Here is a 115,343-nt window from a genome sequence, read left to right on the forward strand (position 1 = left end):
CAACGCGGTGATCAGATCTTGCAAAATTGCTTCGCGCGAACTTTGGAACGCGAGCCGACAGGCAAGCAACCGACCAGTCTCGAAAATGGTCCGCAGGTGACCCGCTTCTTCGATACCTGACAGTCGGCGCAGTGCATGCTCATCTTCGAGCAGCTCGGTGAGATGCACGATCAAATGTCGCTCGAGTTGGCCCTGCACGAACCGGGTAGCTGGCGGATCGGCAGGCCGGGCCAAATCCTTGCGGGTCTCGTAGTAGGCATAACGACGGCTGCGCTTGGTGGCATAAGTCGGAACCATCGGGCGTCCATGTGGATCGGTCAGGAGGCCGCGCAGCATGGCCTTTTGCGGATCATTGGTAGGGCGCTTCCTCGGCGGTGCTTTCTCACTGAGCTGCGCCTGCACCGCATCCCAGAGGTGCTCGTCCACGATGGCTTCCTGCTCGCCTTCGTGGATATGGCCCTTGTGCACGATCTTGCCGCGGTAGATCGGGTTCTTGAGCAGGTGGAACAGGCTGCCACGCCCAAAGGGAACGCCGCCACGATGGGGGCCGCTTGTACGCTGCTGGATCTTTGTGACGATACCCTCACGGTGCAGAACCCCGATCAGGGCCGGGACCGATCTGACCTCGAGATAGCGGCGCATGATCCTGCGCACCCGCTCGGCCTCTTCGGGCACTGGAACCAGCTTACGATCGATCACTTCGTATCCCAGCGGCACGGGCCCGCCCATCCAGATACCCTTCTTTTTGGAAGCGGCGATCTTGTCGCGGATCCGCTCGCCGGTGACCTCGCGCTCGAACTGGGCAAATGACAGCAGCACATTGAGCGTTAGTCTCCCCATGCTGGTGGTGGTATTGAACGCCTGCGTAACCGATACGAAGCTCGCCTGCCTGGAATCCAGCTGCTCGACGATCTTGGCAAAGTCGGCGAGGCTGCGAGTAAGGCGGTCGACCTTATACACGACGATGACATCGACCAGGCCAGCCTCGATATCGGCCAGCAGCGCCTTGAGTCCCGGGCGAAGCATGCTTCCGCCCGAGAACCCGCCATCGTCGTAACGGTTCGGGACCAGCGACCAGCCCTCATGCCGCTGACTCAGGATGTAGGCTTCGCAGGCCTCGCGCTGGGCATCGAGGCTGTTGAACTCCTGCTTCAACCCGTCCTCGGTCGACTTGCGGGTGTAGACCGCGCAGCGCAGCAGCTTCATCGTTTCGGATCCGTCAGGCCGAAGAACCCCGGGCCGCTGCAATGCGAACCGCTGATGGCCTTGGCGATCGCGGTGAGTGATCGCCATTTCTTGCCATCGTACTCAAAGCCATTTTCCAGGACGGTCACGGTGTGGCGGGCGCCGTGCCAGTCGCGCACCAGCCGGGTTCCGATGGTAAGCTTGCGTGGGGGCAGGCCGTTGCGTCCCCTATCCTTGGGTTGCGCAGCCAGCTCACGCAGTAATGATCTGGTCGAGCGGCTCACGCCGCCGAGCTTTTGCTCCTGCAGCCGATAGGCGATCCCCAGTCGCAGCAGGTCTGGCGACAGACTGGGAGCATGCGCGGCATATCGCCGCGCCCACTCCGCTTTCAGTTCTTCGGTTGGCATCTCTGCGAGCCGGTCGAGGGTAATGTAGGCGCGGCGTCCCATCAGCCTGCCACCACGCGATATACGCGCTCCTCGCCTTCTGCCTTCTCGCTAGTGATCTCATGGCCCTTCTTCTTCAGGCCGGTCAGTGCGGCTCGGGTAGTGTGCGGCAACCAACCGGTAGCAGCCACGATCTGCGCGATCGTGGCGCCCTGAGGGCGTTGGAGCATTCCAAGCACCAAGCTGGACTTGCTGGACGGCTTGGCAGGCTTCGGTTCAACCTGAGCAGTTCGGATGGGCGCAGAATCTGCGACTTCGCCCGCTGGTTTTGGCTCGCGGGCCATGCGGCGAGCGCGCTTCGTAGCGGGCTTGTTCTCAACGGTATCGATCATCGGGTGGTACTCCGTGACGAAGCAGCACCTCGCTGCTCCCAGCACCCAAGGCCCTGCCGATCGCATCGGTCAGGGCAGCAGCCTTGGTTCAGGGCCGCGTTTCACTGACGGCACCAATGCTTGCGGTGACAGGGAAGTCCAATGGATTGTCGGGGTACGGGAGATCTTGGCACGACGTTCGACCAATGACAGCTTTGCGCCCTAATTTCGGCCGTTCGCGCAAGCAAAACGCGATTCCGAAAGCAGCCGCTATCTGACTTCACCGAGTGCCTTTTTGATGGCGCTGGCATAGGGCTTCTTCCGCTGCATTCGCTGATAGCCGTTCCGCTCGGGGCACCGCTCAGGACATGGCGCAACAGGTGTGGTTGGGGCCCCTATGCGGGGGGAACGCGGCGACAGGATTTGGTTTATTCAAGCATCGGAGAGGCGGAGCGTTTGCGCAGACAATGGCGTTAGACCGTCCAATTGAACGTCGACTTGGGAATTCCGAACTGCAGAAGCACATGGTCATAGAGCGTTTGGCCGACCCATTCTGAGGTACTCCATGAGTGTGTATGGGGATGGCCATTGATGAGGATAGTCACAGTCGCCTCTTGGCCGCTGACCGACGCGGAAACCGTTGGATTGAGATGTTCATAATGCGCCGGCCTTGCTGCCATCCAATCGTCTTTCGGCACAACAAGGTGTTCAGCGAACTCGATCTCAGGAAAATCATATACTCTTGTGCCAAGGCCTGGTCGCGGCACTTCAAACCCGAATGAGAAGCGCCAGGTGGTGACTGCTGGATATCCTTCGCCGTGAGCTAGCGAGACAGATCTTGGTATCGCTCGATCGTCTGTGAGCTCGACCGTCTCGCCATCTGAATAAATGAAAAATATGCGATCAAAATTGTGTTTCTGTCCCTTGAGGCCGAACCGCATTAGCAGATCTTCAGCCTCACGAGACTGGCGTCTTGTAGGCCCTGACATTGGCCATGCATCAATCGTCGAGTGATTGTGCAAAAGGAGCCAAATCTCATCGGCGTGGATCGCAGCGCGGTAGCCTGACGCCTTCGCGCTCTTGCTTTTCACCACCTCATGAACCCGCCTGTGCGGTTCGAGTGGGTAGATTGCGAGATCGCCCCTCAAGCCTCCGGGTGATACCCGTGCGGGTGGGAGCTGCCGGTTAATCACACGCATGATGTTACTGCTGGGGAGTTGCGACAGCTCGACGCCTATGACGCGGCCCGCGGACGAGATGCCCAAATCCGGCTTGTCCGTGATGCCATCGATCTCGTGAGCATTGGCATCGAACTTAGACCTAACAAACTCCAGAAATTTCGTGACGAAGTGAGCTTCGGCCTTAGTACGTTCGGGGCGCATGACTGATGCTCTCCATTCTGCGTTGCAATCCCTGCCCGCTGATTGGTCCGAATTAATCTGCCCGATTCTGCCCACGCAGCTAGAAACTTTAGGGATATACACGGTCGACGATCCGCAGGCTTCTCCAACTGAATGTTGACCAACGAGCGCTATGGCCTGGGCGTGGCCTCTTTCAGCTATTTCCGTCGCGGCAGGTTCATTTCGTCCCGACAATTACCACATCATGCGAACGGCCGCGACGGCCGCTTCACTACCAATTCCAGCCGCCTACGACGATGTGTCTGCTTTCGAGGCTAGAGTCCACATAGCGGTCAAGCCGCTTTCGGCCCATCAGTCGCAGTCGCATATATCGCAGAGCGAAATATCGTCAGATATGTAGCCCTCACCATAGCCGACGGGCTGACCGCAATGAATGCACTCCGTCACGGGGGTGGGGCGTGAAGTTGTCTGGGATTTGATTTCACGTCGGCGCTTTTCCTCATGCCAAGCGCGCTTCTCTTCGTCGGTGAAAGGCATGCTGGACCTCCTGCCGTGAGTTTCTCCCCATACGCCTTAATGTCCGGTTTCTAGCTGTCAGCCAAAATTGCAGACGGTCCGCGATCGGCCCAAGCCCAGCCCGTCCCTGCTCTAGTCGAGTGTCGAGAATCTAATATCTTCTGGCTGACTGTCAGATTTCAAATCCCAGAAGGAAAACTCAAATCTGTGCGCTTGCTACAGCCCTTTCAGATACTCTTGCACGGCTAAAGGATACTCATCGCCATCCAGCCCTTTGCCTTGTAAGTACTCAGCAAGAAAGTACTCTTGGAATGCTCGATGCGAGAAGCGCATCGGTACGCTCATTCGGTAACGTACTGCGACTGGAACTATAAGACTAGTCGACGCAATTGAATGCAATGAAACTCTTGCGGTATTGAATATACGCTGGGCTATTGAAACCACTTCGCCCGAATCGATGGTTTCGGCGAGTTGGATGCGGCCACTGTCGTCAGTGTCGACCATCAGTCCAGCCGCCTCCGCCATTAGATTTCTGATCGAGTGCAGAAACTCGTCCCTATCGGTAATAGGGACGGGCGTTTCCCGGGCTGCTTTCAAATCTCTGATAAGCTTCTGGTCGGTCCAGAGGGAGATCAATTCTGAGCTGTTCTTGGCAGGGTGCATCCCCTCACCGATTAGGTCTAGGGTCATGCGAAGAAAAAGAGGGTGCCTCAAAAACTCAGCGTCCCATCCTCCCGATTGCCTCTGTCGGACCGCTTCGAGGAAAACCGAGAAATTCTGGTTTTCAGGATCTTGAATTGATACCTGCTCGACCAGCGCAATAATTTGCTGCCAGCCCCAGGGGGCAAGATGTAGAACCGGGATTCTCTTCGGGACTCCTTTCATTGATAGTTCATTGAAGAGATGATCATAATTCCCGAAAGACGCATTGAAATGCTCAGACCGGGTACTCAAAAGAATCCTGCATCTTAGTTCAGCTAAGGCACTAGCGAATCTTGTTATTTCAGACGGGCCGGCGAGGGATCGGTTCTCATCCAAACCATCAATTATGAGCGTCGCAGAGCTATCATTTGCTGAAAGTTCCTTGCGAAGCATCGCAGAGGCAAGTCGCTCAAAAATGCCTTTCTCATCTTCGTCAAAATCTGCGAAAATTGAGAGAGCCTTCAAAATATCTTGCATCAAGACGTGTGTGCCGACTCCACCCTTTTCGGGCTCAATGTCTGCAGCAGGAACGTAGATTACTCGGCTTGGAGCATGCCTGGCGATATTGAGGCACGAAGTGGATTTCCCGCTTCCAAAAAGCCCGGTCAACACGGCCCACCGGTCACCTCCTCTATCTAGCATGCCAGCGAGATCGGATTCTGTTGATGTTTCATCCACATCGACAATTCTGGCTCGTGACCCTCGGATCAGGTGCAATGAAGACAGCTGTATTGGAACTTTCGAAACTATGTCAGCAGGCTGGCTAAAATTCATGCCCGCTTGCCTGATCATAAAGTCAGCTTGCTGACTAATTCGCTCTTCAATCATCTTCCAAAGAGCGTCCTGCAGAGCAGAGAATAACTTATGCCTATCCCACTGAAGCGCTCGGTCGGCACGGCCGCTTGCCACTAGGTCGGCTAGAAGCTGATCAATCTTTTCTGCTACGTCACGGTTACGCCCATCCTGATTATGGACCAAAACATATGTTTTGGTCTCAAGGCCAGAATCTCGAAACTTCTTGATCGACTTAGCGATTGGATCAAACTGATCATCAGCCAATCCCTCGACCTTGAAAAACCCTTTGCACTGGACTGCGCATTCGATCTCATCGTCGCTAGTCAAGCTGAGAAGATCAACGCCGCTGCGATCATACGCCTTCATCGCTGGCACCTGGACCAGACTAGGCCATATCGCTCTCATTAGGGGCAGTACTGCCCTTTCAAAGTCTCGATCTGTGGCGGCATGGATCCTACCGTTTAGATCCTTCCAAGGTTTCGTACTCATCATCCCAGCCATGCTGTCGATGATAGAGGCCAGCCGATACAAAGCTAGTCGAAAGAGCCTCTAACGAGCGCTATTGCATCGTTGGCTGAATGTCGGCTTGGAACTCAAGGAGCCTAAAAGCAGTCAGTCCGCAAACGGCCCAATTCCTGTCGTTTAGCGCAAGATCCCTTGCGGCAGCGAATGACTTTGGCGAACCTAATCGGCGCTAATCGGGATTCTTAAGCTCCTGGCATGTCACCCTGCCAGCAATGGATGCGATGCCACGCAAGGCGCGATCTGTGGTCGTCCGTCAGTACCAGCGGTGGAACGCTGCCGACGCTCATTTCTCTCGCCGCTTTGTCGTCGAGCAACGGCGAGGGTACTGCACGCCCATGATCATCGAAGGTCACGAGTCCACTGTCGAACGCCGCATCCCAAAGCGATGAGAGCAAGAAGCCGTTATAGACATTCAATCGTTCCTGGTCGCTGTCGCACTTGGCCCAGCCGATGATATGCGATGCGCGCAGCAATTCCGGATTGGATATCCCTGTCAGCGGACACGTGCCATTCCAATAGTTCATCAAGGCATCACGAAAACGGGCCTGCCCGATGCGAACTTTCTGCATCTGCTCGGCTTCGGTGTTTCCGAGATGCGCGGTCTCACGAACGAAATCTTCGAAGGGCAGCGTCGGAAGACTGATAGACAAGCGGTAGACTTCACCCACCGCGGCGAAAAGTGCTTCCCGCCTCTCAAATGCAAAGGCTGCCACGTGGCCCTTGGCACAAGGGCTGGCCACTTCTGCCATCAATTCCCGCGCAGCGCCTGGATGAGAGATTGAGAGGAAGAATGGACCGGACATACCCGCAGGAGTGGCCGCAAGTGCTATTTCGCCAGGAGCCGAAGCAGAACGAAAGAACAGCCAGCCGGCCGACTGTTCCGGGCCGACCCGATAACCGTGTTCGTTAGCTGCATCGCGTAGCTCTGATTGGAGTAGGAATGGATATTCCGAGAGGCGGTTCTTCGCGTCGATCATTCTGCTTCAACCGGCTGATCGGCCCACATCGCAAAACAGCGCATAGCAGCCGCAACTTCATCAGCGGAACTCGCATCGCTAACATCAATACCAAAATCTTCCAGCGCATCACGGGCGCCGTTGAACCAAGCGCGGAGGTAGGGGCGCAAGGCTGTCATGCTGGTATCCAGATCGGCCGCAATGATTCTTACGAGCTCCATGAAATTGCGTTGCCCCGCCTCCATATGGAAACCGGCAAGCTGCACGTTATCCGAGAAGGTTTCCGGATCGAACTTGGTCACCGATATCCCTCCGTCCGTGGCCGCATGCCGCCGGCCACCAGCGTATCATCATAGGTGGCGAGGACGATGCGTTGGGTGCGGTATTCGCCGTGTCTGGCGATTTCGTTCCTCTGGAAGTCGCGGAAAGTTTCGCTTGGGCAGTCTTCGCCCATCACGTCCTTGAGATCGAGCTCAGCGCAACGGGGGGCGCGGGAGTCCTCGGCGCAGCCAAACGTAGTCCCCTCATGCCCATGGTCGCGCGCGAAGAGAGGTATCGAACGCGACGCCGTCGTACTCATTCCATATTCTCAAAAAAGCGTAACGCCTCGTCTCTTTCTCGAAAGCGGCCCCAAACATTTTCGGATTTCTCTTTCCAAATCGGAAACGTGCCGAAGACATATTCGACTTCAGATCGAGCAAAACCAAACGCAGTGAAATACACTGCGTCAATCCACGCCCTCAGCATTAACCTCTCCTCGGGGTTAGTCGTGCTTAGATGAGTGCGGTCAAGATCTTTGGCGAAGAAAATCACGCTATCCGATGTGTTCGTCAATGCCACCACCGCATCTATAAGACTATCATGGTGTTGAGCGACCGCCTCTGGAGGGACCACAAACGATTGCAAAAGCAGCGATTTAGTGAAGTTTGCGCCATAAAATTTTTGTCTGATTAGGTAATCAAATGGCGTTGAATTGAACATGGACAAAAATAGTGCAGACTGTCGTGGGTCGCCCTTACTTATCACGATATTTGGGGCCTTGTAGTTAAAAGCCGCTGGGCCAACAACACATCCAACCGCTGTGCGGAAATTGCTGATAACGTTTGTCGTATCGCGGAAAGCGATATTCCAGTTATCACGCAAACCCCTAGCGGCCAGGTTGGCTTCTTGGAAAGCTCCACGCACCCAATAACGCGGCAAAATCTCGAAGTCCCGCTGCCCTTTTACCTCGAGGGTTGGTGTGATCGTTGCCGCCTTAATTCCAAACCGCTTTTCAGGAGGGATGCCGTCAAAGGTTGCAAATCGGTGGTCAAATTGATGAATTAGTTTGCCCTCGTAAACTGGAGCAAAAACTTCTTCCCCCAAAGCAAACCAAGAGCCTACGAGCTTATAACCCGCGCCTTGCAACTCCTCTAAGTCGCGCAGCTCGGCAGCATCGGAAGTCATATGCAGTCCGCTTGTGTAATGAGCATGCCACGGTGATACTCCGAGCGTGGGAAATGCAGTTGCGACACGGGTCAGAATGCGCAAATCTTCAGAACTCTCGCATTGCGGCAAAGTCCCCGTATCTGGATTAAGTTGCCGAGGTATCTCCCTGTTGATTTTGATTATCACGCCTTCTTGAACTAGGTTTCGGGAGTGAGTCAGTCCAACTGCAAGCTTTAACACCGTTTCAGTGACAGCTCCCGTGAATGTCGCCAGAGAATAGCGCTCATGATAACCTACTGTAGGAAATAGCATCTCCCAGTTCTTGAAGTCGAATACCGATTCCAATCGTCCACTAGTAATGAGATAATCGGTGAAACCCTTCCAAGTGGAGCCAGTGAACATCATAGACTTCACTATAAGCCCGCTTTTCCCGGTCGCACTTAATAAACTTAGCGATAGTTCGGCGAAAAGGGGATAGAGGTTCAATTCGCCCACAGCGGATAATTTGAACCGGTTCGAGCTACGCAAGAACTTGCCGAAAGCTGAAACAAGCCGCTGCTCTTTGCCCCAAATCTTTGCAAGTTCTGGAGATTTTTCGAAGGCGGCAGAAATCAGTCGTTTACGCTTCGATGCATTGGCTTCTTCGGCGATTTCTGAGTACGCGGCAAAAAATTCGCGCTCAAGGATCGTAAATTTTTCCCACGGTGGGTTACCCAGAACAACGTCGAAGCCACCCTTTCCGATCAGCACATCGGGAAAGGCGAGCGGCCAATGGAAAGCGCGGGCGAATTCGGCGGCATCCACGCTGGCGGCTTCCAACGGGCCATAAATCTGCCCGCCGCCCAGCTTCTTCCAAACGTCTGCGGTGGTTGGCACTTGGCCGCGCTGATAGTTTTCCGGCACCTCCAGCTTGGGGAGTAGGTAGGCGGCAGTATAGAGATCGCAGGCGACCTTGGTAGCATAGCGATCGGGATCGCGCCGCCACGCCTCGAACGCCTCGCGCTTCTTTTCCACTTGGCTCACCGTGTCTTCGCTCATCCGGCGGATCGTGGAAAGGTTCGCGGCCAATTTGCGCGGCGGCATGGCCCCGCCACCGCTATCGAAATCGAAAGCACCCTGGCCTTTCTTTTCGTTCTTGTTCTTTATGTTCCAGTATTTGGCCGCATCTTCGCTGTCGCCCGTCAGCGGTTTGTAGGCATCGTCGGGAATACCCTGCTCCAGTGCCTCAAGGTCGAACACGCCGAGCAGCGCGTCGCCGCAGCGGATATTGGCATCAAGAAAGCCCAGCGGTTGTCCTGGAGAAACACTCTCGATCCACAGCGCCACCTTGGCCAACTCCACCGCCATCGGGTTGCGATCCACCCCGTAGATGCAGCTTGAAACGACATCGCGCAGTGCACGGTGATAATCGGGCGCATCGCTATCGCGAAGCTGGGCCACTCTGGTTGCCATGCGCCGCGCCGCGCCAAGCAGGAAATGCCCCGAGCCACTGGCAGGATCTATCACCCTGAGGGCCAGAATTGCCTCGACGCCGCCTTCCGCCTCAGCCCGATCCAGAACCGGATCCAGCGCGCTATCGAGCAGCGTCTGCACCAGACTGTCAGGGGTATAATAGCTTCCGCTGGTCTTGCGCGTGTTGCCCTTGAGCCCCGAATCCAAGGTAAAGGTGCGCCCCTCATCTTCGCGCATGGGAACGAGTTCCAGCAGGCCTTCATAGACGCTGCCCAGTTCCTCGGTCGCCATATCGCGCCAGTTGATCCGGACCCGGCGCTTGTCATCAATCAGCCAGCCAAGTTTGTAGATTGCAGCCAGCAATGCGCGGTTGGGCAGGCTTGCTTGCCCCAGATCCGGCGTAAGGCCGCGCGAAAACAGACTTCCCAAGGCCGGAAGTCCTAGCAGGCCCTCACCGCGTTCCAGTGCATTGAAGACGATCTTTACGCCTTCCCATGCATCCTGGTGGTGGTCGTGAGCGCCGCGCTGTGCGGACCGATCCCGAAGGTAGGCAAAGCCGTAATTTTCGCCGTAGAGCGCGCGGACAGCACGCGATGCGCCCGGCGCATGCAGCAGGTTTCGGTCTTCTGCGACTGCGAGAAAGATCAACCGATAGACGGTCCGCAGCAGCTGTTCGAAGTAGCCGGACATCGACAATGCGCCTTCGTCGAGTTTCTGACGCAGGGCAGGGTTGGCATCGAGAAAACCCTGACCAAGGGAGAGCAGGGCGTCTTCAACATTGCCGCGCAGCCGGTCACGCGCAGCGGTTCCGGCACGCATTCCCGCCTCACGCCAACGCTCCAAAGCACAGTCACTGGCGGGCGCACCTTCAGCCCCGAATCGGCTGTTGTGAATAAGCAACCAGAGCGCGGTGAAGTCGGCGAACATTTCGTCGCGGAAGATCGCTCCCAGATCTGCCTCGATGTAGGCAGGCCGTGTGAAACTGGCATTGTCGCGCATGAGGCGGACGCGGTCTCCGGCAAAGACGAGGCCCCAGTAGAAATCCGGGTTGGCGTTCAGCCAGTCCTGCAGAAGGACCGCCGGAGAACGGCGCGCTATGCGGCCATCGGGCCCATCGCCGAATTCCGGCTGAGCCCGTGTGAAGCCATCGGCAAGCTTGCCGTCTTCGCCTGTCGCTGGTGCTGCGACAACGATCGGGACCTTCCCAGCTTTGGCTTCCCACGCGATACGGAAACGTCGGCCTTCCCGATCATGCGTGACTGGGCCGGCGAGCGAGAATCCGAAGGCTTCTTCGAGCAGCACTCGCACGAAGCCAGCCGTCTGGGTGACCGTAGGCTCGTCGATTGTACTGAAAGATTGCCAGTGCGCCTGGCCGATCCGAAAATAGCGCGTGATCTCGTCCCGCAGCGATGTCCCCTTGGGACACCCATACTCGGCGGCAGTTTTCTGATCAGGTGTGGCAGAAGCGATGGCTGTGATCTGCTCCGGCGAGATAAGCCCGCCTTCGATCGTGATCGCGGCAAAGCCAAGATCGGCTGCCCGTTTGCCCGGCCTGCTCATCAATTCGCCTCCGGCAGAAGGACATAGAGACCAATTATGTCGGCAGGCAGAACCGGCGTGACCTTTACGGTTGCGCCGCCACCCGCCGCCTCGGTCAATCGAAGGTGATCGTCGGACAGCGTCGCAGCTCTTTCCACTGCAAGCTTGCGGATTGCCTGCTGATAGGTTTCCAACCTCCCCAGAGCGTTTTCGATCTGCCGCGTTCTGGCTGCCGGGTCGATATCGCTGCTGGCCTGCGCCTCGAGCAGCTCAAGCGCTTCAACGCCCTCAGCTGTGGCCTCATTGCTAATGCCAGTGAACGCGATTCCCACCGCTTCCTCTGCCAAAAGCAGGCGGTTCGTGCGGCCACTTGTTACCAGCTGAAAACGCAGCCGCAGTAGCAAGAGCGTGGTCATTTGGCTGACATCAGGTGTGCGCCAGACGCCCGCACGTCCTAGCGGATTGCCTTCTGCGCCGATCGGATCGAGCGCGCCTTCGGCCAATGTTTCGGCAAGAACGGCCACTATCGGATGAACTCTGCCGACATGTGTGACATTCGGTCTGAGGTCATCAGCAAAACTTATCTTCCTGGTGCCCTTCAGCCCGCGAACGGACAGCTGATCCCGCATTGTTTCGGGCAGCGAATCCAGATGCGCCAGCGTGAAATCTCCTTTGCGTTCCAGCGGAGCCTGCACTCTTCTCAGCGCCCGATCAGTGAATCGCGCGACCTCTTCCGGCCCGCCGTTCAGTGCCCGCATCCTGCGCCATTCGGGGATCACTTCGTCGGGCTTGAGCGCACCCTGAGCATAACGAGCTCGGCTGGCCTTGGCGCCCTCCGCCGTGTCGCGCCACGCCATCTCGAAGCGCTCAGCCGATGTATCGAAGTCAAAGACGTACTGGGTTCGCGAGCCATCATTGCGCAGCAGCACAGCCTGCATGAGCGCAGAAGTCACACTATCCTGGTCCTCAGGCATCGGCACATTGACGCCGGTTGCCTTCTCGATCTCCTTGGCCTTGCGGATGATTACATTGAGGACCGCGCCATCGATTGCGCTGTTCTCTCCATACATCATGACTGAGCGGACAATTTCCGCTTGTTGACCGAACCGGTCAACCCGACCTTCGCGCTGTTGGTGACGCGTCGGGTTCCAGCTCAGATCATAATGGACCACAGTATCGAATGCGCTCTGCAGATTGATCCCTTCTGAAAGGCAATCGGTCGCAACCAGGATGCGCTTGTCATGGGCCTCCAGTGCGGCCACCCGTTCACGCCGCTCGTCGGGGGTCAGAGTCCCGGTCACCACAGCCACTTCGAACTTGGGATATGTCTCGCGCAGAACCTCGCCGAGAGCTTCGGCCGTGGCAATGAATCTGCAAAAGATGACCGGATTTGCGCCCTGCTTCAGCAAGGGCGTAAGTTCTGCCAAAAGAGCGCGGACCTTCGGATCTTCATCGCGCCTTCCATCAAGCCGATGAGCTGTATCGATGAGTCGGCTGAGAACCGTCTGCTCCTCACTCGCCTCGATCGCCGTAGCCGGCTCAATGTCGCCTTCGTCCATCACACCGTCTTCCGCATCGAACACAACCGGTTCAATCGCTGTGGCATCTGAGGTTCCGCTCAACCGATTGGTCAGTGCACTGGCCGCAGCAGCCGGAGATGAGCCCACGCAGCGCATCAGAGCAAGAGTGCCCCAGAAAGCTAGCCGCCGCGTCTTTTTGTCCGCGCCAGCACGTTCGGTCACTTCAAGACAGTAGTCGAGCACGTCCTCCTGAAAGGTTGCGAAGTCCCCTGAAAGGGCATATGGAGCCTCCTTGGTTTCGTGACGAGCGAAGGCACGCTTCTCTTCCCAGCTGTCCTGAATGTCCGGCCTGCGGCGTTGGACGAAGTGCTGCGCCAAGCGCCTGGCATAACGCTCGCGGGCATTGGCATCCCCTGCCTCTGGTCCGCCAGTCAGATCCGCATGGATCAGCCCGAGAAGGCGGTCGTAAGCTGCAACATCACCGCTATGCGGGGTTGCTGTCAGCAAAAGCAGATGGCGGTCCGGATCAGAGGCGAGAGACTGGAGAAGTTCGAAGCGCTGGTGTTTGCCGCGCTCTCCCCCAACGCATGTATGTGCTTCATCGACGATAACGAGCGGAGGGCACGCGCGAGCGAAATCATCGCGGCGGCTATCAGCCTTGATATAGTCTAGGCTGACTACCGTGAATGGATAGGCCTCGAACAGGCTCTGGGAAGTGGGAAGTCCGCGCTCGAGACTGCGCGCTCGCGCTGATGTCACCGCGACCGCATCCACATCAAACTTCTCAGCCAGCTCTGTCACCCATTGGTCGACCAGATGCGGCGGACACAGGACCGCAAAACTATCGACTGTCCCGCGGTCGAGCCATTCTCTCAGGATCAATCCCGCTTCGATCGTCTTTCCGATCCCCACATCATCGGCAATAAGTAGGCGCGCAACCGATTGCTTGAGCGCCACCATCAGGGGGACCAGCTGATAGGCGCGCGGTTCGACCCCGAGGTGCGCAGCGCTTCTGAACGGACCCGCGCCGCGCCTTAGAGAAAGGCGCAGCGCATCAGCTAGAAGTTGAGCCCCTTCCTGGGTGTCGAGCCTCTCCGAAGTTGGCGCAGCGAAACTTGCCGGCGTGATTGGCATTGCTTCAAGTGAGGGCGCAATGACCTGAGCATCCGCGTCCGAGCCGGATAGAGGGCGGATCTTCAGCAAGCCTTCCGAAGGTGAAGGCATGACAATCCACTCGCGGCCCCGCGCCTTCACAAGGTCCCCAGGGGTAAAGGCGAAACTCTCCATCAATCTGCTCCAAGTGCTTTCATGAGCTCGGCCGGTGGCGCATCGCCGGGAGCGGCTGGCAGAATGACCAGATCAAGAATTCCATAGGCGGTCGCCTCTTGGCCGAGCTCTTCGGTCGGTTCGCCCACCACGGCCAGCACATCGCGCGCTGGCCAATAGAAGGGGTAGGTGGCGCCGGCCAATTGCAGGGATTTTGGTTCCGGCAGGCCCCAACGCCTGAGCGCATCGTTCCACGGATCTTCGTTGTCTTCGTTTGAACTGCTCGACGGTTTTGCTCCGGCCAGATCGCAGAAATAGGCGACCACTTCGGCATTGCGGCGATCGATCAATTCATGATCCGGCTGGTTGAAATAGGAAAGAATGCAGCGATAGCAGCCTGCGACACATGCGTCCTCGGCCTCGCTGATCTTGTCCGGTTCATACGGCGCCGCGTAATGCATGAGCTTGAGCGCCCGCTGCGCGACCGCTGACATGTTTTCCGGATTAGAAACCAGCCGGTTCAGTACTCCGGCTCCGCCTTCTGTCGCTTCATAAAGCAGGATTGCATTGCGCAATTCCCGCGTCGGCAGGGGCTCGCCGAGCAGTTCACCCTCTTCAAGTTCGAATTCGATCTGCACGGCGCGAATAAGCGCATGCTGGAACGTCGCCATCTGTCCCTCATCGAAATTCATCAGAGGCCGAAGCAGCAGTGCATTCTTCCGGTCCTCGACAATCGGAACGATCCGCTGCGGGCCCGCTTTGGTCGGATCTCCCATACCGTTATCATCATCGCCGTTCGCCGGATCCTTGAGCCATCGGCCGGTCTGCGGATCTATGAAGAAGCCGAAGATCGATTTCGACTTTCTCCTGCGAAGCCCCTTGTTGATCCGGATCAGCCGCGTTGCCGGCCCATAGTCCAGATGCAGCAGGCCGCCATTCTGAGAGCCGAGCACCACCGATCGCAGCTGGGCCTTTCCGTTATGCATCGGCCATTGGAAGACAGTCTGGATTTCAAAACCCCGCCGCTGCCGGTCCTCGTCATTGGCCGTTATCCGGAGCGAAGGAGAAGTCTCGACATTGTCGATCCGGAAAACCGTCTCGATCCGCTCAACGCCGCCCAGGGAGCTGTTACAAGCATGACAGCGTTCCTGCAGCTCATCGGTATGCGCTGCGCCGCACTCCCCGCACAGAATGAGGATCGACGTCGCCAGCTTGCCGCTGTCCAGCCGTCCTTCTGCCGGAAGCTTTGCCTTGGTCACCCGGTAAGCTCGGCCTTCGTGATAGATAAGGCTGTTGGGCCCGAATTCAGCAATGGCCAAAAACCGGGGCCGCTGGAGAACCGAGCTTCGCGCTGCTGGCACAAAGGCATAAAGCGGCAGTCTCGGAAAATTGTATCCAGGCAGGAAACCCTCGGTCGCAAGGTAACGGTAGGCATAGAAGTCTGAGCCACTGGACGACTGGCCCCGCTCGAGAATCTCCAGCTCACGAGAGGCATTCCTGTAACGACCTGCTGCAGCCGTGCGCTCACCTGGCCTGAGCCCACTCTTTTGCTGAATCTTGTGGGCCCGCTCCTGTTCTTCGCGGGCGCCATTGTGAAGATTGCGCCAGCGGTCAAAGCTCGCGTCAAAGACAGACAGCGCCTCCTCGTCGGTTTCAGCGACAAAGGCATCTACATCCTCAAGCCATGGCGCATCCTTGATATCGATCGAGGTCAGCATCGCTTCAATCAACCGGCGCATGGTCGGGCGCGCGGCATGGGAAGCCGAGATCGCTTCCATGCCTTCGCGAATTTCGAGCGCAATCGGCATACCAGGCTTGGTCATGTCGAGATTCTCAGGAATCGACGGCTGCAGAGGTACCTTGGCCTTGGCCAGCCACTCGGCCTGCAAATGCGACTTGAGCAGATCCTCGTTCGCAAGATCGAGCGCAGGCGGCCTAACCACACCTGCGACCAACGCTGCCCGATCTGCGAAGTAATACTGATCATGGGGGGACATGGCTGCGCAGTAGGTAACCACCAATGCTGCCTGGCCGCTCCTGCCAGCACGGCCCGAGCGCTGCGCATAGTTTGCTGGGGTCGGCGGCACGTTACGGAGAAACACGACGTTGAGCGCGCTGATATCGACGCCCAGTTCCATGGTCGGCGAACAGAACATGGCTGGGAGAAAATCGGTCGATTCCCCCTGGTCGATCATGCGTTCACGATCTTCCTGGATGAGCTCCTGATCCGCCTTCTCGTAGCGGAAACGCTCTTCGCGCCATTCACGAACCTCCTGGTCAACCTGCGCAGTATGTTCGCGTGCCTCAAAGGCATGCGGAAGAGGTCCGCTTTCTGCGAGCATTTGACTCACCTGCAGATAGAGCGCGCGGAAGAAGCGATTTTCGCGCTTTCCGTCATCGCGTTGCTCCGCGGGAAAGAGTCTCAGCGCTGTCGGAGACACGCGCCAAGCTGGCGCATCGAAACCAGAATTGATGCGTCTGACGAACTGGTGCGCCTCCGCTGCTTTGATCAGCGTTTGGATCACCTCATCGTAATCCTTGGGCGGAAGCTGTTCTCCCCAGATTGACTTGTCGCGCAGCGCCTTGGCCAGTTTGGTTCGGCTGCCAGCACGCAGGATCAGGTCTGCCTCAGCCGCCCGCACCTTGGCCTGGCGCGGCGGATCAATCATCAACATGCCGCTTTCGCGCAGGCCTTCCTCTTCTTCTCTGTCGATGGCCCAGGGGAGCTTGAGATGACTGCGCGAGGATTCCGCCGTCTGCCGGACCCGCATACGGTCGAGCGCATCAGTAGAGACGGCCAGGCCCTGTCGCATCTGATTGAAGAGGATCTCGAAAAGCTTCTTCCGCTGTTCGGCGCTCAGTCCAGCGAGCAGGGCATTCTCGGCAAACTCTTCATCATCACCCGCCAAGTCATCCAGTCCCGGGAACGCAGCGCTGATGAGACCCACTTCTTCAAGATTCGGATTGGTATACCGCCATCCTCGCCGGAGATCCGCCCACAGGCGGTGAGCGAGAATTTCGGAGAGCGTCTCCTCAGCCTGCTGGCGGTTCGCATAACCCTTGACGTTCGGGTCGAGCATCCAATCGCCTAGACGGCCCGGTTCCTCGAGATCAAAGCCAAGCGCTTCCCGCACCGCTTCGCCAAACTTGGCAGGCGCCAGCCCTTTGGGTCCGGCATCGCGAACCGCCCGAAGAACAGCCCCGCGCAGCAGCGTAACAAATATGAAGTCATTGAAGTGACCGGCCTGAAGCGCCGCATCCTGCCTGTTATCGGTAAAGCCGAGCAATTTGCGTGTGTATTCATCGAGCGATCCGTCTCGTTCCATCCATGCCAGCACAGTTGAAACAATCAGGGTGGTCGCAGAACTTCGCCCCTCGGCTGAAAGACCGGCAAGCTTGTTGATCTCACGGGCCTGCTGCGAGGGCTGATGTCCGCAATGCGCGCAAAAGCGATACTTGCCCCTGAAGAACCAGCCAAGGACACCCTCGTCATCGAAAGAGCCATCACTCGTTAGCCTTAGAGGAATACCTTCGTGCTTCCCCCTGTGGGTAGATTTCAATCGCTCCTGCCCTGATGCACTCAGCTCCTGCCAGTCATCGGGATAGTCGGTCACCTCTCCGGAGAAATGAAAGTCCGCGTTGACCGCGGGGACCAGATACCCCGTTTCTGCACCGTCGAGCTCGACATCATCGCCAACGGGCTCATCAATCGAGCGAGCCAGGACCATGCGCTGGCCGTCCTCGTGGGTGAGAGTGACGCTCAGGTGTTCCTGTCCGCATTCCCGGCAAAAGAAGACCGGATAGAGACGCGCCGTCCCATCATCGGGGTGGAATTTCTGACCTTCGAGACAGACCCTTCGATCCTTGGCAGTTTCCAAGGTCACATAGGCCTGCCCCGCGCCAGAAATGAAGCGGTGCAGCTTGAAGGCCAGAAATGCACGGGCGCCCGATCCACCGCGCTCGATTTCAGGGCGCCCCATCATCGCGAGCATATTGGCAATGGCGGTTTCGCATAGATCGAGAGCGAGCCCCGTTTGCTCGGCAATCTTGGCGGAAGCGTCCGGCAGGGTCATCGGTATGCGGCGCCTGAGCTTTTCTCCCTCTTCTAGGCCAACTTCGGTCTCTATCCAGCATGCAAGCGGATGCTGCTTCAGCTCTTCGTCGGTCAAATCGGCCGGGAGCGGCGCCAGAACCGCGTCATTCAGCTTCTGACCCAGATTGGTAGCCTTCATAGCCGTTGAGGTTGCTCGTTCTAGCAGTTCGTCGATCACATTGGCCGGTGCGATCGGCTGGCCGAACAGCTTCGTGGCTACCTCCGCGACAGCTTCGGCCCTCTTCTGATCGTCGGAGGAACTCGACATCGTTGCCGATGTCCCGATGCAGATCATCTCTGATGACGGGCTTAGACGCTCCTTCACCCTGCGAACCAGCATGGCGACGTCGGCCCCCTGCCTGCCGCGATAGGTATGCAGCTCGTCAAGGACGAGAAATTCGAGCCCCTGGGCATTTCCGATCACCGACTGGTCAAGCTGGCCCTGGCGGGTCATCAAGAGCTCAAGCATCATGAAGTTGGTAAGCAGAATGTCGGGCTTGCTCTGCGCAATCGCCTCGCGTTCTTCCGCAGTTTCCTGGCCCGTATAGCGAGCGACTGTCGGCTTGAGCTCGTCCTCGACATTTGCTTCAGCGACAAACTTGCGGATTTCCGAGAGCTGACTGTTTGCCAGCGCATTCATCGGATAGATGATGATTGCCCTTGTCCTCGGAGCCTCGCCAGCACGCTTCGCCCGAACAATTGCGTCAACGATCGGGACAAAGAAACAGAGCGACTTGCCCGAACCGGTGCCGGTTGTGACGACAAAGCTCTCGCGGTTTCTGGCCTTTACGACCGAGCGTTCCTGATGACGATGAAGCCGGATTGGCGTGCGCTCGCTTCCGAAGGCGAAGATATCCTGGAGCGCGGGGTCGACAACGCCCTCCACCGACAGCTCGGACATAGTCTTGCCTTGTTCAAACCGCGGATTGATGGTGATGAGAGGATCCGGCCAGAACTTGCCCTGCTCGTAAAGCGCCGCGATCTGATCGCTGATCTCGGGCGCTCTTATAGATGAGAATGATCGGGCAAAGGCAGCATATTGATCAACGAGTGAGCGATCCAGATCAAATACGTTCATTGTTCACCCGGCCCCACTTTCCCGACAACGTCGTTGGCTAAAGACTACAAATCCGAAGGCTTGTCGAGCCTGCCGGATACTAAAGAATCACGAAAATCATTGATCAAAAACCATTAAATATAGCCAGCGATCTCCGAAGCGTGGCCTGGATGAACTAGGATAGGGTAGGGAAATTACTGCGACGGAAGGGATACACCTCCCCCGAATGGCAAGAGAGGATGCTTCATTTTTCATGTGTCAGTAGACTGAAGCTGATCACATTCATGCAAAAGGCTAAGCGCTGTCTCAAGACGATCCGGCGTAGCATTTGGTGAAGTTCCTTGTCCGATGCCTTGAGCAAGGCGCCAGCCGCCCTCGTCAATAAACAGCCTCAAGCGCAGGATCATTTTCCCGTTCCCTCTCGCATCTTGAAGGCCGCGGCCAACACTCCAATAGGTGTGCTGTGCAAAGATCCAGCCTTCTAGCAGTCGGGAAATGAATGCGGCCGGCAGCAGATCAGCCCAAGCTTTCCACTCGCGCGCCGCTTTCACTAGCGGAAGCCGGTCTGGCCTCTCGAATGGTTGAGGTTCGTCTGGCGCCTCAGCAATGCAAAAGCGCAGTGCGCTGATGAGGGCTGTAGCGAGACCTTCCCCATTGCCGAAGCAGGCCGAGATTCGGTCGAGATGTTCGATCGGATCACTTCCAGGTTCGAATTGCTCAATCCAGGCGAGCGCATCATGTTGTCCAGAATAGCCACCGGCCTCATCGAGAAACCTCAATGCCAATTGGCGGGTAGTAAGCGGAGCTTCCTGAAGTTCGCCTTGGCACCAATAGAGGAGTCCCTCGAGTGCCAGGCGAAGAACCTGTCGCACCTGCATCCGGCGCCACCGCGCGGCGAATGGCAGCAAGTCTTCAGGAAACCCTATTCCATCGGGATTGGCCATTAAGCGGCGGACATCGTTTGTGTCATTCACTCCATCGGTATCATGGAGAGCTGCATATCGAACAAGCTCGAGACCCTTGCTCCGCACAGATCTTCCTTCGCCCGCATTGATCCTGCGCCAAGCCGCTGTTCTCCCTTGCTCGGTGAGCTGATCCATTTGCCATAGTTCACCCCACCGCTTCACATCCTCGAGCTCGACAGTGACTTTCCCAAACACATTGAATGCAGGGTGATCCAGCTCTGCTGCCATGCATTCTTCGAATGCATCTAGCGCTTCCTCAAGCGCAGGATCTCCCTCGGGATTTGTCTTATATGCGCCGGGTTCCGTGATCGGATTTCCTTCAAGAGAGCTCAGGTCGGCGATCCACCGCATGTTTCTCAAACCCGGCCCATAATTCACAGCGGCAATGAGGCCTGTCGAGTAGCGCCTGGTATCGCGAAATTTCTCCCAGGCCTTGCCTGAGAAGGTGTAGCTCTCTGTCTGGACGAGGAATGCCAACGCCGAACTGCCCGGCAAGTCTGTTTCTCGGTCAACTGCGAACTGTGACCAAGCATAAATTGTCTCGATACGATCGACGAAGTCGCGCATATCCTTGACCGAGACCCGCTTATGTTTGCGGACCAACTGGTTGCAGCGCCGCCAGGCCCAACTCATCAGCAAGTAGGGACGAACATGCCGCGCCACATTATTCAGGCCCGGCAACACCTGATCCATCATGTCAAAGTTAATCTGGCGCAATCCTAATGGATCAACGCCGCCGATTTGGACATCGCACTCATCGACGACCTGCGCCTCAGGTGCCTTGCTCGCATTGTCGATGACTTCTTCAAGCGTGCTCGCCATGTCAGAGCTCCCTCGAAATGATCAGTCTGCGGCAACGGTTTGCACAGCGGGTAAAGCCAAATTGCAGCAATTCCTGCGCGTTCCCCGTTGGCAGAACCAAATGACACTTGGGGCATCCAGTGACAGGGTCATCTACGAATTCGATACGCTCTCGCGCTTCAGGATCTTCGTGCAAGCGTTGAAAGACGGGCCAATGTTCGCTGCCTTCAAGGAGGGGCAGGGCGGGCAATTCGCGGTCGCCCGGACATTCCAACAAGGTGTGAATCTCTTCACGGTGAGTTCGCACGCTCGCCAACATTTCGCGTGCCTTTTCGAAATCAATGCCTGGCGGAAAGTACACATGAAACGCAGGCAGCCTATCAGCATCAGCGTTCTCAAGCTGAGACAATAACCCGTTCCTGCGCAGCAAGCGCCGCGCCTTACGTGCAGTATCCGCACTCGGTGAATGGGCGACGCGGACCAGCTCGAGTGCCAATACATCTTCGGCCAAATCGCCTTCAACAATCTCAGGTAGATCGCGCAGAATCTTATCAAGCCAGATTTTTACCCGGTCGTTCGGTGGCCGAATTCTGTCGACCAGATAATGGGCGATACCCAACATCATTTCAGCAAAGCGGCCCTCATTTTTCTTTTCAAGCGCTGCATCGAGAAGCTTCGAAAAGGAATCGATTGCCTTCTCGTTTGCGCGCTCGTCGCGCGTCATATCTCTTGTGGCGTCCTCAGACAGGCTCTCGCCAGTATCATCGGAAGCCATTGCCTCGGAACGGAAGGGGCCACGGCTAGAGCGAAAGGCCTTGAGCAAAGCAGCCATTGCCGATTGCCATCCAGCTGATCGCTCGCCGCTTCCCGATGATCCCTTTTCAAGGAAATGGGCCCGCTCAATCATATCGGCAGTCACAATCTCGTCCGGCGCTACAAGGGCCTCACCCTTCGTTCCTGCCGCCTTGAACTGTGCTCGCGGCATGCGTGAAGGGTCCTCGTGGAACCATGCCATTATTGCCGCGACATCCTCAGGCGTCTCAGTCCCAGCCAGAACCGACAAGATCCTCGATGCAGCTTGACCAGCGCGCTGCATGAGTGCGGCCACTGCGGTAATCATCAAAAAGCCTTCAGCAACCTTATCGTCGGCTTTCAATCTTATGACGACGCGGCCCCTGCTCCAGACTCGTTCAGCGAGCTGCTCAGCACGCTGCGAAAAAGCCATGTTCTTATCGACTTCAATTTCCCCGAGATCGATGAGTTCACCCTCGATCTCGCAGGTCATACTCGCTGGGCCAGAGGTCCAGCTTGTTAGGACGGATCCCTGGATTGTTGTGCCAACGAGTTCGGCTGTTAGAATCTGTACCTGCTCTTCGTCGACATTTTGGTCATCGTCCTCGATCGCCGAACGAACGGGAGCAGGGCAGTGAGCAATTGACCAAGCCCCATGACGGTTGGGCTCGATCCTTAGGATTCCTGCCTCCATGTTTGAGCCAAATAAGGCTGCGGACGTTGCGTTCGCGCTTCCTGACAAAAGCAAACGACCATTCCGGCAAAGGATCTCAATCGACTTTGCATGCAGCAGGCGGCTGTCCGCAGCAAACTTCTGATCTATCTCGACTGGCGCCAATACTTCTTCATTCAGAATTGACCAATTGCCCCCGGCAAACCCTCTTACCGTCCCTGCATCATGGACATACCCCGAGACATCGAAGCAATTCAGCAGCTTGCTGAGCCGCGTAACTCCTGCTCCCTTCACATCGTAGAATGGCGACATGAAACAGATACGCTCTGCTCCGCCCAGTTCGTCCGCTTCTTGCTGAAGCCTCTCGGCGATCGTTCCGGCAGCGTTGTGGACAAGCCGAATTCGGCCGGATCCCGTCTTACCTTGAGATGCGCGACGCAAGCCATCTGCCGTCTGCGCAATCCTATTCGTCGCCGGCAATCGGATGCGTTCATCGATTTCGAGTAGTTCTAAGAACTCGGCAGCATCGGCGATCGCCTCAGGGGCAAAGCTGGGATGCAAATGTTCGACCAATTCAAAGTTTCCGCCCCAACCACCAAAGGTGAGGTTGCCCGATCCGACTAGGAGGTGGGCGTCACTGTCATTGAGGAAAACAGAGAGTTTGGGGTGGAATACGCCGCCAACCCGCTCGACAGGAAGCAATTCATAGTCGCGGCCAACTAGACGGGCGCCAAGCTCGGATAATCCGGCACGCACACCTTCCGGGTCAGACAATATTGTAGGATTTCGCGCTCCGCCGCGAATGAGGGCATCGATCACCACTGCCTCAAAGAACGAGAGGCTCAGAGAATAGGTCGTAAAAAGGACACTATTCCAAGGTGCCGACTTTGCTAGCTCCAATGGGTTCATGGCGACGACTTAAGCCTGGATTAGACTTCGCCGTCAATTTTCTATTGCGCAGATTCGCGCCGTCTTGGTGAGCCTCAGCGACGATGGCCGACCGCTCGTCGGCCTTGAGCTAGGTGCGACGGCCCGAACGGTCCTGTCAAAGCAAATGCACCTGATTGAAGAGTGAGCGGGCGAGGGTAGGGCATTCGTCATGCCCAGACCTCGCAAACCGGCCAATCCGTTCCGCTATTTCAACTCCTCGCCCGAGATCATTCGACTTGTGGTGATGATGTACGTCCGCTTTCCGCTGAGCTTGCGGAACGTGGAAGATCTGCTGTTCGAACGCGGGATCGACATTTGCCACGAGACGGTACGTCTGTGGTGGAACCGCTTCGGTCCGCTGTTTGCGGCGGACATCCGCCGCCAGCGAGTAAGCCGGATGAAGGGGTTCCGGCAGTGGCGCTGGCACCTCGATGAGGTGTTCGTAAAGATCAATGGGGAGCGTCCTACCTGTGGCGCGCCGTGGATCACGAGGGTGAGATCCTGGAGAGCTACGTTACCAGAAAACGTGATAAATCCGCGGCGTTGGCGTTCCTGAAGAAGGCGCTGAAACGTCATGGCAAGACTGAGGTAATCGTCACCGACGGATTGAAATCCTATCCAGCTGCCATGCGCGATCTTGGCAATCTCGATCGCCGGGAGATGGGGCGGTGGCTCAACAACAGGGCCGAGAATGCACACCTTCCATTCCGACGACGAGAGCGAGCGATGTTACGATTTCGACAGATGAAATCGCTTCAGAAGTTCGCCTCGGTTCATGCCAATGTCCACAACCACTTCAACTTGCAGCGCCATCTTGTCGACAGCCAAACTTACAAGACCTGCCGCTCGGACGCACTGGCTGAGTGGCAGTCGCTCATGGCCTGATCGAAGCGCCATCAAGACACGGCTGCGCCGATCGGAGACGAGTTGCGATTAGACTGACAGCACCCTTTGATGAGCCGGAAATCGCGAGCCAAACCACCAAGTCCCTTCCGTCGTTTCAACTCATCACCTGAGGTGGTGCTGTCAAACCAAACGTACCTGATTGAAAAGTGTGTGGTTGAGAGCAGGGCTTGGTGATCCTGGTGATAGGACTGGTGGCCAAAGTGCGCAGCGGCAAGGCTGGCCGGCAGCCTGCCTGAAGTCAGACGTCTTCCAGCTCCCGAACGACTTGCTGGATCAGCCCACGCAGCCAAGCAAGTCCGGCGTCTCCGCTCCGCGCCGAATGATACTGCGCCACCTCTTGCATTAGAGGAACGGCGACCGGTGATTCAGCAATTGCCAGCGGCAGGATTTGAGCCATCTGATGGGCGAGCCGCTCGTGCATCAAAGCCAGGCGCCGGGTTCCGGGAAGGAAGTAGGGTACTTGGACGAAAGACGGGGCGATCACCTCGATGCGGACAGAAAGGCCCAGCTCCTCCAGCGCGTTCTCGATGAACGTATTGCGCCCGTCGAAACGGACCGCGACGTGGCCGGCATCAGTGAATGCCTCCAGTGTTACCGGCCCTTGCAGCAGCGGGTTTGTGCTGCAGCCGACCACCACTTGCCGTTCTTCAAAGATCCGGTCGTAGGGATGGCCCTTGGCGGCAAATTCACGCGGGGTGAGGAGTAAGTCGAATTCTCCCTTGCCGAGCCGCTCCGAGGTTCCAGTCGTTGGCATGGCAATCTCCAGCCCGACACCTGGAGCGAGCTGCGCGAGACGTCGCTGGGCCGGCACGAGCAGGACGGTGGATATGTAATCCGACGCAGCGAGGCGGAAGCGGCGAGTCGAAGTGGCCGGATCGAAGGCAGTAGCTGACGATATCAGGCTGCGAATCCGCAGGAGTTGTTCGCGCACGAGGGGGGCCAGTTGCTCGGCGCCGGCCGTAGGCACCATACCTCGCCCCGATTGCACGAGCAATTCGTCGCCCAGCGCAAGGCGGAGCCGCTTGAGCGAAGAACTCATCGCCGATTGGGTGACATTGAGCTGTGCAGCCGCACGTGTGACGCTGCGATGGTCGAGCAAGGCATCGAGCGCCACGAGAAGGTTCAGGTCGAAATTGTCGAATCGCATCCATTAATTATATCTATGAGTAGTGACTAATTCAAAAAATTTGAACAATATGCAGGCGCATGCCATCTCCGCGGTGCAGATGGAGAGGAATCGATGCACAAGTTTTTGGCGGTGATGGCGGCTGGCGCGGTCCTCGGCCTGCAGCCGGTCGCCGCGCAGGAGGCTGCCCCGGCAGTGACGCCCGCCAGCCAGTGGATCACGCTTGGTACTCATGGCGGCCCCGTGCCGCATCCTGATCGCGCCGAGCCGGCGAACCTGCTGTTGACAAGCAACGAGGTATACCTGGTTGACGTTGGCGACGGGGCAGCAAACCAGATGGCGCGGGCAGGTGTTCCGCTGGCACGGCTGAGCGGCGTGTTCATCAGCCACCTTCACTTCGATCATACTGGCGGGCTGGGCGCGGTGCTGGGGCTGCGTTTCCAGACCGAGGCGCAGAACACCCTTACGATCTACGGCCCTCCGGGCACGCGTCAGCTTGTCGATGGTTTGATCGCCTCGATGCGGCCCGGCGGAGAAGCCGGTTACGGCGTGCCGGGCGAGGCCGTCCATGATCCGGCGGCGGGTATCGCGGTTGTAGAATGGCGCGGCGGGGAAACTGCTGTGGTTGGCGGGATGACCGTCCGCAATGTAGAAAACACCCACTACAGCTTCACGGCGGATAGCCCGCAATATGGCCGTTACGCTTCGCTGTCGTTTCGCTTCGACCTACCTGACCGGTCGATCCTCTACACCGGCGATACAGCGCCCAGCGCAGCGGTGGACCAGCTGGGGCAGGGTGCCGACTTGCTGGTGGCCGAGATGATCGACCTTGATGGCCTCCTGAGTGCCATGGGCCCGACCCGCGGTGACAGCCCCGGCGGCCCACCGTCAATTCTGCTGGAGCACCTGCGCACCCACCACATCACGCCTGCCCAAATTGGCGAAATGGCAGCATTCATGGAAGTGGGCGAGGTGGTCGTGACGCACCTGGTGATCGGCAACGCCGGGCGCGAAGCCTGGCGCCGCTACGAGGCCGAGATCGGCGAGCATTACGATGGCGTGGTCACCATCGCACAAGATCTGGACGGGTTCTGAACGATGCAGCAGCTAGACATCCTTATCGTTGGCGGCGGAATTGGCGGCCTGACAGCGGCCATCGCGCTGTGCCGCGACGGGCACCAGGTCACCGTGATCGAACGTGATCCCGACTGGTCGGTCTACGGTGTTGGCATCATCCAGCAAGGCAATGTCTTGCGCGCGATGAAGCAGCTGGGCCTACTTGATGCCTATCTTTCCGCCTCGGTCGGTTTCGATGCCGTGGCGGTCCACGCGCCAGACGGCACCATGGTGGCGCGCGTGCCTTCGCCGCGGCTGGTGGAGAACTGTCCGGCCAATGTCGGTATCAGCCGCCGCGCGCTGCAAAAGGTGCTGGCTGACGAAGCACAGGTTGCCGGCGCCCAGATTCGCCTTGGTGTGACGATCGACCGGCTGGATGACGACGGTGAGGGCGTGGCGGTCGCTTTGTCCGATGACAGCAATGGGCGGTTCGACATAGTAGTCGGCGCCGATGGTGTCCATTCGCAGACCCGCGGCATGCTGTTTCCGGACCTGGCTGGGCCGGAATTCACCGGGCAGGCGGTGTGGCGCTACAACGTGCCGCGCAGCGAGGGGCTCGATGCGCTGCACGTTTACAACGGCCCGATTGGTGCAGGCCTAGTGCCGATCAGCGATGATTTGATGTACATGTACCTGACCACGCCCGAACCGGAGAACCCGTGGTATCCGACCGAAGGACTAGCCGAGGTGATGCGCGGCAAGGTGCCCGCACCGCTGGCCGGGCTCGCCCAGTATATTACCGAGGACGAGGGCGTGGTCTACCGCCCGCTCGACGGGCTGATGGTGCGCGGCGCCTGGCACAAGGGGCGCGTCGTCCTGCTGGGTGATGCCGTTCACGCGACGACGCCGCACCTCGGGCAGGGCGCCGGACTCGCAATCGAGGATGCGCTGGTGCTGGCCGAGGAATTGACGCTGGCCGACACGCCTTCGACCGCTTTCACCGCCTATCACAATCGCCGATACGAGCGCTGCGCCTGGATCGTCGACACATCGCTGGCGATCTGCATGGGCCAATTGGGCAAGGGCCCGCCCGTCGACAACGCCAAGGCGACCGCCGAGATGTTCGGCCTGGTCGCACAACCAATTTAAGGAGCACAATCATGAGCCGGGTCACCGATATCCGCTACGTCGGTTATGGGGTCGAGGAATTCGACAGCGAACGAGCGTTCTATGCCGACAAATGGGGCTTGGTCGAAGTTGCTGCACAGGACGGCATGGCCTGGTTCGCTGCGCAGGGTGATGACGAACACCACGTGGTGCGCTTGCACCGGTCCGACGCCAACCATGTTGAGGTGATCGCACTGGCAGCCGACAGCCGCACGGATGTTGACGCCTTGCATGACAAGGTCGCTGCGGCCGGCTGCAAGGTGATCCACGAACCGCGCGACCTTGATGCACCGGGCGGCGGTTTCGGCTTCCGCTTCTTTTCACCCGACGGCCTGCCGTTCGAGATTTCGGCGGACGTGGCAAAAGGCGAAAAGCGCGCGATCGACCGCTGGGAAGGCCTGCCCGTGCGGATCAGCCATATAGTTCTGCATTCGCCCGACCATCAGGCGGCGGTGCGGTTTTTCTGCGATTTACTGGGCTTCCGCGTATCGGATTGGCTGGGCGACTTCATGTGTTTCCTGCGGTGCAACTCCGCGCATCACCGGCTGGCCGTGCTGCCGGGGCCGCCATGCCTCAACCACGTGGCCTATGACATGACCAATGCCGATGGGATGTTGCGCGGCGTATCGCGCCTGAAACAGGCGGATATCGATATCCGCTGGGGCCCCGGACGGCACACTGCGGGCGACAATACCTTCAGCTATTTCGTCAGCCCCGGCGGCTTTGTGGTCGAATATACCGCCGAGCTGGAGGAGGTCGATTTCGAAACGCACGAGGCTCAGGTGCACGCGCCTGGTCCGCGGATCATGGACCAGTGGGGCATCGGCATCGGCGGCCCGCAGACCATGCCGCACACCGAACCCGACCCGCGCCTGTTCCAACCGGCGGAGGCCTGACCCATGGCTCTGTTCGAATACTTCCCCAACTACATCTGGAATCTCTCGGTCGCCATGGCGCTGGAGAGCGGTGGCCAGATCGGCGAGCTGATCGACATGTGCGAGCCAATCCGTGCGGCTGCGGAAAGCGGAGACGCAGGAACGCCCGACTTCATGCGCCAATGGGTCGCCAAGGCCGAGACGCTGCTCGAACTCGCCGCAGAAGACGAGCAGCGCGGTCGCGGCTTCTCGGCCTCGGACAAGCTCGAACGCGCGGCCTTGTACCTCTTGGTTGCCGAAAGGATGCAGCAGCAAGGATCAGCGGGGCGGGAGGTGACCTATGCCAAGGCACTCGCTAGCGTCGAACGCTCGACCGTGCTCGGTTCGCTCAACCGTGAACGGGTGGAAGTGCCGCTGGCGCAAGGCGTAATGCCCGCGCTGTTCACCCGCGGAGCCGGCGAAGGGCCGCGCCCGGTGGTGATATATTGCAATGGGCTCGATAGCACCAAGGAACTGCTCTACTGGTCGCGCTTGCCCGAGGCGCTGGCCAGACGCGGCATCTCCACTCTCTGCGTAGACCAACCCGGAACCGGTGAAGCCATTCGTCTGCAGGGCCTGCCGGTTGATCCGCATTCGGAAAACTGGGCGAGCAAGGCAGTCGACTGGCTGGAGGCGCGCGACAATGTCGATCCCGCGCGCATCGGCATGACCGGGATCTCGCTGGGCGGCCATTTTGCGCCGCGTGCGGTCGCTTACGAACCGCGCTTTGCCTCGGGCGCCGTCTGGGGCGCCAACCACAACTGGCGTGAGGTGCAGGATGCGCGCATCCGGCGCGAGGGCGAGAACCCCGTCCCGCACTACTGGGCGCATGTGTTCTGGACTTTCGGGGCGAATGACATGGACGATTTCCTCGCCCGGTCAGCGGGGATGAACCTGAACGGCCACATGGACCGGATTGCCGTTCCCTTCCTGATTACCCACGGAGCGCAGGACCGGCAGATCTCGGTCGACTACGCGCACCAGGCCTACGAGCAACTGGTCAACGCGCCGCGCCGCGAACTCAAGATTTTCACGCCGCGCGAAGGCGGGGTGGAGCACGTCGGGGCGGACAACATGTCCTATGCCCGCGACTATATCGCCGACTGGTTTGCCGACACACTGGGAGGGCAAACCCAATGATGAAGCTGTGGTTCGCCCCCAATACCTGCGCCCGGGTGACTATGACTGCCCTCGAGGAGATCGGCGAGCCTTTCGAGACAGGGCTGGTTGCCTTCATGGCGGGCGAGCATCGCCAGCCCGCCTATCTCGCCGTCAATCCATCGGGCAAGGTGCCCGCGCTGGAAACCCCTGACGGGGTGTTGGTGCAGAACGGCGCCATGCTCACCTATCTCTCCGAAGCTTACCCGCATGCCAATTTGCTCCCGCTCAGCGACGAACCTTTCAAGCGCGCCAGGGTGCGGGCCGAACTGTTCCGCTGTTCCAGCGATCTCCACCCGCTGGTGACCCGCTTCGTCATGCCGGTGACCGTTTCGACTGACCCGCAACAGGTGCCGCAAATCCGCGAAAAGGCACGCGAGCTGGTCACCCAGCAGTTGGCCCCGGTCGAGGCCAGGCTGGCCGCCAGCGAATGGTATTTCGGCGCGTACTGGTCGGTGCTGGATGCCTATGTCGCGTGGATCTGGTTCCGCCTGACGGGCAACGGGTTCGATGCTTCTGACTTTCCGGCCATTTCCGCGCATTATGCGTGGGCCATCGCCCGGCCAAGCGCGCAAGCGGCGCTCGCCCGCGAGGCGGAGGCCGAGCAGGAACTCGATGCGCGCGGCCTGCTGTTCCGTCCGCAATTCGACAAGGGAGCCAAGCCATGAGCGAACAGCCAGTAAGGCGTATCGTCACGGGTCACGATGCCGAGGGGCGTGCTGTCTTCCTCGAGGACGGCCCGGTGCCGCGCGTCCAACAAATCGGCGGCGAGCATGGCCCGCTGTTCTTCGAAGTCTGGAATACCCGCGCGACGCCAGCGCCGATTGACCGTGCATCGGGCGAACCGGAAGAGAGCGGCATCCAGCTGACCCCGCCGAAGAACGGCACCCGCATCCGCGTGCTCGACATCCCGCCGGACGGGGATAGGCTGGACTACGTCACGACAGAGGAAGCGCAGGCGCATTTTGCCGAAGTGGGCGCAGGCGATGCATCGTCGCACAGCAGCCGCGGCTCGCGCCACGCGCACATGCACCGGACGGAGACTATCGACTACGGCATCGTGCTCGAAGGCGAGCTGGTGCTGATCCTCGACGAAGGCGAGACCATCTGCCGCCCCGGCGACATCATTATCCAGCGCGGCACCAACCACGGCTGGGCCAACCGCTCGGACCGCAACTGCCGTATCGCCTTCATCCTGATCGACGGCACATTCAAGGAGGGCCTCTGATGCGGCTGGCGACCCTTGCAAACGGCACTCCCGACGGCGAGCTGGTGGTGGTGTCGGCGGACGGCAAGCGTTTTCTTGCTGCCGGGGAACGCTGGCCGAACCTGCTGGCAGCTTTCACCGATTGGCAGAAGGCCGAACCCGCACTTCGGGCCACGGTCGATGAGGTGGAGCAGGGGGCAGGCGGTAAAATCACCGCACAGACTGCATTTCGCGCTCCCATGCCGCGCGCCTGGCAATGGCTCGATGGCTCTGTCTTCTCCACCCACGCGCGACTGATGGAGGTCGCCTTCAACACCGACCCGATCGAGAACCAGCGCCCGCTGATGTACCAGGGACAATCGGATCGCTTCTACGGACCGACCGAGGACGTGCCCTTCGGCTCGGAAGCCGACGGGATCGACTTCGAAGGCGAATTCGGCGTCATTGTCGATCACGTGCCGATGGGCTGTACGCCTGCCGAAGCAATGGAGCGCATCCGCCTGTTGGTGCAGATCAACGACTGGTCACTGCGTGCCTACGCCGTGCCCGAGATGAAGACTGGCTTCGGCTTCATTCTCGCCAAGCCTGCCTGCTCAGTTGCTCCCTTTGCGGTGACGCCGGACGAACTGCACGATGGCTGGCGCGACGGACGGGTGTGTCTCGATCTGCAGATCGACTGGAACGGCAAGCGGTTCGGCTCGGCCAACGGGCGCGAGATGGATGTCGGCTTCCACGAACTGGTTGCCCAAGCCGCAACCACGCGCGACCTGGTGGCAGGCACCATCATCGGCTCGGGTACGGTTGCCAATGCCGGCTATGCCGAGGTCGGCTCCAGCTGTATTTCCGAACGCCGCGCGATCGAGATCATTGCCGACGGCAAGCCGACGACCGGGTTCATGTCCTTCGGCGACCACATCCGTATGGCCGGTGTCGATGCTGCGGGCGGCAAGCCCTTCGGCGCAATCGACCAGCAGGTGGTCTGCCGGCCCTGACCAACAGATTTTACTACGTCCACACCATTGGGAGAGAAGCGATTATGAGACTAATCTACGCAGCAGCACTTGCAGTCGGCTTGTCTGGCCTGGCCGTCACCCCGGCCCTAGCTCAGGATGATGAAGAAGCCGAAGCGCACCTGCACTATTCGGTAGAAACGACAACGATCGCCACACTGCTTGACGATCCCGCATCTGCGGAGATCCTCGAACGGCTGATCCCTACGGTCTACGCCAACGACATGTTTCAGACCATGGGCCGCCCCAATACCCTGCGCGTCGCCGCCCAGTACGAATCTGCAGTGCTGACCGAAGCGAAGATGGCTGAGATCCAGGCTGCGTTTGACGAATTGGCAGGTGTCAGAACCGCGGGAGACTAGTCCTGAGGGGGCACTGTCAAACCGGCATTGTCAGGCTAACGTGGCAGCGGCGGGCGACGGCTGCTAGCTGGCTTGGTCCTGTCAAAGCAAATGCACCTGATTGAAAAGTGAGCGGACGAGGGTAGGGCATTCGTCATGCCCAGACCTCGCAAACCGGCCAATCCGTTCCGCTATTTCAACTCCTCGCCCGAGATCATTCGACTTGTGGTGATGATATGTCGATCGGAGACGAGTTGCGATTAGACTGACAGCACCTGCTCGAATTCGCCAGGTATCAAGCCAGCATTTCTGCTGTCTTGAATTTAAGCCTGTTTTGCCAATTAACAGGCCTGTTATGCTGATTAACCGTCCTGTTACGGTCGATTAAATACCCTGTTATGACGAATAACAGGGAAAGCGGACATCTAGCCTTTAGGGCACCGAAATATCATCATAAATTCTTCCCGCTGGCGCAAAAACTGACTTCAAAGTGCCTGCTTTGGCCCTGAAATTTGCATCTTTCCCTGTTAATTCCCTGCATAACAGGGAAGTCGAGGGAGAGACCGGTCCGCTCCGGACTGCGTCGCGCACCATCACTTCACCCAAGGGCATTTGGCACTTTCCCAATCGCTCTGGGTTATCCCTGCACTTGAACGCTGTGCGTCCGGTCAGCCCTGCTGGATAGGCGGCTGCCGCCCTGCCTTCCGCAGAGCCCTGCCTTCCGCAAGTGCAGTGCCTTCCGCAAGTGCAGTGCCGCGCAGCCCGGGGTGGCTGCGCGGCACGCGGGGCATCACCAGCCGCGATGGAATTGCTGCAATTCCCGGACGGTGAGCCGACCATCGTCATTGGCATCGGCGTCGAGATAGTTGAGCTCACCGAAGTTCATGTATTCGGTGCGCGTGACCATGCCGTCACCATTGCCGTCCATCAGGCGGAAACGCTCGGTCTTGCGGGCCTGGGCACGCTCTTCCATGCGCTGGCGGCGATTTGCCGAATCTCCGCTGCCGGGACCCGGCCCGAGGCGGGCTCTCAGAAATTCCTGAAGCGTGAAACCGCCGCTGTTGTCGCTGTCCATCGCGGTGAAGGTCTGGCCATGCCAGCTGCGGAATTCCGTCTGATCGATAAAGCCGTCATGGTCGCGGTCCTGATCGCGCAGTCTGTCGCGCGTGCCGAGATAGAGTTGGTCACGGTCACGATCCCGGTCACGGTCTGGCGTATCCAGACGGTCGCGGTCGCGCAGCCGGTCACGGTCCTGATCGGGCACATCCAGCCTGTCCCGCGTCCTGTCCTGATCCATCGTCCCTGTACCGGGCACACTGGCCGGAGGGCCGCTTTGCTGGCTACCGCCACCGCCACCGCCGCCGCCCTGCGCATAGGCCGGGGACGTGGCCATCGTCGCAATTGCCAGTGTCAGGCATGCATTCCGAAGAGTAGTTCGCACAATCTTGCTCCTTGTTCTGGCACGGTTTGAAAGTGCCAACTCCCTATCGGTGGCGGAAATGGCGGCTTGGCTATCCAGGCGGAATAGGGATTGTTCCTGATGAGTGGTCGCCTTGCCCTGCCAACACCCCGTCAGTGCGGCCGCCGCCGCCGCCCTGCACATGCAATTGCGGGACACCACTTTGACACAACGCTTTGACAGGGCGCAGGTAAACCCATTAGAGATAATCATTCTGTTTTTAAGCACTGGCTTTTTTGAACACTGGCGGAGGGTCGCAAGCTGGACTGGGGTATCCTGGAAAATTCGATCGGGCCGCGTATGCGCCTGCTGCGAAACCTGCTGCAGGCGCGCTCGATCGCGGTCAGTGAACCCTTTGGCCTGCCAACCGGGTCGCTGACCCTGCTGGCGCTGATCTCCGCCAATCCGCACAGCTCGCAGGCAGAGCTTGCCGCCCAGGCCGGCATTACCGGCCCCAATGTGGTGGGCATAATCGACGAGCTTGAACGGCGCGATCTGGTGACCCGCGAACGGTCCAGTGTCGACCGGCGACGCAACATGGTGCTGCTGAGCGAAAAGGGCGAGCGCACGATGCACACGCTGTTCGCCGAAGTCTCCAAGATCGAGGCACCTATTCGCGAGGAACTGGGCGATGAGGATCTGGCGAAATTCATCGATTATATCGAGCGCACGCTGGTCGCCCTGACAGAGGGTGAGGGCTGAAGCCCGAACGACGGACCCGCCCGAACCGCTCCCCGAACCAACTCCCCGGACCAGCGCCCGGCTGGCGCTCTGCCGCTGCCCGATTCATCACAACCTGCCGTACAAGCCCGCTCTTGCAGTGTGAAGCGGAGTGCAACCGCCCACGGCTGCGCGGGGCCGTGCGATCGAAATTCGCTTAGTCTCAATATTCATTTGCCAATATAATCATTCAATGTGTAAGGACTTTGGCCTGCGCACGAGCGAATGAGTCTGTCTGTTCGTGCAATCGATGCTGATTGACTCGGGAGATCGACCCAATGCGAGCCTATTTGCTCTTGGCAGCGTGTGCCGCCCTGCTGACGCCGGTTCTGCCTGCGCAAGCCAATGATGCCGAAGCGGCGCCGGGGAACTGGGTCCGCTATGCCCGCGATGCCAGCGGCACGCGTTTCTCCCCGCTCGACCAGATCAATGTCGCCAATGTCGGGGACCTGCAGCAGGCCTGGAGCGTCCGCTTGCGCCCGGATGGCGGCGGCGGGCTGCTTGGCGGGACCGTGCCGATTGTGGTGGACGGGATCATGTACCTGCCCACGGGCAATGGCGTGATCGCGCTGGAGGCGCATACGGGCCGCGAGCTCTGGCACCATGTGCCCGATGGGGCGCTGATCCGCCGGGCTGTATCCTGGTGGCCGGGCGATGGCGCAACCGGCCCGCGCATATTCTATTCCTTCGGATCGGGAATCCGCGCGCTGGATGCGCGCACCGGCGAAGTGGACCGGACCTTTGGCGACAATGGCGAGATCCTGTTCGGCGGCACGCCATATTCCTATCCGCCCAGCATCTTTGGCAATGTCATGGTGATCGGCGCCAACACGGCGGAAATGCCGCGCGGACCTTCGGGCAATTCACGCGCCTATGATGCGCGGACCGGGCGCAAGCTGTGGGAATTCAACACCGTGCCCCAGCCGGGCGAAGTGGGCCATGAAACCTGGCTGGACGATGGCTGGCAGGGCCGGTCCGGCACCAATATGTGGATCTGGTACACCACCGCCGATCTGGCGACCAACACCGTGTACATGACCATCGGCGGCCCCAGCCCCAACTATTATGGCGGTGACCGGCCCGGCAACAACCTGTTCGGCAATTCGGTGGTGGCGGTCGATCTGGATACGGGCGCCTACAAATGGCACTTCCAGACCATTCATCACGATCTGTGGGACTGGGACCTGCCGGCCCCGCCGGTGCTGTTCGATGCCCACGTCGATGGCCGCACGATCCCGGCGCTGGCCCAGACCGGCAAGCCGGGCCTGATGTATATCCTCAACCGCGAGACGGGTGAACCGATCCACGGCGTGAACGAGATGCGCGTGGCCGCCGGCGATGTGCCGGGTGAGTGGTATTCTCCCATCCAGCCGATCCCGGTGCGTCCCGCTGCCCTCAGCCGCATGTGGTGGGACCCCAGCGATGTGGTGACGGCGCAAGACACCAATGCCGATCATGCGGCGGCCTGCCGTGCGCTGCTTGATTCCTATGGCGGCAGTTTCTTCAATTCCGGGCCGTTCACGCCGTTCTTCCTGCATGAGGAAGGCGACGAGCCGCGCGCCTCGATCAATCTGCCGCACAATGGCGGATCGAACTGGGGCGGCAGCGCCGCCGATCCGCAGCATGGCATCGTCTATATCAACACCAGCGAGAGCGGATCGATCGGCTGGATCGAGGGCCGCAATCCGGGCGGCGACTATGGCCGCGGCACCGCCGATTCCTCGCAGCGTTACGACCGGGGCAGCCTGGTCGGGCCGGGCGCCTATTCATCCTTCAGCGCGAACTTCGTGGCCGAGGATGGCAGCCGCACCAGCCTGCCCTGCATTCGTCCGCCTTGGGGCCGCCTGCACGCGGTGGATGCGAACACCGGCAACATCCTGTGGTCCACCCCGCTCGGCACCACGCCGATGCTGCCGGAAGGCAAGCAGGATACCGGGTCCAACAACACCTTTGGCGGCCCGATGGCGACAGCGGGCGGCCTGGTGTTCATCGGCGCCACCAGCGATGCCTATTTCCGCGCCTTCGATGCAGCCAACGGCCAGCAATTGTGGAGCGAGAAGCTTCCCTATGCGCCGCTGACCGTGCCGATGTCCTTCCTGGGCAGCGACGGCCGCCAGTACGTGGCGGTGATTGCTGCCGGATCGTCGATCGCCGGACCGCCGCCGCGCGGCGAGGACGGGCGCCCGGTCAATGGCGAAGCCCTCATTGCCTTTGCCGTGCCCGAATAGGGGCGGGCGCAAACCAATCGACCTGTGGAGAGTTTCTGATGTTATCCAAGACCGCTATCGCCCTGGGCGCGGCGCTGCTCGCATCCACCGCTTATGCCCAGACCACCCAGACCACGGTCAGCACGCCCGAAGGCGCGCAGCTGGAAGTGAGCGATGACCTGCACTATCCGCCGGGATCGCTGACGCAGCAGCAGCTGGAAAGCTCGACCCGCGACCTGTTCGTGCAGGATTCGATGAACGTCTTCCGGCGCTTCCCGCGTGAAGTGACCGCCGACATGGTGCGCTTCTATACTCAGGCGCTGGCGCTGCGCTCGCTCAATCCGATCCAGCTCACCAGCACGCAGCAGATGATCCTGACAGGTGTCGGCAGCGGCCAGATCAAGCTGTCGGCGGGCCAGCAGGGTGGCCGCGAATATGCCCTCGACGGTGGACCGCTGGGCGGCACCGGTATTCGCTTTTTCACGCTCACCTATCCCGACATGGCAACCGTGTCGCAGCGCTTTGCTCAGGCCGGTTTCCCCGTTCCCGACTTTACCCTTATGGCCGATGGCACCCATGCCGCCATGACCGTGGACCCGGGCGGATTTGCCGTGCAGGTGATTGTCGATCCGGCCAAGCAGGATAATTCCGACGATGGCGTGGGCGTGGGCATCGGTGTTTCCGACCTGGCGCGAAGCCGTGCCTATTACCGCGAATTCGTGGGCCTGGATGAGCTGGACCCTGTCCAGGACCAGCTGCTGGGGGTGACCAAATATCCCTATCGCCACGGCGAAACCACGCTCTACCTGTATGACGTGGGCGAGGGCCTGCCAAAGGACACCGGCAGCGCGGGCATCCAGTATGTGATCAGCGATGCGCCGATGGCCGCCGCCAAGGGGGAGCACCGCGGCATTGACGTTCAGACCCCGCTCAACCGCCTTGCCGGCTTTGGGCTGGTGACCGTGTGGTTCTACGATCCCGATGGCGTGACGAATTATTTCGCCCAGGTGGGCCGTCCGCGCGGGGCCGAGGCGGCACCTGTCGCCGCTGTCGATCCGCTGACCATCCTGCCGCCTGTTCCCGATGACTACACGCCCGCCACCACCGCCTGGGGAGATCCCGATCTGCGCGGCACCTGGCCGATCGATCATCTCAACGGCCTGCCGCTGCAGCGCTCCGCCGAGCAGGGAAATCGCCATTTCCTGACCGAGGCGGAATATGCCGAGCGCCAGTCGCGCATAGACAGCCTTGCCAGCCGCTATGACAACGAGGAGGCGGCGGATTCGATCGGACAGGGCCACTGGGTGGAGATGGGCGATGGCAGCAGGCGGACCTCGCTGCTGGTTCTGCCGCAGGATGGCCGCCTGCCGGCGATGACCGAAGAGGGCCTGCGCCGGTCCGCGCAGATGCGGTCGAGCTGGGCGCGCGGGCAGACGTTCAACTGGGTATCCGATTTCGATAACTGGGATCGCTGCATCACCCGCGGCCTGCCCGCATCGATGATGCCGATGATGTACAATAACGGCCTGCGCATCTTTCAGGCGCCCGGCATCGTGGCCATCCAGATGGAGATGATCCACGAAGTGCGCATCATCCCGGTCGATGGCCGGGCGACGGTTCCCGTGCAGATCGAAAACTGGCTTGGCGAAAGCCGCGGCCATTGGGAGGATGCGAACACGCTGGTGGTGGAAACCGGCAATTTCCGCCCCGGCCCTTCGGCCACCAGCATTGTCACCTCAGGCTCCCCGCCGGAGAACAATACGCCGATCAGCACGCAGGCAAAACTGGTGGAGCGCTTCACCATGACCGGGCCTGACTCGATCGTTTACGAGACGCATTATTCCGATCCGGTGATCTTCACTCAGCCCTGGGGCACGCGGCTGGATTGGCAGCGCGACGATGAATATCAATTCTTCGAATACGCCTGCCACGAGGGCAATGTCCAACTGCGCAACTACATCACCGCATCACGCGCGGGAACGGTCGGCAACTAGGCCCTCCGCCGCGATCATGAGGTAATCCTCCCAGCGCATGGTGCGCTTGGAACCAACTGAAAGGCCCGGATCACGCAAGGTGGTCCGGGCCTTCTTTTTGTCAGCAGGAAATCGGGCGCAGGAAATCGGTGGCCCGACCTGACCGAAAACTGGCCTAGCGAACGCGGCGAACGCGCAGCCCCTGCTGCCCGTCGAAGCGCATCAGGAAGCTTCCCAGCGATCCGCGATAGATGCGGATCTGCGATCCTGCACGCGGCGGTTCGTAGGATATCGGCGCCGCATCGATGAACTGCCACTGCGCGCCGTCTTCCAGCGTGACGAGGTAGATGCCGGGCAGCACGCGCTCCGCCGCGCTGACCCGCGCCTCCAGTTCCTCAGGGCGGCTGTCGCGGCGCTCCTGTTGCACCTGGGTCAAGGCCTCGGCGCCGAAGCCCCGCGCCTGAATCTGGCGCATGGGCGATACCGGCGATGCAGGCTGGGCCGCCGCCCCGCCGGGCTGGATATTATTGTCGTAACAGGTGACGCGCGCGCCGATATCCTCGATCTGCGCGCAGGCCCGCATGATGATGACGATCTGGCGGTAGTTTTCTTCCTGAACCTGCGCCTGAACCTGTGTGGCGGACCCCGCCAGCAGGCTCGCCGCGGCGATGGCACAGGCCAGGAGAGCTTGACTGGATGCCGCTTTCATTCCCGGGGACCTTCTCTTCGATCGAGTTGCGGTGAAGGGAGGCATGTGGCGGTGTCAGCACCGTGATTGGGAGAGTACCCCACCGCCACATGTTTTACAGGACCAGGAGAGCCTGATTTGGTCCCGTTTGCTGTCCTAGAAGTCGACGTTCACACCCATGTAGAACCGGCGACCGATGGTGTTGTGATAGGAGCTGTAATAGCCACCCGGCAGCGTCCGGTCCCCGGCGACATCGTTCAGCAGATAGCCGGCCAGCGGCGGCGCCCGGTTGAACAGATTGTCGATGCCGAAGCGCACGTTCAGATTGTCCGCCAGCACCACGCGGGCGTTGAGGTTGAACAGATCGTAGGCCGGCACACCCGCGCGCGTGGCCGGGCCTGCATTCTGGACAGTCGAGGAATCCAGCAGCGAGGGATAATGCTGCCACTGGATGCCGATCGTTGCCGGACCAACGGAATAGCTGGCGCGGGCCAGCAGCTTCCATTCGAACGGGCTGGACTGCGTGCCGACATCGCCGCCGCCGGTGGTGCCGGTGTAATCGATCAACGGGATCACGAACTGGTCAGGCGTGGTCTTGAAGTTGATGACATAGGTGGCGTTGACATTGAGGTTGAGGCGGCCCGGTATGGGGATGCCGACCTCGTCGAACCTCAGGCCCCAGGTGATGTTGGCATCGATGCCCGAAGTCTCCACCCGGCCAAGGTTGGCATAGTTCACCTCGATCAGCTCGATATTGCCGTTCGCTTCGTCGCGGCGAATGCGCTGGCAGGCGTCGGTCACTTCATAGCCCGGGTTGAAGATGGGCGAGAAGCACTGGCGCAGAACCGAATCCGCACCCTGCAGATCGATGCCATCGGTGATGGTCACGTTGTAATAGTCGATCGCCAGGTTCAGACGGCTGAGCCAGGGGTCCTGCGATGGCGACTGGATCACGCCGCCAATGGTGTAGGACTTGGCGGTTTCCTCCTGCAACTGGCGGGCGCCCGTTTCCAGCGTCGGGACGCTGAAGCCGCGTTCCGGGAACACGCGATCCGGATCGTTGTAATAGGCATTGACCGCCTCGGACGTCATGGTCTGCTGGCACAGCGCGAGCACCTGGCTGGCATCGGGGTTGAGATCGGTGTTGGCCGAGTAATTGCCATAGCCGAACGGTTCGGTCAGCAGCGCGGGCGAACACGGATCGCCGTCGGCTGATGACCGCAGGGCCTGCGTGCGTGCGGTAAACAGTTCGCCAAGGTTTGGCGCACGGCTGGCCACCTGATAGCCGCCGCGGAACCGCAGCCAGTCAAACGGAGCATATTCACCGTTGATCTTGTAGGTGTGCACCGTGCCGACCGAACGATAGTCCGACATGCGATAGCCCAGCTCAAGGTTCAGGGCCTCCGCAAAGGGAATGTCGTTGAGGATCGGGATCAGCAATTCGCCATAGATTTCCTTGACGTTGGTCTTGCCCTGGGTGCTCGCCTGCGGGAAAATGCCGGCAGTCGTTTCATAGAATGTCGCACCTTCCACGGACGTGGCGTCGGCATGGAAATCGATCGAGTTTTCGCGATACTGGGCGCCGATTGCGAAGCGCACCTGGCCATAGGGGAGATCGTATAGTCCGCCCTCCAGATTGGCTTCGACATATTCCTGCACCACCCGGTTTTCCAGCTGCAGGTCTACAGATGTGGCCAGGCGGCAATCGTCCGAATAGGCATCGGGGTTGGTCAGCGGGCTGAGGCCGCTGGTGCAGGTGGCCGTCGCGCCATAGACGTTGTTTGCCGTGACCGCGAAGTTGCGGCCGAAGTTCGGCGCCAGCATGATCGTCCGCCAGCGCTCGACCGAGACGAAGCCGTACTGATCGGTCTTGGCAGTGGTTTCGCCGTGCGAGCCAACGATGTCCCAGTTCATGTCGGTACCGGGTATCGTGCCTTCGAAACCGGCCAACACGTTGAAGGTCTGGTTGCGGCCTTCGGTGCGGCGCCGGCCAAAGGCGGTGGGGATGGTGTTTACCCGGTAATTGGCGGTTGGCGTGGAACGGCTGTTCAGCAAGGTCGTCAGGTCCGGCGTCAGCGGATAGACCAGACGGTTGGAACAGCCACCCGTGGCCGGGCAATCCAGGCCATAGGCTCCGCCGGCAAGGAAATCGGGATGGGTATTGCCATTGCCCAGCAGTGACGATGGAATGCCGAAGGTGGCATTGCCGGTGTAAATCGCATCGTTGTAGGGGATTTCCACGCCGACACTGCCCGACATGGAGTTGTAGAAGCTGCGCGAAACGGTCTCGGTAATGGCGTAATAGCCTTGCGAGATGAAGCGCACATTGTCGGTAATCTCATACTCGCCCTTGGAATAGATCGACCAGCGATCCTGCGGGCTGGAGAGCAATTGATCGGTGAAGTTTTCGTACAGCCTGCCATCGTCCGAGATCTTGCGGAAGAAGCCGTCCAGCTCATCGTTGTAATTGACCACCACGAAGCGGTCGGACGCGGCATCATAGCCGTTCAGCCACAGCGAATTGTCATCGTTGAGATAGAGCGAGCTGGACTGTGGAACATTGGTCAGACCATCGGGAATGCCATAGACGCTGTTGTAGGCAGCCTGGCTGGGCAGTCTCCGGTTCGGGAAATCGATGAAGTTCTGCGTGACGCGGATATCCGTGCCGCCGGTTAGCGGGCTGGTGGCCAGATCGTTGTACCAGCTGCGCGCCAGGCGCTGCACCGGGTTGCGATCATAATGTTCGATGCCCAGGATCACGTTGCCGCGCCCGTCGTTCAGCGTGGCACCCACCAGGGCGGAGATGGTATATTCGAAACCGTCGCCTTCCTCGGTGATGGAGCCTTGCGCGTCGAGCGCAACACCATCGAAATTGTCCTTGAGGATGAAGTTCACCACACCGCCCACGGCGTCTGCGCCATAGGTGGAGGAAGCGCCGCCGGTGATGACCTCGACGCGCTGCACGGCGGCAGACGGGATCGAGTTGATGTCGATCACGCCAGAGCCGTTGATCGGGGTGCCGCGGCGTCCGTCGATCAGCACCAGGTTGCGGTTGGAGCCGAGCGACCGCAGGCTGACGGTCGAAATGCCCAGCGTGTTGTTGGCATTGGCCTGCAGGCCCTGTGCGTCGAACTGGGTCAGCGCCGGAGTGAACTGCGGCAATTTGTTGAGATTTGCCTCCAGGTTGACCGCCGCGGATTCCTCCAGCAGGTCCGCATCTACGGTCACGATCGGGCTGGTGGCGGAATAGTCACGGCGCGAAATGCGCGATCCGGTCACCACGATGCGGTCACTGCCTGTTGCCGACGATGCCCGGCCCGGTGCGGCTGGCGTCTGGACCGGCAGACCGTCGTCATCCTCGTCCTCGTCCGATTGCGCCGTTGCCGTTGCCGACGGGCTCTGCGCCATTGCCAGGCCGGGCGCCATGAATACGCCTGCGGTTCCCGCCAAAAGGCACAACTTGAGCGCCTTCAAATCCAGATTTCTCATTATTCCATCCCCCATTCAATTCGCGATGCTCCCACCTAGGAATCGCGATGAATTATGTTTTGAACCGGAACCTGAACGATCAGCCCTGCGCCGGACTGGTCTGGCCCGGACTGATCTGGCGTGGTTCCAATTGCCTCTGCTCGCCCTCCCACAGGTGCCACCCGGCATGCCCTTGAGAGCATGGTGGAAGCCCTGATTTTAGTTCAGATCAAAATCGTATGTATGGAAAATAGATACGTCAAGTAATCCTTTATACAACAACGTTTGCATATGCAGTTTTTGCGCTCATAAATTTCTAGATATCTGAAAATAAGTGATAAAAAATATCTTCTCCCCAAAGACCGATAACAGACTGGTCCCCGCGCTGCGCGGAAATTGGCCAACGCATGACAAAACTTCGAAATATGATTCTTCTAAATATCGGTTTTGTGATCGCAGGCGGATGCCGCCGCGATCACGCCGCAAATGGCGAAAATGCGAGGTTTTCCGCGATTGGGGCGGGGCTGTCAGTGGTGCTCGGCGGGCCTCTGGTTGACAAAATCCGCTTGACGATGGCGCAACGCACAAGCAAGCCGCTCACCTGGCCGGACCGGGCCGACTGCGATCGCAAGGCGGGGAACTGCCGGTTTCGTTGCCACAACAGCCGAAGATCCGAGGAAAATTTGCCCTACCCATCGTCGCGCAGCAGTTTTGACCTTTATCGTGAGGGAGAGATGACTCGCGATATCAGCCTGATGATCAAGATGGTCTTGATCGTCCGCGGTTTTCGGAGTCAGCTTGACGAGAAGTTGCGCAAGATCGGGCAGAGCGCGACGCGCATGGAAGTGCTGGGCGCAATCGTGAACATGCAGGGACCCAAATCCCAGAGCGACCTTGCCAAGCGGCTGCGGATCGAAGGCGCCACCGTCACGCGGATGGTGGATATGCTGAGCAAGGACGGGTTGGTGGAACGGACCGCCGATCCGCATGATCGTCGGGTCAACCTGCTGCTGGTGACCCCCAAGGGCGAGCAGGCGCTGGAACAGATCTTCGGCATCTATGACGCCATGCGCGGGCATATCCTGACCGATCTGGGCATCGAGGACATGGAGGCGATGCACGTCCTGCTCGACAAGATGATGGCGAGACTGGACAGCCCGATGGACCCGCAGGTCAGGATCGAGAGTACGGCCCCCATGGATCGCCTGACCGACTAGGCCACCCGCCGCAAGCTGTTCACCCCGTCATGCGGGCCGTTCCGCATTAAGCGAGTTTGCGTAATTACACCGTAGGCTGATCAGGCCAGATTGGCCCGTGACAACGTATTTGCGGGAAGATCACCATGCCACAGCTTATGAAAGCCGCCATCTTCATTGAGCCAGGGCGCATTGTCCTGGGCGAAAAGCCGGTACCCGATGTTGGGCCGCTCGATGCGCTGATCCGCGTAACCACCACCACCATCTGTGGCACCGATGTGCATATCCTCAAGGGTGAATATCCGGTCGAAAAGGGCCTGACCGTGGGTCATGAACCCGTGGGCGTGATCGAAAAGCTCGGCTCTGCGGTGAGCGGATATAAGGAAGGCCAGCGCGTTATTGCCGGGGCGATTACGCCTTCGGGCACGTCCTATGCTTCGCTCTGCGGCTTTCACGCCCAATGCGGCGGGCAGGTCGGTCACGGCTTCAAGCCGATGGGCGGCTGGCGTTTCGGCAACACGATTGACGGCGCGCAGGCGGAATATCTGCTGGTCCCCGATGCCATGGCCAATCTGGCCCCCGTGCCCGATGGGCTGAGCGACGAGCAGGTGCTGATGTGTCCGGATATCATGTCCACCGGCTTCAGCGGTGCGGAATCGGGCAAGGTCCGCATAGGCGATACTGTGGCGGTCTTCGCGCAGGGTCCGATCGGCCTGTGCGCCACGGCTGGTGCCTTCATGATGGGGGCAACCACGATCATCGCGGTGGAAAGCGTGCCCGCGCGCATGGCAATGGCGCGCAAGATGGGCGCCACCCATGTGGTGGATTTCAGCAAGGTCGATCCGGTGGACGAGATCCGCCGGATTACCGATGGCCGCGGGGTGGACGTTTCCATCGAGGCGCTGGGCCTGCAACAGACATTCGAAGGCGCGCTGCGGGTGCTGCGTCCGGGCGGCACGCTGTCATCGCTGGGAGTCTATTCATCGGACCTGTCGATACCGCTGGATGCCTTTTCCGCCGGGCTGGGAGACAACCGGATCGTCACTACCCTGTGTCCCGGCGGCAAGGAGCGGATGCGCCGCCTGATGGAATCGGTGGCATCCGGCCGGGTCGATACCGCCCAGCTGGTGACGCACCACTACCCCCTCGATTCAATCGAGGATGCCTATGAGCTGTTCGCGCACCAGCGTGACGGCGTGCTGAAAGTTGCGATTCGTCCCTGAAACTGACCCTGAATCCGGGCCTGAAGCCGGGCCTGTACTTGGCCCTGAATCCGGCCCTGAAGCCTATTGCGCCGCGCGCGAGGCCTCTGCCAGGCGGTCCATCACCCGCACGGGGTTTTCCGGTCCGGAATTGCGGCCGGGGATGAATTCGTTGAGGACATTGCGGCGGGTGAACATCCAGCGCCCGTCGATGCGCGCCATTTCGTCCTCATACAGGCCGTATGTGCCCATCTTCATCTCGTCACCGGGGCCGTGGTTGGCCATTTCCACCCACAGCGATCTGGCCCAGGCGCGGTCACCCTCCACGCGAATGGAGGATTGCAGGATCACATGGCGCAGCTTGGCCGCTTCGCCGTCTTCGGTGTGGTAGAACCGCCCGATCCCTTCGGAGAAATTGCTCACCGCCGTGCGGATGGCATCGCGCCCGCGCGAGACGCCGCTGGCAAATTCCAGCTCCCCATCGGGCGCGAATGTGGCGATATAGGCATCCCAGTCGAAGTAATCGATGGCGAACAGGTAGCGCGCCATCAGGTCCTCTATCTCGGCCCGGTCCTCGGCGTAGGAGCGCTGGTATTCCTGTGCGGCGGCAGGCGCGGCAATGGCGCCGAGGCCCGTTGCGGTCATGCCCGTTGCGGCTAGCGCCAGCAGGCTGTTTCTCCAGATTGTCATGTCACCCTCTCCCTTGAATTTGCCGGTCCTGCATCGGTGGACCCGTATTTGCGATCCCGCTGTTAGTGGCTGGCTTCCCAGTCCTCATTGGCGCGGGCGATCAGATAATTATGGATGGCGCCTGCCTGTTCGTCGCTCAGGACGTCGGCAAAGCTGGCCATGCCGTTTGCCGCCCGGCTGCCCCCGCGAACGATATCGAGGAAGGCGGCGTGGGTGGCGGGCGACATGTGCCGCAGGTCCTTCACCCCGCCGCGCGCGCTATTGCCGTGGCAGATCGCGCAATTGGCGCCGTACAGCTGCTCGCCCAGGGCCACGCTGGCGGCATCGCCTTCCAGCGGCGGCGGCGGGCTGAGTTCGGGCACGACGAAGCTTTCCTCCGGCATCGGGGGAAGCTCCACCGTGCCGCCCAGCTTGAACACCAGCAGGCGCGGACGGCCCAGGAACAGCTGTGAAAACTGTGCCCGTTCCACATGCGCAAGCCCGCCGCCCCAGCCGGCATTGACGGCGATATATTGCACGCCGTCGACCATATAGGTGATGGGCGCGGCAATCGGCACGTTCTGTACCGGCATCTCCCATACCTTCTCACCCGTATCGGCGCGATAGGCGGCAAAGGTGGTGCCGATGGTGCCCTGGAACACCAGATTGCCTGCGGTGGCGAGCACGCCGCCGCTGCCCTTCTGGGCATAGGGAACGCGCCAGCGCTCGGTCTGCGTCACCGGGTCCCACGCGGAAAGCCAGCCGGTGGAATGGGCATCGGCATATTCGGCGATCTGGCGGCGGATATCGTCATGGCCGGAAAAGGCCGTGCCCAGGCCCTGGCCCGGCGTGTAGGTCTCTGCCGCAGCATAGGCCATGTAGGTTTCCGTCACCGGCACATAGACCAGGCCGGTATCGGGGCTGAACGCCATCGGGTTCCAGTTATGCGCCCCGCCAGCTCCCGGCCCGACCATCACCGGGATAGTGCCATAGCGCGCCTCCGGGTTTTCAATCGGGCGGCCAGTTTCCATGTCGATGCCGGTGGCCCAGGTGATCGGGGCGATGGTTTCGGCACTGATCAGCTCCCCCGTTTCCCGGTCCAGCACGTAGAAGAAGCCGTTCTTGGGTGCTTGCATGATCACGTGGCGCAGGCGTCCCTCGATCTCCAGATCGGCCAGCACCATGTTCTGCGTGGCGGTATAATCCCATTCCTCGCCCGGAGTGGTCTGGTAGTGCCAGCGGTACTCGCCCGTCTCGGCATCCAGCGCCACGATGCTGGCGAGGTAGAGATTGTCGCCGCCTTCGGGGCTGCGGTATTTGCGCGTCCACGGCGATCCATTGCCGGTGCCGATGTAGATCAGGCCCAGCGCCGGATCATAGGACATCGAGTCCCAGACCGTGCCGCCGCCGCCCGATTTCCACCATTCGCCGCTCCATGTTTCAGCCGCGGTTTCCATCGCTTCATTCTCGAACCCGTCCGCCGGGTTGCCGGGCACGGTGTGCCAGCGCCACAACATGTCGCCGGTCTCGACATCATAGGCGGAAATATAGCCGCGCGCGCCCATTTCCGCGCCGCCATTGCCGATCAGCACCTTGCCATCATAGACGCGCGGCGCACCGGTGATGGTGTAGTTCATGGCATTGTTGACAGTGAGGACAGACCACACCACGTCGCCGGTTTTGGCATCCAGCGCGATCAGCCGCCCGTCCAGCGTGGCGAGCAATATCTTGTCATGCCAGGCGCCAAGCCCGCGCGTCACGATATCGCAGCAGGCCAGCCGCCCGAAGCGCAAGGGAACTTGCGGATCATAGCGCCACAATTGCTCACCCGTGGCGGCATCATAAGCGGTGGTGATGTTCCACGGTTCGGTGTTGTAGAGCACGCCGTCCAGCACCAGCGGAGTGGCTTCCTGCCCCCGGTCGGTGGTGAGATCGGCATACCAGGCGAGGCCCAGATCGCCGACATTATCGGCATTGATCTGGTCCATCGGGCTGAAATGCTGTTCATCCCACGTGCGCCCGGTGGAAACCCACTGGCCCGGCTCTATGTCGGTTTGCGCATCGGCCAGCGTGCAGCTGGCCAGCAAACCCATCAGCCCCGCCGCAATGGCAGCGCGCATCCCCGAAATCATGCAGCATTTGCTCCTGGAATGTCGGACGCATCGGCCCAGAAGCCGTGCACCTGACCCACGCATCTGAACGGCATCTTCACCCGTGCGACCGGCCCCGCATCCACGTCTGACGTGTCGAACAGCATCAGGTCGGATCGGCCGGCCTCTGCCATGCTGGAGCCAAGACCGATCAGGTAGCCATCGCCTTCCTCGGCATTCTTGCTGCGCGGCACGAAGGTCATTTCGGACAGTGAATAGCCCGCCACGCTGGCGATCTTGCTGGTGCCTTCGCGGTGGTCGATCAGTGCCCAGCCGCCATTGGGGCCGGTCACCTGCAAATATCCCCAGCGATAGGGCAGTGTGTGGAACCGGTCATCCTGACGGCTGAGCACGCCCTGGATTTCCGGGAAGATCGTTTCGGACTGGAAGCGGTCATTGGTGCGGCTGCCCACGTCCACGGTGAAGCGGCGGATATAGCCGGTGCCCTTCACCGGGTCCCACGGTTCATGCAGGCTGGGGAAGAAGGGGAACTGGTTGCCCTCGCCGCCGTCCCAGTCGACGGTGATCTTCGTGCCTTCGTTCCAGCCGCCCATCACGTGGGTACAGAACAGGTTGGGGCCGGTGAACCACTTCAGATCCCGCCCGTCACCGCCGCGCCGCATCACGCCCAGATATGTGGGCAGGCTGCTGTCATAGCGGAAATGCACCCCGCCGGCCGCGATCTGCGCAGCGTCGGCGGCCATGTTGGTCAGGTACAGCACGATGTAATCCTGCGTGACGCAAAAATCATGCATCATGCCGGCATAGGGCGCTGCCACCGTCACCGACCAGAAGATGTTGCCCGCGCGGTCAGCTTCGTAAACGTTGATGTCCTTGGACAGGAAGCCGGTCGCTTCATAGCCAAAGCCAATCAGTCCGCCGGTCATCGGGTCAACCTTGGGATGGGCGGTGTGGGTCTGGCTCTCCAGCTTGCCGCCGAAGGTATATTCCTCGTCCATCGTGTCCAGCGTCAGCGGGTCCATATAGACAGGCGGGCTGTCTTCCTTGAACACCAGCAGCTTGCCGTGATGCAGGAACAATTGGGTGTTGGCGGTGCCGCGGTTGAGGCCAGCCACCGATGGATCGTCCGTCGACGGGTTGCGGTACATGCCGAACAGGCTGCGGCGCGCCGCGTGCTGCGCCTTCCAGCGAGCATTCCTGGCATAGCGCGTGCGATAATCGACATGGCCATTATTGATGCGGAACATCGACACATGCCCCTCACCATCGAAGGGAATGTCGCCCGCGTATTCAGGGGACTTGGGATATTGCGGGTCAGGCCCGACACGGTAGAACACGCCGTCCAGATCGGTGGGCAGGTGGCCTTCGACTTCGCAATCGAACAGGTCCATCTCGGTGCGGTTGACCGCTCCTGCCGCGCTGCCGCCGCCGCCAAAGGCACCGCGTTCATCGGGAAAGTCCACTTGCGGAGCTGCCGAGGGCGCTTCCTGCGCCAGTGCCGTGCTGCCCGCGCCAAGCCCGATCAAGGCCGCGCCCGTGCCCAGCGTCGTTGCGCCCATGAAACCGCGCCGGTCCAGCTGCGGCCCTTTGATAATATCGCTCATGAAAATCCCTCCCGCGCGTCCATTCCCTCGCGCTGCGCCAAAATCGCCCGCCAGCGCCGGTTTGACAAGCGCAAATGCCGCCTTTGTGCGGCTTTCCGGGGTTTCTGTCTTTCTCTGCCCCGTACCTCGCCTGTCTCGGGACGTCTCTGCCTGCTTCTGCTTCAGTTTACCGGGGCAGGTTCGCGCGTTCCGCCATTGGCCACGCGCCAGTCGGCAAAGCGCGGGCTGGTTGCACGCACATAGGCAGGCACGATGGTGTTGCCTTCGTGGCAGGCATATTCGAACGGCTGGTACTCGTCGTCCCGCGTCCACGGGAAAGCCATCTTGAACCCATCGGTCAACACCACGGGGTCCGTGATCCATGCCTCGTAATAGACCTGGCCCGGCCCGGTCATGGTGAAGTGTTCGGTCACCTGCAACTGTTCGCTGGTGGGGATGGGGCGGTTGCTTGGTCCCACGATCACCATGGGAGAAAGGCCGTTGAAATGGGTCGTTTCCACAACCAGCGTATTGCCTTCCCAATGACCGCGCGAATGGCCCAGATAGGTGCGCAGGGTGCCCGGCGGCGGCGCGGCTTCACCAAGGTGGATCACCCGCGTCTCGTGAATCATCTCCAGATTGATCACCACCACGCCGGGTGCCTGGAATACTCGCAGTCCGTTATTGTAGGGGAAGGGGATCATGGTGGCGGGCAGCCCGCGCGACAGGCACCGGTCCAGCGAATTGAAATCCTGCGGGCCTTCAAAAACTTCGTTGTTCCAGCTGTCGCGCATCTGTGCGCGCAACGCCTCGCCCGCAGGCGTAAGCGGCGGCACGCGGCCATCGGCAGGCTCCACGATCAGCGATGTCTGGCGCAGCGGAACACCGCGTTCAAACCAGTTGCCGCTGCCCAGTACGCCGGCCTCGTCCTCCACGTCGGCAAGGCCCGCCAGTTCGCGCGCAGCATCCAGCGACTGGGCGTATTCCTCATCGTTCAGCAGCTTGCGAGAGCCGAAGCGGGCAGGGCGCTGCATCGGGGTGGAGCCCATGCTTTCCAGCGGATAGGTGCCGCGCAGATCGGGATCGCCCCAAGGCGTGCGCGGGGCCTGCCAATCCGCGGGCGCGGCGGGCGGCACACCCACTTCGGCTTCGGTTTGCTGTGCCAGCGCCGGCACAGGAGCCAGCAGCAAGGCGGCCAGCGCCATTTTTGCGAACGGCTTCATCGCGTTCTCTCCCCTTGATCCTGCTTTTTGCAGGTACACTATCGCAAAGCCGGTGCCTGTAAAGCCGCCGCCTATCCACAGACCCGGCACGGTCCGGTTGAAATGGATTGCCACGCAGCTTACCTCGATTGCCTACCCAGAAACACAGGCGATTCCATGACCACCCATAAAACCCGCATGCTCATCATCGGTTCGGGCCCGGCAGGCTATTCCGCCGCCATCTATGGCGCGCGCGCGGGGATGGAGCCGATTGTGGTGCAGGGCATCCAGCCCGGCGGCCAGCTGACCATCACCACCGACGTGGAGAATTACCCCGGCTTTGCCGATGTGATCCAGGGCCCGTGGCTGATGGAACAGATGCAGAAGCAGGCCGAGCATGTCGGCACGCGGATGATGTGGGATACGATCGTGGACGTGGACCTCGCCAATGGGTCACCCTTCAAGGCGATCGGTGACAGCGGCGATGAATTTATCGGCGATGTGCTGGTGATCGCCACCGGCGCGCAGGCCAAGTGGCTGGGTGTTCCGGGAGAGGAAGAGCTGGGCGGCAAGGGCGTTTCCGCCTGCGCCACCTGCGACGGGTTTTTCTATCGCGGCAAGAAAGTGGCAGTCATCGGCGGCGGCAATACCGCTGTGGAGGAAGCGCTCTACCTCACCAACCATTCCGACGATGTCACGCTGATCCACCGCCGTGACGAGCTGCGCAGCGAGAAGATCCTGCAGGACCGGCTGTTCGCGAACGAGAAGATCACCGCGCTGTGGAACAAGTCTGTCGAGCGTTTCGTGCCTGCCGAAAACGGTACTCTGGGCCATATCGAGCTGGTCGACACCGTGACCGGAGAGCGCAGCACGCTGGAAGTGGACGGCGCTTTCGTTGCCATCGGCCACGCGCCCGCGACCGAGCTGTTCAAGGGTAAATTGGAGATCGACGCGGGCGGTTACATCGTCACCCAGCCCGGCACGCCCAAGACCAATATCCCCGGCGTGTTCGCCTGCGGAGACGTGATGGACCACACCTATCGCCAGGCCGTGACGGCGGCGGGAACAGGCTGCATGGCCGCGCTGGATGCCGAGCGCTTCCTCGCCTCGCGCGCATTTGCGGACAAGGAAGCAGTGGCAGCGGAGTAGGCTGGCCGCCGGTAATCGCCTTGCTCAGCGCCTCACGGATTGCCGCTAGAGCCGCAGGCCTTCGACTATCGCCTCCATCGGGGTTGCCAGCGCCTCATAAACAAGTTCGCCAACGAACAGGGTGCCAATCACGCCGAAAGCGATCAGCGCGAGGCGCTCCAATGCCCGCCCTGCCCATTTCCAGTCACTGGGTGTCGACAGCACCAGCAGGACGCGTGGTTTCCTGTCACGTTTCACCAGATCGCGCCGCTCGCCGTTGAGACAGGTCGGCACGCCGGAAATCAGGCTCTCAATATCCGTCTCTTCGGCCAGTGCCACGCCAAAGCGGTTGCCTTTCGACCATGCCACCACGCCAATCAGAATGTGGTTATGGCGGCGGATTTCGATGTAATGGCCGCGTGGAGGCGGGTGCTCGCTTTCCGCCATAAGTCCTCTGGCGGACAGATCCTTGATCTGCACGTCGGTCCACTCGCTCTCACCGCGCAGCCGTCCGTGGAGGCGAACCTTCTTGCGCGGTGAGCGGTTCTTGAAGCCTGGGAATGAAATACGATCCTCCGCACCTGTGTGCGGGGATTGCGACAACCGGCTGAAACGTCTCCCTAAACCGGCCCTCTCGGTTAATACCTAGAGGGCGTCGCCCTGGTGCCCGTGCGCACAGGTCGTGCGCACAGGTCGGCCCGGTTCACGTCCCAATGCTGCGATCAGATTTTCAGCGCCTGCCTTGCCCAGCTGACAATTGCGCCTTGGGGCATTGCGCCCGATTGGCGGGCAATTTCCTTGCCCTTGGAGATGATCGCCAGGGTCGGGATTGAGCGGATCTGGTAGCGCCCGGCAATGGCCTGTTCGGCCTCCGTATCCAGCTTGCCCAGCCTGACATGCGGCTCCAGCTGCGCCGCCGCCGCCTCGAATGCCGGGGCCATCTGGCGGCACGGGCCGCACCAGCTGGCCCAGAAATCGATCAGCAGGGGAATGTCGCTTTTCACGCTGTGCGCCGCGAAATTGGCAGAAGTCAGCGTGACCGGATGGCCGGTGAACAGCGCGGAGTGGCACTTGCCGCATTTCCCGCCCGCACCCAGTTTCGCCGCTGGAACGCGGTTGAGCCCGGCGCAGGATGGGCAGGCAACGATTGTGGCAATCTGGCTGGTCATGGCGATCTCTCCGCTCCCCGGGCTGGTTTCTATCGAATCCTGCAGGTCATTGACAGCGCGCAACCCTATTCGTGATCGGCGCGTCCGAAGTCTGGGCGGGGGTCGTCCTGGCCCAGCGCCACGATGGAGCGGCGGATGGCGCGGGTGCGGCTGAAGGTGTCGTGCATCATCTCGCCATCACCGGCGCGGATTGCTTCGCGCATCAGGGCAAGGTCGGTCAGGAAGCGGTCGAGCATTTCCAGCACCGCGTCCTTGTTGTTGAGGAACACGTCGCGCCACATGGTGGGATCGCTGGCGGCAATGCGGGTGAAATCCCTGAAGCCGCCGGCTGAATATTTGATCACTTCGCTGCGCGTCACATCTTCCAGATCGGACGCCGTACCAACGATGGTATAGGCGATCAGATGCGGGATATGGCTGGTCACGGCGAGCACGAGATCGTGATGCTCGGCATCCATCGTCTCCACCAGCGCGCCCAGGCTTTCCCAGAAATCGACCAGCGAGGCGACCTTTTCCGCGTCTGCTCCGGCGGGCGGAGTGACGATGCACCAGCGCTGGTGGAACAATGTGGCAAAACCCGCATCCGGCCCGGAGTTTTCCGTACCCGCAACCGGATGGGCGGGAATGATCTGGTGGTTCGGCAGCGCGGCCACCAGTGCATCGGTAATGCTGCGTTTGGAGGAACCGACATCGCTGATCACCGTATCGGCGGAAAGGCCGGGTTCAATCGCGCGTGCCGCTTCGCCCATTGCGCCCACCGGCACGCACAGGATTACAAGATCGGCCCCGCGCACAGCCTCTGCGGGATCGTCAAGGACAGTATCGGCCAGCCCGCGTTCGCGCGCCCTGGCGCGGACATCGGGATCGGCATCGTAGCCGGTGGTCTTCGTGCCCGGCAGTTCGGCACGGACGGCCAGGCCGATGGAACCGCCCAGCAGGCCAAGACCGATAATGGCAACGTGCGAAAAGCTCATTGGGCGGCCTCTGCCATTTCACGCAAGGCGCGTGCAATATCATCCATTTGCTGCGCTGTCCCGATGGTTATGCGCAAGGCTTGCGGCAGGCCCTGTCCGGGCAGCCAGCGCACGGCATAGCCGCGCTGGGCCAGCCCATCGTGCGCAGCTTCTGCGGTCAGATTGCCTTCGAACAGCACCAGCAGGAAATTGGCCTCGCTGGGCACGGCGCGCAATCCGTAGTTCCCCATGGCCTCTATCGCGGTGGCAAAGCGGGCACGCTCCGCCGTGTTGTGAATGCGGGTGGAGGTCACGAAATCCTGATCGGCCACGGCAGCCGTGGTCACCGCCTGTGCGCCATTATTGATGTTGAACGGTCCGCGAATGCGGCCCAGCGCGCCGATCAGATCCGCTGCGCCATAGCCCCAGCCCACACGCTCGCCCGCCAGCCCATAGGCCTTGGCAAAGGTGCGCGTGACCAGCACGTTGGGATATTGGCCCGCCAGTTCCATGCCCCCGTCATCGTGCGCCGGATCGACATATTCGGCATAGGCCTGATCGATCACCAGCAGCACATCGGCAGGCAGGCCGGCGTGCAGACGCGCCAGTTCCGCACGCGGCAGATAGGTGCCGGTGGGATTGTTGGGATTGGCGATGAAGACCACCTTTGTGCGATCATTCACGCAGCCCAGCAGCGCATCGACATCGGTGCCGAAATCGGCATCGGGCGCTTCCACCGGGGTCGCCCCGCAACGCCGCGCGGCAATTTCATACAGCGAAAAGCCATAGCGGACATACAGCACTTCATCGCCCGGCCCGGCAAAGGCGCTGGCCGACAGGGTCAGCAATTCACCCGACCCGGTGCCGCACACGATCTGCGCCGGGTCCATGCCGTGCAGCGCGCCCAACGCCTCGCGCAAGGCGGTGGAATCGGGATCGGGGTAAAGCCACGGCACCTGCGCGTCCGCCCGCGCGGCCAGTGCCACCGGGCTGCAACCCAGCGGGTTCTCATTGGCAGAGAGTTTCACCAGCGAGCGCCCGTCCGCGCTGCGCGATTTGCCAGGCACGTAGGCATGGATGCCCGCGATCCATGGCTTCATGGCCGGGGCGCTGCTGGCGCCATGCTGTTTACTGTCCCGAGTCACGGCAGCGCCATTAGCGCCTTGCGCCCGCAATTGACAGGTAGATTGAGAGGCAGATTGACAGCATCGGCGACAAGTCCCAAGTCCGCACCGACCATGGCAACGGCATCGAACTTGACCAGCATCACGCTGGACCGTCAGTTGGCACTCGATAGCGGCAAGGCGCTCGACAATGTCGAGATCGCCTATGAAACCTATGGCGAGCTGGCGGCGGACAAGTCCAATGCCATCCTGATCTTCCACGCGCTGACGGGTGACCAGTTTGTGGCCAAGACCAATCCGCTGACCGGCAAGCCCGGCTGGTGGGAAATCATGGTCGGCCCCGGCAAGCCTATCGACACCAATCGCTATCACGTGATCTGTGCCAATGTGATCGGATCGTGCATCGGCTCCACCGGGCCTGCCTCGCTCGCGCCTGATGGCCGGCCCTATGCCATGCGTTTCCCGGTCATCACCATCCGCGACATGGTGCGCGCGCAGGTGGCGCTGCTCGATGCGCTGGGGATTGAAAGACTGCACGCCGTTGTCGGCGGATCGATGGGCGGGATGCAGGCGCTCAGCCTGGCGGCCAATTTCCCGGAGCGCACCGACCGCGTACTGGCGATTGCCACCACCGCGCGCCATTCCGCGCAAAACATCGCCTTTCATGAGGTGGGGCGGCAGGCAATCATGGCCGATCCCAACTGGAACGCGGGCGATTATTACGGCACCGGCGCCAGCCCGGACAAGGGCCTGTCCGTCGCCCGCATGGCCGCGCATATCACCTATCTTTCCGAAGCCGGCCTGACCGACAAGTTCGGCCGCCGCCTGCAGGACCGTGAGGCCAAGAGCTTTGGCTTCGATGCCGATTTCCAGGTGGAAAGCTACCTGCGCTATCAGGGCCTTTCCTTCACCGATCGCTTCGACGCCAACAGCTATCTGTATATCACCCGCGCGATGGATTATTTCGACCTGGCGGAGGAGCACGGCGGCGCAAGTTCTTCAGGCAGCCTGGCCGATGCCTTCAGGGGCGCAGGCGACACGCGCTTCTGCGTGGTCAGCTTCGATACGGACTGGCTGTACCCCACGTCCGAAAGCCGCAACATCGTCCACGCGCTCAACGCCGTGGCCGCGCCGGTCAGCTTTGTGGAGCTGTCCGCGCCATACGGGCATGACAGCTTCCTGCTGGAATGTCCGGCGCTGGACCGCGTGGTGAAGGGCTTTATCGGATGAGCGAACTGCCTGCTGGCTATGAATTGACCGATGACCAGTCGCGCATCGATGTGGAGGCAACCCATGCCTATCTCGCGCGCTCCTATTGGGCGAAGGGGATTCCGCTGGAAACCGTTCGCCGCGCGCTGGCCAACAGCCTGTGCGTGGCGGTGCGGCACGCGGATGCGCAGGTGGGCTTTGCCCGGGTCATCACCGATTATGCAACTTTCGCCTGGCTGGCCGATGTCCATGTGCTGGAAGACCATCGTGGGCGGGGCCTGTCAAAGGTGATGGTGACAGCCTTGCAGGACCATCCGCTGTTGCAGGGCCTGCGCCGCTGGGGCCTGCACACGCTGGATGCGCAAGACCTGTATGCGCAGCTTGGCTGGCGCTTGCAGGCGAACCCGGGCCGCATGATGGAACGGGTCTTCACCGATCTGTATCCGGTGCCGGCATGAGCGAACTGCGCCCGGACCTCGCCAAGATTGCCAGCCTGGTTCCGCCGGGCGCGCGCGTGCTCGATGTCGGCTGCGGTGAGGGAGACCTGATGGATGTGCTGCGCCTGCAACGCCAGGTGGACGCGCGCGGCATGGAGATCGATGGCGAGCTGGTGGAGAAATGCGTCAGCCGCGGCCTCAGCGTGGTGCAGGGCGATGCCGATCGCGATCTGGCCGACTATCCCGATCACGCCTTTGACGTGGCGATCCTGAGCCAGACCTTGCAGACGGCGGAGCGGCCCGATTACCTGCTCGACCAGCTGCTGCGCATCGGCCAGACGGCCTTCGTCAGCTTCCCCAATTTCGCCTATTGGCGGATGCGCTTCGCGCTATTGTTCCACGGCCGCATGCCGGTGACGCGTCACCTGCCCGTCAGCTGGTATGAAACGCAGAACATCCACCACGTGACCGTCGACGATTTCCGCCAGCTGATCGCCGACAAGGGTGTGACGGTGGAAGGATGCTGGTTCTTCGCCGGAGGGCGAGAGATTGGCGGCGGTAATGCGAACTGGCGCGCGGAACATGCGGTTTTTCAGTTGAGCCGGTAGCCGCTGACCGAACGTCATGCTGAAACGAGTTCAACATGACGAAGTGCGGGAGTACGCTGCTAGCCAACCTCATTCACACAAATCACACTGTCATCGCGCGCCAGGCACCACAGGCTCAGTCCCGCCGCCTTGGCCCGCTCCGCCGCCATGCTGGTGGGCAGCGAGATGGTGACCAGCGTGTGCGCTCCGGCGCGGACGGCCTTTTCGACGATTTCGTAGGAGCAGCGGGCGCTGGAAAGGATGAAGCCGTCTGCCGCGCTTTGTCCCGCCGTGGCCAGAGCGCCGATCAGCTTGTCCATCGCATTGTGGCGGCCCACGTCCTCGCGCGCTGTCAGGATGGTGCCATCGGGCGTGCAGAAGGCAGCCGCATGGGCGGCGCCGGTGGCCTTGGTCAGTGGCTGGTGATCGCGCAATTTGGATAGCGCGGCGAAGATCGCCTGCGGGTCGAGCGCCTTGTGTGCGGGGACCTGGGGCAGTGGCCTGCCCACCGCCTCCAGGTTCTCAATCCCGCACAGGCCGCAGCTGCTTTCCGCCACACGGGTGCGCACGCGTTCGGTGAGCTTTTCGATGCCGAGGCCGGACAATTGCGCGCGGCAGATCCAGCCTGCGTCCACTTCCACCACGTCAAGATCGGTTACGTCTGCGGCGGACTGCGCCAGCCCTTCGGTCAGCGCGAAGCCCAGCGCGAAATCGGCCAGGTCACTCGGGCTGGCCATCATCACCGCATAGGACAGGCCGTTATATTCCAGCGCCACCGGCACTTCGGGCACAAAGCTGCGCGCGACGGGGTGGCAATGGCCATCCCTGGTGTATTCAACCGGCTCAGCCGGCGTCGGAATGGCCAACCTCGTCAACCTTGTTGAACTGGGTCGCGCGGGTCTGCGGTGCCGGATCGGCTCCGCGTGCCAGCTTCTCGATCGCAAGACCGGCAATGGCGGACAGCGCGCTGCGATCATCGGCGAAGATCTGCGCCTTCATCCGGGGGTCCCAGAACTTGTTGATGTGATCGGCGGTGGCCAGCACGGCATTGTCATGGCCGATGGCGGCGAAATTCGTCGCGATCTGGTCGGCCATGCGGCGCAGCTTGTTGATGTCCATTACTCGGCTGGCTCCAGTTCTTCGCGGCCCGGTTCATTCGCTATCCGGCGCGCCATCGCGGTCAGATCGGCATACTCTTCCTGCCATTCGCTGGGGCCGTTGGACGGCGTGACCTGTACGGCGGTGACTTTGTATTCAGGGCAGTTGGTGGCCCAGTCGGAATTGTCCGTGGTCACCACGTTGGCCTGCGTATCGGGGTGGTGGAAGGTGGTATAGACCACGCCCGGTGCCACGCGATCCGTCACCTGCACGCGCAGTGTGGTTTCACCCGCACGGCTGGCCAGGCGCGCAAAGCTGCCATCGGCAAGCCCGCGATTTTCGGCATCGGTGGGGTGAATTTCCAGCACATCTTCGCTGTGCCAGATATTGTTGCCGGTGCGCCGTGTCTGCGCGCCGACGTTGTACTGGGACAGGATGCGGCCGGTAGTCAGCAGCAGCGGGAAGCGCGGGCCGGTCTTCTCATCAGTCGGCACATATTCGGTGACGACGAACTTGCCCTTGCCGCGCACGAAGCCGTCCACATGCATGATCGGGCTGCCCTGCGGCGCCTTGTCATTGACCGGCCACTGCAGCGGCTCTCCACTGGTGACGCGTGCCCAGTTCACACCTGCAAACGTGGGCGTAAGGCGGGCAATCTCGTCCAGAATCTGGCTGGCGTGGGTGTAAGTCCAGTCACAGCCAATGGCATTGGCGAGCAGCTGGGTCACTTCCCAGTCCTCATAGCCATTGGCCGGTTCCATCACCTTTCGCACCGGCTGGATGCGACGTTCGGCATTGGTGAAGGTGCCTTCCTTTTCCAGGAAGGTGGAACCCGGCAGGAAGACATGCGCGTAATTGGCTGTCTCGTTCAGGAAAAGGTCGTGCACGATCACGCAATCCATCGCGGCAAGGCCGGCGGACACGTGATGCGTATCGGGATCGGACTGCAAGATGTCCTCACCCTGGATGTAGATCGCCTTGAAGCTGCCATCGACCGCAGCATCCAGCATGTTGGGAATGCGCAGGCCGGGCTCGGGATCGAGGATTACGCCCCAATCGTTCTCGAACAGCTCACGCACTTCCTGGCCGGCGATGTGGCGATAGCCGGGCAGTTCGTGCGGGAAGCTGCCCATGTCGCAGGCGCCCTGCACGTTGTTCTGGCCGCGCAGCGGGTTCACGCCCACGCCGGACCGGCCGATATTGCCGGTCACCATGGCAAGATTGGCAATCGCCATCACGGTGGAAGAGCCTTGCGAATGCTCGGTCACGCCCAGGCCGTAATAGATCGCGCCATTGCCGCCGGTGGCGAACAGGCGGGCGGCTTCGCGCACGATGTGTGCGGGAACCTTGGTCACCGCCTCGAGGAATTCGGGGCTGTGCTTTTCGTCAGCAACGAAACGCGCCCAGTCCTGATATTCGTCCCAGTCGCAGCGCTCGCGGATGAAGTCTTCTGCGGCGAGGCCTTCGGTCACGATCACATGCGCGATGCTGGTCAGCACGGCGACATTGGTGCCCGGCTGCAGCGGCAGATGGTGCGCCGCTTCAATATGCGGGCTCTTCACCAGATCGATGCGGCGCGGATCGACCACGATCATCTTGGCACCCTGACGCAGGCGCTTCTTGATGCGGCTGCCGAACACGGGATGTGCATCCGTGGGGTTGGCGCCGATCACCAGAAACACATCGGTGTCCATCGCGGAATCGAAATCCTGCGTTCCGGCGCTGGTGCCGAACGTCGTCGACAGGCCATAGCCGGTGGGCGAGTGGCACACACGGGCGCAGGTATCGACGTTGTTTGCGCCAAAACCGGCGCGGATCAGCTTCTGCACCAGGAAGGTTTCTTCATTGGTGCAACGGCTGGAGGTGATGCCGCCCAGCGCGCGCGCGCCGTGCTCGGCCTTGATGGCCGTGATCTTGTCGGCAGAGAACTGGATCGCCTCTTCCCAGCTGACTTCCTGCCACGGGTCCGAGATATTCTCACGGATCATCGGCTTGGTGATGCGGTCCTTGTGGTTGGCATAGCCCCAAGCGAAACGGCCCTTCACGCAGGAATGGCCGTGGTTGGCCTTGCCGTCCTTCCACGGAACCATGCGCACCAGCTGCTCACCGCGCATTTCGGCGCGGAACGTGCAGCCAACGCCGCAATAGGCGCAGGTGGTGACGACGGCGCGTTCCGGCGTGCCGATTTCCTTGACGCTCTTTTCCTGCAGCGTGGCGGTGGGGCAGGCCTGCACGCAGGCACCGCAGCTGACGCATTCGCTGGACAGGAAATCATCGGTGGTCTGGCCGGCGGAAATCATGCTGGCAAAGCCGCGGCCGTCCACGGTCAGTGCGAAAGTGCCCTGCACCTCGTCACACGCGCGAACGCAGCGTGAGCAGACGATGCACTTGCTGGGATCGAAGGTGAAATAGGGGTTGGACGTGTCCGCCTTCTTGGAAAGGTGGTTCGCCCCTTCATAGCCATAACGCACATCGCGCAGGCCGACATTGGCGGCCTGGTCCTGCAGTTCGCAATCATTGTTGGCCGAGCAGGTCAGGCAATCGAGCGGGTGATCGGAGATATACAGCTCCATCACGCCCTTGCGCAGCTTCTGCAGGCGCGGGGTCTGGGTCTTGACGACCATGCCCTGGGCGGCGGGGGTGGTGCAGCTGGCGGGAGTTCCGCGCGCACCTTCGATTTCCACCAGGCACAGACGGCACGAGCCGAAGCTCTTCACATTGTCCGTGGCGCACAGTTTGGGAATGTCGCCGCCCGATTCGGCAGCCGCGCGCATCACGCTGGTACCGGCAGGAACGGTGATCTCGCGGCCATCAATGGTCAGCGTAACCGTTTCGTCGGACTTGACCTCGGGTGTCCCGAAATCCTTCTGGCGTTCAAATCCCATCGTTCTGCTCCATCGCGGCCAAATCGGCCGGGGTGTTTATATTTGCCGGTGTTGACGCGGTCTTCACGGCCCGCGCGTTCACGGACTTTGCGAAGGCAATCATCGAATGGCGTCCTTCACTCTGGAGGATGGCCTCGACTGCGCCTGCGTTATCAGTCTTCCAATGGCCGATAACCGGTTGTGTTTCAAGATATGCCGGAGCCGGTGAAAGATCCGACAACAAATCTTGCGGTAATGCGACAGAATCAACCCCGCAGGTGAGGATTCCATCATAATCATGCTTGTGCGCGTGTCTCAGGCCTGCGGCAATACCGCCCAACGGCCCCATTCCGGCGCGCGGCCAGTCCGGGATGCATGCGGTATTGCCCGTTTCCGGGCCTGAGTCGCGCCCGGCGATCACCACCTTGTCGCACCATGCGGACAGCGCATCCACCGCGCGGGCGATCAGCGTGCGGCCATCCAGATGCGCCACGGCCTTGTCGCTGCCGAAACGGGTGGACAAGCCACCTGCAAGGACAACGCCCAGGATCATTACTTGGCCGCGTCCAGCGCGTTGGCGATGGCCGCGGGATCGCCCACGAAGTCTTCCGGCCAGTTGCGCAGCGCGGACATCACCGGATAGGGGGTGAAGCCGCCCAGTGCACACAGAGAGCCGAACTTCATCGTCTCGCACAGATCGGTCAGCAGGCCGATTTCCTCAGCAGCGCTGCGGCCTTCGTTCTTGGGTGCATTGTGGATCTGCGGGGTCATCTCGACACCGTCGCGCTTGCGCCCGCCGGAGCGGATACGCTCGATGATTTCCTGCCCGCGCACTGCGCCAATGCGGCACGGCGTGCACTTGCCGCAGCTTTCGGCAGAACAGAATTCCATCGCGAAATGGGCCATCTCGCCCATGTCTGCGGTGTCATCGAACACGGTCACACCGGCATGGCCGATCAGCGCGTCGGCTGCGGTAAAGGCCTCGTAATCGAAGGGAATGTCGAACTGGTCAGGGTGGATATACGCGCCCAGCGGGCCGCCAACCTGCACCGCCTTGACCGGGCGGCCACTGGCCGTGCCGCCGCCAATATCGTTGACGAGCTCGCCCAGGGTGATGCCGAACGCCACTTCGTACAGGCCGCCATGCTTGATGTTACCGGCCAGCTGGATCGGCATGGTGCCCTTTGACCGGCCCATCCCGCGCTCCGCATAAGAGGCAGCGCCGCCCTGCATCAGGATATGCGGCACGGCAGCCAGGCTGAGCACGTTGTTGACCACGGTCGGGCGGCCAAGGAAGCCTTCCAGCGCGGGCAGTGGCGGCTTGGCGCGCACTTCGCCGCGCTTGCCTTCCAGCGAGTTGAGCAGCGAGGTTTCCTCACCGCAGACATAGGCACCCGCGCCCACGCGCACTTCGCATTTGAACGGGGCGATGATGTCAGCACACAGCTTCAGCGCCGCATTCAGCTTGCGGATCGCGTCGGGATATTCGCTGCGCAGGTAGATATAGCCCTGGTCCGCGCCGACGGCTTCACCGGCAATCGCCATGCCTTCGATCAGGGCGAACGGATCGCCTTCCATCGCCATGCGATCGGCAAAGGTGCCGCTGTCGCCTTCGTCGGCATTGCAGACGATGTATTTCTTGGGTCCCGGTGCGCCCAGAACGGTCTTCCACTTGATGCCGGTGGGGAAGCCCGCACCGCCACGGCCACGCAGGCCCGATGCGGTCACTTCCTCGACGATCCTTTCGGCGCCGATCTGGCGGGCGCGCGTCAGGCCGCTCCAGCCGCCGCTGGCTTCGTAATCTTCCAGCGAAAGCGGACGGGTCTTGCCCGCGCGGGCAAAGGTCAGCCGCGTCTGGCCGGTGATGAAGGGATGGGCGGCGATCGGGCCGACGCAGATATCATCCGCGCCGCCATCGGCAATCTCGTCAACACGGCTGAGCGTGACAGGGCCCCAGCCGATGCCGTTGATCTCTACCAGAGGCTCAAGCCAGTGCATGCCCCAGCTGGACGTGCGGTGCACTTCAAAGCCCTTCTTCTCGAAAGCGGAGGCCAGCGCATCGGCGCCGCCAGCGCGGGCGAGGGCATCGTCGGAAATCTTGATAATGGTCATGCGTTTTCGATCAGTTTGCTGACCGACTGGTTGTCCAGCCGGATATGGAGGTCATCGCCCACGCGCGCGGCGGGGCCGGCGCTGCACAGGCCGAGGCAATAGACGGTCTTGATCGCCACCCGCTCACCCGCGGCGGCCTTGGCGGCATCGATAATCTGCTCGACGCCGCGCGCCTTGCACGCCTCTGCACGGCAGATCTGAACCACCGGGCGCGGATCGGCTGTGGGCGAATAATCGTGATAGAAGCTGACCACGCCGTGCACATCGGCGCGCGACAGGTTCAGCCCCTTGGCGATGATCGCTTCGGATTCCGTATCAACGCAGCCGAATTCTTCCTGCACATCGTGCAAGATCGGCAGAAGCGGGCCTTCGCGGCGATGATGTTCGGCAATGATCTCACCGATCTTGTGTTCTTTGCTGCTCACGCTTTGAGCCTTTCAGCATGCCAGGCGATATGATCGCCGATGAATGTAGAGACGAAGAAATAGGAATGGTCATAGCCTTCCTGCAGGCGGATGGTGGCGTTCATGCCCGCCTTGCGGACGGCCTCCTCCAGCAGGTGGGTCTTGAGCTGTTCCTCAAGGAAATTGTCGGCGTGACCCTGATCGACCAGCAGTTCAGGCAGGCGCGCACCGTCTTCGATCAGCGCGCAGGCATCATATTCGCGCCATGCGGACTTGTCGTCACCGATATAGCCGCCAAGCGCCTTCTGGCCCCACGGGCAGTGGATCGGGCTGACGATGGGAGAAAAGGCGCTGGTGGACCTGTATTTACCCGGATTGCGCAGCGAAATGGTCAGCGCGCCGTGTCCGCCCATGGAATGGCCGGTGATGCCCTGCCGGTCCATATCGACCGGGAAGTGCTTCGCGATGACCTGCGGCAGTTCGTGCTCGACATACTGGCGCATCTGGAAATTCTTGGCCCACGGCTCCTGCACGGCGTTGACGTAAAAGCCCGCGCCCTTGCCGAAATCATAGCCTTCGTCGTCGGGCACATCGTCACCGCGCGGGGACGTGTCCGGCGCAACAAGGATGATCCCGTGCTCGGCGCAATAACGACGATATTCGCCCTTATCCATCACGTTGGCATGGGTGCAGGTGAGGCCGGAAAGATACCACAGCACGGGCAGTTTCGTGCCTGCCACATGTTCGGGCACATAGACGGCAAAGGTCATCGGCGTGCCGGTCGCTTCGCTGTCATGCGAATAGACGCCCTGCGTGCCGCCGAATGACCGTGCTTCACTGACCGTTTCGAGTGTCATTGCGATGCCTTCAATCAACCTGCTTCAAGACGCACAGCTTGTGGCCGTCCGGGTCGCGCAAATAGGCGAGGTAAAGCTTGCGATCGCCCAGATCGCGCACGCCGGGCGGGTCTTCGATGGCGGTGCCGCCAGCGACTACGCCGGCTGCATGCCAGGCATCGGCCTGCTCTGGCGTGTCCACGGCAAAGCCGATGGTGCTGCCATTCGCGGCGGTGGCGGGTTCGCCATTGCGCGGACGGGTGACGATGAACACGCCGCCATTGTGGCGATAGGCAACGCGGCCCTTGACCTCGTCCAGCATGCCTTCGCTGCCGCCCAGGGCGGTGAAGGTGGCGTCATAGAACGCCTTGGCCCTGGCCAGATCGTTGGTGCCGATCATGTGGTGACTATACATTGGAATCAATCCTCCACATTGGTGGTGAAAGCACACAGCTTGTTACCGGTGGGATCGCGCAGATAAGCGCCGTAGAGCTTGTTCTCGGCCATGTCGCGGCGACCGGGAGGGCCATCGCACGTTCCGCCATGGGCAAGGCCCGCGGCATGCCATGCGTCGACTTCGGCCTGGTTCTTCGCGCCGAGCCCGATCGTCCCGCCATTGGCAAATGTGGCCGGCTTACCATCGCGCGGCGGGCCGACAGAGAAAAAGCCATTGGCATAATCGCCGTAATAGGCGCGTTCACCCATCCGGTTGCCCACAATGCCCAGCGCGCCGAAGGTGGCATCGTAGAATGCGCAAGACGCCTCTGGATCATTGGTCCCGACCACCAGATGGGTGAAGATGCTCATGAATCAGCGCGGGCCGACGTTGGCGGTGAAGGCGCAGATCTTGTTGCCATCGGTATCGCGCAGATAGGCGCCATACATGTTGCCCGGGCTGTTCTCACGGAAGCCCGGTGCGCCATCGTCGGTTCCGCCATTGGCGAGGCCGGCAGCATGCCAGGCATCAACCGCATCGTAGGACGCAGCCTTGAGGCCAAGGGTCGCGCCGTTGGAAACGCAGGCCGCTTCGCCATTGGCGGGCTTGGCCACCACCAGCGTGCTTTCGGCCGTGGGGAAAACCGTACCATGCGGCAGCGGATGACCTTCCGCGCCCAGTTCCTTCATTGTCGCGGTATAAAAAGCGCGCGATTTCTCGATATCGTTGGTGCCAAGGAAGACATGGTTGATCATTTCGGGGGCTCTCCTCAATTGTCATCCCACGCCATGCGCAGGACTCGGTTTATCACATAGCCGAAAACTTCGGCCTTGTGAAATAATCTAGTTACAAATCTTTTCCTTGCCCCTGTTTGTCAGGAGCAGTGCGGGCGGGACAGGGCCATTGCGCCTGTCCCGCCCTGCAACTCAAAAGACCACGACCGAGCGGATGCTCTCGCCCGCGTGCATCAGGTCGAAGGCGGTGTTGATCTCCTCCAGGCCCATCACGTGGGTGATCATGGGATCGATCTCGATCTTGCCGGTCATGTACATGTCGACGATCTTGGGCACATCGGTGCGGCCCTTGGCCCCGCCGAATGCCGTGCCGCGCCAGTTGCGCCCGGTCACCAGCTGGAACGGGCGGGTGCTGATTTCCTTGCCCGCCTCGGCCACGCCGATGATGATGCTGGTGCCCCAGCCGCGGTGGCAGGCTTCCAGCGCGGTGCGCATCACTTCGGTATTGCCGGTGGCATCGAAGGTGTAATCCGCGCCGCCATCGGTCATGGCGACGATATGCGCGATCGTGTCCTCACGGCTCATGCCCTTGGTGTTGAGGAAGTCGGTCATGCCGAACTTGCGGCCCCATTCCTCACGGTCGGGGTTGATGTCCACGCCGATGATCTTGTTGGCACCGGCAAGCCGCGCGCCCTGGATCACGTTGAGGCCGATCCCGCCCAGGCCGAACACCACCACATTGTCACCCACCTGCACCTTGGCGGTGTTGGTGACAGCGCCCACGCCCGTGGTCACGCCGCAGCCGATGTAGCATGCGGACTGGAACGGTGCGTCTTCGCGGATCTTGGCCACGGCGATTTCGGGCAGCACGGTGAAGTTCGAGAAGGTCGAACAGCCCATGTAGTGGAAGATCGTCTGGCCCTTGTAGGAAAAGCGGCTGGTGCCATCAGGCATAAGCCCCTTGCCCTGCGTGGCGCGGATCGCGGTGCACAGGTTGGTCTTGCCCGACAGGCAGCTCTTACACTGGCGACATTCCGGCGTGTACAGCGGGATCACGTGATCGCCCGGCTTTACCGAGGTTACGCCGCGACCAACTTCGCGCACGATGCCCGCGCCTTCATGGCCCAGCACCGACGGAAAGATGCCTTCGGAATCCAGCCCGTCCAGCGTGTAGGCATCGGTGTGGCAGATGCCGGTGGCCATGATTTCCACCAGCACTTCGCCATCCTTCGGCCCTTCAAGATCGAGCTCCACGATCTCCAGCGGCTTCTTGGCTTCGAATGCTACGGCTGCACGGGTTTTCATTTATCGGAACCTCATTTCGTTACATTTTTTGGCGCATTGCCATTGATATGATCCGGCTGTTGTCAGCCGGCGCTCATCGCCGCCCCGCACATCCGTGTGCGGGGCGGCGGTGGGCATTTCTCTAGCCAGCCGCTGCAGCCTTGGCCTGCGCCTCGTCCAGCGCCAGCTCGGCCGCTGCTATATCCGCATCGGCATCGTCGTTGGGCAGGAACCACAGCAGCAGGGCACCCAGCACTGCGCCTGAACACATGATCAGCGAGACTGTCAGCAGTTCCTCATCGCCCAGCGCCTGAAACAGGAAGCCGGCAATGATCGGCGAGCCCGCTGCGCCCAGACGGCCAACGCCCAGCACGAAGCCGGTGCCGGTGCCGCGGGCGTAGGCGGGGAAGCCGCGCGCGAACGCTGCATAATAGCCCACGATGGCGGCGTTCAGGAAGAACATCGTCAGGAAGGCAGCGACGCGCCAGTCCCACAGTGAATCATGGCCAAGGCCGAAGTAAGCCACTGCACCCACGCCGAGCAGCGCGGCGGCAATAGTCGGTCCCTTGATGTCAAACTGACGCATCACGAAGCCGAACAGGAAGCCGCCCAGCGCGCCGCCGATATTGGCATAGGTCAGGCTGCTGGCCGCATCGGGCTGGCTGAAGCCAGCACCCGCCACAATCGTGGGAGCAAACTTCAGGATGTAGTAGAAGGTCAGCGTGTGGAACATATAGCCGAATGCCAGCAGCAGGGTGATCTTGCGCAGCTTGGGCTTGGCCAGAATGTCGGTCACCTTGGGCTTGGTCCCAGTGTCCTTGATTACCGGCATTGCCGCCACTGCGGACTTGCCGAAAGCCACCAGCGACTTGTTCATCTTCTCCAGCGCGCCTTCGCGGCGGCTGGCGACGAAATACGCTGGCGTTTCTGGCACCAGCAGCATCACCAGCGGGATCATCACGGCGGTTACGACCGAGCCGAACAGGAACACCGCCCGCCAGTCATAATCGACCAGCAGCCAGCCTTGCGCGGCAAAGCCACCGATCACGCCGCCCAGCGGATAGCCGATGACATACAGCGCCATGGACATGCTGCGACCGGTCTTGCTGGTGACTTCGGCCACCACAGCATTGGTCGCGGCGAGCATGCCGCCGATGCCAAGCCCGGTGATGAAGCGCCAGATGGTGATTTCCAGAATGGTGTTGGACGAATGCGCAAACCACATGCCGATGGCCATGACCACGAGGCAGGCGAGCATGGTCAACTTGCGGCCAAACTTGTCAGCCATGCCGCCCAGAATAACCGAGCCGAAGCCCATGCCGACCAGCTCTGCAGACAGCATGATACCCAGCTCTGCGCGCTCCACGCCCCAGTCTGCGGCGATGCCCGGTGCCGCAAAGGCACTGGAAAGCACGTCGAACCCATCCAGTGCGTTAAGCAGCACCATCAGGAACACGACAATGACTTGCCGCGTCCCCATCGGCGTATCATTCATCACGGCTACAGGGTTGCCCCCGGCAGGTGCTCCGGCCATTCGTTTGGTCCTCTCTCTAATCCTTGCGGTCTTCAATCGTGGATTCGCGCCAGCATTTCCACCAGTTTTTCGATTTCCTGCTCAGTGAAGCGGCTTTTCAGCCATGCCTCATGCGCATCAATGCACAGTTTAGCCTGTTCCAGCGCCGCTTCGCCGCCAGCTGTGAGGTAGAGCGCCTGCTTGCGCCCGTCGCTGCTCGACCGCTCCCGCCGCAGGTAATCGCGGTCCTGCAGGCGGTTGACGATGGTCATGGTGGTGGCGCGGTCCATCCGCAGCAGATTGCCCACGTCGATCTGGGCGATTCCCGGGTGGTCCCCCACCAGCCACAACATGCTCACCTGCTTCTGGGTCAGCTCCAGATCGGCAAAGGTCTCGGTAAAATGGCGATAGACGGCGCCATGCGCCAGACGGATGTGGAAACCCAATATGCCGTGCAGAGCACCAAGCTCCACACCATTGCCCTGGGCCTCATTGCCCTGGGTATCGTCGCCTCCGGAATTGTCATCGATCAATGCAGGCTGCGCCAAAACGGTGTTCCCATCCCCCCTTAGGCCAGATCAATGGCCGTATTGCCTATTTGTTAGTAGAGCATACAATTATGCGCAAGGAGAGGACCCAAATGGCGCAGTTCCCAGATACCCCGAGCTTCACCGGTTTCAACACGCCCAGCAGGGTGGAGGCCGATATTCGCGACCTTCAGCACACGGGTACGATCCCGGCCGAGCTGGATGGCGCATTCTTCCGCGTGCAGCCCGATCCGCAGTTTCCGCCCATGCTGGGTGACGATATCGCCTTCAATGGCGACGGCATGATCACCCGCTTTCACTTCCACGATGGCCAGTGCGATTTCAAGCAGCGCTGGGCGCATACGGACAAGTGGAAGGCGGAACGGGAGGCGGGCCGCGGCCTGTTCGGCATGTATCGCAACCCGCTGACCGATGATCCCAGCGTCAAGGGCATGATTCGCTCCACCGCCAACACCAATGCCTGGATCTATGCCGGCAAGTTGTGGGCGATGAAGGAAGATTCGCCCGCGCTGGTGATGGATCCGGTGACGATGGAGACCGAGGCGTTCGAGACATGGGAAGGCGCGATGAAAAGCCAGACCTTCACCGCCCATCCCAAGATCGATCCGCACACCGGCAACATGGTCGCCATCGGCTATGCCGCGTCAGGCCTGTGCAGCGACGACGTGTCCTACATGGAGGTCAGCCCCGACGGTGAACTGGTGCGCGAGAAGTGGTTCAAGGTGCCTTATTACTGCATGATGCACGACTTCGCGATCACCGAGGATTACCTGGTGCTGCACATCGTGCCTTCAATCGGATCGTGGGAACGGCTGGAACAGAAGAAGCCGCATTTCGGCTTTGACACCACCATGCCGGTGTACCTGGGCATCATCCCGCGCCGCGATGACCTGAAGGATGAGGATATCCGCTGGTTCAAGCGCGACAACTGCTTCGCCAGCCACACGGTCAACGCCTGGCAGGATGGCACCAAGGTGCATTTCATCGTGCCCGAAGCGAAGAACAACATGTTCCCCTTCTTTCCCGATGTGCACGGCGAACCGTTCAACGGCATGGAAGCGATGAGCAAGCTGACCCGCTGGACCGTGGACATGGCCAGCAATGGCGAGGATTTCGATTCGATCACTCCGCTGACCGAAACCGCGAGCGAATTCCCGCGCATCGATGACCGCTTCACCGGGGTCAAGAACCGCTACACCTGGGGCCTGGAAATGGACATGAAGCGCCCGTGCGAGCTGAAAGGCGGCAGCGCCGGCGGCTTCCTGATGAATTGCCTGTTCCTGAAAGACCTTGAAAGCGGAGCCGAGCAGCATTGGTGGTGCGGACCCGTATCATCGCTGCAGGAACCGTGCTTCGTGCCGCGCACCAAGGACAGCGCCGAAGGCGACGGCTGGATCGTGATGCTGGTCAACCGGCTGGAGGAACACCGCACCGATCTGGTGGTGTTCGACGCGCTCGATATCGAGAAGGGTCCGCTGGCGACAATCCAGTGCCCCATCCGCCTGCGCTTCGGCCTGCACGGCAATTTCGCCCGCAGCGAAGACATCGGGCTGACGGCAAAGGTGCTGGAAGCGGCTTGAGTAACCCATTGAGTCATTGATTTGTGCCCGCGCAGGTTGCACCTGTGCGGGCATGACAACAGACCGCGATCCGCCCACCTTCTGGCTCACCGACATGGATGGCGTCCTTGTGAAAGAGGGCGAGGCTATTCCCGGTGCGGCTGAATTCATCGCCAGATTGCAGGAGAAGCAGCGCCGCTTCCTCGTGCTGACCAATAATTCCATCTACACCCCGCGCGATCTGGCGGCGCGGTTGGCGCAGGCCGGGCTGGATGTGCCCGAGGAATCGATCTGGACCAGCGCACTGGCCACTGCCGGCTTTCTGGCGGCGCAGCATCCCGGCGGCAGCGCCTATGTGATCGGCGAGGCGGGGCTGACCACCGCGCTGCACGATGTCGGCTACACCATGACCGATACCAACCCCGATTACGTGGTGATCGGCGAACTGCGGTCCTATTCCTTCGCCGCGATCACCAAGGCGATCCGGCTGATCCAGAAGGGTGCGCGCTTCATCGCCACCAATCCCGATGTCACCAGTCCATCCCCCGAAGGTCCGCTGCCTGCAACCGGCGCAGCGGCGGCGATGATCACCAAGGCGACGGGTGCGGAGCCATATTTTGTGGGCAAGCCCAACCCGATGATGTTCCGCTCCGCCATGAACCGGATCGATGCCCATGCCGGGGCCACCATGATGATCGGGGACCGGATGGATACCGATGTGGTCGCCGGCATAGAGGCCGGGCTGGAGACGATCCTGGTGCTGACCGGATCGACAAGGAAGGAAGACGTCGCCCGCTTCCCCTATCGCCCCAGCCGCATTCTCAATTCCATTGCCGACGTGGTGGAGCTAGTCTGACGAAAATAACACGTACGGGGGGATGACATGATCGGAATTGGAATGCCGCGGGCAAGGCGGCTGGGGTTTGGTCTGGCAATGCTGCTGGCCGTTTCGGGATGCGAAGCGCAGCAGGATATCGATAATGCCCCGGTCGAAGCCGCCGCAGACGAGGCCTTTGGCAGCCTGCCACCCTCTGCCGCCACCATCGCCATGCGCTGGCAATTGCTCAATCCGGACGTCAACAGCTTCACATTTCGCAATACGCAGGATGTCTTCGCCTTCCGCATGGTGGAAGCGCCTGCGGATACGTGGGAATTGTCGCGCCGCGAAGGTTTCACCATGCCCGCCGCCACGGTTGCGGGCGAGGACGCGGATTACGCTGCATGGGCGGACCGCACATTCACCAATGGCTTTATCGTCCTGCGCGATGGCGACGTGGTGTTTGAGGATTACCGCAACCGGATGACGGCAGAAACGCCGCATATTGCCTTTTCCATGTCCAAGACGCTCACCGCCATGCTGGTGGGGCAGGCGCTGGACCGCGGCGAGATTGCCTCGCTGGATGACCTGGTCAGCACCTATGTGCCGGAGCTTGCGGGCGGCGCTTACGGGCGGGCGACCATCCGCAACATTCTGGAAATGCGGTCGGGCGCGGATATCCTGGAGCGTTATGATTTCGGCGAAAACCCCAGCCTTGCCGGGCTGATCCACCAGACTGCGATTGTAGAGAACAAAGCCCGCTTTGCCGATTTCGCCGTTGATCTTGGAAACAGGGCGGAGCCGGGGGCGCAGTTCAACTATGCCACGCTCGATACTGCCGTGCTGGGCTGGATGCTGGAGGAGGCAACCGGCCAGAAGCTGGAAGATCTGATGGAAAGCCGCATCTGGCAGCCGATGGGCGCAGAATTTGACGGCCATTTCCTGGCAGATGGACCTGTGGGTGAAGGTCGCGCGCTCAATGGCATGGGCTTCAATGCGACATTGCGCGATTTTGCCCGGCTGGGGCAGGTGATGCTGGCTGGTGGCATGGCGGGTGACACGCGCATCCTGCCCGAAGGCTGGGTGGACCAGATGACCGTGATGAAGCCAACCGGCGCGCCTTTGCCCGGTTATGGCCTGCAGACATGGCAGGTTGATAATGAGCCGGGTGCCTTTGCTGCTGTCGGGTTGGCGGGGCAATATATCTATGTCCACCCGGCCAGCGGCACGGTCATCGTCAAGCTCAGCTATAACCCGCCAGCGGAACCTGAATGGCTGGATGGCGAGGTTCTGGGCTATTTCGCCCGCGTGGCAAATGCGCGCTGATTGGTAATAATGGATTACAAGCGATAACCGATACAGTTAATGAATTGGGGATACTGAGGGGAGTGCGCTCATGATCAAGCCAGAACTGGAATTCGTTTATGAAGCGGGCGGCGAACTGGAAGCCCCGCGAGAGATCGGGCCGGTGGTGGACGGCACCCGCCGGATCATCCCGATATGCCCCGGCGGATATGTGAAGGGGCCCAAAATCTCCGGCAAGCTGATGGGCAATTCTGCCGACTGGCAGCTGACCCGGCCAGACGGTGTGACCGTGGCCGATGCCATCTATGCCATAGAGACCGACGACGGCGCGCTGATCCAGATCCGCAACAAGGGTCTGCGCCACGGCCCGCCCGAAGTGATGGACCGCCTGCGCCGGGGGGAGGATGTCGATCCGGCGGAATATTACTTCCGCACCGTGCCAGAATTCATCGCCCCCACAGGCCCCTATGACTGGATGAACCGGTCAATCTTCGTGTGCAGCGGCGCGCGCTATGCCAATTCAATCAAGCTGTGGGTATGGCGGGTGACCTGACCGTTCAGGCGATGCGGATATCCAGCAGCGTCGGGCGGTCTTGCGCAAAACTCCATTGCAGCGCCTCGTCCAGCGCGTCCACGCTATCCACCAGCCTTGCGGCCAGACCTTGAGCCTCGGCCAGCTTGACGAAATCGAGGCCGGTCAGATCGCAGCCCGGCACGTGGTTCATGCCAAACTCGCCGGAAAACCCGGTCAGCGCGGCATAGGCCGAATTGTTCATGATGCAGAAGCTGACATTGGCCGCCTCATCCCGCGCGGTGAACAGGCCCTGGATCGTGTACATGGCCGCGCCGTCACCCAGAATGGCGATGACCTTGTCATCCTGACCCAGCGCCACGCCCACTGCTGCGGGCAGCGAATAGCCAAGCCCGCCGCTGGCGCAGGAATAGAAGCCGCCCTCGCGCGTGATCGGCAGGGTCACATGCTCCGGCCCGCGCGATGTGGGCGCTTCTTCCACCACCACGGCATTCTTCGGGCGCAAAGCGGCAATACGCTTGAGCACGTAGGATGAGGTCATTTCCGGCGCAGGGTCGATCAGCTGGTGCGTGGCGCCGGCAAAGGCGCGCGCGGGCAGGCGCTGCGTCAGCATGGAAAGTCCGGCGCTGATATCGCCCAGTACCCCGCCGCCGCCCGGCAGGTTGGACAGGTGCTTCGGATCATCGGACAGCGCCATCAGCGCCGCACCTTCGGGCCAGTGCGGACCGCTGCCCTCCACGTGATAGGTGAACACCGGCGCGCCAGCGACCAGGATCGCATCATGCGGAGCCAGCGCATCGCGGATCTGATCGCGCCAGGCGTTGAGGAAGCCGGCAAATTGCGGGTGATCTTCGGGGAAAGTCTCCCGCGCGGCATAGGGCGCGGACCAGACCGACAGGCCGGCTTTTTCGGCCAGCGCGATCGCATTGTCCCACGCGCCGGAATTGGCTGCGGACGTGCCGATCACCAGCGCCGGATTGCGCGCACCTTCGATCATGGCGGCGATCTTCTCGATACCGGCAGGATCGGGGAAAGTGCGCAGCGACAGGTCGGGCAGGGCGGGCATGTCGCACTCCCGCTCCCAGTCATCGACCGGGATGGACACGAACACCGGCCCCATCGGCGGGGTAAGCGCCACGGCAAAGGCGCGCGCAAGGGCCAGCGGCACATCCTGCGCGCGGGCAGGCTCAATCGCGAACTTGACGTAGGGGCGCGGAAATTCGGTCGGCCGCTCCGCCCCAAGGAACGGATCGTATGGCAGGATGGAGCGCGCCTGCTGCCCCGCCGTCACCACGATCGGGGCGTTGTTCTTGTAGGCGGTGAACAGATTGCCCAGGCTATGGCCGGTGCCTGCGGATGAGTGCAGGTTGACCAGCGCAGGCTTGCCGCTGGACCGCGCATAGCCATCGGCCATGCCCATCACCACCGCCTCGTTCAGGCCCATCACATAGGGGAAAGGCATGGCCTTGAGCATGGGCAGCTCTGTGCTGCCGGGATTGCCGAACAGCCGGTCCACCCCGAAATGGGCGAACACGGCGAAGGATGCTTCACGGACATTGGTCATGGTCAGATCTGTTCCCCGCCAGCGCGCGCACGCTCGACCATATTGGCCTCATCCCTGCGGAAGCGCACCAGTACCGCCAGCAGCAGCACGATAATGAATGGCACCACCACGTTGACCGAGATGATCGCCTGCGCCAGGTCGCCGCCGTTCTGATCGGCCACGATGCCCACGAAATACGGGCCGAGGCCAAGGCCCAGCAACGTCTGGATGATCATGTAGGTGGAGAAGGTGATGCCCCGCATGCGCGGCAGCACCAGCCCCAGCATCAGTGCATAGGCAGGCGGCAGCCACAGTGTCAGGATCAGGCTGTAGACGATGAAGCGCAGGTAGAAATCGCTCACTGTTTCGGCGTTATAGGCCCAGATGCCGAAGAAGGGTGAAATCGCCAGCGACCCCAGCACCAGAAACACCATGCCGCGCTGGCCCAGCTTATTGGCCAGAAAATCCGACATCGGCCCGGCGGCCAGTGGCCCCAATATGCCAAGTCCGGCCGCCAGCAAGCCGAACTGCACGCCAGCCTGCGCCTGCGAAAGGCCGAAATCGGTGATCAGCATGGTGGGGGTAAAGGCCATCACGCCGTAATTGATCGCGGTCTGCAATCCACCCACCACCATCAGCATGATCAGCGACGGGCTGAGGATCACCTTGTAGGCGGGCAAGTCCTTGAGCTTGAAGCTCTGGAACAGGTTGAGCACCACGAAGGCGCCGAACGCGGCCACGCCCCATTGCAGCCAGTGCGGATCGATCGCCAGTCCGTAAATATCCAGCGACGGGCGCGGGGAGAAGCTCTGCGTCAGCCGCACCAGCGCAAGGCAGGACAGCAGGATCACGGCGAGGCCGATCAGATTGGTCGCCCATTGCTTCGCGCTCGCATCGCGCCGCCACAGGTAATACCAGTTGGTGCCCGGCGTGACCGATCCCAGAACATCGGCGCTGGCCCTGAAGGGATGCGGGTCTTCGGGCGTGACCAGCCCGTCCATCGCCCCGCGAACAGGCTCCTTCATGCGGTAGATCAGATAGGCTAGCGGAAAGCCCGGCAGGGCGGCGACGATGAAGGCGAACTGCCAGCCGGAAAAGCCCAGCGGTGCATTGCCATCGGGGTAAATCTGGTTCCACCATTGCGCCACGATACCGCCCAGCGCCATCGACAGGCCAAGGCCGATGGCCAGACCCACGCCCAGCCCGGCCATGCCGATGCCGCGGCGGGATTTGGGGAACATGTCGAATATGATCGAATTGGCAGCGGGCTGCGTCGCGCCTTCACCAATGCCCACGCCAAGGCGCGAAATGGCCAGCAGCGCAAAGCCCCCGGCAAAGGCGGAAAGACCGGCGAAGAACGACCATGTGGCCAGACAGATGGCCAGCAGCTTGGTGCGCGTCCAGCCATCGACCAGACGGCCCAGCGGCAGCGAGAACAGCGCATAGAACAGCGCGAACACGGTGCCGTAGAGCAGGCCGATCTCGGCATTGCCGATGCCCAGATCCTCACGAATGTCATTGGCGAGGATGGACAGGATCTGCCGGTCGAGCAGGCTCATCGCCTGCGCAGCCGAAACCAGCGTCAGCGCATACCAGCCAGCCTTGCTGATCTTGTTCGTGACCGGCGCCTTATCGTTGGCGGTTGTCGCCATTATTGCCCTCTCCCACCCGAGATACCTGCCTTGCGAAAGGCCGGTTGTCAGTTCTTCAACGCGCTCGCAATTGTCTGCGAAATTGGTGTTGTCGCTCGTCCGGTCAGCCCGCTCAGCGTGCGGCTGTCATTCTCCAGCGCGCCCTTTGCCGTTGCCGCTGCCGAGTTGGCGACGACGGCGGCGATGTAACCGGGCAGGCCAACCTGCTCCAGCGATTTGGCATATTCGGCTTCGGGCATGTCGACATATTTGATCGGCTTACCTGCCTGCTTGCTGACTTCGGCGGCGAAGTCTTCCATCGTCCAGCTGGTGTCTCCAGCCAGATCATAGGTGGTGCCGCCTTCGCCCTTGACCAGAACCACGGCAAGGCCAGCGGCCAGATCGGCGCGGCTGGCGGACGATATGCGCCCCTGTCCCTGCGCCCCGGTGATCACGCCATGTTCCACCTGCGGAGCGAGCGAGCCGATGTAATTTTCGTTATACCAGCCCATCCGGCACAGATCGTAATCGATGCCGCTGGCGGCCAGCGTTTCCTCGGTCGCCTGATGCTCGCGCCCCAGCTTGATCGGCGTGGTTTCGGCCTCGAGAATGGAGGTATAGGCGATGTAATCCACGCCAGCTTCCTTTGCGGCGTTGATCACATTGGCATGCTGGCGCGGGCGTTCACCCAGCGCGCTGCCGGAAATCAGCAGCAGGCGATCAACGCCTGCCAGCGCAGCGGGCAATTCCTCCGGCTTGTCATAATCGATCGCTCTGACGGTGACGCCCTTGGCAGCATAATCAGCCAGCTTGGAGGTATCGCGGCCAAACGCCACGATGTCGCTCGCGGCGACTTTCTCCAGCAGCTCATTCAGCACGAATTTGCCCAGCTGTCCGCTGGCACCGGTCACGCCATATGTCGTCATCATCTCACTCCCCAACACCGGCCCGCGATCACTGCGCAGGCCCGGCCTCAATTACTTAGCGCTTCAATCACATAATGGTTGTCTGACAGAGCCGCCGTGCGAGTCAAAACCAAATCGCCTTCGGCCAGCAATTGCTCAAATTGCGCCTTCGTCCGCTCGCGGCCGTTCCACAGCATCATGGTCATGTCGCCGTACATCGCGATGGCATGATCGCCGCGTTCCTGCACTGTCTCGGGCAGGATACGCTCGATCAGCAGCACGGTGGCGCCATGATCGCGGGCCGCGGCGCCCACCCGGCGGATGATCTGGCGGGCATGCTCATCATCCCAGTCATGCAGGATATATTTGAGCATGTAGCAGTCTGCCGCATGGGTGATCGGATCGAAGAAACTGCCGCCCACAAAGCGCGCGCGGTCGGCCACGCCCTGCCTGGCAAACAGCGCCTTCGCGCCTTCCTCTGCATGCGGCAGGTCGAGCACGAAGCCGGTTGCGTCCGGCGCGGCTTTGAGCAGTTCGGCCAGCACCATGCCGTGCCCGCCGCCAATATCGGCAAAGCTGGCAAAGCCGGTCACGTCATAGGCCTGCACCGCTTCCGCTGCGAAACGGCGGGAGCTGTCGACCATGGCCTGGTTGAAGATCGCCGCTGCCTTTGCATCATCATTCAGATCGTCAAAACCCTGCGTGCCATAGGCGATGCCTTCGGGCGGGCGGCCCTTGGCCACGCACTCGGTCAGTTGTGCGAAGCTGGGCGACAGTTGCGTGCCGACATGCCGCGCCATGCCGCGCAGGCTCTCTGCATGATCGGCGCGCAGGCGCTGGCCCATTTCGGTCAGCGCAAACGTGCCGTCACCCTTGTCGAGCACGATGCCGATGGATGCGAGCGCGCGCAGGAAGCGTTCCAGATTGGCCGCGTCGGCGTCTATCTTTGCGGCCAGCGTGGCGGCATCCAGCGATGCATCGCCCAGCGCATCGGCCAGACCCAGCCGGGCCGCCGCGCAGATTGCGTGCGGCTTCCAATAGGCCGCGATCATCGCCCGCAGATCAGCTGCCGCGTCACTCATATGCCGAACAGCTTTTCCGCATTGGTCTGGAAGAACTTCTTCTTGGTTGCGGCGCTCATCTCCATGTCGTCCAGCAACTCCACTTCGGCAGGCACGAACTGGTATGGATAATCCATCGCATACATCACCCGGTCCTCACCCATGACCTTCATCATCAATTCGATCGAGGCGGGGGATGGCAGGCCGGAGTTGGTGCCCCAGACATTGTTGCGCATGTAGTAATGCAGCTCATGCTCCAGCGGCTTGAGGCGCTCGTACCGCTTGGAGCGGATGCCTGCGAGATGCATGTAATTGAGCCGGTCGATCCAGAAGGGCAGGCCCTCACAGCCATGCCCCAGCGCCAGTTGCAGGCTGGGGAAGCGGTCAAACACGCCGGTGGTGAGCAGGCGCATGGCGTGGAAGCTGGTCTCCACAGCAAAGCCGAACACCGCGCCTTCAAGGCCGGCATCCACCATCGTGCCGATCATGTCATCAGGCGGGCCTTGCGGGTGGATGTAGAGCGGAATGTCCATATCGGCGCAGGCGCGCAGGATCGGGTCAAACTGCGGCTCATCCAGATAGTGCCCATGCGTGTGGCTGTTCACCTGCACACCGCGAAAGCCCAGCTCCTCCTTGCCGCGTTTCAGCTCGGCGGCAGACCATTCGGGGTCCTGCGGGCAGATGGCGGTCATGCCGTAGAAACGGTCAGGGTATTTCTCGCAGGCCGCGGCCAGCTGGTCATTGGCACGCGAGGCAATGCCCCTGGCTTCCTCCACATCGTGCAGCGACTGCACGCCGGGGCTGGTCAGCGCCAGCACCGCCTTGTCGATGCCGCTCTCATTCATCGCCGCGATCCGCAGCTCTCCCAGATCGAGCAGGCGCTCACGAATGAAGGTGGTGCGCTCGGACGGGCTGGTGCCGTAAAAGCCCCACAGCGAAACCGTGCCCTTGTCCGCGCGGCCTTCCTTCACCAGCCGCAGGATCGCATCCAGCTGTTCCCTGGTGGCAAAGGCTTCTTCGGTGGCGATGCGCAGATAGCCGCGGTCTCCGCCAGTGTTCAGTTCATGGGTCACGGTCAGTCCTTGTCGCGATAGGCAGCGGGCCAGATACCCTGCTTGCCGGGGGAGAGAATGCCGTTCGGATCAAGGCAATCCTTGATCTTCTGGGCGAAGCGCTGCTGCGCATTGTTGTTGAAGTCATACAGAGCCGCCACTTCATCCATGAAGTCCACATGGCTGCGATATTCGCCGTAACCCAGCTTTGCGGCGGGCTCGAGCATGGCCTTTGTGGCCGCATAGGCGCCGCGTGTCTGAGCCTCATCCTTGGTGTCGAACACCACCAGCGCGACGTGGATCATGTGCCGCTTGCCAACGATGATGGCGGCTGAATAATCGAGGCCGTGCGTGTCCAGCACGCCTCTGGTCAAATCCCGGATCGCGCAGCCATCCTTGCCGGAAATCGGCATGGCGCAGGAAAAGCCGATATGGCCGCCTTCCTCGCCGCCATACCAGCGGGTCATGCGGTCCAGCGCCATTGAGGGAATGCCTGCCTGCACCTTGTGATGCGGGTTTTCCAGCTCCGGCAAATTGCGGCCGTCGAACTCCTCGAACATCACGCTGCCGCCGGGAATGGCGGTGAGCGCGGCCTCAATCTTGGCGCGGTTATGCGCCACCACCGGGGCATCGCCATACAGCGCAAAGCGCATCACCCAGCGGCCAAAGCCGGGGGTGGCGGCAATCCTGTCCAGCACTTCATCGGGGATGGCATCCTTGCCGGTGTACCAGTCCTCTCGTCCCCAGAAAGCGGAAGCGGCGCACACCGCATTGATGATCATCGGCTGGTTGGGAATCGTGCCGTCGATCATCAGCGGACGCAGCGCTTCCAGAAAGGCCGGGTAATGCTCCTCATTGTCGAGCATGAACCAGCCGGGCGCATAGACTTCGGGCGCGTGGAACAGGCTGACGCCCATCTTGGTGACCACGCCGTAATTGGACTGGGTGAACAGGCCGTCCATGCTCGGTCCGGCGCTGTTGGGATAGACCAGCCAGCTTCTGGGATTGCTCATCCCGCCCATGCCGGTGCGCATGATGTCGCCATTGGCCAGCACCACTTCCATCCCGCAATGATGGCCGAAATGCTCGCCGACCGGCGTGTAGCCCACGCCGTGTTCCAGCGCATTGCCGATGATGCTGCCGGCGCCAAGATCGGGCACGGACATCCACAGCTTCGATCCGGTGCTCTTGAGATGATCGTACAGGTCGAAGAAGCGCACGCCGGGTTCGACCAGCGCCATGCAGTTTTCCTCATCCACTTCCAGCACGCGGTTCATCCGCCGCAGGGACATGGTGAAGCTGCCCGAAACGCGCGGCGCGCCGCCGCCATAGCCCTTGTTGCGGCCCTGGCTGCTGGTCCACACCGGCGTGCCATGTTCATTGGCGATGCGCAGGACGGCCTGCACTTCCTCCACATTGTCCGGCAGCAGCACCGCGCCGGGCTGGTACCAGTCACCGGGCGGGGCGAAGGGATCGCCGTGGTCGGCCATGCCAGCGGGATCGACGATCACATTTTCAGTGCCCAGCACGCGCTGCATATCGCGAATGGCAGCGTCAAGGCTGCCTGCCGGCATGGTGAAATCGTCCATCGCGTCCTCCCAATCAAACGCCAGTTACTTGCCAGCCACGTGCTGGCTGCGCGGGGATTATTATCCCTCGTGCACGGCCTTGGTCACCATGCAGGCGAGCACGCCCTCAGGGCCGTCCTCGCTGCCGTGGCCAGACCAGCCGACACCGCCAAAGGGCGCATCCGCTCCGCCGATCATGTGGCTGTTGATGCCCACCATGCCAGCGCGGACCTGCGCCGCCAACCGCTGCTGGCGCTTGTAATCGCCGGTCCAGCAATAGGCCGCCAGACCATAGGGCAGGCGGTTTGCCTCGGCGATCATCTCGTCCTCGCTGCGATAGGGGTTGATCAGGGCGACGGGGCCGAACGGCTCCTCATTCATGATGTCTGCATCGAGCGGAATTTCGGACAGGACCGACGGAGCATAGAAATAGCCCTGATTGCCGATGCGCTCACCGCCAGCGCCCAGCTTCGCGCCGCGCTGCACGGCATCGCCGATCAGCCGTTCCATCGCTTCGGGACGGCGCGGATTGGCCATCGGGCCCATGGTGGTGCCATCGACCAGGCCATCGCCCACGACCTGCGCCTTGGCCCCGGCAATAAAGCCGTCGCGGAACTTCTCGAACACATCTTCCTGCACGATGAAGCGCGTGGGGGAGACGCAGACCTGCCCGGCGTTGCGATATTTGCCGCCCACGGCGGTTGCCAGCGCCTTTTCGACGTCGGCATCATCGAACACCAGAACCGGGCCGTGTCCGCCCAGTTCCATGGTGGTGCGCTGCATGTTCTGCGTGGCCAGGCAGGCGAGGTGCTTGCCCACCACGGTCGATCCGGTGAAGGACAGCTTGCGGATGATGGGGCTGCCCAGCAGGTGGCGGCTCACCTCATCGGGCACGCCAAACACCGCCTGTGCCACTTCCTTTGGCAGTCCGGCGTCCAGCAGGCATTGCAGGATGCCCAGCGCTGAAGCCGGAGTTTCCTCGGCGCTTTTCAGGATTACCGAACAGCCTGCGGCCACCGGCGCACCCAGCTTGCGGCCGGGATTGCCGAGCGGGAAATTCCACGGCGCGAAAGCGGCCACCGGGCCAACCGGTTCATGCCGGATGGTGGAGCGCGTGCCTTCGGGCCGCACCAGCTCGCGGCCATAGATGCGGAAACATTCGCCGGCATAGAAATTGAACAGGCCGACATTCATCATCACTTCGATGCGGCTTTCGGCCAGCGGCTTGCCCTCTTCCATCGTGGCGATGCGAGCGAGGTCTTCCTGCCGCTCCACCATCAGGCGCGCGGCGCCCTGCAACACGTTGGCGCGTTCCTGCGGGGTGGACTTGCGCCAGATTGCAAAGCCGCGATCGGCCACTTCCAGCGCGCGGTCCAGATCGGCCGCTTCGGCCAGCGGCAGCTCGGCCAGCGTCTCACCAGTGGCGGGATTGACGACGGGGAAAGTGCGGCGGCCACCGCCCGAAACTTTCTCACCATCGATAATCATGTGGAGGGAGGGATACTGGGTCATCTCGGTTCTCCGTCATCCCGGCCACGAACCGGGCTTGCGTGATTTCTTGCAGGAATTTCTTGTCGCTGCGCGGTGGATGGCGGCCCCTGTCTGTGCAGAGGCCGCCATCGCACTGTCAGTCGTCAGCCAGCAGCCTTGGCCGCGCGTTCGGCATCGCGCCTGGCATCGCCTTCCCAGCGATCGGCAATCATGTCCTCACCCGTGATCGGGTGCTTCATGTGGAACGGCAGCAGCTTGTGCGTGGGCCACAGCCAGTGGTCCTCGATCAGCTCGTCCGGGCCGGCCGGGTCTGCGGGATACAGCGTCTTGGGGAAGGGCACATATTCCGGATCGGTATAGGCCCAGCCGGTTTCGAAATCGGCATGCCAGTGCGGGAAGTAGTTGAGCACCTGGATGCGCCACTTGCCGTCTTCGCCCTTGGTATAGGTGTTTTCGTACAGGCCGCCTTCCCACCACTGGCGCACGCCCAGGCCCTTTTCGGGATCGGCAAAGTCCTTGTGGCGTCCGGCCTGCATCGTGCTGCGGCCGCGCAGGCGCGCGGTCTTGCCGTCGGGATCGATGTCGACGATCGCCTGGATCTGCGGATGGTCGAGCAGGAAGCCGTCCACCGGGCCGTTGTTGTTATGGGTAAAGCGCTTGCGGAAACGGTCGATATACAGCCGCGCCACGCCGGCCTTGCCTTTGTAAACGCCGCCAAAGAAGCGCACTTCGCCATCTTCGGCGAACAGGTCCACCACCTGATCGTACATGCATTTGTCGATCAGATAGCCATACAGATATTGCAGCTTCTTGACGTCCAGCTCGTCCTCACGGACGGTCAGCCGGTGGTCCATTTCGGCCAGCTTGGCTTCAAGCGCGGCGATACGGTCTTCGGACATACGACTCTCCCAATTAGTATGTTTCACTTACAATTGTGGGAGCGCGGCGCGCCTGTCAACGGGGCAATGATCACGCGCATTTCACCTTGCCGCAAATGGCAGACGGTCCATAGTATGCCCGGCATGGGAGAGGAGACCACATGACCCGATATTCAGCCAGTTATGCGCAGGACCGCGCCGAGATTGACGACCTGCTGTCGCGCTATCTGTTCGCGATGGATTACAATGATTTTGATACTTACGCGGATACGTTCACCAAAGATGGCACGCTGGAATTTGCCCGCGGTGCAGTGACCGGGCGCGACAATATCCGCGCCGCGGCCAAGGGCTTCAAGGAAGCGGTGGCGGGCATTTATACCGATGTTGACGGGAACCCTGCCGTGCTGCGCCACGTGCTGTGCCATTCCACCATCCGCGTGGAGGGAGACAAGGCGTGGCACACCGGCATGTGGTTCGAAATGGCCAATGACGGCCCGCGTGAGGCCTCTGGACGTTTCACCCCCACGCTGGGCACTTTCGGCATTTACGAGGATGAGCTGGAGCGCGTGGATGGCGAATGGAAATTCTCCTACCGCAACATCCGCAATGAATTCCTGACCGGGCGCGAAAGCGGTGCGGATAATCCGGTGCTGGCGATGGAAGCCAAGGCTGAAAAGCGGTGAAGCCTGCGTTCAGCCTGACGGGGCTAGTGGCCTTTTCATGAAACGAATCCCTGTTGCTCTGGCCCTGCTGTGCCTGCCTCTTGCTGCATCGGCCCAGACAGTGCCCGCTCCGCCGCCAACTCCGGCGCCCGCTCAGGCGCCCGCTTCTCCAACGGTTAATCTGGAGCAGCGCATGCTGCTGCGCTGCTCGGCCGCCTTTGCGCTGGTCGCCGACCGGCAGCAGCGGGCAGTGGACTGGGCGCTGGCCTATCCGCCGATGGGTGATCGCGGGCGGGAATTCTTCGTCATTTCCTCCGCCCGGCTGATGGATGAGGCGCAGCTGTCTGAAGATGATCTGGCGCAGATGCTGCGGACGGAGGCGCAGGCTCTGCTGGACCAACAGGTGCTGGATGAAATTATGCCCGTATGTCTGCGATTCCTCGATCAATCGGGATTGTGATGCGGGCCGCCATGCTGCAATAGCGTGACCTCGATGTGGCAACTTTACCATTTCTCTTTGTGTCCCTTCAGCCGCAAGACCCGGCTCGCGCTGAGCGAGAAGGGCGTGGCTTATGAACTGAGGCGCGAATATCCCTGGGACGGCAGCGAGGAATTCTATTCGCGCAATCCGGCGGGGCGCACGCCCGTGCTGCACGATCCGGCCCGCGATGTGACGCTGATAGACAGTCAGGCGATCTGCGAATTCTTCGAAGAGACGATCGACAAGACTCCGCTGATCCTGGGCAATGCCGCCCAGCGCGCCGAAATCCGCCGGCTGGTGGCGCTGTTCGATCAGAACTTCTTCGCCGATGTCACCCATCCGCTGATGCATGAGAAGATGAAGAAGCGGCTGATCCTGCGCGCCGCTCCTGATTCGGGCATGCTCAGGAATGCGATGCGGCTGGCGCATGAACACCTGGAATATATTGACTGGCTGGTCGGCAATCGCCGCTGGCTGGCAGGTTCGCAGATGAGCCTGGCGGATTTTGCCGCTGCGGCGCAGATATCGGTCGCAGACTATCTTGGCGGGATCGACTGGGGCGGGCATGATGAGGCGCACGGCTGGTACCGGGTGATGAAAAGTCGCCCCAGCTTCCGCCCGCTGCTGACCGAGAAGATGGAAGGCCTGCCGCCCCCGCGCCACTATGGCGATGTGAACAGCTGAGGCCGCAATTGAACTGCCCAGGAGAGTGTTATGACCGACAAGATTGACCTCACCGACGAGGAATGGCGCGCCAAGCTGAGCCCGGAACAATATGCAATATTGCGCCAGGGCGGCACCGAGCGCGCCTTCACCGGCAAATATGAAAAGAACAAGCAGGCGGGCATGTACAAATGTGCCGGATGCGGCCTGCCGCTGTTCGTCAGCGAGACGAAATATGACAGCGGATCGGGCTGGCCCAGCTTCACCGCACCTGCCGCCAGCGATGCGGTGGTGGCACACCGCGACATGTCGCACGGCATGGTCCGCACCGAAGTCACCTGCGCCCGCTGCCAGGGTCATCTGGGCCATGTTTTCCCCGATGGTCCGGGTGCGGACGGCCTGCGCTACTGCATCAATTCGGCATCGCTGGATTTCAAGCCGGAGGATGGGCCAAGGGATGGGCCAAGGGATGGGTCAGAGGAAAAGTGACGGCAGGCAAGCCAGCTTGCGTTCACGCGACGTTACGAATGGCCTATGCAAGCCGTACAAGGGTTTGATCGCGGGCCATAGGCGTCCGGTTACAAGGTAGTTTGGGCCAGATGGCAGGGAAGCGGGGCTCGCGCTCCAAATCATCGCGAAGCAGGAAGCAGGCTCCCCGGCTGACCGGGAAAGCGCGCGTGTGGGCATGGGTCAGGCGGCTGAGCATGTGGGGCGGCGCGCTGGCGCTGCTGGGCGCAATTGCGCTGGGCACGTCGGTCTTCTTCGCCGCGCGCGGCATGCCGTCCTTTGCCTCGCTGATGAGCAGCCAGAACGGCCAGACCATCATCGTGCGCGCACGCGATGGGTCGGAAATCGTCGCCCTCGGCCCGTCCTACGGCGAATGGCTGCATGACGAGGAAATCCCCGAGATCATGAAGATCGCGATGGTCTCGGTCGAAGATCGCCGCTTCTATTCCCATTTCGGCATCGATCCGCTGGGCCTGGCCCGCGCCGTGTTCAACGCCATGCAGCAGGATCGGCGGGTCAGCGCCACTTCCACCATCACCCAACAGCTGGCGCGCAACGTCTTCCTCAATTCCAACCGCACGTGGGACCGCAAGCTGCGCGAAGCGGTGCTGGCGATGGCGCTGGAATGGAAATTCTCGAAGGAGCAGATCCTCGAGCTGTATCTCAACAAGGTCTATTTCGGCGGCGGCGCCTATGGCGTAGATTCGGCCAGCCGCAAGTTCTTCAGCCATTCCGCGCGGGAGCTTTCCACCGCAGAGGCTGCGATCATCGCCGGGCTGGTGAAGGCGCCCAGCCGCTATTCCCCCACCGCTGATGTGCAGGCCGCAGTCGGCCGCGCCAATGTGGTGCTGGACCAGATGCGCAAATATGGCGGACTGGATGAGCGGGACCTTGCTGCGGTTGACGTGTCCGCAGTCAATCTGCGCGAGGAAGCGGGCCAGAACTCGATCCGCTATTTCACCGATTACGTATTGCCCCAGCTCGATGTGCTGCTGACCAATGACAGCTTTGAGCCGATTGAGGTGTGGACCACCATCGATGTGGGCATGCAGGCGGCGGCCACCAGTGCCATTCAGGCCAATGTGCCCGGCGGCGCGCAGGGTGCGCTGGTCAGCCTTGACCGCGACGGGGCGATTCTGGCGATGGTTGGCGGCACCGATTACATCTCCAGCAATTACAACCGGGCCACCACCGCGGTGCGCCAGCCCGGATCGGCGTGGAAGCTGTTCGTCTATCTGACTGCGCTGGAAGCGGGCTATACTCCCAGTTCGGGCGTGCACGATGTGCCGGTAACGATTGACGGGTGGAGCCCGCGCAATTCCTCCGGGCGCTTCTCCGGCGATATCGATGTGCGCACCGCCTTTGCCTATTCGGTCAACACGGTGGCGGCGCAGCTGGGCAATGAAGTGGGCTTTTCCAATGTTGCCAGCATGGCCCGGCGCTTTGGCATAACTACCCCGATTTCCACCTTCCCGGCGATGGTGCTGGGATCGTCCGAAGTGCGTGTGATTGACATGACCCGGGCGTTCGCCGCCGTTGCCGCGCGCGGCCAGTCGGTTGAGCCCTATGGCATTATCCGCGTGACCAATGCTGACGGGGAGGAGCTGTACAAGCACGAACAGACGCGCAGTTTCACGCTGGTGCCCGATTATGTGGCTGCCGGCATCACCGACCTGCTGCAGACCGCGGTCAACACCGGCACCGGCCGCGCCGCGCAGATCGGCCGTCCCGTGGCCGGCAAGACCGGAACCACCAGTGACAACAAGGATGGCTGGTTCGTCGGCTTTTCCAGCGGCATCACCACCGGCGTGTGGATGGGCCGCGATGACAATGCCGCCGTTCCCGGCCTGCAAGGCGGCACCGCGCCCGCGCGCGCCTTTGCCTCTTACATGCGCTATGCCGTGCGCGACCGGCCGGAGGAGGAGTTCGACACCGACCTGCAATTGCCCGAATGGCAGCTGGAGCCTGATGACGAGTTCTATTTCGGCGAACCGGGTGACTATTATTACATCGACGAGCAGGGCAATCTGATCGAACCGGGGCGTCCCAGCGGCGCGGGCGATCAGGAGATGTTTGACGTCGACGGGGAACGTCAGGGCACCCGGCAGGGCAGTTCTGTCGCTCCGGGCTCCTCGGTTCAGGATATGGGTCTGCCCGATCCGCCACAGGCGGCGAGCGACGATTTCCTGGAGCGGGCCACCGGCGGCACCTTGCCCAGTGGCCAGAACCGGAGGCAGGGCCAGTCAGGCGTGACCGTGCAGAGGGGCGGCGATCCGCCCTGATGCAAACCTGCTGCATTGGCAGCAGCGCGTGAGACAGGAACATCAAACATGAAAAGGCCGCCCTGTGAGGGGCGGCCTTTTCATTGTCGGGGCTTCACTGAAAAGGGAGCGGGGCTAACCGTGCGCCCTTGCCAGTGTATCAGTTTGTCAGTCTTCGGCGTTGAGCCTTACCGGGATCGATTGTTCCGGCCCGTTGCGCAGGCGCACCCGCAGCAGGATCGCCGCGCGTCCTTCGGAACGGGCAGCCTGGATCTTCGCTTCCAGGTCGGCCGGGCTGGTCACCGCGGCATAATCGGCAGAGCTGATGATCACGCCGCGCTGCAGGCCTTTGCGGCCAGCATCGGCATTGGGATCGACGGCGGTCACGACCACGCCGGTCTGATCGCCATCAACGCCAAGCTGACGGGCAATCTGCGGCGTGATTTCGATCACCTGCAAGCCCAGTGCTTCCTCGATCAGGCCGCTGCTCTTGCCGGGGGTGAGGTCCTGCTGGCTCTCATCATCGGGGTTGAACCGCTGGGCGTTGATCTCGTCCTCGCTGGGGCGGCGGCCCACGGTGACCGTGGTCGTGCGGCGCTGGCCATCGCGGATATATTGCACGGGTACACGTGCACCGGGTGCAACGCGCGCGATCAGGAAGGACAGCGAACGGTCACGGGTGACGTCCTGCCCGTTGACAGAGACCACCACGTCACCGGCCTTCAGGCCTGCGTTTTCGGCGGCTTCGCCCGGCTGCACGGACTGGATGAATTCACCGCTGTTTTCCGGAATGCCCAGAGCCTCGGCGAAGTCTTCGTCAACCGGCTGGATCTGTACGCCCAGATATCCGCGCTGGATTTCCTCGCCGTTGATCAGTTGCTGCACGATCGGGGCGGCATCTTCTGCCGGGATCGCCAGACCAATGCCCACGCTGCCGCCAGATGGTGACAGGATGGCATTGTTGATGCCGATCACATTGCCCCGCATGTCGAACAGCGGACCACCCGAATTGCCACGGTTGATGCTGGCATCGGTCTGGATATAGCGGTCGAACGCGCCGCGGCTGCCGGTGGAACGATAGACGGCGGAAACAATGCCGCTGGTCACCGTGCCATCCAGGCCAAACGGGTTGCCGATGGCCAGCACCCAGTCGCCCACGCGGGCCTGGGCGGAATCGCCGAAGCGCACGAAGGGGAATGGTTCCGGGCGGCTGATCTTGAGCACGGCCAGATCGCTCTGTGCATCGGTGCCCACGACTTCGGCGGTATATTCCACGCCATCGGGAAGGGTGACGGTCACCTCCTCCAGCTGCGCCTGTGTTCCGGGCGGGCTGATCACGTGGTTATTGGTGACCACATAGCCATCGGCGCTGACCAGAAAGCCCGAACCCAGCGACTGCGCTTCACGCGTGGTGGGGCCGCCGGGATTGCCGAACAATTCGCCAAAGGGCGTGCCCTGGAAGGGGTTGGTGCTTTCCACCGTAATGCGCTGGCGGGTGGAGATATTGACCACCGCCGGCATCAGCACTTCGGTGAGATCGGCAAAGCTGGCCGGGGCACCTGCCACCGGCACGGCATTTTCGATTCGGATACGCTCATTCTGGGCCACCTGGGCTCCAGCCGGAAAACCGGTAGCGAGGCTGAGTGTTGCTCCACCGAGCAACAGAGCCGCGGTGATGCCGTAAGAATATCGCACTGACTTCACGTCCTTTTGATCCTCTTGGTTGTTTCTCGCCTGCCTCTTTGCATCAGCAGGAAATTGATTCTGTCCCTTTTGGCACATTCAGCGCATTGCTGCTGAACGGCCATTGAACGACAAGTGTAGTCGAAGGCAAAAACGTCTGGCCAACCAGCTGTCCCTGCCCGTTAACGTTGCCCGCGGAACTGGCGCAGATATTCATTGTCTCCGTCCATGATGATGGAGCTTTCGCCTTCGCCGGTTTCGAACGTCCGGCGATAGGACTGCATCGCACGGTAGAAGTCATAGAAATCGGGGTCGCGGCCATAGGCGTCGGCATAGATGCGTGCGGCATTGGCCTGCGCTTCGGCGCGGATGATCTGCGCATCCCTGGCGCCCTGCGCGCGGATCGTCGCCGCCTCTTCCGCACGGTCGGTTTCCATGCGGGTGAAGGCTGCATCGAGCGGACGGCCCTCGGGCAGGTCGGCGCGCTTGATCCGCACGTCGAGAACCTGCGCACCATATTGCCGGGCCTGGCGGTCCAGCGCGTCGCGGATATTGGCCATCGCCGTGCCACGCTCTGCATTGATCAGCGAGGCGAAGGGGCGGCGGCCAAGTTCCTGGCGCAGCACCGATGTCAGGATCGGCGAGAGCTGGATACGCAGCTGCTCCTCGGTCCCGGCGCTTTGCACCATGGCCACCGGATCGATGATGCGGAAGCGGGCATAGGCATCCACCTGCAAGCGCTGCTGATCGTTGGACAGCACCTGCTGGCGCTCCATATCCAGATCGAGCACGCGCCGGTCAACGAACTGCACCCGCTCCAGGATCGGCAGGCGCCATGATACGCCGGCGTCGGTCTGGCCAAAGGTCTTGGTCGGATCGAAGCGGTTGATCACGCGCACCGGTTCACCCGTGCGGATCACCACCGCCTGATGCGTTTCGGGCACGATCACCATGGTGCTGAGCGCGGCGATGACCGCCACGACTGCCGCGATGATGGTCAGCTTGTGATTTTCCCACATGTTACTGACCCCCCGTTGCAGGCGGTGTGGCAGCCGCTTCTCTGGTCCGGCGGCGCAATTCGGGCAGCGGCAGATATGGCGTCACGCCATCGGCCTCCACAATCGTCTTGTCGGTTCCTGACAGCACGCTTTCCATTGTCTCGTAATAAAGGCGGCGGCGCGTCACTTCGGGCGCCAGTCGGTACTGGTCATAGATCTGGATGAATTCCTCGGCGTCGCCCTGTGCACGGTTGAGCCATTGCTGCGCATCGGCGCGCGCGCGGTTCATCGCCGCATCGGCATCCTGCTGGGCCGAGGACACGTCCTTGAACGCCTCTTCCACCCGCGCTGGCGGATCGGTCTTGTTGATTTCGATACCCTGCACGGCAATGCCGGAGCGATAGGCATCGAGGATCGCCTGCATGTTGGAGAGCACCTGCTGTTCAATCTCGGCACGGCCGGCACCGGTCAGCACCGTGTCCAGCTCATGCTCTGCCACGGCGGCGCGCATGGTGGCCTCTGCCACTTCGCGCATCGTGTCATTGGGATCGGCCAGCTGATAGCGATAGAGCGACAGGTCCTTGATGTTCCAGCGAATGAGATAGGACAGGTCGACCAGATTCTGGTCCGACGTCAGGATCAGCTTTTCATTGGTGTCGCCGGGAATTTCCTCGGACCGGATCTGGCTTACATTCTCGATATCGACCATCTGGATCGGCCACGGCATGGTGGCGTTTGTGCCCGGGTCCAGCGTGTCGCTGAACTTGCCGCCGAACCAGGTGACAACACCCTGTTCGCGCGGCTGCACGAAGTGAATGCTGGATACGCCAATCCACACCAGCACGATGGCTGCGATGGCGAGCGGGAACCAGCTCTTGCCGCCGGGGCGCTGCGGGATGCGGAAACCGGGTCCCCCAGAGCCACCTCCACGACGCGGACCTTCCGGGCCGCGATTGCGGAACAGGTCTTCTATCGATGCAGAACGACGCGGACGGTCGGGCGTGTCGCCATCACCCGATCCACCGCCGGGCAGCCAGGGATTGCGCGGGCCGCGCGGAGCATCGTCCCCGCCGCCGCCTGGCTCTCCACCAATGCCGCCGCCATTGCTGCCATCACCACTGCCGCTTTGGCCATTGCCATCATCGCCGCTACCCGGCTTGCCCCAGGGGCTGCGCTTGCCAGCCATCGCCAATGCGATCCTCTCGAATAACCCGCCCGATCTTTCCATAGTCCCTTCTATAGGCAGCAAATCGGCAAAAAACAGGGTTCGCGGAAAATTCGCATGGCTGAGCGCAATTTTCGCTGCGCCCGGCGCGTTCTGCCGCTAGCAGGGGCGCCATGAGCAACACTGACACAATCACCAAAGCCATTCCCGCCCAGATCGCCCCCATGATCCGCTCGGTCAAATTCACCGACGGCGTGGCCACGATCATCGCCGATGCCGGAGGGCTGGGCCGTTCCGCCGCCGCCCATCTGCAAAAGGAACTGGAGGCCGCCGTGGGCGCTGTCGAAGGCGTATCCGAAGTGCGCGTGGCGTTGATGGCGGACAAGGTGAAGCGCCGCATCATCGCCGTGGGATCGGGCAAGGGCGGGGTGGGCAAGTCCACGCTGACCGCCAATCTTGCCGTCGCGCTGGCGCGGCTGGGGCGCAAGGTCGGCGTCGTCGATGCCGATATCTATGGCCCCAGCCAGGTCATGCTGCTCGATCCCGCACGCCAGCGGCCCAAGGCCGAAGGCAACACGCTGATTCCGGTGGAGAGCGAATTTGGCGTGAAGCTGCTGTCGATGGCGCAGCTGGTCGAAGGCGGAAAGGCGATTGCCTGGCGCGGTCCGATGGTCGGTCAGGCGCTGACACAGATGATGGAAGCGGACTGGGGCGATGCCGAACTGATCCTGGTCGACTTGCCGCCGGGCACGGGCGACGTGCAGCTGACCATGCTGCAGAAGTTCAAGCCGGCCGGCGCGGTGATCGTATCCACCCCGCAGGATCTGGCGCTGATCGATGCCGCCCGTGCGATGGATCTGTTCCGTCAGTCGGAGATTCCGGTAGTCGGTCTGGTGGAGAACATGGCCGGCTATATCTGCCCGCATTGCGGCGAGCTGTCCGATCCGTTCGGCGCAGGCGGTGCCGAAGTGGCGGCGCAGGCGATGGGGCATGATTTCCTTGGCCGCGTGCCACTGCACATGGCCATTCGCGTATCCAGCGACACTGGCCAGCCGCCCGCTGCCAATGATGGCGAACAGGGCAAGGCCTTTATCGAGATTGCCGCCAAGCTCGCCGCATGGCTGGACGCGAGCGCGGCTTGAAGGCAAGCTGCGCGCGAAGAGGATGCCAGCTCTATGAAGTCAGCCCAATGAAGTCAGCCCAATGAAGCGGAACCCGTGAAGCTTACCAGACGCTCTGTCATGGTTGGCTCTGCCATTGGCGGCGGCCTGCTGGTTGCATGGTCGCTGGTGCCGCGCAGCTATGACAGCCCGCTGGAACCTGCGCGCGGGGAAACGGCGTTCGATGCGTGGCTGAAAATTGCCGAGGACGGGGTCATCACCGTGGCCGTGCCGCAGCTGGAAATGGGCCAGGGCATCACCACGCTGCTGCCGCAGATCGTGGCGATGGAACTGGGGGCGGACTGGCGGCAGGTGGGCGTGGAGCCTGCCCCTGTCAGCGGGGCCTATGCCAATATGCCGCTGGCGGCGTACTGGTCCCCCCTGTGGCATCCTGCCATTCCTGCCCTGGCAGACGAGCCGGATGATTTCCTGCTGCGCCGCTGGGCAGAAGACAATCGCTTCACTGCCACCGCCGATGGCACATCGCTGGCCGCGTTCGAACTGTCCTGCCGCAAGGCCGCCGCTGCCGCGCGCGCCATGCTGCAAATGGCGGCGGCGGAGCGATGGGATGTCTCATGGGAAGAATGCGACACCAACGCCGGCTTCGTGATCCACGGCGAGGATCGCCTGTCCTTTGGCGAACTGGCGGCGGAAGCGGGTGAATTTTCCCCGCCCGATCCGCCGCCCCTGCGTAGCGAACCGCCAAGGGACGTGGCCATCGGATCTGCGCTGGCCGCTGGCGGCGATGATGACGCCGGGCGCGAGATTCCTTTCCCCCGCCTCGACCTGCCGTCCAAGGTCGATGGCTCCTATCTGTTTGCCGGGGACATCCGCCTGCCCGACATGGTCTATGCCGCCATCCGCCACGGTCCGCGCGATCAGGCGGAGCTGGTCGGCTATGACCTGGAAAAAGTGGCCGGCATGACCGAACTCGTCGGCGTCATTCGCGGCAAGAGATGGCTCGCCGCCGCGGCCAGCAACTGGTGGGCGGCGGAACAGGCGCTGGAAGCGATGGCCCCGCGCTTTGCTGCCGAGAATGTCGTCCGCACTGAACGGCTGGTGGCCGCGCTGGATGATGGCGTGCGGCGCGGCGCGGGCGTGCTGATTGCGCAAAGCGGCGCGGGTGACGAGGGGTATCGGCCCGATTTTGCCCTGCGCTATGATATCGAACCGGCGGTCCATGGCACGATTGAGACCACCTGCGTCACTGCGCGGCTGGCCGATGGCAAGCTGGAACTGTGGATGGCCAGCCAGGCACCCGAAGCCGCGCGCGCGGCGGCGGCCAAGGCGCTGGGCATATCGCGGGGCGATGTGGTGCTCTATCCGATGCCGGCCGGGGGCAGTTTCGACCGGCGGCTGGAGCATGAACAGGCGATAGAGGCGGCGCTGATTGCGCGGGAGATCGATCTGCCGGTGCAACTGGTCTGGTCGCGCGAAGAGGAACAGCTGGCGCTCAATCCGCGCCCGCCCGCAGCGGGCCTGCTGGGGGCGGAGATTTCCGCCGATGGCCGCATCACCGCCATGCGCCTGCGAATTGCCACGCCGCCTGCCGCGCAGGAATTCGGTCGCCGGCTGTTTGACAACCAGACCAGCTGGGCCGCGATAGAGGCGGTTGCCGGAATGGGCGATCCGATGGCGGTGGAAGGCGCGGTGCCGCCCTATGCTATCCCCGATCTGGCGGTCTATCACGTGCCGGTGACGCTGCCTTTGCCCAGCGGGCGGATGCGCGGCAATGCTCACGGCCTGACCTGCTTCATGATCGAAAGCTTCATCGATGAAGTGGCGCAGCGGCATGAGCAGGAGCCGATGTCCTACCGCATTTCCATGCTGGGCGGCGATCTGCGGCTGGCCGAATGCCTGCAACGCGCCGCGCGTCTGGCGCAGTGGGATGGCGGCGCGCGCGGGACCGGGCAGGGCATCGCCTGCCACCGGATTGATCGGCTGGGCAATGCCGGGCGCATCGCCGTGGTCGCCACCGCCACTGCCGGTGAAGGCGGCGTGCGCGTCAGCCGCATTGCCGCTGCTGTCGATATCGGCCGCGTGGTCAATCGCGACATTGCCCTGCAACAGATAGAAGGCGGCCTGATGTTCGGCCTCGCGCTGGCGCTGGGCAGTGCCACCGAATATGACGAAGGGCGCCCGGTGGCCAATCGCCTGTCCGCCCTGTCTCTGCCCACGCTGGAAGACACGCCTGAAATTTCGATCGACCTGGTGGAAAGCAATGGCGAGCCATTCGATCCGGGCGAGATTGGCGTTCCGGCCATCGCCCCGGCCATTGCCAATGCGCTTTTTTCGGCGACCGGCCTGCGCCTGCGCCGCCTGCCCCTGCTCTCCGGCGGGCTATAGCCGCAAGGCGGTAGTGCAAACATGGCGATTGGCGTTAAAGGCTGCGCATGACCTGGCAGAAACAACAGCTTCCCGCAGACCATCCCCCCGTCAAGAGCGGGCGCGTTGGCGTCCTGCTTGTCAATCTGGGCACGCCCGATGCGCCCACACCCGGCGCGGTGAAGCGCTATCTGGCGCAGTTCCTGTCCGATCCGCGCGTGATCGAAATTCCCAAACTGGTCTGGCAGCCGATCCTGCGCGGCATCATTCTCAACACAAGGCCCAAGAAGTCCGCCCATGCCTATAGCCAGGTGTGGACTGAAAAGGGCTCTCCCCTGGCGGCGATCACGGCAGAGCAGGCGGAGAAACTGCAGCCGCGCCTGGGTGATGGCGTGCAGGTGGAATGGGCCATGCGCTATGGCAATCCATCAATCCCGGACAGGCTGAAGGCGATGATGGCGGACGGGTGCGAGCGGATTTTGCTGGCTCCGCTCTATCCGCAATATTGCGCCGCCACCACCGCCACCGTGGTGGATGAGGCAGCCGATACGCTCAAAGCCATGCGCTGGCAGGCATCCTTGCGCACCTTGCCGCCCTATCATGATGAACCCGCCTATATCGATGCGCTGGCAAAGGATCTGGGCGCGCAACTGGATGCGCTGGCCTTCGCGCCCGAAGTGCTGCTGCTCAGCTTTCACGGCATGCCGGCGCGGACACTGGACCTTGGCGATCCCTATCACTGCCATTGCCGCAAGACCGCGCGCCTGCTGGAAGCGGCGCTGGCGCGGCCGCAATTGCGCGTGCTGACCACATTCCAGAGCCGCTTTGGCCGCGCCAAATGGCTGGAGCCGGCCACGGACACCACGCTGGAGGAAGAGGCCGCCCGGGGCACGCGGCGCCTCGCCATTGCCGCGCCGGGCTTCTCCGCCGATTGCCTTGAGACGCTGGAAGAACTGGCGATCCGGGGCAAGGAGCAGTTTACCGAGGCGGGCGGGGAGGAATTTGCCGCCCTTTCCTGCCTCAACGCTGGTGAGACCGGCATGGATATGCTTGAGGTGCTGATCAGGCGCGAACTGGCGGGCTGGATTTGAGGCATCTTGCCTCCCGGAATTATCCTTGAACGAATATCTCCTCCTCTTTGCAGTCGTTTTCGCGATCAATCTGATGCCCGCATTCGGACCGCCGACATGGTCGGTGATCGTGATGTTCGGCATCAGTTCGAACCTGCCCCTGGTGGGGCTGGTGCTGACAGGCGCTTTCGCTGCCGCGCTGGGGCGTTACCTGCTGGCGCATGGTTTCCGCCTGCTGGCAAATTATGTGTCGCAAAAGACCAAGGCCAATCTCGCTGCCGCGCGCGCGGCATTTGAACGCAGGAGTCATCGCGGCATTCTGGCGCTGGGCCTGTTCGCTCTCTCGCCCGTGCCATCGGCGCAATTGTTCGCCGCCATCGGCCTTGCCGGCGTGCGCATCTTCCCTTTCACGCTGGCGTTCTTTTCCGGGCGGCTGGTTTCCTATTCGATCTATGCCAGTTCGGCTGCCGTGATCGAGAAATACACGCTGAGCGATGCCTTCATGGACGGGCTCACCAGCCCGATCGGCATTGGCCTGCAGGTGTTGATGCTGGCAGGGCTGGTGGCCCTGGCGCGGGTGGACTGGGCGAAATATTTCGGCCCCCCGGAAGAGGCCCCCGAAACGCCAGCCAAGGATTAGCGATCAGAAATCGATCGCGATGCCGTCCTTCACCCAGTCGCCATAGCGGGTGGGGCTGAGCTCTTCGTCCACAACGGCCGCCTGCGGCTTGGGCGGCGGGTCATTGCTCCAGTGTGCAGGCTTTATGAAGCCTTCAGGGCGTTTTGTGGCGCGCTTGATCATGGGTGCAGACATGGGCGCACTGGCGCGGCGATGCAATGCCTCCTAAGGGCGGCATCATGAACCAGACCACCGATAGCCACGCCAAGAATCCTCCCGGACTGCCCGCCCGCCGCGCGGCGCTCAAATTGCTCGATGCCGTTTTGCGCCGGGGCGAGACGCTCGATCAGGCCGAAAGCTCCGCCACGCGCGGTGTGCATGAATTTGCCGATCGCGCGCTGGCCCGCGCCATTGCCGGCGACGTGCTGCGCTGGCTGGTCGATCTGGATGCGCTGATAGACAGCGCCACCCGCAACCGCCTGGCCGATGATGCCAAGCCGCGCATGGTGCTGCGCATGATGCTGGTGCAATGGCTCCGGCTGGATACGCCGCCCCATGCGGTTATCGCCACCGGCCTGCCGCTGCTGGCAGGTGGACCAAGACGACTGGCGCACGGGGTGTTCTCCACCCTCGCCCGGCGCGAGGTGAAGCTGCCCGACGTGCCGACCCTGCCAGAGGAAGTGGCGGCGCGCTGGGGCGAACATGCCGATGCCATCGCCGCCGCCATCGCCCAACCCCCGCCGCTGGACCTGACGCTGCGCGATCCTGCCGAGACCGACAAATGGGTGGCCGAGCTGGAAGGGGAAAGCCTTGCGCCCGGCCATGTGCGCATTGCGCGCGGAGCGGCGATTGCCAAGCTGCCCGGCTATGGCGAAGGTGCCTGGTGGGTGCAGGATCTGGCCGCAACATTGCCCGCCCGTCTGCTGGGTGCGGGCGAGGGACGCAGCGTGCTCGATCTGTGCGCGGCACCGGGTGGCAAGACGCTGCAACTGGCCGCCGCCGGCTGGAAAGTCACCGCGCTGGACAAGAGCGTCGGGCGGCTGGAAATCCTGCGCCAGAACCTGGAGCGGACCGGGCTGGAAGCGCAGGTTCTGTGCGCCGATGCGCTGGAATGGGAAGCGCCCGAACAGTTCGATGCCATCCTGCTCGATGCGCCGTGCACCGCCACCGGCACCTGCCGCCGCCATCCCGACGTGATCCACCGCATCGGCCTGCGCCAGCTGGAAGAAATGGTCGAGATTCAGGAAGCGCTGATCACCCGTGCAGCGGGCTGGCTCAAGCCGGGCGGGCGGCTGGTCTATGCCACCTGCTCGCTGGAGGAGGAGGAAGGCGAGGAGCATGCGGAGCGCATTGGTCTGGAACCCGATCCGATAACCGCCCAGGAACTGCCTGCGGGCCTTCAGCCCACGCCCGAAGGCTGGCTGCGCACGCACCCCGGCATGCTGGCGGACAAGGGCGGGATGGACGGTTTCTTCGTCGCCCGCTGGCGGATGGCCTAGGCCTTCACCTTATTGGCAAAGCTCTTGCGCAGCTTCATCAGCTTGGGCGGGATTACGGCGAGGCAGTAGGGATTGCGCTGGCCTTCGCCTGCCCAATATTCCTGGTGGTAATCCTCCGCCGGATACCACGTTGCCATCGCTTCGATGGTGGTGACGGCGGTGGCATCATGGCCTGCATTCCAGCGCGCGATGGCGGCTTCAGCCTCGGCGCGCTGATCGTCCGACAACGGGAAGATGGCGCTGCGATATTGCGTGCCCACGTCATTGCCCTGCCGGTTGAGCTGGCTGGGATCATGCGTGCCCATGAACATGTCATAGATCTCCGCGAGTGAGACCACGCCCGTATCGAAGGTCACCCGGATCGCTTCTGCATGGCCGGTGCTGCCCGAACAGACCTGCTTGTAGGTCGGATTGTCGACATGGCCGCCGATATAACCGCTCTCGGCGCTCTGGACGCCGATCACGTCCTTGAACACCGCTTCGGTGCACCAGAAACACCCGCCGGCAATGATTGCCTGTTCGCTCGCCATCAAACTCGTCTCCTTTGCTGACCCGCAAGATGGGGAGTCGAAACGAGCTTGTCATCCTCTGACGCCCCTCTAGGTATCAGACAAAGAAAATCTGGGAGAGTTATGATGCGTATTTCCGGCATTCTTGCCGCCGCCGCCACTGCGACCGCCACCGCCGCCCTGTGTCTGGCCGCTCCGGCATCGGCACAGGACAGAACGCGCGAAATCCTCGGCCGCGTGCTCGATTCCGTGCTGGGTCCGCAGCCGCAGGCGCAGCAGCCAGAGGCGCAGCCGGTGCCGCAGACCACCACGGTTGCCGTTCCGCAAATGCCGCAGGTGCTGGCGCATCCCCGCCGCAATGATGACCGCGTGCGCGATCAATATCGCCACCCGGCAGAAACGCTCGATTTCTTTGGCATCAGGCCCGGCATGACCGTGGTCGACTACATGCCTGCCACTGGCTGGTATTCGCGCATCCTGATCCCCTTCCTGGGGCAGCAGGGCACCTATATCGGCATGAACCCCGAACTCGACGCATCGCTGACCGGCTATTGGGACATGTACCGGAACGCGGCCACACGCATTCCCGCCGATGCCAGCCAATGGGTGGGCAATGAAGGCGCGCGGGTGGTCGGGGTCAACACCAATGATGACCTTGCCGCCTATGCGGGAAGCGCAGACCGGGTGCTGATCTTCCGCGAGATCCACAACATGCGCCGCTTTGGCTGGCTGCATGACAGCCTGGTGGCCGCGCGCACCCTGCTCAAGCCCGATGGCATGCTGGGCGTGGTGCAGCACCGCGCCGATCCCGATGCTCCGGCATCCTATGTGCTGGGCGACAATGGCTATCAGCGCGAGGAGGACGTTATCGCCCTGCTCAGCGCTTATGGTTTTGAGCTGGTGGGCCGCAGCGAGATCAACGCCAATGCGCTCGATCCGGCCAATTGGGAGGGCGGCGTATGGTCGCTTTCACCCAGCTTCGCCGGTGCCGCCGAAGGAAGCAGGGAACGCCGCCGCCGCGCCGCCATTGGCGAAAGCGACCGGATGACGCTGCTGTTTCGCAAGCGAGCCTGATTTACTTAGCCGGGGCAGGGCACTATCTGGCGCGGCATGACCACGCTAACCGTCTCTGCCCTGCAGCTTGCCCTTGGTTCCGCCGATGAGCGGGAAAACATCGATGCGGTCTCCGCCCTGGTGGAGGAGGCCGCACAGGCTGGCGCGCAGATAGCCCAGCCGCCGGAGCTGTTTTCAGGCCCCTATTTCTGCCGAGAGGAGAAGGACGAGTTCTTCGCCCTCGCACGCCCCACTGCCGAGCATCCCTCGGTCGTGGCAATGCGCAAGCTGGCGGCAAAGCTGAACATCGCCATCCCCACCAGCTTCTTTGAGCGGGACGGACATCACTATTACAACACGCTGGCAATGATCGGCGCCGATGGCGAGATCATGGGCACTTACCGCAAGAGCCACATTCCAGACGGGCCGGGATATGAGGAGAAGTTCTACTTCCGCCCCGGTAATGACGGTTTCAAGGTGTGGAACGTGGCAGGGGCCACCATCGGCATCGGTATCTGCTGGGACCAGTGGTATCCTGAAACCGCGCGCTGCCTGGCGCTGCAGGGCGCGCAGGTGCTGTTCTATCCCACCGCCATCGGATCTGAGCCCAAGGATGCCGACATGGACACCAGCCGCATGTGGCGGCGCGCCATGATCGGCCATGCGGTGTCCAATTGCATGCCGGTGATCGCCGCCAACCGGATCGGCCATGAAGGATCGCAGGAAGCGGGCAACAACTTCTATGGCCACAGCTTCATCTGTGACGAATGGGGTGACTATCTGGCCCAATTCGGCGCGGAGGAAACCGGCGTGCTGACAGCCACGCTCGATCTGGATGCTGCGCGCCGCCACCGCGCCAGCTGGGGCTTCTTCCGCGATCGCCGCCCGCAGCTCTATGGCCGGATTGGCGAGGACATTTGAACGCGTCTGTCTATCTCATCGCGCTCGGTTCCAACCAGCGCCATCCGCAGCTCGGCTCACCGCGAGAGGTGGTCTCGGCGACGATGGACTTCCTCGATGGCACGCTGGGCGAAGTGGTCGCCCGCTCGCCCATCATCGACAGCGCGCCTGTCGGACCATCGCTGCGCCTTTATGCCAATGCCGTGCTGGCGATGGAGAGCAGGCTCAGCCCAGATGAGATGCTCTATTCGCTCCAGCATGCAGAAGCGCAGCTGGGACGCGAACGGCGCGGCGCGCGCTGGCGGGCGCGGGTGATCGATCTGGACATCGTGCTGTGGAGCGGCGGGGTTGTGGCGCAAACGGACCTTGCCATTCCGCATCCGCTGTTCCGGGAACGGGATTTCGTGCTCGGCCCCGCCGCCGCGATTGCCCCGGACTGGCGCGACCCTGTCACCGGCCTGACGCTGCGCCAGCTATATGCACGCTTGACCCACCACCGACCCGTCCCTAGGTGACGCCCGCGTGGTAAGGGCCCTTAGCTCAGTCGGTAGAGCAACTGACTTTTAATCAGTAGGTCGCTGGTTCGAACCCAGCAGGGCTCACCACCTTTTTCCTTGAATTCGCTTCCAGGCCATTGCGCTGGATTTTCAGGGCTGGCCTGAAAGTCGGATCGGGCAGAATGGTTCGCTTTATGCGATGGGCCATCGTCGTCAGCGCCTGGGCCTTGTTCAAGCTCCGACAATCGACGATGACTGGCGGCGATCAGGATCGCTGGAAGGGAAATGGTGGCCGCCACACGCTCGAACACGCAGACCCGGCTGCTGGCTGCGGCCGAGAAGATTCTTGTCGAAAAGGGCCTGACGGGGCTGTCCGTTCGCAAGGTCGGGGAACAGGCGGGCGTCAATGCCACGCTCGTCACCTATCATTTCAAGAGCATCTCCAATCTGCTGGAGGAGCTTTGCCAGATCAATCTTGATCCGATCCTGGCCCGTTGGTCGCAAATTGGCGGCGCAGGGAATGCGTCGCAGGATTTCGATGACATTCTGGAAATCTGGCTTGAGGCCCTGCTTCTTCCTTCGGCCATTACCGCCGAGGGAAGGGCGCTTGTCGTTCTGGACGAGATTATTGCCCATGGGGAAGGCAGCCTGCGGCAATCCGTGCTGGAACCAATGGAACAGTTCAGCGAGCGGTTACGATCTGCTCTCGCGCCATTCTGCCCGCATTTGCATCAGGATGAATTGCGCGCACGTGTCCGTTTCATTTCAGGAGCCGCGCTCGGCCCGCCGCCGCGCGGCGATGGCTCCCCGCTTGCGGGAGTTGGCAACCCGCTGGACGATCTGGATTGCCTGCTGAACTTCGCGCGTGCCGCCCTTCGTGGATGAACGACAGAACGAAGCCGTCACCAACAAGCAGCGTCAATCACGGATTGCCAATGGCCCCATCTTGCATTTATACACTCGTATGAATCCCGGTTGGCGATAGGAATCCCTGCATGACGGTACCCCCTGGTTTGGGCGAAGCAGACTTTGCTGATGGGCTCGCTGAGATGCGCGATGCCGTGGGGACCGAATGGGTTTTCGATCAGCCGGCCGATCTCAACACATATCGCGATTTCTATTCGGTCCTGTGGGGCGAGCCGGAGGAGAAGCGGGCCTCTGCTGCGATAGCGCCTGCCAATGTCGAGCAAGTCCAGGCCGTGGTGCGCGTGGCCAGTGAACGCAATATTCCGCTCTACCCGATCTCGACCGGACGCAATCTGGGTTATGGCGGTTCCGCTCCCGTCCTGTCGGGCAGCGTGGTGCTCGATCTCAAGCGCATGGACCGGGTGCTGGACGTCAACGAGAACAATTGTTCCTGCCTTGTCGAGCCGGGCGTATCCTACTTCGACATGTACCGGCATTTGCAGGAAAGCGGATCGAAGCTGTGGCTCGACGTGCCCGATCCCGGCTGGGGCTCGCTGGTCGGCAATGCGCTGGATTCGGGCGGCGGCTACACGGCGGCGGGCTATCGCGGGCACTGGGAAGCGGTCTGCGGGATCGAGGCAGTGATGGCCGATGGGGAATTGCTGCGCACCGGCATGGGCGCGCTTCCCGGGTCGGAAACCTGGCAGCAATATCGCATGGGGATCGGCCCGTGCCTTGATGGACTGTTCCGCCAGTCATCGCTGGGCGTGGTCACAAAAATGGGTTTCTACCTGTTTCCCCAACCCGAAGCCTATCTTTCAGTTTCGGTCGATGTGTTCCGGTTCGAGGATCTGGAGCCGCTGGTGGAACTGCTCAATGAGCTGGAATACGGGCATGTCTTCAACGGCATGCCGGGTATCGGATCACCGGTTCTGGCGCAGGAAAACCCGATCGCCATGTCGATCGTGCCCGAAGCCGAAGTCATGAACGCCATGGTGCGCGAAACCGGCCTGCCTGCATGGCGTGGTTCGATCAACTTCTACGGCCCGGAGAAAGTCATCAGGGCGCAGTGGGACTATGTGCAGGAGCGCTTCGCCCATTTTGAAGGCGTGAAGTTTAACGAGACTCCCGTCGTCAAGCTACCGCTCAGCCCCGATGATATGGAGCGGATTCACAAACCGCGGTTCGGCATCCCCTCGCTGGAGATTTTTTCGGTCGGCAGCCGGGGTTACGGTGATTTCAACCCCAGCGACGGCCATATCTGGTTTTCCGCCGTCATCCCGCGCAGCGGCAAGGGCATTATCGACGCGAACCGCGTGATGCGCACCGAATGCGAGCGGCTGGGGCTGGACCTGTTCATGTTCGTGCCGTCTGTCACCTGCTGGTCGCGCAGCTTCGTGCTGTTTGCCGCTGTGCCGGTCTATAAAGACGCCGCAAGAAACCAGCATCTGCGCGACAGTGTGAAGGAAATCATCAGGATCTGCGCCACGCATGGCTGGGGCGAATATCGCTGCCCGCCCGCATTCATGGATGCGGCGATGGATGCTTACAGCTTCGGTGACCACAAGCTGCGCCGCGTCAACGAACAGATCAAGGATGCGCTCGATCCCCGCGGCATTCTCTCCGCCGGACGATATGGTGTATGGCCGCGTCATCTGCGCGATGGAGGCGGGGCATGAGATATCTTGCGCTTGCTTGCGCTGCTGCCGTCGCCGCGCTCGCGTTGAATGCGGCGCAGGCGCAGGGTGAAACCGCCCCGCGCACCGCCCCGCGCACCGGCCAGACCGCGCCCGAACTGCAGCGGGGGAAGGCCGTCTTTGCCCATTGGTGCGCGCCATGCCATGCCACTGGTGCAGGCCTTGCGGGCACCATGTCACTGGAGGCGAAATATGACGGAAGCGTTCCCGCCGCACTGGAAGATCGCACCGATCTGCAGCCTGCCGTGATCGGCTATTTCGTGCGCACGGGTGTTGCCTGGATGCCGCCGTTCCGTCCAACTGAAATCTCGGACGACGATCTCGCCGCCCTGTCGGCCTATCTCAGCGCGCCATTGGCAGATCGCGGTGCGCATGCACCGTTGCTGGCAGATGAGATGGTGCGCGCAAGGGGGAGTGAGCAATGATTTCTCGCCGTGAAGTGATCAAATGGGGAGCCGCCGCGCCAGCTTTCGCTGCCTGTTCGCACGCAGCGTTCGCCAGCGGAGTGCAGGGGTGCGACGCCTTCCTGCTCGATCAGAGATTTGCCGCACAAGTGCCGCAGAACCATTGGGGCATACCGGTCATGCGTTTTGACGGCGACGTGACCGGACACTGGTATCAGACCATTGATCCCGCATGGCGCCAACGCGGCTATGTGCTGGGCGGGATTACCGGCAGCGATGCCCTGTTCGTGCTCGAAACGCTGGCGCAGCAGCATGGTCGCCGTGTTGTCAGCCGTTCGCAAGTGGGCGCAGCCGATGCGCGCGGAATTGCTCCGGTCAGCTGGATCATCGCACCCGTCCATCCCAGTGTCGTGGCATGAGCGTGCTTCCCCCCGATCTGGACGAAGCCGGTTTCGCGACCTTCCTTGAACAGCTACGCGGCGCGGTTGGCGCTGACTGGGTGTGGTCAGGCGAGGCGGACATGTTCCCCTATCGCGACAGCTTCTCGCCGGTCTGGAACACTGGAGAGGAACGCCACGCCTCTGCTGCAGTCGCCCCGGCCGATGTCGAACAGGTCTCTGAAATCGTACGCATCGCGCGCCGCCACCGCGTGCCGCTGTTCCCGATCTCGACCGGCAAGAACTTTGGCTATGGCGGCCCATCGCCCAATGTGAACGGCTCCGTCGTGCTCGATCTCAAGCGCATGAACCGGGTGATCGAGATCAATGAAGCGCGCGCTTATGCTCTGGTCGAACCGGGCGTTTCCTATTTCGACCTGTACCGCGAGATACAGGAGCGCGGCCTTAAGCTGATGGTGGATTGCCCCGATCCCGGCTGGGGCTCGCCGATCGGCAATTCGCTGGAACGCGGGGTGGGCTACACCATGCCCCATTTCCGCGACCATTTCGGCGCGCATTGCGGGATGGAAGTCGTGCTGCCCGATGGTGAGGTGATGCGCACCGGCATGGGCGCTTTGCCAGGCAGCGATACCTGGCAGGAATATCCCTATGGCTTCGGGCCGGACCCGGCGGGGCTGTTTGCACAAGGGCCCTTTGGTGTCGTCACCAAGATGGGTTTCCGCCTGCTGCCATTGCCCGAATATTACCGCAGCGGAATGATCAGCGTGCCCCGGCGCGCCGATTTCGCCAAGCTGGTCGACCATGTGAACTACCTGTCCGATAGCGGGCTGATCGGCGAAGTGGAATTTGGTTCACCCTTGAGCGCGTTGATGGGCGATCCGCAATTCCTCGCGCTGGCGACCAAAACCGGCGGGCCTTCGAATGCCGAAATGGATGCCGCAGCCGAAGCGGCGGGCCTGCACAGCTGGCATGTTGAATTGCAGATCTTCGGGCCAGAGGCGACGACGCTTGCCAATTGGAATTATGCCAGTGACCGTATCCTGTCCGATATTCCGGGCGCGATTGCGATTGCCGGCGATCACTTCCCTTTGCCGGCGACCGACGACCAGCTCGACAATCAGACGCAGCCCTATCGCAGCAGCATCAAGCGCCGCCGTTCGTTGGGCGTGCCGAGCCTTGGCGCGTGGAAAATCGTGCGCGATGATGGCCATGTCGGCTTTTTCCCGGTGCTGCCGCGAACTGCCGAGGCGGTGTTCGAGATGCAGCGCGTGCTGGGCGATGCGATGAAGGAATTTCCGACCCTGCCGCCCTTCTTCAACGCCCTGACCATGCCGCTGTTCTGGCACACGCACACCTTCCAGATGGTGTTCGCGCCATCGATCAAGCATGATGATCCGGCGCACAATGCCATCACCCATGCCGCGATGAAGAAATGCGTGGCGGTGGCCGCCCAGCACGGCTGGGGCGATTACCGGGCAGCGCCCATCTATCAGGATGACGTGTCGGACACTTACGGTTTCAACAACCACATCCTGCGCCGTTTCCACGAGCAGCTGAAGGACGCGATCGACCCCGACGGGATCATCGCACCGGGCAGAGGCGGTGTGTGGCCAAGGAGGTTCCGATCATGAAAATCCTGCGCGGACCCGCGATTGTACTGGCTGCGTCTGCGGCGCTGTGCGGGATGGCCTGGGGCCAATCCTCCAACCAGCCGATCGTCCGCAATATCGAACGTCCCGACATGCCTGGCCGCGTGATCTTCGCGCGGCAATGTGCCCCTTGCCACGGCACCGCTCCGGGAGATGATGGCTCGCCCATGCTTCCGGGAACCGCTGCTTTGACGGCCAAATACGAAGGCCGCCTGCCCGGATTGCTGGAACTGCGCAGCGATCTTTCCGCTCCTGTCCTGAACCTGTTCGTGCGGCGCGGGAGCGGTGCGATGCCGATGTTCCGCAAGGCTGAATTGAGCGATGCGGATTTGGCGGCGATTGCGGACTATCTTGCCGCCACGGCACGCGAGAATGCGTCCCTGGCCGGACACTGACGCGATCAGATATTCTCTCCGCAAGCCTGACCCGGCGCGTGTCGCTGACGGTCGAAACACAGACCGGGACCTGTTGATGCAGGGTGAAAATGACAGCCGCAGGCGACTCTTGACGGCCTGCTGATTCCAGCGTTTAATCGGCAAATCGCTGGTTCGGACCCGCCGGGTTCACCACGTTTCTCTCCCTTGGCATTTGTCGGCAAATTGCCGATGGTGACGCACGTCACCGCTTTCGGGCACCTTGGGAGGGGAAAAGATGGCAGTTCGGACAATATCATCGCGGGCCATGGGACGGCTTTTGCCCGTGGCATTGGCCATTGCTGTGGCAGGGTGCGGGCAAGGCACCAATGGCACTGCGGGCGCAGATGCCGAAGCGCCCAGCCTGCTCAACACCGGCGAACGGCAAGTCTTCTTCGGCGATCTGCATCTGCACACGTCCTATTCGCTCGATGCTGCGGCAGCCAAGACCAACACCACGCCCGACGATGCCTATCTGTTCGCCAAGGGGGAGCAGGTGGATTACCTTGGCCGCATGCTCCAGCGGCATACTCCGCTCGATTTTCTGGCGGTGACCGATCATGCGGAGTATCTGGGCACGGTCAGGGCGGCGATGGCGGGCGAGATTCCGCTGCCGGGCGATCAGGACGAATGGGACCGCCTGTTCGCCCATGATGGCGGCGCCACCATGTTCGAACTGTTCGGTATGGCCGTTGCTGGACTATACGGGGAAAGCCGCGAGGGGCTGGTCGATCCGGCGCGCAGTTATGAGGCCTGGCAGGATACCATCGCCGCGGCGCAGCGGCACAATAATCCCGGCACATTCACCGCCTTCGTGGCCTTCGAATATTCGCCCACCTACCGGGCCAATGGCGCGCATCTGCACCGCAATGTGATTTTTCGCGGGCCGGATTATCCCGCCATGCCGTTCTCCGCGCTCGATTCGATGAACCACGAGGCCTTGTGGGCCTATGCCGAAACCAACCGGGCGCGCGGGATCGAGAGCCTGATGATCCCGCATAATGCCAATCTCAGCGATGGCCTCGCCTTCCCCTATAACGACACGTACGGCCAGCCGATGAGCGTGGACTATGCCGCGCGCCGTGCGGCCAATGAACCGCTGGTGGAAATCACCCAGATCAAGGGCACCAGCGAGACACGGCCCGAACTTTCTCCCGATGACGAATTCGCCGATTTCGAGATCATCAATTCCGATGGCGACCTGGCGGGGGCCTATGTCCGCACCGGCCTTGCGCGCGGCATGGAGCTGGCAGAGGCGCTGGGGGTGAACCCGTTCGAGCAGGGCTTTGTCGGCGCAACCGACTTCCATTCTGGCATTTCGAGCACCGAGGAGGACAATTACCCCGGCGCGCTGGGCCTGTCCGACGACCATGCCAATGCCGCTGCCATCCTGGGCGATGTCTCGCCCGTGATCGGCAGCCCGCTGGCCAATCTTTCGGCATCGGGACTGACCGGCGTCTGGGCGGAGGAGAACACGCGCGAGAGCCTGTTCGCAGCCTTCCAGCGGCGCGAGACATTCGCCACGTCCGGCCCGCGCATGCGGGTGCGGCTGTTTGCGGGATGGAGCGACCCTTCATCGTTTGCCGATAGTGCGGACTGGGCCACGCGCGCCTATCAGTGGGGCGTGCCGATGGGCGGCAACCTTGCCGCGCCGCCAGCAGGCAGCACCGGGCCGACGCTGATAGTGCAGGCCGCCAGGGACCCGGAATCGGGCAATCTGGACCGCATCCAGATCGTCAAGGTCTGGCGTGAGGACGGGCGCAGTCTCGAGCGTATCTACAACGTCGCCTGGTCGGGTGACCGTCTGCAAGGTGAGGATGGCCGGCTTCCGGCCGTGGGCAACACCGTGGACGCCGGCACCGCGACCTTCACCAACACAATCGGCACGGCGGAGCTGATCGGCAGCTGGACCGATCCCGATTTCGATCCGGGCCAGCGGGCATTCTATTATGCCCGTGTGCTGGAAATCCCCACGCCGCGCTGGGCCACCTATCTTTCCGTCGCCAGCGGGATCGCGCTGGCGCCAGAGACGAAGCCATGGCTGCAGGAACGCGCCTGGACATCGCCGGTCTATTACACGCCGGCATCGGGGGTATGACATGACAGCCCGTATTCTTCTCACATCCGCCGCCGCACTGGCGCTGACTGCCTGCAACCAGGCGCCGTCCGATGTGTCTTCGGGCGTGCTCGATCCCGCGCTTGCGGAGGTGGCCGCGCCCGATATGCCGCAGGCTGATCGCCAGCTTTTGTGGGGCGATACGCATGTCCACACGATCAATTCGGTCGATGCCTTTTCCAGCGGTCTGGCCAATGCCGATATCGACAGCGCCTATCGCTTTGCGCGCGGCATGCCGGTGATTTTCCCGCGCACCGGCCAGCGCGTGCAGATCGACCGTCCGCTGGATTTCGTGGTGATCGCCGATCACGCGGTCAGCCTGGGTATCTCCAGCCGGATCGCCCGCAATGATCCCTCGATCATGCAATATCCCATCGCCCGCAGACTGCGGGAACTGTTTGAAACCGAAGGCGGACGTGCGCTGACGACGGCGGGCATGGGCGGCAGCAATCTGACCGAGGAGGAGCTGGCGGCATTCAACCGCGACATGCGCTCTGACGAGGTGCTGGCGGGCAGCTGGCAGGGGCAGATCGATGCTGCCGAACGGCACAACCGTCCGGGCACTTTCACCGCGCTGATTGGCTGGGAATGGACCTTCGCGCCCAATTTGCGCAACATGCACCGCGTGGTCTTCACCAATGTTGATGGCGATCAGGCCGGGCAGTTCCTGCCGCTGGCCAATTACCAGACCGACGGGCCGGAAGACCTCTACGCCTTCTTTGAGGAAACCCGAGCCCGCACCGGGGCCGATTTCGTGGCCATCCCGCATAATTCCAACCTGTCCGAAGGGCGCATGTTCGAACTCGTGGACAAGAACGGTGATGCCTTCGATGCCGCCTATGCGCAGACCCGCGCGGCGTGGGAGCCGGTGGTGGAGATCACCCAGTACAAAGGGTCATCGGAAACGCATCCGGCGCTTTCCTCCAATGACGAATTTGCCGATTTCGAGCTGCGCAACATGCTGCTCACCGGCGTTCCGACCGATCCGCTGGGCGGCTCCTACGTCCGCAGCGCCTTGCTGATGGGCATGGCCGAGGAACAGCGCATCGGCGCCAATCCGTTCCGCTATGGCATTATCGGGGCGAGTGACAGCCACACAGGATTCTCCTCGCAGCTGGAGAATAATTTCCTCGGCAAGCTGGGGGAGGATTATCTTCCGGCGGACCGGCTGGGGGATAACAAGGTGCCGATCATCTTCCCCGCCGCGCAAATGTCCGCCTCCGGCCTTGCTGGCGTGTGGGCCGATCACAATGACCGGCAATCGCTGTTCGATGCCTTCCGCAGGCGGGAGGTGTTTGGCACTTCGGGGCCGCGCATGTCGGTGCGGCTGTTTGCCGGCTATGATTTTGCCGCAGGGGATCAGGATCGACGGGATTTTGCATCGCATGGCTATCGCCTCGGCGTGCCGATGGGCGGGGTTCTGGCCCCCAGCAACGGCCGCGCACCGCGCTTGATGATACAGGCTGTGAAGGATCCCGAAGCGGGCAATCTGGACCGGGTGCAGGTGGTCAAGGGCTGGGTCGATGCACGTGGCCGGACGCATGAGAAGATCTTCAACGTCGCCTGGAGCGGCGGCCGGAGCATGCGCGCCGACGGATCTCTGCCGGCGGTGGGCAATACGGTGGACCTGACGACGGCGCGCTATACCAACACTATTGGCGCGGCGGAGCTGGCAACGGTGTGGACCGATCCCGAATTCGATCCCTCCATGCGCACGTTCTATTATGTCCGCGTGCTGGAAATCCCCACCCCGCGCCATCACCTGTTCGATGCGCTGGCGCTGGGTATCGATCCGGCAACGATAGACATTGTGCCCACCATACAGGAACGCGCCTGGTCATCGCCTGTGTGGTACACTCCGTGACGCTGAAATCATGGCTGCGGGAGCCGCTGGTCCATTTCCTTGCCGCTGGTGTCGCCTTGTTTCTGGCCGCATCGTGGATCTGGCCGGCACCCGAAACTGGCCGCGTCATCACCATTGGAGAGGCGCAGCTGCTCGATCACCTGCAGGCGCGCGCGCAACTGTATGACGAGGAGAGCTTTGCCCGGCTGCTGGAGGATATGAGCGAGCAGGATCGCGCCCAGTTGCTGCGCGATGCCGCCGTGGCAGAGGCGCTTTACCGCGAGGGTGAGGCGCTGGGGCTGGCCGATGCCGATCCGCTGGTGCGCCAGCGCGTGATCCAGCAGATGCGCCTGTTGCTGATGGAGGAAGCGGCCAGCGATGTGCAGCTTTCGGACCAGGACATCCGCAGCTTCTACGATCAGAACCCGCAACGCTATGCTGAGGGTGCGCGGGCCAGCTTCACCCATGTGTTCTTCTCGGCAGAGCGGCGCGGCACAGGCGCAGAGGCCGCCGCGCGCGCGGCGCTGGCGCAGATGCAGGCAGGCGATGTGCCTTTTGCGCAGGCCGGCCAATATGGTGACCGCTTCCTCTACCAGCTCAACTATGCCGAGGCTGGTGCGCGCGAGATTGCCGGGCAATTTGGTGAGGATTTCACCCGCGCGCTCTATCAGTTGCAGCCTTCCGATGAATGGCAGGGGCCGCTGCAATCGCAGCATGGCTGGCATGTCATCGGCCTGCGCGAGCTGACGTCCTCTCGCGTTCCGCCGTTCGAGGAAATCGCTGCCCGCGTGGCTGAAGATGCCTTGGCCGAAGAGCGCAGCCGCCGCGGCATGGCGGCGATTGATGCGCTGATGGAGGATTACGAGGTTCGCGACGAGAACGGGATTGCGCGCTGATGCGCTTGTGGCTGGCCTGCCTTGCCATGCTGGCGACGCTGCTGTCCGCGCCAGCCCATGCCGATGACAACCGACCGCTGACCATCACTGTCGAACTGGCCCCGGACGGGCTTGCCGCAGATGTGACGTGGAAAATCCCGGCCAATGTTGCGGCAGGCTTCATGCCCGATCTACTGCCTCCCGGCGGTTGCGTTGCCGAGGGTCATTTGCGCAGCTGGTCCGATGCCGTGGGCACATGGCACCAGCAGCAATGGGTCTGCCAGCAGCCGCTCAAGGGGCAGGCCATCGCCATCGCCTACCCATCGGCCAATCCGGGTCTTGCCACCATCGCCCGCCTGCATGAGCCGGGGCAGGCGGTGCAAACCATATTGCTCCAGCCCGGTGACACTGTGCTGCAAATCCCTGCTGCGCAGCAGGGGGAAGCGCGCGCGAGCACTTTTGCCGAATTCCTCAAGCTGGGCTTCGAGCATATCTGGCTGGGGATCGACCATCTGCTGTTCGTGACCGGGCTGATCATCATTGCGGGCACATGGCGGCGGATATTGGTGACGGTGACGGGCTTCACATTGGCGCATTCGGTCACGCTGGGTCTGGCGGCGCTGGACCTGATCAGCCTGCCTATCCGCGCGGTGGAGGCGGTGATTGCACTGTCCATCGTGTTCCTGGCGGTGGAGATCGTCAAAGGCCCGCGAGACAGCCTGACCTGGCGCCGCCCGGTGGCGGTGGCATCAACCTTCGGCCTGCTGCACGGTTTCGGCTTCGCGTCGGTCCTGCGCGAAGTCGGCCTGCCCGATCAGGGCCTGCTGACCGCGCTGTTTGCCTTCAACATCGGCATTGAGATCGGCCAGGTGATCTTTGCTGGCCTGCTGTTCGCACTGCTGCGGCTGGTCACGCGGCTGCGACCTGCGCAAGGTGAGATGGCAGGCTTGCAGCGCATGGCCGGATATACGCTGGGCATCGTCGCCAGTTACTGGCTGGTGGAGCGCCTGATCGGCGCCTAATCGTTCCAGCCATAATGGTCCGCCAGATATTGCGGCCCCCAGCCGAAACTGGCTGCATTGGGATCACTCAGCATGTCGGCGTTCCAGGTGTCATGTGCGGCTTTCAATTCGGCAAATTTTTCCGGCATGCGATTGATCAGATTGCCGCGTTCCAGCGGGTCCGCCACGATATCGAACAGATATTCGTAGTCATTGATCTTGAGGTATTTGTAGCGGCCGCGCCGCGTGGCCTTCTGGTCCTTGTTCCAGAAGCGCCAGAACAAGGTCCGCTCCGGCGTGGGCGCACCCATCAGGGCGGGGCGCAGATCCATGCCGTCACTGGGATAGTCGGGATGCGGTGCGCCGCCGGCTGCGTGCAGGAAAGTGGGCAGGAAATCCATCGACAGCACCGGCGTGTCGCTTTCGGACCCCGGCGCGGTCAGCCCCGGCCATTTGACGATGAAGGGCACGCGGATGCCGCCTTCCAGAAGATCGGTCTTGATCCCGGTGAAAGGCCAGTTGTGGGCGAAGCGCTCGCCGCCATTGTCGCTGGTGAAGACCACTACCGTATCCTGTTCCATGCCCAGTTCAGCTAGGCGGGCCAACACGCGGCCGATATTGGCATCGAGGCTGGTGACCATCTCGGCATAGGTGTCCATGCTGCCGCCGTCGTAGTGGGCGATGGCGAGCCCGCCCAGCGGTTCCTCCAGATTGGCCAGTCGGTCGCTTTCGGCCTGATCGTTCGGCCCCTGCCAGGGCCAGTGCGGCGCGGTGAAGTGGAGGGACAGCAGCCACGGCTTGTCGGGTTCCTGCGCGCGCGCATCAAGGAATTCGATCGACCGGTTGGCCAGCATGTCGGTGTAATATCCGACTTCGTCGATCCGCACGTCGCCGTCCCACAGATCGGTGACATCGGGCACGATGCCGTGGTGAAAGTAATCCACCCCGCCGCCGCGATTGCCCCAGAATTCGTCATAGCCGCTCTTGAGCGGGCCAAAATCGGGCAGGCCGCCCAGATGCCACTTGCCCACCAGGGCGGTGTGATAACCCTGTTGCTTGAGCAGTGAGGGCAGGGTGGGGTGCGCCGGGTCCAGCCCGATGCCGGGGCGGCCAATCGGTTCTTCCAGACCGGCGGCGATGCGATATTGATAGCGTCCGGTGATCAGTCCCACGCGGGTGGCCGAGCAGACCGCGCTGTTGGCATAGCCGTGGGTGAACTTCATGCCCTGCGCGGCAAGGCTGTCCAGCACGGGGGTGCGATATTCCTGCCGGCCGTAACAGGACAGGTCGGCATATCCCAGGTCGTCGGCCATGATGAACAGGAAGTTGGGCTTGCGTCCGGGTGTGTGGGCAAGGCCCGGAATGGTTACTGCAAGTGCCGCACTACCCAGGGCACTGCCAATAGCGGTACGGCGGGTAAAACCCTTCTTCACGTCGAACATCAATCATCCCCTCCCAAGGTGTGGCGCGCACTATAATGCGATTTGTTCATCTGGCCATGCCTGAGTGCAAGCATATTGCCCGCTTGGCCAAGAAGCCGCCAGATCATTGCAAATATTGGATTTATAACAGCGCCTGTCATGTCATGAACACTGCTTGTCAGCGGTAATGGCAGTATGCCTCCCCTACTCCACAGGTCCACCGAACTGCGACTTGGGGAGAATTCGGATAATGAACCGCGTGCAATGGCACCGCCGCCTGTACATGGCCCTGGCAGCAGGGCTTGTCCTGCAGGCCCCGGCGCCGCTTTTGGCCCAGCAGGCCGATCCCGGGCAGGCAGATGCGCTCTATCAGTCGCTGGCCCCGCAAGAGGCTGATCGTGCCGGTGATCCGGACTTTGATTATGCGCTGGCCATCGCGGCTATCGACAGCGGGCATTATGGGGCGGCGATCATCGCGCTCCAGCGTGTGCTGGCGATGCAGCCGAACAATGCCGAAGCCCGTGCAGAGCTGGCCCGCGCCTATGCCATGGCAGGTGATATCGATACCGCTCGTGCGGAATTCGCCACTGTGGTGGACGATCCCAGCCTGCCCGATCCCGTGCGCCAGCGCTTCACCGGCTTTGTCCGCCAGTTTGACCGGCAGATCGCCGGCGGCGGCAGCGATGTCTCGGGCTATTTCGATGCCCGCGCCGGACATGACAGCAATATCAACGCCGCCACCGACCTGACGCAGATCACCATCCCGTTGTTCGCCTTCCTCGGTGCGGGCAATCTGGGACCGGGCGCACGCGCGCAGGATGATGAGTTTTACGAGCTGACCGGCGGCGTCTCGGGCGTGACCGCGATCAGCCGGCAGGACCGGTTGTTCGGATCATTGCTGGGCAATTACCGCGACAACTTCGACAGTTCTGCCTTCGATCAGGCCAGCCTGACCGGGACTGCCGGATACGCCCACAGCTTCGCCAACCGCGATGTGATCTCGCTGTCCGGACAGGTGCAGCGCTTCTGGCTCGACGATGATGGCTACCGCGACAGTTACGGCGCCATTGCCCAATATACCGCGATGATGGCGCAGGGCCGCGCGATCACCATA

The 115,343-nt window shown here is 61.8% G+C and carries 98 protein-coding genes, 1 tRNA gene and 1 pseudogene (2 of these 100 running past the window's edge); 47 read left to right on the forward strand and 53 right to left on the reverse strand.

Features of this window, described 5'->3' with window-relative positions:
* From GRI32_RS00550 to GRI32_RS00610, 13 genes are all read right to left on the reverse strand, one after another.
* Positions 1-1,206: the 5' portion of a recombinase family protein gene (locus GRI32_RS00550; RefSeq protein WP_160589191.1), read on the reverse strand. 432 nt of this gene lie to the left of the window's left edge; the window shows 1,206 of its 1,638 coding nt (coding positions 1-1,206); its start codon is at positions 1,204-1,206; the stop codon falls past the left edge of the window.
* Positions 1,203-1,634, reverse strand: coding sequence for a DUF2924 domain-containing protein (locus GRI32_RS00555; protein WP_160589192.1), 432 nt, complete (start codon positions 1,632-1,634; stop codon positions 1,203-1,205). The genes GRI32_RS00550 and GRI32_RS00555 overlap by 4 nt, the downstream gene beginning before the upstream one ends.
* A complete protein-coding gene (locus GRI32_RS00560; RefSeq protein ID WP_237437295.1) occupies positions 1,634-1,963 on the reverse strand; it encodes a DUF3489 domain-containing protein in 330 nt (109 codons plus the stop codon). The genes GRI32_RS00555 and GRI32_RS00560 overlap by 1 nt, the downstream gene beginning before the upstream one ends.
* A 452-nt stretch (positions 1,964-2,415) precedes the next feature.
* Positions 2,416-3,324, reverse strand: a complete 909-nt coding sequence (locus GRI32_RS00565) for a hypothetical protein (protein ID WP_160589194.1) — start codon at positions 3,322-3,324, stop codon at positions 2,416-2,418.
* Between the two features lie 711 nt (positions 3,325-4,035).
* Entirely contained in the window at positions 4,036-5,682 is a 1,647-nt protein-coding gene (locus tag GRI32_RS00570) for an NACHT domain-containing protein (RefSeq protein WP_160589195.1), read from the reverse strand.
* Between the two features lie 341 nt (positions 5,683-6,023).
* Positions 6,024-6,818 carry an HNH endonuclease gene (locus GRI32_RS00575; protein WP_160589196.1) on the reverse strand — a complete coding sequence of 265 codons (795 nt, stop codon included), beginning with the start codon at positions 6,816-6,818 and terminating at the stop codon, positions 6,024-6,026.
* Positions 6,815-7,099 (reverse strand): hypothetical protein, encoded by a 285-nt coding sequence (locus GRI32_RS00580; protein ID WP_160589197.1) that lies wholly within the window; start codon positions 7,097-7,099, stop codon positions 6,815-6,817. The genes GRI32_RS00575 and GRI32_RS00580 overlap by 4 nt, the downstream gene beginning before the upstream one ends.
* Positions 7,096-7,377: a hypothetical protein gene (locus GRI32_RS00585; protein ID WP_160589198.1), complete on the reverse strand. Its 282-nt coding sequence runs from the start codon at positions 7,375-7,377 to the stop codon at positions 7,096-7,098. Before GRI32_RS00585 ends, GRI32_RS00580 begins: the two co-directional genes overlap by 4 nt.
* Positions 7,374-11,237, reverse strand: coding sequence for an Eco57I restriction-modification methylase domain-containing protein (locus GRI32_RS00590; RefSeq protein ID WP_160589199.1), 3,864 nt, complete (start codon positions 11,235-11,237; stop codon positions 7,374-7,376). The genes GRI32_RS00585 and GRI32_RS00590 overlap by 4 nt, the downstream gene beginning before the upstream one ends.
* Positions 11,237-14,023, reverse strand: coding sequence for a DEAD/DEAH box helicase (locus tag GRI32_RS00595; RefSeq protein WP_202385876.1), 2,787 nt, complete (start codon positions 14,021-14,023; stop codon positions 11,237-11,239). Before GRI32_RS00595 ends, GRI32_RS00590 begins: the two co-directional genes overlap by 1 nt.
* Positions 14,023-19,173, reverse strand: coding sequence for a DEAD/DEAH box helicase (locus GRI32_RS00600; protein WP_160589200.1), 5,151 nt, complete (start codon positions 19,171-19,173; stop codon positions 14,023-14,025). The genes GRI32_RS00595 and GRI32_RS00600 overlap by 1 nt, the downstream gene beginning before the upstream one ends.
* A 230-nt stretch (positions 19,174-19,403) precedes the next feature.
* On the reverse strand, positions 19,404-20,939 hold the full coding sequence (locus GRI32_RS00605) for a septum formation inhibitor-activating ATPase (protein ID WP_160589201.1): 1,536 nt from the start codon (positions 20,937-20,939) through the stop codon (positions 19,404-19,406).
* A 1-nt stretch (position 20,940) separates the two neighbouring features.
* Positions 20,941-23,292 carry a phospholipase D-like domain-containing protein gene (locus GRI32_RS00610; protein WP_160589202.1) on the reverse strand — a complete coding sequence of 784 codons (2,352 nt, stop codon included), beginning with the start codon at positions 23,290-23,292 and terminating at the stop codon, positions 20,941-20,943.
* Positions 23,293-23,482: 190 nt separating this feature from the next.
* Here GRI32_RS00610 and GRI32_RS00615 point away from each other — a divergent pair.
* A pseudogene (locus GRI32_RS00615) lies at positions 23,483-24,198 on the forward strand (IS6 family transposase).
* Positions 24,199-24,457: 259 nt separating this feature from the next.
* Here GRI32_RS00615 and GRI32_RS00620 read toward each other — a convergent pair.
* Complete coding sequence (locus GRI32_RS00620) at positions 24,458-25,366, reverse strand: LysR family transcriptional regulator (protein ID WP_160589203.1); 909 nt, start codon at positions 25,364-25,366, stop codon at positions 24,458-24,460.
* Between the two features lie 93 nt (positions 25,367-25,459).
* Here GRI32_RS00620 and GRI32_RS00625 point away from each other — a divergent pair, with 93 nt between their 5' ends.
* The 8 genes from GRI32_RS00625 to GRI32_RS00660 are packed head-to-tail and all read left to right on the forward strand — an operon-like array spanning position 25,460 to position 32,219.
* Complete coding sequence (locus tag GRI32_RS00625) at positions 25,460-26,440, forward strand: MBL fold metallo-hydrolase (protein WP_237437296.1); 981 nt, start codon at positions 25,460-25,462, stop codon at positions 26,438-26,440.
* Positions 26,441-26,443: 3 nt separating this feature from the next.
* A complete protein-coding gene (locus tag GRI32_RS00630) occupies positions 26,444-27,550 on the forward strand; it encodes an FAD-dependent oxidoreductase (RefSeq protein WP_160589204.1) in 1,107 nt (368 codons plus the stop codon).
* Positions 27,551-27,561: 11 nt separating this feature from the next.
* Positions 27,562-28,464, forward strand: coding sequence for a VOC family protein (locus GRI32_RS00635; protein WP_160589205.1), 903 nt, complete (start codon positions 27,562-27,564; stop codon positions 28,462-28,464).
* Positions 28,465-28,467: 3 nt separating this feature from the next.
* Positions 28,468-29,622: an alpha/beta hydrolase family protein gene (locus tag GRI32_RS00640; protein ID WP_160589206.1), complete on the forward strand. Its 1,155-nt coding sequence runs from the start codon at positions 28,468-28,470 to the stop codon at positions 29,620-29,622.
* A complete protein-coding gene (locus GRI32_RS00645) occupies positions 29,622-30,308 on the forward strand; it encodes a glutathione S-transferase family protein (RefSeq protein ID WP_272916770.1) in 687 nt (228 codons plus the stop codon). Before GRI32_RS00640 ends, GRI32_RS00645 begins: the two co-directional genes overlap by 1 nt.
* Positions 30,305-30,868: a cupin domain-containing protein gene (locus GRI32_RS00650; RefSeq protein ID WP_160589208.1), complete on the forward strand. Its 564-nt coding sequence runs from the start codon at positions 30,305-30,307 to the stop codon at positions 30,866-30,868. Before GRI32_RS00645 ends, GRI32_RS00650 begins: the two co-directional genes overlap by 4 nt.
* Positions 30,868-31,839: a fumarylacetoacetate hydrolase family protein gene (locus GRI32_RS00655; protein ID WP_160589209.1), complete on the forward strand. Its 972-nt coding sequence runs from the start codon at positions 30,868-30,870 to the stop codon at positions 31,837-31,839. Before GRI32_RS00650 ends, GRI32_RS00655 begins: the two co-directional genes overlap by 1 nt.
* 44 nt (positions 31,840-31,883) lie before the next feature.
* A complete protein-coding gene (locus GRI32_RS00660; RefSeq protein ID WP_160589210.1) occupies positions 31,884-32,219 on the forward strand; it encodes a hypothetical protein in 336 nt (111 codons plus the stop codon).
* Positions 32,220-32,988: 769 nt separating this feature from the next.
* On the opposite strand, the gene GRI32_RS00665 is transcribed toward GRI32_RS00660, so the two are convergent.
* Positions 32,989-33,591: an EF-hand domain-containing protein gene (locus GRI32_RS00665; protein WP_160589211.1), complete on the reverse strand. Its 603-nt coding sequence runs from the start codon at positions 33,589-33,591 to the stop codon at positions 32,989-32,991.
* A gap of 366 nt (positions 33,592-33,957) precedes the next feature.
* On the opposite strand from GRI32_RS00665, the gene GRI32_RS00670 reads away from it, so the two are divergent.
* The 3 genes from GRI32_RS00670 to GRI32_RS00680 all read left to right on the forward strand — a co-directional run bounded on the left by GRI32_RS00670 (position 33,958) and on the right by GRI32_RS00680 (position 38,578).
* A complete protein-coding gene (locus tag GRI32_RS00670) occupies positions 33,958-34,359 on the forward strand; it encodes a MarR family winged helix-turn-helix transcriptional regulator (RefSeq protein ID WP_160589212.1) in 402 nt (133 codons plus the stop codon).
* A 296-nt stretch (positions 34,360-34,655) separates the two neighbouring features.
* On the forward strand, positions 34,656-36,605 hold the full coding sequence (locus GRI32_RS00675; RefSeq protein ID WP_160589213.1) for an outer membrane protein assembly factor BamB family protein: 1,950 nt from the start codon (positions 34,656-34,658) through the stop codon (positions 36,603-36,605).
* Between the two features lie 38 nt (positions 36,606-36,643).
* The gene (locus tag GRI32_RS00680; protein WP_160589214.1) at positions 36,644-38,578 is read left to right on the forward strand and encodes a VOC family protein; all 1,935 of its coding nucleotides are present in this window, start codon (positions 36,644-36,646) and stop codon (positions 38,576-38,578) included.
* 154 nt (positions 38,579-38,732) lie between these two features.
* Here the strand turns inward: GRI32_RS00680 and GRI32_RS00685 are convergent, their stop codons facing one another.
* A complete protein-coding gene (locus GRI32_RS00685) occupies positions 38,733-39,266 on the reverse strand; it encodes a hypothetical protein (RefSeq protein ID WP_160589215.1) in 534 nt (177 codons plus the stop codon).
* 135 nt (positions 39,267-39,401) lie between these two features.
* A complete protein-coding gene (locus tag GRI32_RS00690) occupies positions 39,402-42,734 on the reverse strand; it encodes a TonB-dependent receptor domain-containing protein (RefSeq protein WP_160589216.1) in 3,333 nt (1,110 codons plus the stop codon).
* Between the two features lie 713 nt (positions 42,735-43,447).
* Between GRI32_RS00690 and GRI32_RS00695 the strand changes: the two genes are divergently transcribed.
* Entirely contained in the window at positions 43,448-43,930 is a 483-nt protein-coding gene (locus GRI32_RS00695; RefSeq protein ID WP_160589217.1) for a MarR family winged helix-turn-helix transcriptional regulator, read from the forward strand.
* Between the two features lie 125 nt (positions 43,931-44,055).
* A complete protein-coding gene (locus GRI32_RS00700; RefSeq protein ID WP_160589218.1) occupies positions 44,056-45,132 on the forward strand; it encodes an NAD(P)-dependent alcohol dehydrogenase in 1,077 nt (358 codons plus the stop codon).
* A gap of 63 nt (positions 45,133-45,195) precedes the next feature.
* Here GRI32_RS00700 and GRI32_RS00705 read toward each other — a convergent pair whose 3' ends face one another.
* The 4 genes from GRI32_RS00705 to GRI32_RS00720 form a co-directional block, all read right to left on the reverse strand.
* Positions 45,196-45,801 (reverse strand): nuclear transport factor 2 family protein, encoded by a 606-nt coding sequence (locus GRI32_RS00705; protein ID WP_160589219.1) that lies wholly within the window; start codon positions 45,799-45,801, stop codon positions 45,196-45,198.
* A gap of 62 nt (positions 45,802-45,863) precedes the next feature.
* Positions 45,864-47,912: a PQQ-dependent dehydrogenase, methanol/ethanol family gene (locus tag GRI32_RS00710; protein ID WP_160589220.1), complete on the reverse strand. Its 2,049-nt coding sequence runs from the start codon at positions 47,910-47,912 to the stop codon at positions 45,864-45,866.
* On the reverse strand, positions 47,909-49,495 hold the full coding sequence (locus tag GRI32_RS00715) for a carotenoid oxygenase family protein (protein WP_160589221.1): 1,587 nt from the start codon (positions 49,493-49,495) through the stop codon (positions 47,909-47,911). Before GRI32_RS00715 ends, GRI32_RS00710 begins: the two co-directional genes overlap by 4 nt.
* 161 nt (positions 49,496-49,656) lie before the next feature.
* A complete protein-coding gene (locus GRI32_RS00720) occupies positions 49,657-50,697 on the reverse strand; it encodes a hypothetical protein (protein ID WP_160589222.1) in 1,041 nt (346 codons plus the stop codon).
* Positions 50,698-50,853: 156 nt separating this feature from the next.
* On the opposite strand from GRI32_RS00720, the gene trxB reads away from it, so the two are divergent.
* Complete coding sequence (trxB, locus tag GRI32_RS00725) at positions 50,854-51,825, forward strand: thioredoxin-disulfide reductase (protein WP_160589223.1); 972 nt, start codon at positions 50,854-50,856, stop codon at positions 51,823-51,825.
* A 45-nt stretch (positions 51,826-51,870) separates the two neighbouring features.
* Here the strand turns inward: trxB and GRI32_RS00730 are convergent, their stop codons facing one another.
* The 5 genes from GRI32_RS00730 to GRI32_RS10825 all read right to left on the reverse strand — a co-directional run bounded on the left by GRI32_RS00730 (position 51,871) and on the right by GRI32_RS10825 (position 55,193).
* Entirely contained in the window at positions 51,871-52,407 is a 537-nt protein-coding gene (locus GRI32_RS00730) for a PilZ domain-containing protein (protein ID WP_160589224.1), read from the reverse strand.
* Between the two features lie 119 nt (positions 52,408-52,526).
* Entirely contained in the window at positions 52,527-52,973 is a 447-nt protein-coding gene (trxC, locus tag GRI32_RS00735; RefSeq protein ID WP_160589225.1) for a thioredoxin TrxC, read from the reverse strand.
* 65 nt (positions 52,974-53,038) lie between these two features.
* A complete protein-coding gene (locus GRI32_RS00740) occupies positions 53,039-53,947 on the reverse strand; it encodes a prephenate/arogenate dehydrogenase family protein (RefSeq protein ID WP_160589226.1) in 909 nt (302 codons plus the stop codon).
* Positions 53,944-55,026, reverse strand: coding sequence for a pyridoxal phosphate-dependent aminotransferase (locus tag GRI32_RS00745; protein WP_160589227.1), 1,083 nt, complete (start codon positions 55,024-55,026; stop codon positions 53,944-53,946). The genes GRI32_RS00740 and GRI32_RS00745 overlap by 4 nt, the downstream gene beginning before the upstream one ends.
* A gap of 41 nt (positions 55,027-55,067) precedes the next feature.
* On the reverse strand, positions 55,068-55,193 hold the full coding sequence (locus GRI32_RS10825; protein WP_272916776.1) for a hypothetical protein: 126 nt from the start codon (positions 55,191-55,193) through the stop codon (positions 55,068-55,070).
* On the opposite strand from GRI32_RS10825, the gene metX reads away from it, so the two are divergent.
* From metX to metW, 3 genes are read left to right on the forward strand one after another with little or no spacing between them, the layout of a single operon-like run.
* Positions 55,165-56,280 carry a homoserine O-acetyltransferase MetX gene (gene metX / locus GRI32_RS00750; protein ID WP_160589228.1) on the forward strand — a complete coding sequence of 372 codons (1,116 nt, stop codon included), beginning with the start codon at positions 55,165-55,167 and terminating at the stop codon, positions 56,278-56,280. The two genes, GRI32_RS10825 and metX, sit on opposite strands and share 29 nt — an antisense overlap.
* Entirely contained in the window at positions 56,277-56,717 is a 441-nt protein-coding gene (locus tag GRI32_RS00755) for a GNAT family N-acetyltransferase (protein WP_202385877.1), read from the forward strand. Before metX ends, GRI32_RS00755 begins: the two co-directional genes overlap by 4 nt.
* A complete protein-coding gene (gene metW / locus GRI32_RS00760) occupies positions 56,714-57,304 on the forward strand; it encodes a methionine biosynthesis protein MetW (RefSeq protein ID WP_160589229.1) in 591 nt (196 codons plus the stop codon). The genes GRI32_RS00755 and metW overlap by 4 nt, the downstream gene beginning before the upstream one ends.
* Positions 57,305-57,363: 59 nt before the next feature.
* Here the strand turns inward: metW and fdhD are convergent, their stop codons facing one another.
* From fdhD to GRI32_RS00825, 13 genes are all read right to left on the reverse strand, one after another.
* Complete coding sequence (fdhD, locus tag GRI32_RS00765; RefSeq protein WP_202385913.1) at positions 57,364-58,149, reverse strand: formate dehydrogenase accessory sulfurtransferase FdhD; 786 nt, start codon at positions 58,147-58,149, stop codon at positions 57,364-57,366.
* Positions 58,127-58,402 carry a formate dehydrogenase subunit delta gene (locus GRI32_RS00770; protein WP_237437298.1) on the reverse strand — a complete coding sequence of 92 codons (276 nt, stop codon included), beginning with the start codon at positions 58,400-58,402 and terminating at the stop codon, positions 58,127-58,129. The genes fdhD and GRI32_RS00770 overlap by 23 nt, the downstream gene beginning before the upstream one ends.
* A complete protein-coding gene (fdhF, locus tag GRI32_RS00775; protein WP_160589231.1) occupies positions 58,402-61,266 on the reverse strand; it encodes a formate dehydrogenase subunit alpha in 2,865 nt (954 codons plus the stop codon). The genes GRI32_RS00770 and fdhF overlap by 1 nt, the downstream gene beginning before the upstream one ends.
* Positions 61,256-61,798 (reverse strand): molybdenum cofactor guanylyltransferase, encoded by a 543-nt coding sequence (mobA, locus tag GRI32_RS00780; protein ID WP_160589232.1) that lies wholly within the window; start codon positions 61,796-61,798, stop codon positions 61,256-61,258. The genes fdhF and mobA overlap by 11 nt, the downstream gene beginning before the upstream one ends.
* The gene (locus tag GRI32_RS00785; RefSeq protein WP_160589233.1) at positions 61,798-63,357 is read right to left on the reverse strand and encodes an NADH-ubiquinone oxidoreductase-F iron-sulfur binding region domain-containing protein; all 1,560 of its coding nucleotides are present in this window, start codon (positions 63,355-63,357) and stop codon (positions 61,798-61,800) included. Before GRI32_RS00785 ends, mobA begins: the two co-directional genes overlap by 1 nt.
* Entirely contained in the window at positions 63,354-63,782 is a 429-nt protein-coding gene (locus tag GRI32_RS00790) for an NAD(P)H-dependent oxidoreductase subunit E (protein WP_160589234.1), read from the reverse strand. The genes GRI32_RS00785 and GRI32_RS00790 overlap by 4 nt, the downstream gene beginning before the upstream one ends.
* On the reverse strand, positions 63,779-64,618 hold the full coding sequence (gene fghA / locus GRI32_RS00795; protein WP_160589235.1) for an S-formylglutathione hydrolase: 840 nt from the start codon (positions 64,616-64,618) through the stop codon (positions 63,779-63,781). The genes GRI32_RS00790 and fghA overlap by 4 nt, the downstream gene beginning before the upstream one ends.
* Before the next feature lie 10 nt (positions 64,619-64,628).
* Entirely contained in the window at positions 64,629-65,012 is a 384-nt protein-coding gene (locus tag GRI32_RS00800) for a VOC family protein (RefSeq protein ID WP_160589236.1), read from the reverse strand.
* A gap of 5 nt (positions 65,013-65,017) precedes the next feature.
* Entirely contained in the window at positions 65,018-65,398 is a 381-nt protein-coding gene (locus tag GRI32_RS00805) for a VOC family protein (RefSeq protein ID WP_160589548.1), read from the reverse strand.
* A 9-nt stretch (positions 65,399-65,407) separates the two neighbouring features.
* Positions 65,408-65,788 (reverse strand): VOC family protein, encoded by a 381-nt coding sequence (locus GRI32_RS00810; protein WP_160589237.1) that lies wholly within the window; start codon positions 65,786-65,788, stop codon positions 65,408-65,410.
* 171 nt (positions 65,789-65,959) lie between these two features.
* Positions 65,960-67,072, reverse strand: a complete 1,113-nt coding sequence (locus GRI32_RS00815) for an S-(hydroxymethyl)glutathione dehydrogenase/class III alcohol dehydrogenase (protein ID WP_160589238.1) — start codon at positions 67,070-67,072, stop codon at positions 65,960-65,962.
* Positions 67,073-67,193: 121 nt separating this feature from the next.
* Positions 67,194-68,585: an MFS transporter gene (locus GRI32_RS00820; protein ID WP_202385879.1), complete on the reverse strand. Its 1,392-nt coding sequence runs from the start codon at positions 68,583-68,585 to the stop codon at positions 67,194-67,196.
* 32 nt (positions 68,586-68,617) lie between these two features.
* The gene (locus GRI32_RS00825) at positions 68,618-69,097 is read right to left on the reverse strand and encodes a Saro_0803 family transcriptional regulator (protein ID WP_202385880.1); all 480 of its coding nucleotides are present in this window, start codon (positions 69,095-69,097) and stop codon (positions 68,618-68,620) included.
* A gap of 107 nt (positions 69,098-69,204) precedes the next feature.
* On the opposite strand from GRI32_RS00825, the gene GRI32_RS00830 reads away from it, so the two are divergent.
* The 4 genes from GRI32_RS00830 (at position 69,205) to GRI32_RS00845 (ending at position 73,346) form a co-directional block, all read left to right on the forward strand.
* Positions 69,205-70,692, forward strand: coding sequence for a lignostilbene-alpha,beta-dioxygenase (locus tag GRI32_RS00830; RefSeq protein WP_160589239.1), 1,488 nt, complete (start codon positions 69,205-69,207; stop codon positions 70,690-70,692).
* A 52-nt stretch (positions 70,693-70,744) separates the two neighbouring features.
* Positions 70,745-71,527 carry an HAD-IIA family hydrolase gene (locus GRI32_RS00835; protein WP_160589240.1) on the forward strand — a complete coding sequence of 261 codons (783 nt, stop codon included), beginning with the start codon at positions 70,745-70,747 and terminating at the stop codon, positions 71,525-71,527.
* A 27-nt stretch (positions 71,528-71,554) separates the two neighbouring features.
* Positions 71,555-72,814: a serine hydrolase domain-containing protein gene (locus GRI32_RS00840; protein WP_160589241.1), complete on the forward strand. Its 1,260-nt coding sequence runs from the start codon at positions 71,555-71,557 to the stop codon at positions 72,812-72,814.
* Between the two features lie 70 nt (positions 72,815-72,884).
* The gene (locus GRI32_RS00845) at positions 72,885-73,346 is read left to right on the forward strand and encodes a DUF3237 domain-containing protein (protein ID WP_160589242.1); all 462 of its coding nucleotides are present in this window, start codon (positions 72,885-72,887) and stop codon (positions 73,344-73,346) included.
* Positions 73,347-73,350: 4 nt separating this feature from the next.
* Here the strand turns inward: GRI32_RS00845 and mdlC are convergent, their stop codons facing one another.
* The 8 genes from mdlC to GRI32_RS00885 form a co-directional block, all read right to left on the reverse strand.
* The gene (mdlC, locus tag GRI32_RS00850) at positions 73,351-74,889 is read right to left on the reverse strand and encodes a benzoylformate decarboxylase (protein ID WP_160589243.1); all 1,539 of its coding nucleotides are present in this window, start codon (positions 74,887-74,889) and stop codon (positions 73,351-73,353) included.
* 2 nt (positions 74,890-74,891) lie between these two features.
* Complete coding sequence (locus GRI32_RS00855) at positions 74,892-76,520, reverse strand: MFS transporter (protein ID WP_160589244.1); 1,629 nt, start codon at positions 76,518-76,520, stop codon at positions 74,892-74,894.
* Positions 76,521-76,567: 47 nt separating this feature from the next.
* Positions 76,568-77,428: an SDR family oxidoreductase gene (locus tag GRI32_RS00860; RefSeq protein ID WP_237437299.1), complete on the reverse strand. Its 861-nt coding sequence runs from the start codon at positions 77,426-77,428 to the stop codon at positions 76,568-76,570.
* A gap of 44 nt (positions 77,429-77,472) precedes the next feature.
* Positions 77,473-78,486 carry a methyltransferase gene (locus tag GRI32_RS00865; RefSeq protein WP_160589245.1) on the reverse strand — a complete coding sequence of 338 codons (1,014 nt, stop codon included), beginning with the start codon at positions 78,484-78,486 and terminating at the stop codon, positions 77,473-77,475.
* A complete protein-coding gene (locus tag GRI32_RS00870) occupies positions 78,483-79,538 on the reverse strand; it encodes an amidohydrolase family protein (RefSeq protein ID WP_160589246.1) in 1,056 nt (351 codons plus the stop codon). The genes GRI32_RS00865 and GRI32_RS00870 overlap by 4 nt, the downstream gene beginning before the upstream one ends.
* 2 nt (positions 79,539-79,540) lie before the next feature.
* Positions 79,541-81,106 carry an FAD-binding oxidoreductase gene (locus tag GRI32_RS00875; RefSeq protein WP_160589247.1) on the reverse strand — a complete coding sequence of 522 codons (1,566 nt, stop codon included), beginning with the start codon at positions 81,104-81,106 and terminating at the stop codon, positions 79,541-79,543.
* A gap of 60 nt (positions 81,107-81,166) precedes the next feature.
* Positions 81,167-82,597 carry an NAD-dependent succinate-semialdehyde dehydrogenase gene (locus GRI32_RS00880; RefSeq protein WP_160589248.1) on the reverse strand — a complete coding sequence of 477 codons (1,431 nt, stop codon included), beginning with the start codon at positions 82,595-82,597 and terminating at the stop codon, positions 81,167-81,169.
* 122 nt (positions 82,598-82,719) lie between these two features.
* A complete protein-coding gene (locus GRI32_RS00885) occupies positions 82,720-83,475 on the reverse strand; it encodes a nuclear transport factor 2 family protein (protein ID WP_160589249.1) in 756 nt (251 codons plus the stop codon).
* A gap of 140 nt (positions 83,476-83,615) precedes the next feature.
* Here GRI32_RS00885 and GRI32_RS00890 point away from each other — a divergent pair, with 140 nt between their 5' ends.
* The 5 genes from GRI32_RS00890 (at position 83,616) to GRI32_RS00910 (ending at position 88,049) form a co-directional block, all read left to right on the forward strand.
* Positions 83,616-84,137, forward strand: a complete 522-nt coding sequence (locus tag GRI32_RS00890; protein ID WP_160589250.1) for a nuclear transport factor 2 family protein — start codon at positions 83,616-83,618, stop codon at positions 84,135-84,137.
* A gap of 37 nt (positions 84,138-84,174) precedes the next feature.
* On the forward strand, positions 84,175-84,576 hold the full coding sequence (locus GRI32_RS00895; protein WP_237437300.1) for a hypothetical protein: 402 nt from the start codon (positions 84,175-84,177) through the stop codon (positions 84,574-84,576).
* A 33-nt stretch (positions 84,577-84,609) separates the two neighbouring features.
* On the forward strand, positions 84,610-85,281 hold the full coding sequence (locus GRI32_RS00900; RefSeq protein WP_160589251.1) for a glutathione S-transferase family protein: 672 nt from the start codon (positions 84,610-84,612) through the stop codon (positions 85,279-85,281).
* A gap of 30 nt (positions 85,282-85,311) precedes the next feature.
* A complete protein-coding gene (msrB, locus tag GRI32_RS00905; protein ID WP_160589252.1) occupies positions 85,312-85,749 on the forward strand; it encodes a peptide-methionine (R)-S-oxide reductase MsrB in 438 nt (145 codons plus the stop codon).
* Between the two features lie 110 nt (positions 85,750-85,859).
* Positions 85,860-88,049, forward strand: a complete 2,190-nt coding sequence (locus tag GRI32_RS00910) for a transglycosylase domain-containing protein (protein ID WP_160589253.1) — start codon at positions 85,860-85,862, stop codon at positions 88,047-88,049.
* A gap of 147 nt (positions 88,050-88,196) precedes the next feature.
* Here the strand turns inward: GRI32_RS00910 and GRI32_RS00915 are convergent, their stop codons facing one another.
* The 3 genes from GRI32_RS00915 to hflK form a co-directional block, all read right to left on the reverse strand.
* On the reverse strand, positions 88,197-89,723 hold the full coding sequence (locus tag GRI32_RS00915; RefSeq protein WP_160589254.1) for a Do family serine endopeptidase: 1,527 nt from the start codon (positions 89,721-89,723) through the stop codon (positions 88,197-88,199).
* A 170-nt stretch (positions 89,724-89,893) separates the two neighbouring features.
* Positions 89,894-90,730: a protease modulator HflC gene (hflC, locus tag GRI32_RS00920; protein WP_160589255.1), complete on the reverse strand. Its 837-nt coding sequence runs from the start codon at positions 90,728-90,730 to the stop codon at positions 89,894-89,896.
* A 1-nt stretch (position 90,731) separates the two neighbouring features.
* On the reverse strand, positions 90,732-91,895 hold the full coding sequence (hflK, locus tag GRI32_RS00925; RefSeq protein ID WP_160589256.1) for a protease modulator HflK: 1,164 nt from the start codon (positions 91,893-91,895) through the stop codon (positions 90,732-90,734).
* 152 nt (positions 91,896-92,047) lie between these two features.
* On the opposite strand from hflK, the gene GRI32_RS00930 reads away from it, so the two are divergent.
* The 4 genes from GRI32_RS00930 to GRI32_RS00945 all read left to right on the forward strand — a co-directional run bounded on the left by GRI32_RS00930 (position 92,048) and on the right by GRI32_RS00945 (position 97,069).
* The gene (locus GRI32_RS00930; RefSeq protein ID WP_160589257.1) at positions 92,048-93,016 is read left to right on the forward strand and encodes an Mrp/NBP35 family ATP-binding protein; all 969 of its coding nucleotides are present in this window, start codon (positions 92,048-92,050) and stop codon (positions 93,014-93,016) included.
* 75 nt (positions 93,017-93,091) lie between these two features.
* A complete protein-coding gene (locus GRI32_RS00935; RefSeq protein WP_160589258.1) occupies positions 93,092-95,380 on the forward strand; it encodes a molybdopterin cofactor-binding domain-containing protein in 2,289 nt (762 codons plus the stop codon).
* Between the two features lie 47 nt (positions 95,381-95,427).
* The gene (hemH, locus tag GRI32_RS00940; RefSeq protein ID WP_160589259.1) at positions 95,428-96,450 is read left to right on the forward strand and encodes a ferrochelatase; all 1,023 of its coding nucleotides are present in this window, start codon (positions 95,428-95,430) and stop codon (positions 96,448-96,450) included.
* A 25-nt stretch (positions 96,451-96,475) separates the two neighbouring features.
* The gene (locus tag GRI32_RS00945) at positions 96,476-97,069 is read left to right on the forward strand and encodes a hypothetical protein (RefSeq protein WP_160589260.1); all 594 of its coding nucleotides are present in this window, start codon (positions 96,476-96,478) and stop codon (positions 97,067-97,069) included.
* A gap of 3 nt (positions 97,070-97,072) precedes the next feature.
* Here GRI32_RS00945 and GRI32_RS00950 read toward each other — a convergent pair whose 3' ends face one another.
* The gene (locus tag GRI32_RS00950) at positions 97,073-97,231 is read right to left on the reverse strand and encodes a DUF1674 domain-containing protein (protein WP_160589261.1); all 159 of its coding nucleotides are present in this window, start codon (positions 97,229-97,231) and stop codon (positions 97,073-97,075) included.
* 56 nt (positions 97,232-97,287) lie between these two features.
* On the opposite strand from GRI32_RS00950, the gene GRI32_RS00955 reads away from it, so the two are divergent.
* Positions 97,288-98,547: an RsmB/NOP family class I SAM-dependent RNA methyltransferase gene (locus GRI32_RS00955; RefSeq protein ID WP_160589262.1), complete on the forward strand. Its 1,260-nt coding sequence runs from the start codon at positions 97,288-97,290 to the stop codon at positions 98,545-98,547.
* Here GRI32_RS00955 and msrA read toward each other — a convergent pair.
* The gene (gene msrA, locus GRI32_RS00960; RefSeq protein ID WP_160589263.1) at positions 98,544-99,077 is read right to left on the reverse strand and encodes a peptide-methionine (S)-S-oxide reductase MsrA; all 534 of its coding nucleotides are present in this window, start codon (positions 99,075-99,077) and stop codon (positions 98,544-98,546) included. The two genes, GRI32_RS00955 and msrA, sit on opposite strands and share 4 nt — an antisense overlap.
* Before the next feature lie 102 nt (positions 99,078-99,179).
* Between msrA and GRI32_RS00965 the strand changes: the two genes are divergently transcribed.
* The 14 genes from GRI32_RS00965 to GRI32_RS01030 all read left to right on the forward strand — a co-directional run bounded on the left by GRI32_RS00965 (position 99,180) and on the right by GRI32_RS01030 (position 112,829).
* On the forward strand, positions 99,180-100,130 hold the full coding sequence (locus GRI32_RS00965; RefSeq protein WP_160589264.1) for a class I SAM-dependent methyltransferase: 951 nt from the start codon (positions 99,180-99,182) through the stop codon (positions 100,128-100,130).
* 36 nt (positions 100,131-100,166) lie between these two features.
* Entirely contained in the window at positions 100,167-101,030 is an 864-nt protein-coding gene (aguB, locus tag GRI32_RS00970; protein WP_160589265.1) for an N-carbamoylputrescine amidase, read from the forward strand.
* The gene (gene folK, locus GRI32_RS00975) at positions 101,027-101,524 is read left to right on the forward strand and encodes a 2-amino-4-hydroxy-6-hydroxymethyldihydropteridine diphosphokinase (RefSeq protein ID WP_160589266.1); all 498 of its coding nucleotides are present in this window, start codon (positions 101,027-101,029) and stop codon (positions 101,522-101,524) included. The genes aguB and folK overlap by 4 nt, the downstream gene beginning before the upstream one ends.
* A 14-nt stretch (positions 101,525-101,538) precedes the next feature.
* A tRNA-Lys gene (locus GRI32_RS00980) sits at positions 101,539-101,614 on the forward strand.
* A gap of 177 nt (positions 101,615-101,791) precedes the next feature.
* Positions 101,792-102,391 (forward strand): TetR/AcrR family transcriptional regulator, encoded by a 600-nt coding sequence (locus tag GRI32_RS00985; RefSeq protein WP_160589267.1) that lies wholly within the window; start codon positions 101,792-101,794, stop codon positions 102,389-102,391.
* 110 nt (positions 102,392-102,501) lie between these two features.
* On the forward strand, positions 102,502-104,091 hold the full coding sequence (locus GRI32_RS00990; RefSeq protein ID WP_160589268.1) for an FAD-binding oxidoreductase: 1,590 nt from the start codon (positions 102,502-102,504) through the stop codon (positions 104,089-104,091).
* Complete coding sequence (locus GRI32_RS00995) at positions 104,088-104,534, forward strand: c-type cytochrome (protein ID WP_160589269.1); 447 nt, start codon at positions 104,088-104,090, stop codon at positions 104,532-104,534. Before GRI32_RS00990 ends, GRI32_RS00995 begins: the two co-directional genes overlap by 4 nt.
* Positions 104,531-104,932, forward strand: coding sequence for a hypothetical protein (locus tag GRI32_RS01000; protein WP_160589270.1), 402 nt, complete (start codon positions 104,531-104,533; stop codon positions 104,930-104,932). Before GRI32_RS00995 ends, GRI32_RS01000 begins: the two co-directional genes overlap by 4 nt.
* A complete protein-coding gene (locus GRI32_RS01005) occupies positions 104,929-106,542 on the forward strand; it encodes an FAD-binding oxidoreductase (protein ID WP_160589271.1) in 1,614 nt (537 codons plus the stop codon). Before GRI32_RS01000 ends, GRI32_RS01005 begins: the two co-directional genes overlap by 4 nt.
* Positions 106,539-106,955 (forward strand): c-type cytochrome, encoded by a 417-nt coding sequence (locus tag GRI32_RS01010; protein ID WP_202385882.1) that lies wholly within the window; start codon positions 106,539-106,541, stop codon positions 106,953-106,955. Before GRI32_RS01005 ends, GRI32_RS01010 begins: the two co-directional genes overlap by 4 nt.
* Positions 106,956-107,241: 286 nt before the next feature.
* The gene (locus GRI32_RS01015; protein WP_160589272.1) at positions 107,242-109,071 is read left to right on the forward strand and encodes a DUF3604 domain-containing protein; all 1,830 of its coding nucleotides are present in this window, start codon (positions 107,242-107,244) and stop codon (positions 109,069-109,071) included.
* A 1-nt stretch (position 109,072) separates the two neighbouring features.
* The gene (locus GRI32_RS01020; protein ID WP_160589273.1) at positions 109,073-110,953 is read left to right on the forward strand and encodes a DUF3604 domain-containing protein; all 1,881 of its coding nucleotides are present in this window, start codon (positions 109,073-109,075) and stop codon (positions 110,951-110,953) included.
* Positions 110,950-111,828, forward strand: coding sequence for a peptidyl-prolyl cis-trans isomerase (locus GRI32_RS01025; RefSeq protein ID WP_160589274.1), 879 nt, complete (start codon positions 110,950-110,952; stop codon positions 111,826-111,828). The genes GRI32_RS01020 and GRI32_RS01025 overlap by 4 nt, the downstream gene beginning before the upstream one ends.
* A complete protein-coding gene (locus GRI32_RS01030; protein WP_202385883.1) occupies positions 111,828-112,829 on the forward strand; it encodes a HupE/UreJ family protein in 1,002 nt (333 codons plus the stop codon). Before GRI32_RS01025 ends, GRI32_RS01030 begins: the two co-directional genes overlap by 1 nt.
* Here GRI32_RS01030 and GRI32_RS01035 read toward each other — a convergent pair.
* On the reverse strand, positions 112,826-114,250 hold the full coding sequence (locus tag GRI32_RS01035) for a sulfatase family protein (protein WP_160589275.1): 1,425 nt from the start codon (positions 114,248-114,250) through the stop codon (positions 112,826-112,828). The genes GRI32_RS01030 and GRI32_RS01035 overlap by 4 nt on opposite strands.
* A 229-nt stretch (positions 114,251-114,479) precedes the next feature.
* On the opposite strand from GRI32_RS01035, the gene GRI32_RS01040 reads away from it, so the two are divergent.
* Positions 114,480-115,343: the 5' portion of a surface lipoprotein assembly modifier gene (locus tag GRI32_RS01040; protein ID WP_237437301.1), read on the forward strand. The gene runs 438 nt beyond the window's last position; only the first 864 of its 1,302 coding nucleotides appear in the window; its start codon is at positions 114,480-114,482; its stop codon lies beyond the right edge, outside the window.

Origin of the sequence: Alteraurantiacibacter aestuarii (assembly GCF_009827405.1) — a bacterium.
Taxonomy (GTDB): Bacteria; Pseudomonadota; Alphaproteobacteria; order Sphingomonadales; family Sphingomonadaceae; genus Alteraurantiacibacter; species Alteraurantiacibacter aestuarii.

Bases quoted from the DNA above. Each gene is read 5' to 3' on its own strand.
- GRI32_RS00570 (WP_160589195.1), bottom strand. From the start codon at position 5,682: ATGAAGGCGTATGATCGCAGCGGCGTTGATCTTCTCAGCTTGACTAGC.
- GRI32_RS00985 (WP_160589267.1), top strand. From the start codon at position 101,792: ATGGTGGCCGCCACACGCTCGAACACGCAGACCCGGCTGCTGGCTGCG.
- GRI32_RS00930 (WP_160589257.1), top strand. From the start codon at position 92,048: ATGAGCAACACTGACACAATCACCAAAGCCATTCCCGCCCAGATCGCC.
- GRI32_RS00820 (WP_202385879.1), bottom strand. From the start codon at position 68,585: ATGGCCGGAGCACCTGCCGGGGGCAACCCTGTAGCCGTGATGAATGAT.
- GRI32_RS00680 (WP_160589214.1), top strand. From the start codon at position 36,644: ATGTTATCCAAGACCGCTATCGCCCTGGGCGCGGCGCTGCTCGCATCC.
- GRI32_RS00885 (WP_160589249.1), bottom strand. From the start codon at position 83,475: ATGTCCGAAGACCGTATCGCCGCGCTTGAAGCCAAGCTGGCCGAAATG.
- GRI32_RS00900 (WP_160589251.1), top strand. From the start codon at position 84,610: ATGTGGCAACTTTACCATTTCTCTTTGTGTCCCTTCAGCCGCAAGACC.
- GRI32_RS00710 (WP_160589220.1), bottom strand. From the start codon at position 47,912: ATGATTTCGGGGATGCGCGCTGCCATTGCGGCGGGGCTGATGGGTTTG.
- GRI32_RS00675 (WP_160589213.1), top strand. From the start codon at position 34,656: ATGCGAGCCTATTTGCTCTTGGCAGCGTGTGCCGCCCTGCTGACGCCG.
- fdhF (WP_160589231.1), bottom strand. From the start codon at position 61,266: ATGGGATTTGAACGCCAGAAGGATTTCGGGACACCCGAGGTCAAGTCC.
- GRI32_RS00745 (WP_160589227.1), bottom strand. From the start codon at position 55,026: ATGAAGCCATGGATCGCGGGCATCCATGCCTACGTGCCTGGCAAATCG.
- GRI32_RS00635 (WP_160589205.1), top strand. From the start codon at position 27,562: ATGAGCCGGGTCACCGATATCCGCTACGTCGGTTATGGGGTCGAGGAA.
- GRI32_RS01020 (WP_160589273.1), top strand. From the start codon at position 109,073: ATGACAGCCCGTATTCTTCTCACATCCGCCGCCGCACTGGCGCTGACT.
- GRI32_RS00645 (WP_272916770.1), top strand. From the start codon at position 29,622: ATGAAGCTGTGGTTCGCCCCCAATACCTGCGCCCGGGTGACTATGACT.
- GRI32_RS00575 (WP_160589196.1), bottom strand. From the start codon at position 6,818: ATGATCGACGCGAAGAACCGCCTCTCGGAATATCCATTCCTACTCCAA.
- GRI32_RS00845 (WP_160589242.1), top strand. From the start codon at position 72,885: ATGATCAAGCCAGAACTGGAATTCGTTTATGAAGCGGGCGGCGAACTG.
- GRI32_RS00740 (WP_160589226.1), bottom strand. From the start codon at position 53,947: ATGAGCTTTTCGCACGTTGCCATTATCGGTCTTGGCCTGCTGGGCGGT.
- GRI32_RS00875 (WP_160589247.1), bottom strand. From the start codon at position 81,106: ATGGACGATTTCACCATGCCGGCAGGCAGCCTTGACGCTGCCATTCGC.
- GRI32_RS00720 (WP_160589222.1), bottom strand. From the start codon at position 50,697: ATGAAGCCGTTCGCAAAAATGGCGCTGGCCGCCTTGCTGCTGGCTCCT.
- GRI32_RS00685 (WP_160589215.1), bottom strand. From the start codon at position 39,266: ATGAAAGCGGCATCCAGTCAAGCTCTCCTGGCCTGTGCCATCGCCGCG.
- GRI32_RS00910 (WP_160589253.1), top strand. From the start codon at position 85,860: ATGGCAGGGAAGCGGGGCTCGCGCTCCAAATCATCGCGAAGCAGGAAG.
- GRI32_RS00810 (WP_160589237.1), bottom strand. From the start codon at position 65,788: ATGATCAACCATGTCTTCCTTGGCACCAACGATATCGAGAAATCGCGC.
- GRI32_RS00715 (WP_160589221.1), bottom strand. From the start codon at position 49,495: ATGAGCGATATTATCAAAGGGCCGCAGCTGGACCGGCGCGGTTTCATG.
- GRI32_RS00965 (WP_160589264.1), top strand. From the start codon at position 99,180: ATGATGCGTATTTCCGGCATTCTTGCCGCCGCCGCCACTGCGACCGCC.
- mdlC (WP_160589243.1), bottom strand. From the start codon at position 74,889: ATGACCAATGTCCGTGAAGCATCCTTCGCCGTGTTCGCCCATTTCGGG.
- GRI32_RS00605 (WP_160589201.1), bottom strand. From the start codon at position 20,939: ATGGCGAGCACGCTTGAAGAAGTCATCGACAATGCGAGCAAGGCACCT.
- GRI32_RS00655 (WP_160589209.1), top strand. From the start codon at position 30,868: ATGCGGCTGGCGACCCTTGCAAACGGCACTCCCGACGGCGAGCTGGTG.
- GRI32_RS00895 (WP_237437300.1), top strand. From the start codon at position 84,175: ATGAAACGAATCCCTGTTGCTCTGGCCCTGCTGTGCCTGCCTCTTGCT.
- GRI32_RS00590 (WP_160589199.1), bottom strand. From the start codon at position 11,237: ATGAGCAGGCCGGGCAAACGGGCAGCCGATCTTGGCTTTGCCGCGATC.
- GRI32_RS00565 (WP_160589194.1), bottom strand. From the start codon at position 3,324: ATGCGCCCCGAACGTACTAAGGCCGAAGCTCACTTCGTCACGAAATTT.
- metW (WP_160589229.1), top strand. From the start codon at position 56,714: ATGAGCGAACTGCGCCCGGACCTCGCCAAGATTGCCAGCCTGGTTCCG.
- hemH (WP_160589259.1), top strand. From the start codon at position 95,428: ATGACCTGGCAGAAACAACAGCTTCCCGCAGACCATCCCCCCGTCAAG.
- GRI32_RS00630 (WP_160589204.1), top strand. From the start codon at position 26,444: ATGCAGCAGCTAGACATCCTTATCGTTGGCGGCGGAATTGGCGGCCTG.
- GRI32_RS00770 (WP_237437298.1), bottom strand. From the start codon at position 58,402: ATGGACATCAACAAGCTGCGCCGCATGGCCGACCAGATCGCGACGAAT.
- GRI32_RS00835 (WP_160589240.1), top strand. From the start codon at position 70,745: ATGACAACAGACCGCGATCCGCCCACCTTCTGGCTCACCGACATGGAT.
- GRI32_RS01035 (WP_160589275.1), bottom strand. From the start codon at position 114,250: ATGTTCGACGTGAAGAAGGGTTTTACCCGCCGTACCGCTATTGGCAGT.
- mobA (WP_160589232.1), bottom strand. From the start codon at position 61,798: ATGATCCTGGGCGTTGTCCTTGCAGGTGGCTTGTCCACCCGTTTCGGC.
- GRI32_RS01010 (WP_202385882.1), top strand. From the start codon at position 106,539: ATGAAAATCCTGCGCGGACCCGCGATTGTACTGGCTGCGTCTGCGGCG.
- GRI32_RS00705 (WP_160589219.1), bottom strand. From the start codon at position 45,801: ATGACAATCTGGAGAAACAGCCTGCTGGCGCTAGCCGCAACGGGCATG.
- GRI32_RS00815 (WP_160589238.1), bottom strand. From the start codon at position 67,072: ATGAAAACCCGTGCAGCCGTAGCATTCGAAGCCAAGAAGCCGCTGGAG.
- trxB (WP_160589223.1), top strand. From the start codon at position 50,854: ATGACCACCCATAAAACCCGCATGCTCATCATCGGTTCGGGCCCGGCA.
- GRI32_RS01015 (WP_160589272.1), top strand. From the start codon at position 107,242: ATGGGACGGCTTTTGCCCGTGGCATTGGCCATTGCTGTGGCAGGGTGC.
- GRI32_RS01000 (WP_160589270.1), top strand. From the start codon at position 104,531: ATGATTTCTCGCCGTGAAGTGATCAAATGGGGAGCCGCCGCGCCAGCT.
- GRI32_RS00620 (WP_160589203.1), bottom strand. From the start codon at position 25,366: ATGCGATTCGACAATTTCGACCTGAACCTTCTCGTGGCGCTCGATGCC.
- GRI32_RS00585 (WP_160589198.1), bottom strand. From the start codon at position 7,377: ATGAGTACGACGGCGTCGCGTTCGATACCTCTCTTCGCGCGCGACCAT.
- GRI32_RS00640 (WP_160589206.1), top strand. From the start codon at position 28,468: ATGGCTCTGTTCGAATACTTCCCCAACTACATCTGGAATCTCTCGGTC.
- GRI32_RS00755 (WP_202385877.1), top strand. From the start codon at position 56,277: ATGAGCGAACTGCCTGCTGGCTATGAATTGACCGATGACCAGTCGCGC.
- GRI32_RS00785 (WP_160589233.1), bottom strand. From the start codon at position 63,357: ATGACCATTATCAAGATTTCCGACGATGCCCTCGCCCGCGCTGGCGGC.
- GRI32_RS00700 (WP_160589218.1), top strand. From the start codon at position 44,056: ATGCCACAGCTTATGAAAGCCGCCATCTTCATTGAGCCAGGGCGCATT.
- GRI32_RS00650 (WP_160589208.1), top strand. From the start codon at position 30,305: ATGAGCGAACAGCCAGTAAGGCGTATCGTCACGGGTCACGATGCCGAG.
- GRI32_RS00690 (WP_160589216.1), bottom strand. From the start codon at position 42,734: ATGAGAAATCTGGATTTGAAGGCGCTCAAGTTGTGCCTTTTGGCGGGA.
- GRI32_RS00955 (WP_160589262.1), top strand. From the start codon at position 97,288: ATGAACCAGACCACCGATAGCCACGCCAAGAATCCTCCCGGACTGCCC.
- GRI32_RS00595 (WP_202385876.1), bottom strand. From the start codon at position 14,023: ATGGAGAGTTTCGCCTTTACCCCTGGGGACCTTGTGAAGGCGCGGGGC.
- GRI32_RS00950 (WP_160589261.1), bottom strand. From the start codon at position 97,231: ATGATCAAGCGCGCCACAAAACGCCCTGAAGGCTTCATAAAGCCTGCA.
- GRI32_RS00890 (WP_160589250.1), top strand. From the start codon at position 83,616: ATGACCCGATATTCAGCCAGTTATGCGCAGGACCGCGCCGAGATTGAC.
- metX (WP_160589228.1), top strand. From the start codon at position 55,165: ATGGCAACGGCATCGAACTTGACCAGCATCACGCTGGACCGTCAGTTG.
- GRI32_RS00995 (WP_160589269.1), top strand. From the start codon at position 104,088: ATGAGATATCTTGCGCTTGCTTGCGCTGCTGCCGTCGCCGCGCTCGCG.
- msrA (WP_160589263.1), bottom strand. From the start codon at position 99,077: ATGGCGAGCGAACAGGCAATCATTGCCGGCGGGTGTTTCTGGTGCACC.
- hflC (WP_160589255.1), bottom strand. From the start codon at position 90,730: ATGTGGGAAAATCACAAGCTGACCATCATCGCGGCAGTCGTGGCGGTC.
- hflK (WP_160589256.1), bottom strand. From the start codon at position 91,895: ATGGCTGGCAAGCGCAGCCCCTGGGGCAAGCCGGGTAGCGGCGATGAT.
- GRI32_RS10825 (WP_272916776.1), bottom strand. From the start codon at position 55,193: ATGCTGGTCAAGTTCGATGCCGTTGCCATGGTCGGTGCGGACTTGGGA.
- GRI32_RS00665 (WP_160589211.1), bottom strand. From the start codon at position 33,591: ATGGCCACGTCCCCGGCCTATGCGCAGGGCGGCGGCGGTGGCGGTGGC.
- GRI32_RS00560 (WP_237437295.1), bottom strand. From the start codon at position 1,963: ATGATCGATACCGTTGAGAACAAGCCCGCTACGAAGCGCGCTCGCCGC.
- GRI32_RS01005 (WP_160589271.1), top strand. From the start codon at position 104,929: ATGAGCGTGCTTCCCCCCGATCTGGACGAAGCCGGTTTCGCGACCTTC.
- GRI32_RS01030 (WP_202385883.1), top strand. From the start codon at position 111,828: ATGCGCTTGTGGCTGGCCTGCCTTGCCATGCTGGCGACGCTGCTGTCC.
- GRI32_RS00865 (WP_160589245.1), bottom strand. From the start codon at position 78,486: ATGAGTGACGCGGCAGCTGATCTGCGGGCGATGATCGCGGCCTATTGG.
- GRI32_RS00695 (WP_160589217.1), top strand. From the start codon at position 43,448: ATGACTCGCGATATCAGCCTGATGATCAAGATGGTCTTGATCGTCCGC.
- GRI32_RS00800 (WP_160589236.1), bottom strand. From the start codon at position 65,012: ATGTATAGTCACCACATGATCGGCACCAACGATCTGGCCAGGGCCAAG.
- GRI32_RS00880 (WP_160589248.1), bottom strand. From the start codon at position 82,597: ATGACCCAGTATCCCTCCCTCCACATGATTATCGATGGTGAGAAAGTT.
- msrB (WP_160589252.1), top strand. From the start codon at position 85,312: ATGACCGACAAGATTGACCTCACCGACGAGGAATGGCGCGCCAAGCTG.
- GRI32_RS00855 (WP_160589244.1), bottom strand. From the start codon at position 76,520: ATGGCGACAACCGCCAACGATAAGGCGCCGGTCACGAACAAGATCAGC.
- GRI32_RS00660 (WP_160589210.1), top strand. From the start codon at position 31,884: ATGAGACTAATCTACGCAGCAGCACTTGCAGTCGGCTTGTCTGGCCTG.
- GRI32_RS00625 (WP_237437296.1), top strand. From the start codon at position 25,460: ATGCACAAGTTTTTGGCGGTGATGGCGGCTGGCGCGGTCCTCGGCCTG.
- GRI32_RS00840 (WP_160589241.1), top strand. From the start codon at position 71,555: ATGATCGGAATTGGAATGCCGCGGGCAAGGCGGCTGGGGTTTGGTCTG.
- GRI32_RS00610 (WP_160589202.1), bottom strand. From the start codon at position 23,292: ATGAACCCATTGGAGCTAGCAAAGTCGGCACCTTGGAATAGTGTCCTT.
- trxC (WP_160589225.1), bottom strand. From the start codon at position 52,973: ATGACCAGCCAGATTGCCACAATCGTTGCCTGCCCATCCTGCGCCGGG.
- fghA (WP_160589235.1), bottom strand. From the start codon at position 64,618: ATGACACTCGAAACGGTCAGTGAAGCACGGTCATTCGGCGGCACGCAG.
- GRI32_RS00830 (WP_160589239.1), top strand. From the start codon at position 69,205: ATGGCGCAGTTCCCAGATACCCCGAGCTTCACCGGTTTCAACACGCCC.
- GRI32_RS00860 (WP_237437299.1), bottom strand. From the start codon at position 77,428: ATGATGACGACATATGGCGTGACCGGTGCCAGCGGACAGCTGGGCAAA.
- GRI32_RS00555 (WP_160589192.1), bottom strand. From the start codon at position 1,634: ATGGGACGCCGCGCCTACATTACCCTCGACCGGCTCGCAGAGATGCCA.
- GRI32_RS00600 (WP_160589200.1), bottom strand. From the start codon at position 19,173: ATGAACGTATTTGATCTGGATCGCTCACTCGTTGATCAATATGCTGCC.
- GRI32_RS00670 (WP_160589212.1), top strand. From the start codon at position 33,958: ATGCGCCTGCTGCGAAACCTGCTGCAGGCGCGCTCGATCGCGGTCAGT.
- aguB (WP_160589265.1), top strand. From the start codon at position 100,167: ATGACCACGCTAACCGTCTCTGCCCTGCAGCTTGCCCTTGGTTCCGCC.
- GRI32_RS00990 (WP_160589268.1), top strand. From the start codon at position 102,502: ATGACGGTACCCCCTGGTTTGGGCGAAGCAGACTTTGCTGATGGGCTC.